Genomic DNA, 113,941 nt, shown 5'->3' on the forward strand with positions numbered 1-113,941 from the left:
GCAGCAGCGCCTTCAGCTCGAAAGCGGTCACCTCGCTGCGGTACTCCTCCCACTCCTGCTTCTTGTTGCGCAGGAAGAAGTCGAAGACGTGCTCGCCCAGGGTCTCGGCCACCAGCTCGCTCTTCTCCATCAGCGAGATCGCCTCGCCCAGGTTCTGCGGCAGCGGCTCGATGCCCATCGCGCGGCGTTCGGCGTCGGAGAGGGCCCAGACGTCGTCGTCGGCGCCGGCCGGGAGTTCGTAGCCCTCCTCGATGCCCTTGAGGCCTGCGGCGAGCAGGACCGCGTAGGTGAGGTACGGGTTGGCGCCGGAGTCGATGGAGCGGACCTCGACGCGGGCCGAGCCGGTCTTGCCGGGCTTGTACATCGGGACGCGGATGAGGGCGGAGCGGTTGTTGTGGCCCCAGCAGATGTACGAGGGGGCCTCGCCGCCCGCGCCGGCCGCGCGGGACGAGCCGCCCCAGATGCGCTTGTAGGAGTTGACCCACTGGTTGGTGACGGCCGAGATCTCCGCCGCGTGCTTCAGGAGGCCCGCGATGAAGGAGCGGCCCACCTTGGAGAGCTGGTACTCCGCACCCGACTCGTAGAACGCGTTGCGGTCGCCCTCGAAGAGGGAGAGGTGGGTGTGCATGCCCGAACCCGGGTACTCCGAGAACGGCTTCGGCATGAACGTGGCCTGCACGCCCTGCTCCAGCGCCACCTGCTTCATCACCAGGCGGAACGTCATGATGTTGTCCGCCGTCGACAGCGCGTCCGCGTAGCGGAGGTCGATCTCCTGCTGACCCGGGGCGCCCTCGTGGTGGCTGAACTCGACCGAGATTCCCATCGATTCGAGCATCGTGATCGCCTGGCGGCGGAAGTCCATGCCGACGTTCTGCGGCGTGTGGTCGAAGTAGCCCGAGCTGTCCGCAGGCGTCGGGCGGGTGCCGTCGACCGGCTTGTTCTTCAGCAGGAAGAACTCGATCTCGGGGTGGGTGTAGAAGGTGAAGCCAAGGTCGGACGTCTTGGCCAGGATCCGCTTCAGGACATAGCGCGGGTCCGCGAAGGACGGCGAGCCGTCCGGCATCAGGATGTCGCAGAACATCCGCGCCGTGCCGGGAGCCTCCGCGCGCCAGGGCAGGATCTGGAAGGTCCCCGGGTCCGGCTTGGCGATCATGTCCGACTCGTAGACCCGTGCGAAGCCCTCGATCGCCGAGCCGTCGAAGCCGATGCCCTCGTCGAAGGCCTGCTCCAGTTCGGCCGGTGCGACGGCGACGGACTTGAGGAACCCGAGGACGTCGGTGAACCACAGCCGCACGAAGCGGATGTCGCGCTCCTCAAGGGTCCTGAGGACGAATTCCTGCTGCTTGTCCATTGCCACATCCTTGCAGTTCAGACGGTCCGTGCACCACCGCCCGGGGTAGGGGGACACTTCAGTATCGCGACCCGGGATTTCCCCCAGATTACGCACACGGTGTGAGAGAGAGCACTCGGCCACCCACTACGATCGGCGACCGAGCAGCGGTCGGCTTCGGTGCCTGCTTCCTCTCCGGCTTTCCGCCCGTCCGCGCACCCCGGTCCACGGACCGTTCTCCCGTCTCCCGGCCCCTTCGCAGAAGGACTCCACGACATGAGCTTCGACCCCCGGTACCCCCAGCCGCAGGCTCCCGCCCCCGGCGCACGCTCCACCCGCAACCGGGCCATCGCCATAGGGCTGAGCGCCGCCGTCGTGGCCGGTCTCGTCGCTTTCGGCTCGTTCATGCTGCTGGACAACTCCGCGGCCGACGAGAAGTCCGACAACGCCTCGGCGGCCCACGACGGCAAGCACCCGGGCGGGCACGGCGACGCCAAGGGCGGGGCCATCGAGGGGCTGAAGTCCTGGGACGCGGCGAAGCTCGGCCGCCGGCATGTGGCGGGCACGGTGGACTATCCGATGAAGCCTCCGGTCGGCGGCGACCACAACGCGTCCTGGATGAACTGCGACGGCGACGTATACGAAAAGGCCCTCCCGGACGTCAACGCCGTCCACTCCCTGGAGCACGGCGCGGTCTGGGTCACGTACAACGGCTCGGCCGCCGAGACGGATGTCGCCGCGCTCGCGGAGCGGGTCGAGAAGACCCCGTTCACCCTGATGAGCCCGTACGCCGGCCAGGAGGGCGTGATCACGCTCAGCGCCTGGGGCAAGCAGGTCACCGTGGACTCCGCCGACGACCGGCGGGTGGACCAGTTCCTCACCGAGTACGTCCAGGGCGCCCAGACGCCCGAGCCCGGCGCCCCCTGCACCGGCGGGCTGGCGACGGTGCCTCAGTGACCGGGACAACAGACCCTACGGACCCGGTGCCGACTGCCGAGCGGCGGAAGACCGCGCGTGTGCGGTGGGCGGCCGGGGCCGCCGTGGCCCTCGCCCTGCTCTTCGCCGGGGCCGCCGCCGTCGCCTCCGCCCGTGACGACGGTTCGGCGCCGGGCGCGGCCGGTGCGCCCGCCCCGGACTCCGCCGACGCCGGGTTCGCCCGGGACATGGCCGTCCACCATCAGCAGGCCGTCGAGATGTCGTTCATCGTCCGCGACCGTACGGAGGACGAGGACGTCCGCCGTCTCGCGTACGACATCGCCAACACCCAGGCCAACCAGCGCGGCATGCTCCTCGGCTGGCTCGACCTCTGGGGGCTGCCCAAGGTCGCGGGCGGTGACCAGCCCCCGATGGCCTGGATGGGCGGCGGCGAAGGTGACGGTGGGCATGAGCATGGTGGGCACCATCCCAGCAGTGGCAGCGGCGGTGACGGTGTGCTCATGGCCGGGATGGCTTCCCGCGCCGAGCTGGAGCGGCTCGCGCGCCTCGACGGCCGGCAGGCCGAGGTCTTCTACCTCCAGCTCATGACGGACCACCACAAGGGCGGCGTCGCCATGGCCGAGGCGTGTGCGTCCCGGTGCACCGTCCCGGTGGAGCAGCGGCTCGCCCAGGGCATGGTCGAGGGGCAGCAGTCCGAGCTGGGGCTCATGCGCGACATGCTCACCGAACGGAAGGCCCGGCCCCGGTCCTGAGCCCGGGGCCACGGCCCGGACGACGCGCGTCAGCTTGCGTCCTCGCATCGGCGCACCCGAACGGGTGATTGCGGTCGCGCGCGCGTCCCCCGCCGATGACGATGGGTGCGCTCGGGGCCGTACGGCAGTGCCATCGGCACGCAGGAGGAAATCCCCCATGACGACCGCCAAAGACATCATGCACAGCGGGGCCCGCTGGATCCCGGCCCACGAGACCCTCGACCGTGCGGCGCAGCTGATGCGCGAGCACAACGTGGGCGCCCTGCCCGTCTCCGCCGACGGCGACTCGGACCGGATGGTCGGCATCATCACCGACCGCGACATCGTCGTCGGCTGTGTGGCCAAGGGGCACGACCCGTCGAAGGTCACGGCGGGCGATCTGGCGCAGGGCACGCCCCGCTGGATCGAGGCGGAGGCCGATGTCGACGCGGTCCTGGAGGAGATGCAGACCCACCGCATCCGCCGGCTGCCCGTCGTCGAGAACAAGAAGCTGGTCGGCATGATCAGCGAGGCTGACCTCGCGCAGCACCTCACCGAGGAGCAGATCGCGGGCTGGGCGGAGAAGGTCTACTCCCGCAGCTGATTCCCCGGCCGAGAAGCCGAATCGTGCGCGTGACAGCTGCCCGGCGCCTCTGGTCCGCTTCGGCGGGAGGGGGCCGGGCCGCCGTCCGTCCGTATACCCGCCGGGGGTAGGGTGGCCCGCATGGCGGGCAGGACGCGGAGCAGGAGCGTGACGTACGGGCAGCTGGCGCTGTTCGCCGCCCTGCTGTTCGGCATCGTCACCATGCACACGGTCGGGCATCCGGCCGAGCACGGCGGATCGGCCGCGATGTCGGCGGCATCGGCACCTTCGTCGGCTTCGCCGACCGCCATGCGCGAGCACCCCGCGCCGCACGGCTCCCCCGGGGCCGATGCCCCCATGAGCGGCATGGATCCGCTCTCCGTCTGCCTCGCCGTCCTCGGTGTCTGGGGCCTCGCCCTCGTCGGCTCCTGGCTGCTCGGGCTGCGCGCCGACGGGCGGCCTCTCGGTACGCCGGTGGGGGCGGGGCTCCTGCGCGTGCTGCGGCCGAATCCGCCGCCCCCGATATCGGTGCTCGCCAGCGTCTCGGTGCTGCGCATTTAGGAGTGGGCGTCTCACCTCCGCCCCTTCCCGAAACCACCGGATCACCCAGTTCTTCAGAGGTGTCTTCAGCATGCCCATGCACCAACTCCCCCGCCGCGCCGTGCTCGGCGCCGCTCTCGCCGTCGCCGGTACGGGAGCCCTCGCCGCCTGTTCCGACGGCGGCAGCGGCCACAGCGGCGCCCACTCCCCCGGCGGCGGGGCCCAGGACTCCGGTACGTACGTCACGCCCGGCGGCAAGGAGGTCGAGGCCGCCGAGGCGGCGCGTGGCTCCGGGCCCGTACGGAAGGTCTCCCTCACCGCCACCCGGACCCGGCTCGATCTGGGCGGCGGCACCACCGTCGCCTCCTGGGCCTACGGGGACCGGCTGCCCGGGCGCGAGGTGCGGGTGACGGCCGGGGACACCCTCGCCCTCACCCTGGCCAACCACCTTCCGCAGCCCACCTCCCTGCACTGGCACGGGCTCGCGCTGCGCAACGACATGGACGGGGTCCCCGGGCTGACCCAGCGGGACATCGCCCCGGGGGCGGAGTTCGCCTACCGGTTCGCCGTACCGCATCCGGGGACGTACTGGTTCCACCCGCACTCCGGCGTCCAGCAGGACCGGGGGCTGTACGCGCCGCTCATCGTCGAGGACCCGAAGGAGCCGCTGGCGTACGACAAGGAGTGGGTCGTCGTCCTCGACGACTGGGTCGACGGCGTGGACGGGTCCACCCCGGACGCCGTCCTCGATGAGTTGTCCGGAGGTATGAGCGGCGGCGGGCACGGCGGGATGGATCATGGCGCGCACACCATGTCCGGTTCCGGTGAGGACGATCCGGGTGACAGCGGTCCCTCCCGGATGATGATGGACGCCCGCAGTGAGCTGCTCGGGGGCGACGCCGGTGATGTCGCCTATCCGCACTACCTGGTCAACGGGCGGGTCGCGGACGATCCGGAGACGTTCCGGGCGCGGCCCGGGGACCGTGTCCGGCTGCGGATCATCAACGCCGGCGGCGACACCGCCTTCCGCGTCGCGCTCGGCGGGCACCGGATGACCGTGACGCACACCGACGGGTTCCCGGTCCGGCACACCACGGGGGACGCGCTGCTGCTGGGGATGGGTGAGCGGTACGACGTCCTCGTCACCGCCGGGGACGGGGTCTTCCCGCTGACCGCCCTGGCGGAGGGGAAGAAGGCGGCCGCCCTCGCCGTCCTGCGGACCGGGGGCGGGGCCGCGCCCGCCGCCTCCGTACGGCCGAAGGAGCTGGACGGGAAGCTCGTCGAAGCGGGGCGGCTGGTGCCGGATCCGTCGGTGGCGCTGCCTATCCGTCTGCCGGACCGGACCATCCGCATGCGGCTCACCGGTGGGATGGCTCGGTACGACTGGGCCTTCGACGGGCAGCCGTACGACGCGAAGCGGCGGCGGCCGGTGGAGGCGGGCGAGCGGGTGCGGCTCGTCTTCGACAACGGGACGGCCATGTGGCATCCGCTGCATCTGCACGGCCACACCTTCGCGCTCGGCGGGAACGCCGCCGGGGCCCGCAAGGACACCGCGATCGTGCTGCCGCACCGGTCGCTGACGGTGGACTTCGACGCCGACAACCCGGGGCTGTGGATGGTCCACTGCCACAACGTCTACCACGCGGAGGCGGGGATGATGACGGTCCTCGGCTACCGGGGCTGACCTTCCGCGACTCTCGGTGGGGCGGCGCGGACAGCCGCTCCCACCTGCGGTTCCGGCGGGCCGGAGCAGATTTTGCCCGGCCCACCGGGACATCGCGTCAGAAAGACGATTACACTGGCGGACGTGCCTCAACTACGCCTCGCACTGAATCAGATCGACTCGACCGTCGGCGACCTCGCCGGCAACTCCGAGGCGATCGTCCACTGGACCCGGCACGCCGCCGAACAGGGCGCCCACCTCGTGGCGTTCCCCGAGATGGTGCTGACCGGCTACCCCGTCGAGGACCTGGCCCTGCGGTCGTCCTTCGTCGAGGCCTCGCGGCAGGCGCTCCGCGCGCTGGCCGCCCGGCTCGACGCGGAGGGCTTCGGCGAACTGCCGGTCGTCGTCGGCTACCTGGACCGCTCCGAGCACGCCGCGGCGCGCTACGGGCAGCCGGCCGGCTCCCCGCGCAACGCCGCAGCCGTACTGCACCGCGGTGGGATCGCGCTCAACTTCGCCAAGCACCACCTGCCGAACTACGGCGTCTTCGACGAGTTCCGGTACTTCGTGCCGGGCGACTCGATGCCCGTCGTCCGGGTCCACGGCATCGACGTGGCCCTCGCGATCTGCGAGGACCTGTGGCAGGACGGCGGGCGCGTCCCGGCCGCCCGGTCCGCCGGGGCCGGGCTGCTGCTGTCGATCAACGCCTCGCCGTACGAGCGGGACAAGGACGACACCCGGCTGGAGCTGGTCCGCAAGCGGGCCCAGGAGGCCGGCTGCACGACGGCCTATCTGGCGATGATCGGCGGTCAGGACGAGCTGGTCTTCGACGGTGACTCGATCGTCGTCGACAAGGAGGGCGAGGTCATCGCCCGCGCCCCGCAGTTCTCCGAGGGCAGCGTCATCCTTGATCTGGAGCTGCCCGCGGCGGCGGCCGAAGCGCCCTCGGGGGTCGTCGACGACGGGCTGCGGATCGACCACGTCGTGCTGTCGGACGAGCCGGTCGCCGCGTACGAGCCGGAGCTCGCGGGCGGGTACGCGGAACGGCTGGAGGACGAGGAGGAGATCTACTCGGCGCTGGTCGTGGGGCTCCGTGCGTACGCTGCGAAGAACGGTTTCAGCAGTGTGCTGATCGGGCTCTCCGGCGGGATCGACTCGGCGATCTGCGCGGCCATCGCGTGCGATGCGCTCGGTGCGCAGAACGTGTACGGGGTCTCGATGCCGTCGAAGTACTCCTCGGAACACTCCAAGGGCGACGCGGCCGAGCTGGCGCGGCGTACCGGGCTCAACTTCCGTACGGTGCCGATCGCGCCGATGTTCGACGCGTACATGGAGTCGCTGGAGCTCACCGGGCTCGCCGAGGAGAACCTCCAGGCCCGGCTGCGCGGGACGACGCTGATGGCCATCTCCAACCAGGAGGGGCAGATCGTGCTGGCGCCCGGCAACAAGTCGGAGCTGGCGGTCGGCTACTCCACGCTGTACGGGGACGCGGTCGGCGCGTACGGGCCGATCAAGGACGTCTACAAGTCGTCGGTGTTCCGGCTGGCGAAGTGGCGCAACCGGGCGGCGGAGGAGCGGGGCCAGACCCCGCCGATCCCCGAGGCCTCGATCACCAAGCCGCCGAGCGCGGAGCTGCGGCCGGGGCAGGTCGACACGGACTCGCTGCCGGACTACGAGGTGCTCGACGCGATCCTGGAGATGTACGTGGACCGGGATCAGGGGATGGACGCGATTGTCGCGGCCGGGTTCGGTGCGGAGCTGGTGGCGAAGACGTTGCGGATGGTGGATACCGCCGAGTACAAGCGGCGGCAGTATCCGCCGGGGACGAAGATCTCGCCGAAGGGGTTCGGGAAGGATCGGCGGTTGCCGATCACGAATCGCTGGCGCGAGTCGTCTTAGTGGGGGTGGGTGGTTGCCGGGGGCGTCCGGCGGCCGCCCTTGTCCTCGAGCGCCGGACGGGCTGGGCTCCCGCGTGGGTGTCCGGCCCGTCCGGCGTATCGGTTCCGTCCTCAAACGCCGGACGGGCTGGAGTTGGCGGATTTGGCTGCGGGCCCGCCCGGCGAACCGGTTCCGTCCTCAAACGCCGGACGGGCTGGATGGGCCGCCACCACCCGCGACGCCTTCCCCTCGCCCCGGTCCAGGAATCCCGCCGTCGCCGCTATCGCCAGGCCCGCCACCGCCAGGATCGCGCCCACGAACGCCGGGGACGTCCAGCCCCAGCCTGCCGCTATCGCCACGCCGCCCAGCCATGCGCCGCCCGCGTTGGCCAGGTTGAAGGCGGAGTGGTTGGAGGCGGAGGCCAGGGTCGGGGCGTCCTTCGCCTTGTTCATGACCAGCATCTGGAGCGGGGTCGTCGTCATGAAGCCGACCGCGCCCAGCAGCACCACCATCGTCAGCGCCGCCCACTGCACGTGCACCGTGAACGGGAACGCCACCAGGACCACCGCGAGGGCGCCGAGCGAGCCGTACAGGGTCGGGCGCAGCGCGCGGTCCGTGAGGGGGCCCGCGGCCAGGGCGCCCAGGGTCATGCCGATGCCGAAGAGGGCCAGGACCAGGGTCACGGAGGATTCGCCGAAGCCCATCGCCTTCGTGGTCATGGCCGAGAGGTAGGAGTAGACCGCGAAGACGCCGGCGAAGCCGAAGACCGCGGTGAGCAGGCCGAGGATCACCTGACGGTTGCCGAGGGCGCGCAGTTCGCGGCGTACGTCCTGGTGGGCCTCGACGGGGATGTGCGGTATCAGGCGGGCCAGGGCCGCCATGGCCGCCAAGCCGATCGCCGCGACGACGAGGAACGTGGCGCGCCAGCCGAGGTGCTGGCCGAGGAGGGTGGCGGCGGGGACGCCGACGATGTTCGCCACCGTCAGGCCGAGGAACATCGTCGCGACCGCCCGCGCCTGGCGGCCCTCGGAGACCAGCCGGGCGGCGACCACCGCGCCGACGCCGAAGAACGCCCCGTGCGGGAGACCGGCGAGGAGGCGGCCCGCGACCAGCCAGCCGAAGTCGGGGGCGAGCGCGGAGGCCAGGTTGCCGATGGTGAACAGCGCCATCAGGAGCAGCAGCATCTTCTTGCGGGGGATGCGGGAGCCGAGGCCGGTGAGCAGCGGTGCGCCGAGGACGACGCCGATCGCGTACGCGGAGACGAGGTATCCGGCGGTGGGCACGGACGTGCCGAGGTCGTCCGCCACATTGGGCAGCAGGCCCATCATGACGAACTCCGTCGTGCCTATGCCGAAGGCGCTCACGGCCAGGGCGAGGAGGGCCAGGGGCATGGGAACCTTCGCAATCTCGGAGCGGGGGCAGAACGAAGAGCCGTCGCCTCGGCGTGGACGCCGGGCGACGGCTGAGTCTTCTTTATGTATGCGACTGGAACAAATTGTCGCAGACGTTTTATGCCGCGCGGTGAACGGGCGGTTGCGTGGCCGTGATCACAGCTCCACGCGGGCCGCGATCGGGAGGTGGTCACTGTCGGTCGCCGCGAGGGTCCAGGAGGCCATCGGCTCGACGCCCTTGACCATGATCTGGTCGATCCGGGCCATCGGGAACGAGGCGGGCCAGCTGAAACCGAAGCCGTCGCCCGCCGCGCCCTGGGTGGAGCGCATCTGGGCGGTGACCGCGTTCAGCGAGCGGTCGTTCATCGTGCCGTTCAGGTCGCCGAGCAGGACGACGCGTTCCACGCGTTCGTCGGCGATGGCCTCGCCGAGCGCGTCGGCGCTGTCGTCGCGCTGGTTGGCGGTGAACCCGGCGTGCAGCTTCACACGGACGGACGGCAGGTGGGCCACGTACACCGCGACCTCGCCCTGCGGGGTCTTGACCGTCGAGCGCATCGCCCGGGTCCAGCCCATCTTGATGTCGACGGGCTTGGTGTCGGCTAGCGGGTACTTGCTCCACAGGCCCACGGTCCCCTGGACCGAGTGGTACGGGTAGCGGCCGGCCAGCGACTTCTCGTACGTCGAGACCTGCCGGCCCGGGAGCTCCTGGAGGGCCACGACGTCCGCCCCGGATCCGGCGACCTGCTGGGCGGTGCCCTCGGGGTCGGGGTTGCCCGCGTTGACGTTGTGGGTGGCGACGGTGAGGTCGCCGCCGCCGCCGGACTTGTCGGTGAGCAGGCCGCCGAACACGTTGAGCCAGACCACGGCGGGCAGCAGGAGCGCGATCAGGGCGGTCGCGGAGCGCCGCAGCAGGCCCAGGACCAGCAGCACCGGGATGAAGAGCGCGAGCCACGGCAGGAACGTCTCGATGAGGCTGCCGAGGTTGCCGAGCCGGTTGGGGATCTGCGCGTGGACGACCATCAGCAGGGTCAGGAGCACCGAGCAGAGGGCCAGGAGAATGCCGCGCCGCCAGTAGCCCGGGTCGTTTCTCAGCCGGTCCCACAGGCCCCGGAAGCGGGATCCGCGGGCCCCGGGCTGCTCGGCGCTGCCGTTGTCCGTGTCCGCTCCGTACGCCTGCACCATCGCGCTGTCCTCACTGCCTTGCCCTGCACATCGCCGCGCCCTCGACCCTAGGTGATGAGCGGCGCCTTTCCCGCCGTCGACCTACCGGCCCGCCGGGGCGCCTGTGTGGCGGCCCGGCCGGTGCTCGGTGTGCGACGACCGTACGGAGGCCCCTCGGACCCCGTACGGAGACCAGGACGACACAGGCGGGACGAGGGGTTCCGGTCCGGGGCCGACCGGTGGGGCTTGTGACAGAACGATCACACTTGTGCCGCGGGGGCGAGCCCCTGCAGCAGGGCCGTGATGATGCGGTCCGCGAGGTCGTCGGGCAGCGGCGCGTCGGGGCGGTGCACCGTGCGGACGAGCATGGGGCCGACGAAGAGGTCGTCGATCAGCTCGACGTCGAGGTCGTCGCGCAGCTCCCCGGCGGCCACCGCGCGCCGCACCGCCTCCACCATCGCGAGGCGGCGGGGGGCGATGACCGTGCCGTGGTACTCGTTCCACAGCTTCGGGTGGCTCTTCATCTGCGCGAAGATGTTGTGCAGCAGCGCCGAGGAGCGCTGGGCGAGGCCCCGGGTGCGCAGGGATTCCAGCATGACGCGGAGGTCGGCGAGGCCCTCGGTGCCGGAGACCGGCGGGTCGTCGGGCTCCATGTCCCGTACGACGTCGACGAACAGCTCCTCCTTGTCCGACCAGCGGCGGTAGATCGTGGCCTTGCCGACGCCGGCCGTGCGGGCGATGCGCTCGATGGAGAGGCCCGCGAGCGGTTCGCCCGCCTCCAGGAGGGCGATGACGGCGTCCAGGATCGCCCGTTCCGCCGCGGCGGAACGGGGGCGTCCGCGGCGCGGCTCCGAATCGGGGACCTCGGCCGGAACCCCTGCCGATGTCCCGTCCGGAGCACCGGCCGGAACTTCTGCCGGAACCCCTGCCGGTGTCCCGGTCGGAGCCTCGGCCGACGTCTCGGCCGACGCCCCGGCGGACGCCCCGTCCGGTGCGCCGGGCGGCCGGTCGCCCCCGTTCCGTGCCCCGTGCCGGTCCCGCTCGCCGTCCTGGCCTTGCACCGTGAAGCCGCCTCTCGCCGCGCCGTCGTCGTCCCTCGCACGTCCGCCGTACGCCCCGCGTACGTCCGTCGCCTCGATTCTCGCCGACCCGGGGTCCGCGGATCGACGGGCCTCGTCGGGTCAGCGGCTCAGCGGGTCAGCTGTTCCGCCGGGGGGCAGGCTTCCTCGGGGGCCTCGGTCCTCGCCGGAGGGCGGCCCGGCAGGAACAGGCCGACGACCACCGCACCGATCAGGGCCACGGCCGCCGAGCCGAGCGCGGTCACGTGCATGGCGCTGATGAACGCGTCGTTGGCGGCGGCGGCCAGCGGCTTTCCGGCCACCGGGCCGAGCTTCTCCGCGACGCCGAGCGTGGCCTCGATGGACTCGCCCGCCACGTCCCTGACCCCGGCCGGGACCGCGCCGAGGTGGCCCTCGATGTCGCCCCGGTAGACGGTGGAGAGCACCGAGCCGAGCACGGCGATCCCCAGCGCCCCGCCGACCTGGCGGAAGGTGTTGTTGATGGCCGAACCGGAACCGGCCTTCTCACGGGGCAGCGCCTGCATCACAGCGACGGTGACGGGCGGCATGATGTGCGCCATCCCGGTGCCCTGGACGAAGAAGACGAGGCACATCACCCACACCGGCGTACCGGCGTCGAACAGGGCGAAGGCCGCGAGTCCGGCCGCGACGAGCAGCATGCCCGCCGTGCAGACCGCGCGGGCGCCGAAGCGGTCGACGACCAGCCGGGCCCGGGGCGCGAAGATCATCTGGGCGGCCGCGAGCGGAACGATCAGCAGGCCCGACTCCAGGGCGGTGTAGCCGCGCACGCTCTGGAGGTAGAAGGCGGAGAAGAACGTCACGCCCATGAGGGCGAAGAAGACCAGCGCGATGGCGGCGACGGCGGCGGAGAACGCGGGCTTCCGGAAGTACGTGATGTCGATGGCCGGGTGGCTGCTGCGCTTCTCGTGCCAGACGAATCCGGCCAGGACGAGCAGCCCGCCGGCGATGGCGAGGAGGACGGTGGTGTCGGTGAAGTCGGCCAGTTCGCCGCCCCGGATGATCCCGTACACCAGCAGGACCAGGCCCACGATGGAGAGCGCGACGCCCAGCGGGTCGACCTTGCCGGGCTTCGGGTCGCGGGAGTCGGGGACCAGGACCGCCATCGCGATCAGGGCGATCACGACGACGGGGACGTTCACCAGGAAGATCGAACCCCACCAGAAGTGCTCCAGGAGCAGTCCGCCGGTGATCGGGCCGATGGCGATGCCGAGGCCGACGCTGCCCGCCCAGATGCCGATGGCCTTGGGCTGCTCGTCGCGCTCGAAGACGTTCACCAGGACAGCGAGGGTGGCGGGCATCACGAAGGCGGCGCCGAAGCCCATCAGCGCACGCCAGGTGATGAGCTCACCGGGCGAGGCGGAGAAGGCGGCCAGGGCGGAGCCGATGCCGAAGACCAGGATGCCGGCGAGGAGGACCTTCTTGCGGCCGATCCGGTCGCCGAGGAGGCCCGCGGTGAACAGCAGTCCGGCGAAGACGAGCGTGTAGGAGTTGATCGCCCACTCCAGCTCGCTCTGGGTGGCGCCGATGCCGGTGGGGGCGGGGCTCGCGATCGTCTTGACCGCGACGTTCAGGATCGAGTTGTCCAGCACCACGATGAGCAGGCTGAACATGAGGACGGCGAGGATCCACCAGCGGCGGCGGTGGATCGCCTCGGGAACACGGGGCGCGGCGGCGGGAGCGCCGGACGGTATGGACATGGGGAGAGCCTAGACGTCATTTCGATACGAGACCGTCTCGTATTGTTAAAGCTTTCCCCAACGGGGCCGTACGGCTTTCCCCCATGAAGCCGTACGGAGGGGTGTGTGCGGGCCCACTTCACGAGGGGCGGGGCGGGATGCCACCATGGAAGGGATCCGGGGACGCCGACAGGGCGCCTCGAGATGACGAAGGAGCCGTTGGCCATGTCGCTTCAGGCTGCGCAGAATCAGTCCTCCCCCGCGGGCCCGTCCGCCGACAGCAGCAAAGCGCTGTACGGAGGGAAGTCCACCCGCCGCATCACCGTCCACGACATCGCCGCCGCCACCGAGCGCGGCGAGAAGTGGCCCATGCTCACCGCCTACGACGCGATGACCGCGTCCGTCTTCGACGAGGCCGGGATCCCGGTCATGCTCGTCGGGGACTCGATGGGCAACGTCCACCTCGGCTACGAGACCACCGTGCCCGTCACGATGGACGAGATCGCCCTGCTGTCCGCCGCCGTCGTACGCGGCACCAAGCGCGCCATGGTCGTCGCCGACCTGCCCTTCGGCTCGTACCAGGAAGGTCCCGTCCAGGCGCTCCGCAACGCCACCCGGCTGATCAAGGAGTCGGGCGTCGGCGCGGTCAAGCTGGAGGGCGGCGAGCGGTCCCACGAGCAGATCCGGCTGCTGGTCGAGGCCGGTATCCCGGTCATGGCCCACATCGGCCTGACCCCGCAGTCCGTCAACGCGATGGGCTACCGGGTCCAGGGCCGCGGCGAGGAGGCCGCCCAGCAGCTGCTGCGGGACGCCAAGGCCGTCCAGGACGCGGGCGCGTTCGCCGTCGTGCTGGAGCTGGTCCCCGCCGAGCTGGCCGCCGAGGTCACCCGTACGCTGCACATCCCGACCGTCGGCATCGGCGCCGGGGCCGGGACCGACGCGCAGGTGCTCGTCTACACGGACATGGTCGGGCTGACCGGCGGCAAGGTGCCCCGCTTCACCAAGCAGTACGCGAATCTGCGCCAGGTCCTCGGTGACGCGGCGAAGGAGTTCGCCGACGAGGTCGTCGGGGGCACGTTCCCGGCGGCGGAGCACACCTTCCACTGATCCACCCGGCCGCCGCCGCTCCTTGACGGCGGCTCCCACCAGCCATTTCCCGCACCACCGACAGCCCGCCGACATCCCCCATCGGCGGGCTGTCGCGCGTCTGCCGCCCCGCGCCGGTCCGTGTCGGCGGGCTGTCGGTGAGCTGTCGGTGGACGCTGGTCTGCTGGTGGGCATGGAACGAATCGACAAGAACCCCAGCAGCGGCCGGAACGCCGTCGAGGTGCGGGGGCTGGTCAAGCACTACGGCGAGACCAAAGCTCTGGACGGCGTGGACCTCGATGTGCGCGAGGGCACCGTCCTCGGTGTGCTCGGCCCCAACGGCGCCGGCAAGACCACCCTCGTACGCTGCCTGTCCACCCTGATCACCCCCGACGCCGGCCACGCGGTCGTCGCGGGCTACGACGTGGTGAAGCAGCCCCGGCAGCTCCGCCGCACCATCGGCCTGACCGGGCAGTACGCCTCGGTCGACGAGAAGCTCTCCGGCTGGGAGAACCTCTACATGATCGGGCGGCTGCTCGATCTGCCCCGCAAGCAGGCCCGGGCCCGCGCCGACGAGCTGCTGGAGCGGTTCTCGCTCACCGAGGCCGCCAAGCGGGCGTGCATGGAGTACTCCGGCGGGATGCGCCGCCGCCTCGACCTGGCCGCCTCGATGATCGGCAGCCCTGCCGTGCTGTATCTGGACGAGCCGACGACGGGGCTCGACCCCCGGACCCGTAACGAGGTCTGGGACGAGGTGCAGCGGATGGTCGCCGAGGGCGCCACCGTCCTGCTGACCACGCAGTACATGGAGGAGGCCGAGCAGCTCGCCAAGGAGCTGACGGTCATCGACCGGGGGAAGATCATCGCCCGGGGCGGGGTCGACGAGCTGAAGGCCAAGGTCGGCGGCCGCACCCTGCACATCCGGCCCTCGGACCCGGCGGAGCTCGCCGCGATGGCGCAGGCGATCCGGGAAGCCGGACTCGACGGCGTCGCCGGGGCGCAGGCCGTTCCGGACGAGGGGCTGCTGTACGTACCGATCCTCAGCGACGAGCAGCTGACCGCCGTCATCGGGCTGCTGGGTGTGCGCGGCTTCTCGCTCGCCCATGTCTCCACCGCCCTGCCCAGCCTCGACGAGGTGTTCCTCGCGATCACCGGCGACAAGGCCGCCCACCTCTCCGACCAGGCTCCCCAGGAGGTCGCCGCATGAGCACCACCACCACTGCACCGACCGCCGCGCCCTCCGGCTCCCCGAGCACCGCACCCGTGAAGGCGGCCGCGGCGGACGAGGGCCGGATCGGGCTGCGGGCCAACCTCCGGCACATCGGGGCCCTGGCGCGGCGCAACCTGCTCCAGATCAAGAAGGACCCGGAGTCGATGTTCGACGTCCTTCTGATGCCGATCATCTTCATCCTGCTGTTCGTGTACGTCTTCGGCGGCTCGGTCGGCGCCAGCCTCGGCGGGAACCGGCAGGAGTACGTGAACTACCTGGTGCCGGGGCTGATGGCGATGATGGGGCTGAACATCGCCATGGCCGTCGGGACCGGCGTCAACGACGACTTCCGCAAGGGGGTCATGGACCGGTTCCGGACGATGCCGATCGCCCGGTCATCCGTGCTCATCGCCAAGATCGTGGTCGAGCTGGGCCGGCTGATGGTCGCCATGTTCATCCTGCTCGTCATGGGGTTCGTCGTCGGCATGGAGCTGCACGGCTCGGTGTTCGGGCTCCTCGCGGCGGTCGCGCTGTCGGCGGTGTTCGGCGCCGCCATCATGTGGATCTTCATCCTGCTCGGGCTGTCCATGAAGACGGCCCAGGCTGTTCAAGGGACGGCGATGCTCGTGCTGATGCCCCTGCAGTTCGGTTCCTCGATCTTCGTGCCGACCCAGACCATGCCGGGCTGGCTCCAGGCGTTCACCGACTACAACCCGCTCTCCAACCTCGCCGACGCGGCGCGGGCGCTCATGCAGGGCGGCCCGGTCGGCGACTCGGTCTGGTGGACGCTCGCCTGGGCCGCCGGCATCACGCTGGTGATGGCTCCGCTGGCGGTGGCCAAGTTCCGCAAGAAGGCCTGAGCTGAGGGGATGAGCGGAGGGGCTGTCACGCCGACGAGTGCGCCCGCCGGTACGTCTCCGCCAGGGCGGTGGCCTCGTCGAAGGTGAGGCCACCGCCCTGCTCGTACGCCGCCGTGTACACCGCTCCGTCGCCGAGCCTGTCCCGGGCGGCCTGCTCGGTGAGCGCCCAGTTGCGTCTCTCCATCACGGTCGGCACGTGCCCCTTCGGCAGGAGCGTCTCCTGAAACCCGAGCAGCCGGACGGCGTCCCACGCCGCGTCGGCGTCTTCGAACCCGACGATCGCCTGGGCCATGGCCGTCACATAGGCCGACGGCATCTGCGGGGCCACCATCATCGACAGTGGTTCCCGCGCGCTCTCCAGCGCGGTCAGCGCGTTGGAGAGCGCGGACACGTGGTCGCCGTCGAGATTGTCGAGCCAGGCCAGCACGCCGTGGACGAAGCCGCCGAAGATGGCGACGTCCCGGTCCTTGAAGTCCTCCCGGACCAGATGCGTCTGCTGCCGGGCCTCGTCCACCTGCCCCTGGAGCCCGAGGACGAACGCCAGATGCATCCGGGCCATCGGCATCGCCTCGTGGCCCAGGTCGCGGCCGTTCTCGGTGACGTCGCGCAGGATGGCCTCGGCCTCCGGGAGCCGTTCGAGCTCGATGAGGGATCCGGCGTACCGCGCCCGCAGCAGGGCCGCCTGGCTCTGGGCTCCGATCTTCCGCGCGTACTCCACGGCCTCCCGGTAGTCGTCCAGGGCGGCCAGGAAGCGGCCCGCCCGCTCGTTGGCCTCGCCCCGGGCGGAGAGCGCCTCGGCGGCTCCCCAGTCGTCGCCGAGCCGGGTGTAGATCTCCAGGCTCTCGTCGGCGTCGGCGCGCGCTTCCGCCACCCGCTCGGGGCTGTTGGACCGGATGTTGGCGCGGGTGTGCAGCGCGGAACCCAGCTCCCACTCACCACCGTGGACCCGCGAGGCCCGGACCGTCTCGTCGAGAACCGTGTTCAGCCGGTCCTCGTCACCCGCGATCATATTCGCGAACAGCCACAGCGTCCCGGGCAGCCGGCAGGTCTGCGGCATGCCGGGCTGGTAGGTGTCGGCGATGATCCGCAGCCGCTCCTTGCCCTCCGGGCTCGACCAGGTGCTGATCGCGTCGTCCACACCGGCCAGTTGGAGGAGCGCCGCTCCACGCCGCGCCTCCGCGAGCTGGTCGTCGTCCATCGGCGGCGGCCGGTCGATGGGGTGCTCCAGGAGCGCCGGGGCCCGGACGCCGGGCGCCGCGAAGGGGTCGGGGCCGAGCGCCGCCACGGACGCGCTCCACTGGCCTGCGTCCGAGCGCAGGTCCCGCAGCATCCAGTACCAGGCCATCGAGAGCACGATGCACAGCGCCTCGTGCTCGTCCCGGGCGGTGACGGCGTGGCGCAGCGCGGTGCGCAGGTTCTCGTACTCGCGCTGGAGGACCACGATGGCCTCGCGCTGGCCGCTGCCGCGCACCCGGGGGCCGGTGATCCGGGCCAGCTCCCGGAAGTGGACGAGGTGGCGCCGCTCGACGGCCTCCCTCTCGCCCGCCTCCGCCAGGCGCTCGGCGGCGTACTCACCGACCGTTTCCAGCAGCCGGTAGCGCATCTCCCCGTCGTCGCCGGGTGCGGCGACGACCAGGGACTTGTCGACGAGGGAGCCGAGCAGGGCGGCCACGTCGAGGCTGTCGACGGCGGGGCCGCCCGGCCCGGCGGGCAGGGCGCAGACCTCCTCGGCGGCGGCCAGCGAGCAGCCTCCGGCGAAGACGGAGAGGCGGCGGAGCACGGCGCGTTCGGCGGCGTCCAGCAGGTCCCAGGACCAGTCGACGACGGCGCGCAGGGTCTGCTGGCGGGGCAGCACGGTGCGGCTGCCGTTGGTGAGCAGGCGGAAGCGGTCGTCGAGACGGTCGGCGATCTGGCGCGGGGTGAGCATCCGCAGCCGGGCGGCGGCGAGTTCGATGGCGAGCGGCAGCCCGTCGAGCCGCCGGCAGATCTCGGCGCAGGCGGTGGCGGTCGCCTCGTCGGCGTCGGTACGGAAGCCGGGCCGGGCCGCCGTCCCGCGCTCGGCGAGGAGGCGCAGGGCCATCGGGTCGGGCAGCGGGTCGACGGGGCGGACGAACTCGCCCGGTACACCGAGGGGTTCGCGGCTGGTGGCGAGGACGGTGAGCTGGGGGCAGTGGGTGAGGAGGTGGTCGGTGAGGGCGGCGGCGGCCCCGACAACGTGCTCGCAGTTGTCCAGCAGAAGCAGCATCCGGCGCGGGGCGCAGTGCTCGGTGAGGCGGACGAGGGGGTCGCCGCCGGTGCGGTCGGTGGCCCGCAATTCCTCGGCCCCGGCCCCGCGCAGCACGGTCTCGCGGGCGCCGAGCGCGGTCAGGACGGCTTCGGGAACGGTGTCCGGGTCGTCGACGGGGGCGAGTTCGGCGAGCCAGACGCCGTCGGGCCAGGCGTGGGGCGCAGCCTCCGCGGTCTCCTGGGACAGCCGGGTCTTGCCCGCGCCGCCGGGTCCGAGCAGGGTGACCAGCCGGGCGCGGCCGAGGTCCTCGCGGAGGGCGGCGATGTCGGCCTCGCGCCCGACGAAGCTGGTGAGCCGGGCCCGGAGGTTTCCGTGGACGGGCGGGGGCGCGGTGGCGGGCGGCTGGGTCGTGGCGGGTGTGGCCTCAGGGGCGGGGGCGGCCCCGGTCGCGGGTACGGCCCCGGGGCCGGTGGCGGGCGGCTGCACGGTCGCGGATGCGGTCCCAGCGGTTGGCCCGGCCCCGGTCGCGGGTACGGCCTCGGGGCCAGGCGCGCCCCCGGTCGTGGGCGCGGGCCGCTGCGCGGTGTCCTGCCCCTGTGCTGCGGCGGTCCGGGGCGCGGGCTGCGGGGCGCTCTCCGCCCCGGCGTCCGGGGCCGGGCGCGGTACCGAGGGGGCCGACGGGCCGGGCCCGGCCCGGGGCGAGGGCTCCGGCGCACCCGAGGACCAGGCGTAAGGCCCCGGCTCCGGCGCACCCGAGGGCCGGAGGAACCGCACCGGGGCGGCCGGACCCGGGTGCAGCAGCTCCGTGTGCAGGCCGCGCAGGGCCGGTCCCGGGGCGGTGCCGAGGCGGTCGTCGAGCAGGGTGCGGACCTCCTCGTACGCGGCCAGCGCCTCGGCGGGGCGTCCGGCGTCCCGCAGTGCCCTGATGCGCAGGACCTGGAGCGGTTCGTCGAGCGGGTGGGCGTCGCAGAGCACGGCCAGCTCCGGCAGCGCCTCCCCCGGTCTGCCGAGGGCGAGGAGCGCCCCGAGCGCGGCTCTCCGTGCGTCCAGCCTGCGGGCCTCCCAGCGGGACGCGGCCGCCGTACGGTCGGGGAGGTCGGCGAGGGCGGGCCCGCTCCACAGGGCGAGGGCCTCCCCCAGGACGGTGAGGGCGTCGGCGGCGTCGCCGTTCTCCAGGGCCCGGCTCCCCTCCGCGGCCAGCCGCTCGAAGCGGTGCAGGTCCACGGCGTCCGGCGGGGCGGCGAGCCGGTAGCCGCCCGCCACGGACTCGACGGCGCTGTGGCCGAGCGCCCGCCGCAGCCGTCCGATCAGGGCCTGGAGCGCACCGGCCGCGTCGGCGGGCGGGTCGCCGTCCCACACCTCGTCGACGAGGACCCCGGCCGGGACGGTCCGTCCGGGGCGCAGTGCGAGGACGGTGAGCAGGGCGCGCAGCCGCGCTCCGCCGAGAGTGACGGCCGTGCCGTCGTCGCGGAGTGCCCGGGTGGTGCCGAGGACGCAGTAGTGCACGGGGCCTATTGTCCGTGACGGACGACGGACCGGCGTCGACAGGGTGGAACTCCACAAGCGGTCGCCGACGTTCCCGTCCTGCCGGACCGTACGGCCACCCCGCCCCCACCCGAGGGAGTCCAACGCCTATGACCACCGCAGCCACCCGCGGCGACCGCAGGATCAGCCCGGTCTTCCTCGGCATCGCCGCCGTCACCGCGGTCGCGGGCTGGGCGGTGTGGACGGGCTTCGCGGACGCCACCGGCTTCGCGGTCTTCCTGTTCGTCACCGGGGCCTGGATCGTCTCGCTCTGCCTCCACGAGTACGCGCACGCCCGCACCGCGCTGCACAGCGGGGACCTGTCGGTGGGGGCGAAGGGATATCTGACGCTCAACCCGCTGAAGTACACGCACGCGCTGCTGAGCATCGTGCTTCCGGTGCTCTTCGTGATCATGGGCGGGATCGGGCTGCCCGGTGGTGCGGTCTACATCGAGCGCGGCCGGATCCGCGGCCGGTGGAAGCACAGCCTGATCTCTGCGGCGGGCCCCCTGACGAACGTGGCGTTCGCGATCGTGTGCACGGCCCCGTTCTGGCTGGACGCGCTGGACGGGGTGCCGCGCGCCTTCCAGTACGCGCTGGCGTTCCTGGCGATGCTCCAGGTGACGGCGGCGATCCTGAACTCCCTGCCGATCCCGGGTCTGGACGGGTACGGGGTGATCGAGCCCTGGCTCTCGTACCGGATCAGGCGTCAGGTGGAGCCGATCGCGCCGTTCGGGCTGATCGCGGTGTTCGCGCTGCTCTGGATCCCCGAGGTGAACACCGTGTTCTTCGACGCCATCCACGCGCTGCTGCGGGGGCTGGGCGTCGAGGAGTTCCAGCGGTACTGCGGCTATGACCTGTACCGCTTCTGGCGGGGCCTCTTCGACGAGCAGGACCCGGGATGCGCGGTCGGCTGACCGCGCGGCCCGGGTCGCCGTGTCAGACCGCCGGGTCGCCGTGTCAGACCGCCGGGGCGGCGGGGCGAGCCGCCCGGGACGCCCGTACGGCGGCGGCGAGAATCGCGACCACGACGCCGCCGAAGGCCCAGGCACCGAGAATCCAGAGGGCGCCGGTGGTGGCGTTGCCGTCGAAGTAGACGGTGTTGCGCACCACGGTCGTCCCTGCGCCCGGCGGGAGCGCCTGGCCGATCGCGCTCCAGAACGGCGGCAGCAGCGAGGACGGGTACACACCGCCGGAGCTGGGGTTCCCCAGGATCGTGAAGATCAGGATGGTGAGGCCGAGGCCGATCGTGCCCGCCACCGACTGGAGGGCGACGCCCACCGCGCCGGAGGCGAACACCACGAGGGTGCCGATCCCGACGAGTTCCCAGAACGCGCCCGGCAGGCAGTCCAGCACCGGGCCCACGATGATCGCGCCGCCGATGCCCGAGACGAAGCCGTACGGCAGCATCGCCGCCAGCCGGACGAGGGTGCGGCGCAGGGTGGGCTTCTTGGAACCGGCCGCCATGTTCAGGGCCGAGGCCGCGAGATAGCCGCCGATGGTCCAGCTGAGGACGATGTAGAAGGAGGAAAGGCCCCGCGAGTCTCCGGCGGCGGGCGGGCGGACGTCTCGGACGACGATCGTCCGGTTCTCCGCCCGGGCGACCTCCTGGAGGATCTCGGTGGCCGCCGCGGTGGCCGAGGGCCCGCCCGCCGACGCCACGATCAGGGTGTCGGTGCGGCTCGCCGGGTCCACGACGAGGGCGGCGTCCGTACGGCGGTCGAGCAGCCGCGCGCGAGCCTCGGCGCGGTCCTGGACGGCGGTGACCCGCAGGGGGTCGCCGGGCAGCTCGTCGAGGCGGGCCACCAGGTCACCCTCCACGGCGGGCGGGGCTACCAGCGTGATCGGCACCCGGTGCGGCTCGGGCGCGTGGAAGGCGCCCATGTAGGAGAGGGCGAAGCCCAGTTGCAGCAGGAGCACCCCGAGCATGACGAGTGCGGCCCGGGTCGAGACGGCGTCCCGCACTTCCTCCCAGAAGCCCTGGGTCCGCTCCCCCGTCTGTACGGTCGACCCCGAAACGTCGTCCCTCGCGTCTGCCACACGGCCTCCCTCGTCCGGTTCCGCCACGTCCGTGGCAGGGCCGTCACATGCTCGGCCCCCGGCGGCGTCGGCCGGCCGGGGCACGCCCGGGGAGGCGTGGGCTCGACCTGATTGGCGGAGGCGGGGAGCGGTGGAGCGGGGAGCGGCGGGTGGTTCAGCCCGCGCCGGGGGCGGCGGCCAGGCGGTGCCTGCGCACGTAGAACCAGGTCATGTTGGACGAGAGACCCGCGATGAGCACCCAGACGATCCCGAGCAGGCTGCCCTGGGCGAAGGAGACCACGGCCGCCACGACGGCGAGGACGCAGACGACGAGGGCGTAGAGAGCGATGCGGGGCATGGGGGTCGGCTCCTGTCGGGAACGGGTCGCGCTCCCTGCCGGGAACGGTCACGGTCCCGTCCAGTGTCCCCCATGCCCCGTTGTGCCCCGTCCCGGGGAGCGCCCGGACACGTTGCCGGAGCGCCCGCCGGGGCCGGCCCGGTCAGACGTCGGTGGTGCGCAGTCCGGCGTGGGCCTTGTAGCGGCGGTTGACCGAGATCAGGTTGGCGACCAGCGACTCGACCTGGTGGGCGTTGCGCAGGCGGCCGGCGAAGATGCCCCGCATGCCGGGGATCCGCCCGGCCAGCGCCTGGACGAGGTCCGTGTCGGCGCGCGCCTCGCCCAGGACCAGCACATCGGTGTCGATCTCCTCGATGGACTCGTCCTGGAGCAGCACGGCCGAGAGGTGGTGGAAGGCGGCGGTCACCCGGGAGTCCGGCAGCAGGGCCGCTGCCTGCTCGGCGGCGCTGCCCTCCTCGGGCTTGAGGGCGTAGGCGCCCTTCTTGTCGAAGCCGAGCGGGTTGACGCAGTCGATGACGAGCTTGCCCGCGAGCTCCTCGCGCAGGGACTGGAGCGTCTTGGCGTGGCCGTCCCACGGCACGGCGACGATCACGATGTCGCTGCGCCGGGCGCATTCCGCGTTGTCCGCGCCCTCGACACCGAAGCCCAGCTCGGCCGCCGCCTGCTCGGCGCGGGCCGCGTCCCGGGAGCCGAGGGTGACCTTCTGTCCGGCGCGGGCGAGCCGGTAGGCGAGGCCGCGCCCCTGCGGTCCGGTCCCGCCGAGCACGCCGACGCTCAGGCCGGATACGTCGGGGAGGTCCCAGGGGTCCTTGGCGGGGGGCTTGGGCGCGCTGCCGCTGTCCTGTGTAGTCATGGGCCGACCCTACTGCCAGGTAGGAGGCGGGGAGGCCGCCCCGTCGGCCTCGGTCGGCCTCGGTCCGGTCCCGGTTCCGCCCGTCGGTTCCGCTCTCCGGTTCCGTTTCCGCCGGGTCCCCCGTTCGGGTGAGGGGAGGGCCGACAGGGATGGCCGGGGCGGCGGGCCCGGGCAGGATGCCGGGCCATGGATGCCGTACGCGTCGCCCTGCTCCGTGATGTGCTGGCCGGGACCCGGTGGCCGCAGGACGCCCGCCGGTTCGCGCTGGCCCTGCGCTCCTCCGTCGTCCCGCGCGGCGGCGGGCTGCTGCTGGCGGGGACCGAGGCGTACGAGCCGTGGCATCTGGCGGCCCATCTGTCCGACGAGTCCGCCTGGTCGGGGCTGCCCGAGCTGGCTCCCACGCTCGTACGGCACCGGGTGGCGGCGGGCGACCCCGCGCACCTGGCGGTCGGGCTCGGCCGGATCGCGGCGGCGGGGCGGGGCGAGACGGTGCTGCTGGTCGCGCCGGAGCGGCCGGGCGAAGGCCTGCTGGAGCGGGTGCACGACGCCCGGCGGGCCGGGGCGCGGGTGCTCACCCTGGACGGCGGCGACCCCGAGGTCGGCGGGCTCGCGCACGAGTCGCTGGTGGTCGGCGGGGACGACGAGGTGGACCTGGACATCGTGCAGCACCTGGTGAGCGCGGCCGCCGGGGAGAACGGGAGGCCTCCGGCGGGCGGGCGGCACACGTTCCGGGACCGGCTCTCCGCGCTGGCCGACCGGCTGACCCAGCCGCCGCCGGCCCGCTGGTAACGGGGGCGGGCCGGAAACTCGCTTGCCCGATACACCCCGTTGTGCGGATCATGGCCCTTCGTGACCTCAGCACCTCCCCCACCCCCCGCCTCTCCCTCGCCCCCGCCGCCGCCGGGGCGGCTGCGCGCCCTGCTGCCGGATCTCGCGCCGTGGCGTTCCTCGCCGGACTTCCGGCTGCTGTGGGTGCAGGGCCTGATCACGTACTTCGGCAGCTTCATGGCGCTCATCGCGCTGCCGCTCCAGATCAAGGACCTCACGGGTTCCCCGCTCGCGGTCGGGGCGATGGGCGCGGTGGAGCTGGTGCCGCTGGTGGTCTTCGGGCTGTACGGCGGGGCGCTCGCGGACTCGGTGGACCGCCGCCGGGTCATCCTGCTCACCGAGGCGGGGCTCGGGGTGCTCGCCGCGATCCTGCTGGTCAACGCCCTGCTCCCGGAGCCGCTGCTGTGGCCGCTGTACGTGGTGGCCGGCGGGGTCTCCGCGCTCGCCGGGCTCCAGCGGCCCGCGCTGGACTCCCTGATGGCCCGGATCGTGCCGCACGCCCAGCAGACGGCGGCGGCCGCGCTGAACTCGCTGCGCTGGCAGATCGGGGCGATCGCAGGCCCGGCGCTGGCCGGTCTGGTGGTGGCGTACGCCGGTCACGGCACGGCGTACGCGGTGACGGTGTGCACGTTCGCCGTCTCCGTCGTGCTGTGTCTGCGGCTCTCCCCCGCACCGCCCGCCAAGGAGGCGGCGAAGCCGTCGCTGCGCGGGATCGTGGAGGGGGCCCGGTACGCCTGGAGCCGGCCGGTGCTGCTGGGGACGTACGCAATCGACCTGGCGGCGATGTTCTTCGCCTTCCCGAACACGATCTTCCCGTTCCTGGCGGACGAGCTGGACGCGGAGTGGTCGCTGGGGCTGATGTACGCGGCGGGCTCGGTCGGTTCGCTGGTGCTGGGGCTGACCAGCGGCTGGACGAGCCGGGTGCGCAGGCACGGGCTGTTCGTGGTGTTCGGCGCGGCGGCGTGGGGTCTGGCGATCGCGGCGGCGGGCTGGTTCTCCAGCGTGTGGGTGGTGCTGGTCTGCCTGGCGGTGGCGGGGGCGGGCGACATGCTGAGCGGGCTGGGGCGCTCGACGATCTGGAACCAGACGATTCCCGAGGAGCTGCGGGGGCGGCTGGCGGGCATCGAGGTGCTGTCGTACAGCGTCGGGCCGCAGCTGGGTCAGGTGCGGGCCGGGGCGATGGCCGGCTGGACCGGGACCCGGTCGGCGATCTGGACGGGCGGGGTGGCGTGCGTGGCGTCGGTGGTGCTGTTGACGGCCGCGTTGCCGAAGTTGGTGCGGTACGACTCGGAGACGGATGAGGATGCGGTGCGGAGGCGGGAGGCCCGGGTGGAGGGGTGACCCGGTCCGGGGCTCCGCCCCGCGCCCCGCGCCCCGCTCCTCAAGCGCCGGAGGGGCTGAAAGATGTCCTCAATCGCCGGACGGGCTGGGGTTACCCCCGGACGGGCTTGATCGGTCGCCCTTGTCCTCGTCGTGCCACTTCGGGTCCGTGTCCCATTCCAGGTTGCGGTCGCGCGCTGTGTCCATCGCGTGCTGGGCCGCCTCGCGGGAGGTGTAGGGGCCGAAACGGTTCAGCGCCGGGCACTCCGGGCCCTCCTCGACCTTCTTGTGCTCCAGGCAGTAGTACCACTCGCCCGGCTTGCCGACCGTGCGCTTCTTGAACAGGGCCATCGACTGCTCCTTTCCTTGTCGCCATGGTGCCCCCGAGGCCGCTGGTTAGACTCGCTGACATGTCTGGCCAGTCGCTTCTCGTACCAGGGGAGATCACTCCCGTCCGTTCCGTCCCCGGAAACATCCGGCGTCCCGAGTACGTGGGGAAGCCGGCTCCGACGCCGTACACCGGCCCGGAGGTCCAGGACACCGACACCGTCGAGCGGATGCGCATCGCGGGCCGTATCGCCGCGCAGGCGATGGAGGAGGCCGCCAAGCACATCGCCCCGGGCGTCACCACGGACCAGCTCGACAAGGTCGCCCACGACTTCATGGTCGACCACGGCGCGTACCCCTCGACCCTCGGCTACCGGGGCTTCCCGAAGTCGCTGTGCACCTCGCTCAACGAGGTCATCTGCCACGGCATCCCGGACTCCACGGTGCTGCGCGACGGCGACATCGTGAACCTGGACGTCACCGCGTACATCAACGGGGTGCACGGCGACAACAACGCCACCTACCTCTGCGGCGACGTGGACGAGGAGTCGCGGCTGCTGGTCGAGCGCACCCGGGAGTCGCTGAACCGGGCCATCAAGGCGGTCAAGCCCGGGCGGCAGATCAACGTCATCGGCCGGGTCATCGAGTCGTACGCCAAGCGGTTCGGTTACGGGGTCGTCCGCGACTTCACCGGGCACGGGATCAACACCTCGTTCCACTCCGGTCTGATCATCCCGCACTACGACAGCCCGCACGCCACCACGGTGATGCAGCCGGGCATGACGTTCACCATCGAGCCGATGCTGACGCTCGGCACCCACGAGTACGACATGTGGGAGGACGGCTGGACCGTGGTGACGAAGGACCGGAAGCGAACGGCCCAGTTCGAGCACACGCTGGTCGTCACCGAGACCGGAGCGGAGATCCTCACCCTCCCGTAGTCACCCGATCCGCAATCACCCCGAACTGCCCGATATCGGGCCCTCCACCCCCTCGTGGCGTAGTTTTTTACCGACAAGCAGTCGGGAACCAGTTGACTTAGGTAAGCCTAAGTAGGAAGATCGGCGTACCGGCACGCGCCGTCGCGGCGGCCGCCTGCCGATATTTCCGTCTGTTTCTGGACTTCCCGTCCCCTCGGTCCCCGGAGGCCCGCCTTGGACGCAACCGCCACCGTCACTCCCTTCTCGACGCTCATCCGCACCGCGTCGCACGAGCAGCACACCGAGGCCGAGACCTCGACCTTCATGAGTGACCTCCTCGGCGGGCGGCTGGGAGTGGACGCGTACACGCGCTACACCGAGCAGCTGTGGTTCGTGTACCGGGCGCTGGAGGAGGGCGCTCAGGCCCTGCGGAACGACCCGGTCGCGGGCCCGTTCATACAGTCCGAGCTGATGCGCTCCACCGAGCTGGAGCGCGACCTCGCCCACCTGCACGGGGAGAACTGGCGCGAGGGTCTTGAGCCGCTGCCCGCCACCGCGGCGTACGCGGCCCGGGTCGCGGAGTGCGCGCGTACCTGGCCCGCCGGCTACATCGCCCACCACTACACGCGCTACCTGGGCGACCTGTCGGGCGGCCAGATCATCCGCGACAAGGCGGAGAAGACCTGGGGCTTCGAGCGCAAGGGCGACGGCGTCCGGTTCTACGTCTTCGAGCAGATCACCAACCCCGCCGCCTTCAAGCGGGGTTACCGCGAGCTGCTGGACGGCGTGAACGCGGACGACCTGGAGAAGCAGCGCATCATCGAGGAGTGCAAGCGCGCCTTCGCGCTGAACACCGCGGTCTTCCGCGAGCTGGGCGAGGTCTTCCCGCTCAGCGCGTAACCGCTGCTCCACGGCTCACCGCCGCCCGGGTTCAGCCCCGGGCGGCCATCAGGACGCGGCCCCCGACCTCCACCGTGCCGTCCGGCGCGGGTGCGGTGAGGATCTGGGAGCCGCGTCCTTGTGTGATGTTCAGGGCCCGGCCGAGGTGGGCGCTCAGCAGCATGGCCGCGGCCCCCGTCGCCTCGTCCTCGACGATCCCCGACTCCTCGCCCCGCCTCGGGAAGGCCCGCGCCCGGACGCGTCCGGCCGCCTCGTCCTCCCAGGCCCAGGCGTAGAGCCAGCCCTCGCCGGGCGGCGGTCCCGGCAGCGCCTCGACCTCGGCGGCGCTCGCGTACTGCTGGAGCGTGCGCGGCGGGGCCCACTCGGGGCGGGCGGTGATCCAGGTGAACTCGCCGTCCTGGCGCGCGAACACGTCCCCGACGGCCAGTTCCAGGATCTCCAGGTCGAGCAGCCAGGCCGCGCCGACCAGCGGGTGTCCGGCAAACGGCAGCCGGAGCCCCGGGGTGTGGATGTCCACCCGGCCGCGCTCCGGATCGTCGACGAACACGGTCTCGCTGAAGCCCAGTTGCCGGGTCAGCCGCTGCCGGGAGGCCTCGTCGGGGTGGCCCCTTGCGTCGCGTACGACGCCGAGGGCGTTGCCGTACCGGCCGTCGGGTCCGCAGAACACCCGCAGGACGTCGATGCCCCGGGGTACGTCGTAGTCGTTCACCAGGGCATTCAAGCACTGCCGGGCACCGGCGCGGGAGCTGAGCGGGCATGGCCGCGGGGCCGTACCGGCGAGCACTGCTGCCGCCGGTACGGCCCCGGGGATGTACGGGTGGATCAGGCGGTGGTGTCGCGGCGGCGACGCGCCAGGATCACGACACCGGCGCCGGCCGCCACGACCACGCCGGACGCGGCGATCAGGGCGCCGGTCGGAACGTCGGAGCCGGTGGCCGCCAGGGAGCCGGAGCCGCCGACCGAACCGCCGGTGGAGCCGCCGCCGACCGTGCCGCCGCCGGTGGTCGAACCGCCCGCCGTGGAACCGCCGGTGGAGCCCGAACCGCCGGTGGAGCCGGAGCCGCCGGTGGAGCCGCCCGGGAGCTGGGCGTCCTTGTCGACGGAGACCGCGACGTTCAGCGCGTCGAGCGCCTCGCCCTTCTGGTAGAAGCCGCCGAACGCCTTGGCGCCGTCTGTGGTGAGCGTCGCCGGGATGTTCTTGAGGTTCACGATGCCGCCCTTCGCGGCGAGCGCGCCGGCGGGCACCTTCAGGTCGGCGAAGGAGCGGCCGGTGAACTTGCTGACCTTGCCGGTGTGCTGGTCCTTGGTGGAGACGTCGGCGAGGAGCGTGCCGGAGGTGCCCTCGATGTCGACCTTCAGGTTGCTGAGGGACAGGTCGAGGACGTACTCGCCCTTGGTCTCGTGGCCGAGGAAGCGCACCTTGCCCTGGAACGCGGCGTCGAGGGTGTTCTTGTCGGCGTCGAGGCGGCCGGTGGCCTTGGTGAAGCGGTAGCTGTCGCCGTTGTCGGACGCGCCGTCGCTCGTCACGATCTTGCCGTGCGCGATCGGGCCGACCACGTAGTCGCGGAACTTCTCCCTGACGCCCCAGTCGAGATTGCCGTCGACGACCGGGCCGCTGACGGGCGCTGCGGTCTCGGAGGCGGTCGGGGCGGGCTCGGTGCTGGGCTTCTCGGTGGGCTTGCCCGTCGGCTTGTCGGTGGGCTTGTCCGTGGGCTTGTCGGTCGGCTTGTCCGTAGGGGGCGTCGACGGGGTCTTCACGGACAGGGTCGCCGGGTCGAGCTCGGTGCCCACCGGGTACATGCCGCCGAAGGCGTCCGAGCCGTCGGCGGTCAGCTTGGCCGGGATGTCGGCGAAGACCATCGCGCCGCCCGCGCCGCCGCCCCGCTTGGCCTTGGTCATGTCCAGGTCGGCGATGGGTGCGTCGTTCTTGCTGACGACGGTGCCGTCCATCTTCTTGCTGGTGAAGTCGGCGGTGATCGTGCCGGTCTCCCGGCCCGTGGCGACCTTGACGTCGCTCACCTGGACGTCGAGCAACCCGTGGTGGCCCTCGAACCGGACGCCGCCCTTGAACGCGGTGTCGGAGGCGTGCGTCCCGGTGTCGTAGGAGCCCTTGCCGTCGACGAAGGTGAACACCCCGTTGTCCGCGCCCTGCTTGGCGCCGTCCGCGAGGGTGATCTTGCCCTGCGCGATCGGGCCGACCAGGTAGTCGCGGAACTTCTCCTTGATGCCCCAGTCCAGGGTGCCGTCCACCAGCTCCAGCTTCGGGGCGGCGGCGGGCGGGGCGGCCTCGGAGTTGTCGGCCGCGAGGGCGGGGAGGGCGAAGGTCGCGCCCAGGACGGCGGCCGTGGCGACGGCCGCGGCAAGGGTTATGGGGCGGCGGGTTGCTGCCATGTCGGTGGGTCTCCTAGCGAAGAGGGAGGGGGAAGAGAAGCGTGGGGGGAGGGGGTGAGGATCCATAAGGCACACATGGGGGATGCCGGGTCAGGAAGTCTGCGGGGAGTCGGGGGCCGCGGTGGCGTCGGCGGCCTCGGGGGCCGGCCGCGCGGACCGGCGGCGCAGGGCGAAGAACGCCGCCACGGCACCGAGGAGGAGCAGCGCACCGCCGCCGATGGCCGCCCAGGTACCGGCGCCCGGGCCGGAGTCGGAGGAGGCGGCGGCCGGAGCGGCGGAGGGCTTCTCGGCGGCCTTCTCCGCGGGCTCGGCGGCCGCGGTCGGCTCGCTGCCGAGGTCGGGCAGCGCGGGCAGCTGGGCCTTCTCGTCGACGGTCACGGCGAGCGAGACCGGGTCCATCGCGGTGCCCGCCTTGTACATCGAGCCGAACGCCTTGGAACCTTCGGCGGTGAGGGTGGCGGGGGCTTCGGTGACGGCGGCGAGGCCGTCCTTCGGGGCGAAGTCCTCGGCCCCGAAGGTGACGATCGGGACGTTCTTGGTGGTCTTGCCCTCGCTGGTGACGTCGGCGGAGAGGGTGCCTTCGCCCTTGGTGACGGCGACGGTGACGGCGGCGAACTTCAGGTCGAGGTCATGGGCGCCGGCGAAGCGGATGCTGCCGCTGAACTCGGCGTCCAGCGTCTCCTTCTTCGCGTCGTACGTCCCCTTGCCCTGCGGGAAGCGGAACAGGGCCCCGCCGTCCTGGGCGCCGTCGGCGAGCGTCCACTTGCCCTGGCCGATGGAGCCGGTGACGTACTCGCGGAAGGTGCGGCGTACGCCCCAGTCGACGGCGGCGTCCTCGAAGCGGCCCGCCTTCTCCTCGTCCTTCTTCGCCTTGTCCTTCTTCTCGTCCGGGGCGGACGGCTTCGGCTCGGCGGCGCCCTTGGTGTCGACGGAGAGGCTGACCGGGTCGAGCGGGGTGCCCTCGGTGTAGTAGCCGGCGAAGGCGGAGGCGCCCTCGGCGGTCAGCGTGGCGGGGACGTCGGTGAGGGAGATGGGGGTGGAACCGCCCTTCATGTTGATCCCGCCGAGACCGAGCTTGGCCAGGGGTACCTGGGAGCGGTGGGAGACCTTGCCGGTCCCCCGCTCCTTGCTGACCATGTCCGCGTGGAGCACACCGCTGCCGCCGCTGATGCGGATCGCGGGGCGGCTGATCGTGAGGTCCAGCTCGTTGCCGCCGTCGGCCTTCTTGTGGCCGGTGAAGTGCACACCGCCCGAGAAGCCGGAGCTGAACGCCCCGGAGTCCGGGTCGTAGGAGCCGGTCGCCGAGTGAAAGCGGAACTGGCTGCCGCCGACCGTGGCCGCGCCGCCGGTCAGGCTCCAACTGCCGTTCGCGATGGGCCCGGTGACATAGCTCTGGAAGGAGGCCTTGATGCCCCAGTCCAGCCGTCCGCCCTGCACCGTGCGGCTTGCCGCTTGCGCGGTGGCGGCGGGGAGCAGGGCCCCCAGCAGTACCGCGAGGAGCGCGACGGCGAGCGCGCGGCTGGATCTGGACGACGGCATGACGGACCCTCCAAGGACTGGATACATAGGTAAGGCTAACCTAAGGTATTCCCAGCCCGGGCCGGAACCCCTTCCGGTCACGCCGTTACGGCGAACGGCCGACCGCACGCCGCAGAACGACAGGACGGTGCCCCAGTGCGCATCTCGCAGGACTTCGCCCCGACGGGCCCGGACGCCGCGACGACGGCCCGCCGTCGCCCGGCCCGGGGCAGGGCTGCCGCCGCGCTCACCGCCGCCGTCGCCTTCGCCCTGGTGCTGACCGGCTGCGGCGGCGGGAGCGATGCGGCGCCGAAGTCCGCGTCCGCGAAGAGCTCCGCGGACGCGGACCGGGTCGAGCCGCTGGCCGGTGCGCCCGCGCCGAAGCTGCCGGTGACGGTCGACTCGGCGGACGGCAAGAAGGTCACGATCGACTCCACCGACCGGATCGTGCCGCTGACGGGGTCGCTGAGCGAGATCGTCTTCACCCTCGGCTTCGGCAAGCAGGTCGTCGCCCGGGACATCACCGCCACCTTCGAACAGGCCGAGAAGCTCCCGGTGGTGACCCGGGCCCACGACGTCTCGGCGGAGAGCGTCCTCTCCCTGAAGCCGACGATCGTGCTGGCCGACACCACCACGGGACCGTCCGAGGCCATCGACCAGATCCGGGACGCGGGCATCCCGCTGCTCGTCGTCGAACCCGCCAAGGGACTCGACGACGTGGGCCGCCGGATCGACACCGTCGCCGAGGCCCTCGGCGTACCGTCGGCCGGTACGGAGCTCAAGGAGCGCACCGAGAAGCGGATCGCCGACGTCCAGAAGTCCATCCCGGACCACACCGACGGCAAGAAGCCCCGGGTCGCCTTCCTCTATCTGCGCGGTTCGGCCTCCGTCTATCTGCTGGGCGGCGCGGAGTCCGGGGCCAGTTCGCTGCTGGAGGCGGCGGGCGCGGTCGACGCCGGGAAGGAGTCCGGTCTGGACAAGGACTTCACCGCCATCACCAGCGAGGCCCTCGCCAAGGCCGCACCGGACGCGATCCTGCTGATGACCAAGGGGTTCGAGTCCGTCGGCGGCATGGACGGTCTGGTGAAGATCCCGGGGATCGCCGAGACCCCGGCCGGCATGGACCGCCGGGTCGTCACGGTCGACGACGGCGTGCTGCTGAACTACGGGCCGCGCACCGACCGGGTGCTCACCGAGATCGTCGAGCAGCTGTACGCGAAGGGCGGAAAGGGCCAGTGACCACCTCGTACGAGGAACGCACCGGGTCCGTGGAGAAGTCCCCCGACGGGCCGGTGGCGAAAGCCGCCCCCAAGTCCTCGCGCAGCACGGCGTATCTGCTCACCGTGGGGCTCTCCCTCGCCCTGCTCGCCGGGTGTCTGCTGTCGGCGGCGATCGGCGCGTACAACATCCCGCTCGGGGACGTCCTGTCCTCCGTGCAGCACCGGATCGGGCTCGGCGGGCAGGCGCTGGACCGGGTCGGCGAGAGCGTCCTGTGGAACGTGCGGCTCCCCCGGGTCGCCCTCGCGATCCTCGTCGGCGCGTCGCTCGGCTGCGCGGGCGCCCTGATGCAGGGCGTGTTCGGCAATCCGCTCGCCGAACCCGGCGTGATCGGGATCTCGGCGGGCGCGGCCGTCGGTGCGGTCGCCTCCATCGCGCTCGGCCTGACCTTCTTCGGCAACTGGACCATCACCGTCTTCGCGTTCATCGCGGGACTGGCCACCGTGCTGCTCGTCTATGCGCTGTCGCGCTCCGGCGGCCGGACCGAGGTCGTGACGCTGATCCTCACGGGTATCGCCGTCAACGCCTTCGCGGGCGCGCTGATCGGGCTGTTCATCTTCTTCGCGGACAACGCGCAGATCACCCAGATCACCTTCTGGCAGCTCGGTTCGCTCTCCCAGGCGACCTGGCCCAAGGTGCTGGCCGTGCTGCCGTGCGCGCTGGCCGGGCTGCTGATCGCCCCGTTCTCCTCCCGCAAGCTGGACCTGCTGGCCCTGGGCGAACGGCCCGCCCGGCACCTGGGCGTGGACGTGGAGCGGCTGCGGATCGTCCTGGTGCTGGTGGTGGCGCTGCTGACGGCCGCCGCGGTCGCCGTGGCCGGGATCATCTCCTTCGTCGGGCTGCTCGTCCCGCATCTGCTGCGGATGGCGAACGGCCCCGGTCACCGCTTCCTCGTCCCGGGCAGCGCGCTCGGCGGCGCCCTGGTCCTGGTGGCGGGCGACCTCGCGGCCCGGACGGTGGCGGCCCCGGCCGAACTGCCGCTCGGGGTGCTGACCGCGCTCTTCGGCAGCCCGTTCTTCTTCTGGCTGCTGCGCAGGACCCGTCGTAAGCAAGGTGGTTGGGCATGAGGACGCTGAGAGATCTGTTCGCGGTGCGCACCCGGGAGCTGCCCTCGCCCGTCGCGCCCGGCTCCCCCGCCGTCGAGGCCGCCGGGCTCTCGGTCCGCCTCGGGCAGCGGCAGGTGCTGGACTCCGTCGGCCTGACCGCGCACGCGGGCGAGGTGGTCGCCCTGGTCGGGCCGAACGGGGCCGGCAAGTCGACGCTGCTGGCCGCGCTCGCCGCCGATCTGGCCCCCGCGAGCGGCGAGGTCCGGATCGACGGCCGCCCGGCCACCGCGTGGTCCGCGCCCGAACTGGCGCTGCGCCGCTCGGTGCTGCCGCAGGCGGCCGTGCTGTCCTTCCCGTTCCCGGTGGAGGACGTCGTTCGAATGGGGCGGGCGCCCTGGGCGGGTACGGAGCGGGAGGAGGAGGACGACGCGGCGGTGGCCGCTGCGATGGCGGCGACGGAGGTGACCCGGTTCGCGGCCCGCCCGTTCTCGGCGCTGTCGGGCGGGGAGAAGGCGCGGGTGGCGCTGGCCCGGGTGCTGGCGCAGCGGGCCCCGCTGATGCTGCTCGACGAGCCGACCGCCGCCCTGGACCTGCGCCACCAGGAGCTGGTGCTGCGGATCTGCCGGGAGCGGGCCGCCGCCGGGGACGCGGTGGTCGTCGTCCTGCACGATCTGGGTCTCGCCGCGGCGTACGCGGACCGGGCCGCCGTCCTGCACGACGGGCGGATCGCGGAACTGGGCCCGCCCAAGGCGGTGTTCAGCGGTGAACTGCTCGGCGAGGTCTACCGGCAGCCGGTGGAGGTCTTCCCGCACCCCCGTACGGGGACGCCGCTGATCGTGCCGGTACGTCAGAACTGAGGCGGTTCCAGGGCTTGTCCGGCCGGCAGGTCACGGTGTGGACGCTGTATCCGGTCCGCGCCCGCACGCCTGCCGCGGCCCCGGTAGGGTTTCGACGGTCAGTGCGGGCGACGGATGCAGAAGGCGCAGAAGCAACGGATGACGAGACACCCTGGGCTGGGTCGGCTGACGGCGGGGCTCGCGACGGCGACGGTGCTGTGCGTGACGGCGACCGGCTGTGTGACGGTGCACGGGGAGCTGGAAGTGCTGCCCGGGGCGAAGAAGTCCGAGGCCGCCCAGGCGCTCAAGGACTTCACCGCCGCCTACAACGCGGCGGACAAGGCGTTCGATCCGGCGCTGGACGCGGACCGGGTGACGGGTTCGCTCGGCGCGATCAACCAGGCCGGGCTGAAGGCGCGGCAGACGTACAACCCCGGCGGCAACAAGGCGCACAAGCCGTTGGTGCTGGACGACGCGACGTACGTCATCCCCAAGAAGGCGGGCTGGCCGCGCTGGTTCCTCGCGGACACCGACTCCAACCGGGACCAGGACGGCGGGAAGCTGGACACCCGCTGGCTGGTGGTGTTCGTCCGGACGGGCCCCGACGCGCAGTGGAAGGCGGCCTACCTCGGCGTCCTCCCGGCGTCCCAGGTGCCGGAGTTCGCCCTCGACGGGGACGGGCTCGCCACCCCGGTGAAGCCGCAGGACGACGAGCTGGCCGTGGCGCCCGGGGACCTGAGCGCCTCGTACACGGGCTATCTGCAGAACGGCACCCCGGACGTGTTCACCCCGTCCACGTCGACCTCCGGCTGGCGCGAGACGCGCCGCACCACACGGCGGGCGGGGTTCTCGTACCAGTACATCGACCAGCCGCTGACGGGCAGCACGTTCGCACCGCTGGGGCTGCGCACCGAGGACGGCGGGGCGCTGGTCTTCTTCAACAGCAAGCACTTCGAACGGCAGGTCGCGGCGAAGGGGCTGCGGCCCGAGATCAACCCGGATGTGAAGGCGCTGCTCACCGGCGAGGTGAACAGCACCCTCACCAAGGAGCGCGTCTCCAGCCAGCTGGTGCACGTACCGCCGCGGGCCGCAGGGGCCGGTTCCGGTGCGGACACGGGCTCCGGCGGCAAGGTGCGGATGCTGAACCGGCTGCCGGGCCTGATCGCGGCGCAGGGCGAATAGCCGGGGCAGGGGCGAGCAGCGGCCGAGAGCGAGCAGCGCGGCTCAGCGCCTCCGCGCTACTCAGCGGCTCAGCGCTAGTCAGCGGCTCAGCGGCCAGGCGATCGCGTCGTGGTCCAGCTCGCTCTGCTCGGCGCTGCCCGCGTACCGGGCGCAGGCGTCGGTGAGGGTCTCCAGCAGGGTCAGCGGGTCGGGCAGCTCGTGCTCGGGCCCGCGCACCCAGTGGACGTCCAGCTCACCGGGGAGCCGGGCGGGCGGCAGCAGGACGTAGCTGCCCCGGCAGTGCCAGCGCAGGCCCGGGTGGGCGTCCATGGTCTCGGGATGGCAGTCCAGCTCGCAGGGCCACCACTCGTCCTCGTCCTCGGGAGTGCCGCGGGTGGCGGTGAAGAAGAGCAGACGGTCATCGCCGGACTGCGCGACCGGGCCGACGTCGATCCCCGCGTCGAGAAGACGCTCCAGGGCGCTGAGGCCGGCGGTGAGCGGGACGTCCAGCACGTCATGGATCATGCCGGTCGCGGTGATGAAGTTGGCCTGCGGCTGACCGGCGGCCCAGCGCTCGATCTGGGCCCGGTCGGTGGTCGACTGCGTCTGCCAGGCGAAGGAGACGGGATGCCGGGCCGGGGTGGGACACCCGATGCGTTCGCACGAACATCGGTATCCGACGGGGTGGGCGGCGGGCGCGATCGGCATGCCCGCGTCGGCGACGGCCAGGAGCATGGCCACCCGGGCCGACTCGTCGGTCTCGGCCCCGGATGATTTGGGACGTCGCCGCAGCCACTGGGAGATCCTGCTCTCTGTGCCGCGGAAACGGCCGGAATCGGCGCCCATCTATCCCCTCACCTCAGCAGTTCACCTCAGCGTTGCCTGTCCATGGTCGCACCATCCTGCGGTTCGGGTGGCCAGAGTTCACCAGCGGGGCCGTGCACCACTGCACCGAGTGAGCACCATCACGCCCGATGTCGCCACATATCGGATACGACGGCGGGTCCGGCGTCACGGTCGCGGGGCGAGCCCGCCCACCGCGTAGTCGACGATCTCGTCGGCGTACGCATGGGTGAGCGGCAGCGTCCGGAGCAGCCAGCGGTGCATCAGCGGGCCGATGAGCAGCTCCAGGGCGATCCGGGAATCGACGTCGGCGCGGACGTCCCCGGCCTCCTGGGCGGCCCGCAGCCGTGTGACGTACAACGCGAGCTGCGGGTCGAGCAGCTTGTGGACGAAAGCGGCGCCGAGCTTCGCGTCCACGATGCCCTCGGCGGTCAGCGCGCGGGTGGGGGCCTCCAGCACCGGGTCGTTCAGCTCGTCGACGGTGGCCCGCAGGACGAGCTTGAGGTCGGCGGCCAGGTCACCGGTGTCGGGGATGCCCTGGGCGGCCTCGTCGGACGACGCGTCCTCGCCGGACCCGGCCCCCTCGGCGGACCGGCCCGCCAGGTCCAGGAAGGCGTCCATCAGCACGGCGGCCTTGGAGGGCCACCAGCGGTAGATGGTCTGCTTGCCGACCCCGGCCCGGGCGGCGATACCCTCGATCGTCGTACGCCGGTACCCCACCTCCGTGACGAGGGCGAGGGCGGCGTCGAGGATGGCGCGGCGGGAGCGGTCGCTGCGGCGGCTGGAGTCGGGGGCCTTGGTGGGTGCCATGCGGCCAATCTACCCCGCACGAGCCGATACGTATCGTCTTGGAATGCCCCGGTGACGTTCTGATCATGTCCTGTGCGGCGTCCGGTGAACCACCCGATCGGATCACTGCGGATCCGGCGCGCACGGCGCACCATGGGCTCACGCACAGACCGTGCGCATCCCACCGTTCCGCGGCCCCGGCCGCCGATCGTGAGGAGCCCGATTTGAACCGTGACGCCACCCCTCGTCGCTACCTGATGTGCGCACCGACGCACTTCCGGGTCACCTACTCCATCAACCCGTGGATGGACCCGTCCAAACCCGTCGACCTGCCGCTGGCCCAGACCCAGTGGGAGGACCTGCGCGACCGCTACCGGAGCCTCGGCCACACCGTCGAGCTGCTCGCCCCCCGCCCCGACCTGCCCGACATGGTCTTCGCCGCCAACGGCGCCACGGTGATCGACGGCCGGGTGCTCGGCGCGCTGTTCGCGTACCGGGAGCGGTTCGAGGAGGCCGGGGCCCACCGGGACTGGTTCCGGGAGAACGGCTTCGCCGAGGTCCAGGAGCCGGAGCACGTCAACGAGGGCGAGGGGGACTTCGCCGTCACCGCCTCCTATCTGCTGGCCGGGCGCGGCTTCCGCTCCAGCCCGCTGTCGCACATGGAGGCCCAGGAGTTCTTCGGGATGCCGGTGATCGGCCTCGATCTGGTGGACCCGCGCTACTACCACCTGGACACCGCGCTCTGTGTGCTGGACACGGCGGCCGACGAGATCATGTACTACCCGGACGCGTTCTCCGCCGCTAGCCGGGCGGTGCTGCGCCGGCTGTTCCCGGACGCGCTGCTGGCCCGGGAGGCGGACGCGGCGGCGTTCGGGCTCAACTCGGTCAGCGACGGGCGCCATGTGCTGCTGCCGCAGGGCGCGACCGGGCTGCTCGATCCGCTGCGGGACCGGGGCTTCGAGCCGATCCCGATGGACCTGGGCGAGCTGCTCAAGGGTGGCGGCAGCGTGAAGTGCTGTACGCAGGAGCTGCGGGCCTAGGCGGGGTCCTCCGGCGGCCAGGGTTCGCCCCAGGCGACGTCCCTGGCCGCCCGGTACAGCTCGCCGTGGCGCTTGCTCACCGTGGCGCGGGCCAGCCCCTCGTCCCGGGTGCACAGCTCCAGCTGGACCAGGCCCTTGCGGATCTGCGGTTTCCGGGTGATCCGGGCGGGCGCCGGGGCGGCGGGGAAGCGGGTACCGACGACGTAACTGAACTTCTCGTCCTCGTGGCTCAGCGAGCCGCCCTTGACCTGCCGGTGCAGCGAGGAGCGGCTGACCCGGGCCGAGAAGTGGCACCAGTCGGCCCCGGGGGTGATCGGGCAGGTGTCGCTGTGCGGGCAGGGGGCCGCGATCCGCAGCCCGGCGGCGATCAGCCGGTCGCGGGCCTCGATGATCCGGGCGTAGCCGTCGGGGGTGCCGGGCTCGACGATCACCACGGCCTGCCCGGCCGCGGCGGCCGCGTCGACCAGCTCGGTCCTGGCGGCGGCCGTCAGCTCCTTGAGGACATAGCTGACCGTGATCAGGTCGGCCGGGGCCAGCTCCAGGGCCGCGCCGATCCGGGCCCGCTCCCAGCGCGCGTCGCGCAGCGCGGGCACGCCGGACGCCTCGGCCAGTTCGCGGCCGAGCGCGAGGGCCGGTTCGGCCCAGTCCAGGACGGTGGTGGCCGGGCCCTCCCAGGCCCCGGCGACCGCCCAGCTCGCGGCGCCCGTGCCGCCGCCGACGTCGGTGTGGGTGGCCGGCGTCCAGTCGGGCGCGGCCTCGACGAGGGCGTCGAGGGCGGAGCGTACGGCTTCGAAGGTGGCGGGCATCCGGTACGCGGCGTAGGCGACGACGTCGGAGCGGTCCCGCAGGATCGGGGCGTTCGTCGGGGTCTCCCCGCGGTAGCTGGCGATCAGCCGGTCGACGGCCTGCGCGGCCTGCTTGGGCGGCAGTCCGTCGAGCAGCCCGGCCAGCGCCGCGCGCAGGGACTGTGCGGTGGGGAGGGTGGCGTTCACCGCCGAATTGTAGGCGGAGGCGACCCGTCGGCCGCATTCCGCTTCCGCCGGGGCGGGCGGGGGTACGCAGGGACGTACGCGGGCGGGACAGGGGGCCGAACGAGCCGCACGAAGGGTTCACGTAACCGGTACGGAACAGGAATCCGGCGAACTCCACGTGGCCGGAGGCCTGTTGCTACGCTGACCCGCGCGTGCACGGCACCAGATCAAGATGGTCCAGCGGGGGAGCCATGAGGCAGAAGATCGTGCGGCTGACGCTGGTCGGCGGGGTGGTCTTTCTCGCCCTGCTCCTGCTGCTGGCGACCTGCGGCGGCGATCCCGAGGGCGAGACGAAGGACGGCGCGGCCACCGCCACGGCGAAGCCGGTGCTGCCGAGCGCGGGTCCGGTGACCCGGCTGACCGTTCCGCCCGAGTACGCGACGGACCGGGGCTGGGAGATCATCGGCTCCTCCCCCGATGTCGCCGTCTCCCATACGACGGGTCTGCTGGCCTATCTGGAGCGGTCCGAGGGCAACCGCTACCGGCTGCGCACGGTCGACACGGCCAGCGGCGAGCTGGGCTGGCGGGGCCAGGCCTGGCAGCCGCCGGACCCGCTGCACTACCCGAAGCTCGCCACAGTGGCCAAGGGCGACCGGCAGTACTTCGTGACCTGGTCCTACGGGAAGGTCGGCGACGGCCTCTCCCCGTCGAGCACCTTCCTCGCCCTGGATCTGTACGACGTGACGAACGGGAACCGGCAGCGCGTCGAGGTGCCGTGGTCCGGGGCCCCGAAGGTGACCACGACCGGGCCGGGCATCGTGATCAGCGACGCGAAGGCGAACAGCACCCTGATCGACCCGGTCACCGGTGAGGTGACCGAGCTGCGCGCGGACAAGCTCGGGTATCCCCAGGGATGCCCGGCCTGCAAGCAGCTGACCGAGGTGCACGGGCAGACCGCCGACGGCCTGCTGCTGGGCGGGGCGCGGGAGTTCTGGGTGCGCGGCGGCTGGTTCAGCCGGAACGTGGCGCCCAAGGGGACCGAGAAGGGCAGCGGCGTGGTGACGTCGATGACCCCGGACCAGGTGCTGGCGAAGTGGCAGCCCGCGAAGAAGACCAAGCGGGCGGGGACCCATGAGCTGTGGGCGGTGCACGACGCGGCGACCGGGGAGGTGCTCACCTCGGTGGAGTGCCACAAGCCGGCCATAAAGCCGGGGCGCTACCCGCAGGCGGTCCTCTCCCCCTCGGGCGACTACCTGATCGCCGGGAACCTGGCCTTCGACCTGGAGGCGAAGCAGGGCCGCTGCTTCGAGGACGAGGGCGGCACCGCACATCTGACGCTGGCCACGGTGACGGACGACGGCATCGCGTACGGCGCGGAGAACGCCCGCGACGCCTCGGAGGCGCTGTCCGGCGGCGGGCTCCCGGTCGCGATGGACTTCGCCACCTGGAGCACCGAGCGGTTGTCGCGCAACGCCCGGCTGCCGGGGACGGAGACGACGGGGGTCGGGGTGTTCCGCTGGACCGACCGGCAGGACCGCACGCATCTGATCGGCTACCCGCGCACGGGCTGAGACCGCCCGGACGCATACGGGCCGAGCCCTCCCAGGCCGGCTCCTCGGGCCCTCAGAGGCCGCCGGCCTCGCGTCCCGCGCGCTGCCAGGGGCGGCACAGGAGCAGGAAGCAGCCCACCGCCGCCACCGCGCAGACCACCTGGACGACGGCCATCGGGACGGCCGTGTCCTCCCCCGCGATGCCGACCAGCGGGGAGGCGACGGCCCCGATGAGGAACGAGGACGTGCCGAGCAGCGCGGAGGCGGAGCCCGCCGCGTGCTTGGTCCGCATGAGGGCCTGGGCGTTGGTGTTCGGCATCGCGAGGCCCATCGCCGACATCAGGACGAACAGTCCGGCGGCGACGGGGACGAGCCCGACCTCGCCGAAGACGCCGGTCGTCATCAGGAGCAGCGCGACGGCGGCCAGCACGATCACGGCGAGGCCGAAGCCGAGCACCTTGTCGAGGCGGAACCGGCCCACGAGGAGCTTGCCGTTGATCTGCCCCACGGCGATCAGACCGATGGAGTTGAGCCCAAAGAGCAGGCTGAAGGTCTGCGGCGAGGCCCCGTAGATCTCCTGCACGACGAACGGGGAGGCGGAGATGTACGCGAACAGGACGGCGAAGGCGAGCCCGCCCGCGACCATGTAGCCGGTGAAGACCCGGTCGGCGAGCAGCCCGCGCATGGTGCGCAGGGCGTCGGTGACACCGCCGGTGTGGCGGGCGGCGGGCGGCAGCGTCTCGTGCAGCCACTTCCACACGACGAGGGTGAGCACGATGCCGACGGCGGTCAGCACGACGAAGATGCCCCGCCAGTCGGTGAACCGCATCACCTGCCCTCCGATCAGCGGCGCGATGATCGGGGCCACGCCGGAGATCAGCATCAGGGTGGAGAAGAACCGGGCCATCTCCACGCCGTCGTAGAGGTCGCGCACCACGGCCCGGGCGATGACGATCCCGGCCGCGCCCGCGAGCCCCTGGAGGAGGCGGAAGCCGATGAGGAGTCCGGCGGTGGGGGCCAGGGCGCAGAGCGCGGTGGCGAGGACATAGACGACCATGCCGAGGAGCAGCGGGGTGCGGCGGCCCCAGCGGTCGCTCATCGGTCCGACGACGAGCTGGCCGAGCGCCATCCCGGCCAGGCACGCGGTCAGCGTGAGCTGGATGGTGGCGGCGGGGGCGCTCAGGGAGTCGGTGACGGCGGGGAGCGCCGGGAGGTACATGTCCATGGACAGCGGCGGCAGGGCGGTGAGCCCGCCGAGGACCAGCGTGACCAGGAGTCCGGTGCGCCGGGCGGCCTTCGCTGCCGGGTCGGACAAGGCGGAGGATCCGGGCGCTCCCGGCAGGCCTGCCGGGGCTGTGGCCTGCGGGGCCGCCGGGTCGACGGCGAGGGCGCCCGCGTCCCCGTGCGGGACGGCCGGGTGGCCATCGGCTCCGGCGGCGAGGGCCGCGTCGGTTCCGGGTCCGGTCCCGGAGGTGGGTATGTGTGCTCGCTGGGCCCGGCTGCCGCCGCTCTCCGGCATTCTCATCTCCACATCGTTGAATCCGCATCTATGCTCTCAGCTCGACCGGAGTGGTCGATACCTTTTTCGGGCGGGCTGGGGTGGCGGGCATGGGTGACAGGGTGCGCTGGGGTGTTCTGGCGACGGGCGGCATAGCCGCGACCTTCACGGCGGACGTACAGGGGCTCCCCGACGCCGAGGTGGTGGCCGTCGCCTCGCGTACGGAGGCCTCGGCGCGGGCCTTCGCCGACCGGCACGGGATCGCCCGGGCGTACGGCAGCTGGGCGGAGCTGGTCGCCGACGACACGGTGGACGTGGTCTACGTGGCCACCCCGCACTCGGCGCACCACGCGGCGGCCTCGCTCGCGCTGAAGGCCGGAAAGCACGTGCTGTGCGAGAAGGCGTTCACGCTCAACAGCCGGGAGGCGAAGGAGCTGGTGGCGCTCGCCCGGGAGCGGGGCCTCTTCCTGATGGAGGCCATGTGGACCTACCTCAACCCGGTGGTCCGCCGGCTGACCGAGCTGGTCCGGGACGGGGCGATCGGCGAGATCCGTACCGTCCAGGCCGACTTCGGCTTCGCGGGCGACTTCGCCCCCGGCCACCGGCTGCGCGACCCGGCCCTGGGCGGCGGGGCCCTGCTGGACCTCGGGGTCTACCCGGTGTCGTTCGCGCACCTGCTGCTGGGCGAGCCGGACCGGATCCAGGCCGACGCGCTGCTGTCGCCGGAGGGCGTGGACCTCAACACGGGCATGCTGCTGGGCTGGGAGTCCGGTGCGACCGCGCTGCTGTCCTGCTCGATCGTCGGCCACCATCCGACGGCGGCCACCGTGATCGGCACGGCCGGGCGGATCGACATCCCGCGCGACTTCTTCCACCCGGACCACTTCGTCCTGCGGCGGGCGGGTGCGGAGCCGGAGACGATCACGTCGGGGCCGGGGCCGCAGGGGCTGTCGGGCATGCAGTACGAGGCGGTCGAGGTGGCGCGCGCGGTGCGGGCGGGCGAGGCCGAGTCGCCGCTCGTCCCGCTGGAGGGTTCGCTGGCGGTGATGCGGACGCTCGACGCGGTACGGGACCGCATCGGCGTCCGCTACCCGGCGGATCACTGAGCCCTGTTACGCGGGCGTGAGCCCGGCTATGCGGGCGTGAGCCCCGGGTTCCCGGCCTCCGTGACGAACGAGGCCGCGGTGGTGAGGGCCGCCCCGGGGGTCGTGACGGCAGCGACCGTACGGAAGTCGGCGCGGGCCTCCTTCGTGCCGAGGGTGACGACCGCGTAGCCGCGCCGCCCGTTGTAGTGCTTGAGGTGCGGGTTGGCGCGGGTCTGGTTCTGCCAGTTGGCGGGCCGGTCCGCGCCGTCCTTGCCGCTGGCGATGGAGGTGGTGACGATCTCCGTGCCGATCGTGCGCGAGGCGGGGTCGGCGAAGTCCTTCTTCAGGTCGAAGGCGTACGAGACGTGGACGTCGCCGGTCAGGACCATCAGGTTCTCCACCCCGGCGGCCTCGGCGCCGGCCAGCACCCGCTGCCGGGAGGCGGGGTAGCCGTCCCAGGAGTCCATGGAGAGCTTGAAGGCGCCGCTGGGCACATCGCGCCGCTGGGCGAAGGTGACCTGCTGCGGGACGACGTTCCAGGTGGCGTCCGAGGCCCGCCAGCCGTCGATCAGCCAGCGCTCCTGGGTGGCCCCGGTCATGGTGCGCGCGGGGTCCTCGGACTCGGGGCCCGGGGTGCGCCAGCCGTCGCCGTACGCCTGGTCGCTGCGGTACTGGCGGGTGTCGAGGATGTCGAACTGGGCGAGCCGCCCGAAGCGGAGGCGGCGGTAGAGCGTCATGTCGGGTCCGGTGGGCCGCTGCGGGGTGCGCAGCGGCTGGTTCTCCCAGTACGCGCGGTACGCGGCGGCCCGGCGGAGCAGGAACTCCTCGGGGGTGACGTCGTTCTCGGGGATCCCGCCGGCGTAGTTGTTCTCGGTCTCGTGGTCGTCCCAGGTGACGACGAAGGGGTGGGCGGCGTGGGCGGCGCGCAGGTCCGGGTCGGACTTGTAGAGGGCGTAGCGCAGCCGGTAGTCCTCCAGGTTCTGCGTCTCGCGGTTGTAGTGCGCGGGGAGGGTGCGGTCGGTGTAGTTGCGGGCGCCGCCGGTGGCGTTGACGGCGTACTCGTAGAGGTAGTCGCCGAGGTGGAAGACCACGTCGACGTCCTCGGCCGCGAGGTGGCCGAGGGCGGTGAAGTACCCGTCGTGGTACGCCTGGCAGGAGACGGCGGCCAGGGTGAGGGAGCTGGTGCGGGCGCCGGGGGCGGGGGCGGTGCGGGTGCGGCCGACCGGGCTGGTCCAGCTGCCGGTGCGGAAGCGGTAGTAGTACAGGCGGCCGGAGGCGAGGCCCTGGACCTCGGCGCGGACGCTGTGGGCGAACTCGGGGTGGGCGGTGACGGAGCCGCGCCGCTCGATCCGGCGGAAGCGCTCGTCGCGGGCGATCTCCCAGCGCACCTCGACCCGGCCGTTCGGCAGTCCGCCGCCCGGCTCGTAGGGGCGGGGGGCGAGCCGGGTCCAGATCAGGACGGACGTGGGGTGCGGATCGCCGGAGGCGACGCCGAGGGTGAACGGGTCCTCGGCGATCCGGCGGGCGTCGACCTCGGCGGCGCTCGCCGTGCCGGCGGCGGGCAGGTTGACGGCGAAGGCGAGCGCGGCGGCGGCTCCGGTGCCGGTCAGGAAGCGCCGACGGCCCACGCCTGGTTCCAGTAAGCGGGCGGCGGTGCGGAGTTCGATGGCTCGGGTGCCCTGATCGGGCGTCATGATGGTCCGTGCGGCTGTCATATGCCCCTCCTCAGCCCGGATGCTGTCGGGATTCATGGCAGTGGGAGGGAACGACGCACCGTTGTCGCGTGCACAACATCCGCATGGCGGGTCGATGAGCACCGCGTGCCCTGTGCACGGATCTGTCCCGTACGCTGCCGGGCCATGAACACAGAGCAGACAGAGCAGGCAGGGCGGACCGCGCGCAGCAGGGACGGAGGGCAGCCCGGCCGGAAGGTCGCCGTCGTCACGGGGGCGGGCTCGGGGATCGGACGGGCGGTCGCGCTCGCCCTCGCGAGCGGGGGCTGGTCGCTGGCGCTCGCGGGCCGGCGGGCCGAGCCGCTGGCCGAGACGGCGGCCGCCGCCGGGGACACCGAGGCGCTGTGCGTCACCACGGACGTGACGGACGCCGACGAGGTGGCCGCGCTCTTCACCGCCGTACGGGACCGGTTCGGCCGGCTGGACCTGCTGTTCAACAACGCGGGCACGTTCGGCCCCGGCGGCGTACCGCTGGAGGACCTGGCCGTCGCGGACTGGCGGGCGGTCGTCGATGTGAACCTGACGGGCGCGTTCCTGTGCGCGCAGGCCGCGTACCGGCAGATGAAGGAGCAGGACCCGCAGGGCGGCCGGATCATCAACAACGGTTCGATCTCCGCCCACGCACCGCGCCCGCACTCGATCGCCTACACGGCCACCAAGCACGCGATCACCGGGCTGACGAAGTCGCTGTCGCTGGACGGACGCCCCTACCGGATCGCCTGCGGCCAGATCGACATCGGCAACGCGGCGACGGAGATGACCGAGCGGATGCAGACCGGGATCCTCCAGGCCAACGGGGAGCTGGCGGTGGAGCCGGTCATGGCGGCGGCCGACGTGGCGCGGACGGTGCTGCACATGGCGGAGCTGCCGCTGGAGGCGAACGTCCAGTTCGCCACGGTGATGGCGACGAACATGCCGTACGTCGGACGGGGCTGAGGCGAGGGTGGGGCCGGGGCGGAGCCGGGGCCGGGCGTGGCGGCGCGGCGCGGCGCGTGATCATCTGCGATCAGATCTGATCGAACTGGCCAATGGATAACCGGATTTGCGGATTTCGCCGCCTGCGACCGGGCAAGCGCGTGCTGTCCGTATGATCGCATCCTGTTACGCCTTCACCAGAACGACACAGAAGGAACACCGCATGCGCATACGCACCGCTGCGCCGATCGCCCTGGCCGCCGCCACCGCACTGGCCGGCTCGCTCCTCGCCACGGCGGCACCGGCCTCGGCGGCCGCCCACCAGGGCGGACTGCACTTCGGGGCTGTTCAGTTCGACGGCCCCGGCAAGGACGACCGGTCGAAGAAGTCGCTGAACGCCGAGTGGGTGAACATCCACAACAACAGCAAGAAGAAGGTGCAGCTCAAGGGCTTCAAGGTGAAGGACGACACGGGCTACACCTACACCTTCGGCAGCTACACCATCGGCGCGGGCAAGACGGTCAAGGTCCGCACCGGCAAGGGCAAGAACGTCTCGGGCACCGTGCACTGGAACCGGGGCTCGTACGTCTGGAACAACACCGGCGACAAGGCGCGGCTGATCAAGCCGAACGGGAAGCTCCAGGACTCCTGCTCCTGGGGCAAGTCCACGAAGGCCAACAAGGGCGCCAAGAACTGCCACTGACCCGCCCGGCGCTTCGGACAGAGGGCTGGTCGCGGCTGCCGGGGAGTCGCGACCAGCCCGCTCCCACGCCCCGGCCGCCCCTGACCGCGGGCCGGGAATGGCGGGGGCAGCGGCACGGTTGTCTGCTGCATGACACATGATCACCGGGTCGAGGTCCTGCGCTACACCGCCTTCTCCGCCGATCCCGCGGGCGGGAACCCCGCCGGGGTCGTCCTGGACGCCGCAGGTCTCGACGAGGAGCGGATGCTCGCGATCGCGGCGGAGCTGGGGTACAGCGAGTCGGCGTTCCTGACGGAGCGGACCGGCGAGGGCGCGTACACGATCCGCTACTTCAGCCCGAAGGCCGAGGTGCCGTTCTGCGGTCACGCCACGGTCGCCACGGCGCTCGCGCTGGCCGAACGGGACGGGCCGGGCGCGCTGGAGTTCACGACACCCGCGGGGGTGGTCCCGGTCTCCGTCGTCCGGGAGGGCGGCGCGCTCCGCGCCACCCTGACCAGCGTGGCGCCGCATGTCGAGGAGGTCGCCGAGGCCGACCTGACGGAGGCTCTGGCGGCCCTGAACTGGGCGGCCGCCGATCTCGACCCGGCCCTGCCGCCCCGGATCGCCTACGCGGGGGCCCGGCACCTGGTGCTGGCCGCCGCCACCCGGGAACGGCTGGCGGAGCTGGACTACGACTTCGCTCGGCTGGAGGCGCTGATGCGCCGGCTCGACCTGACCACCCTGCAACTGGTGTGGCGCGAGGGGCCCGAGGTGTTCCACGTCCGGGACCCGTTCCCGGTGGGCGGGGTCGTCGAGGACCCCGCGACGGGCGCGGCCGCGGCGGCCTTCGGCGCGTACGCACGGGAGCTGGGGCTCGCACCGGAGGCGGCGGTGCTGACCCTGCACCAGGGGGCGGACATGGGCCGCCCCGGCACCCTCACCGTCGAACTGCGCGCGGGCGACGCCCGGATCCGGGTCAGCGGAACGGGCACCCGGATCGGCTGAGACCTGGAGGGCCGGGGGCCCGCGGGGCCGGGTCAGCCGGTCGCGCTCTTGGCCGGGGAGACGTGGGCGTACCAGCGCTCCGTCTCCTCCTGGTCGAGGGCACGCTCCAGCAGGGCGTCCCCGCGCATGCCGGGGAAGAAGCGGCCCGCGGGCCAGGTCCGCCGGTAGGACGGCTCGTCCAGGACCAGCAGCCGGACGCCGTCGACGACGGGTATGTCGGCGGGGGCGCCCTCGTTCCAGATCAGTTCGCCGTCCGGGGCCACCAGGTCGAAGGAGCCCACGGTGTCCACCTGGCCGGGGGTCTCCCGGCAGACGGCCACCTCCTGCGACGACGGCGCGTGGCCCGCCACATGGCCACCGCCGATGAGCGCGTCGGCGAGCAGCGTGTGCAGCTGGAAGTTGTCCCCGATGCCGGAGATCCGCAGGAGGTAGCCGGTGCCGCTCGTCCGGTGGAGGGCGACGAGCGGTTCGTCGTCCAGCACCAGGAGGGCGTGGGCGAGGGACTTCAGCTCCAGGCCGGAGGCCCGCTCCACCGCGCCGAGCAGCCGCAGCGCGTCGCCCCGGGAGCCGGCCTCCCGCCGTACGCCGGGGTGGTTCAGCATCGCGACAGCGGCCATCTCCCACTGGGGAAGCGTCCACCAGCCGACGGCAGCGTCGCGACCGGCCCGCTCCACGGCCTCCGGGCCCGGCTCGCCACCGTCCGGGGCGGGAAACGCGCCGCCCCCGGTCGCGGCCCAGGCGTCGGCGAACGCCACGGCCTGTTCCAGGGCCCACCGCAGTCCGGCCAGCACCCCCGGTGCGCAGCGCTCGGCGTCCGCACCGCGTTCGACGCAGGCCCCGACGAGCACGGCGACGACGGCCCGCGGGCCGGGCGGCACCTGCTCCAGCACGGCGGCGAGCCGCGGCCCGCCGTCCAGCAGTTCCGACTCCCTGGCCTGCCCGAAGGTCTCCTGCAACCGGACGAACGCCTTGCCGGACCGCTTGGTGTCCTGCGCCGACACCGCCGCCTCGAAGTCGGCGACGGCTCCCCCGAACCCGGCTTTACCGAATATCATTCCACCACTTTATCGACGGCCCGTTCGATGCCAGGAAGCCGGTCCCGCCCAAGGGAAACCGGCCCCGCCACGGGCTCCCGCACCCCTCACCGTACGAACACTCCCGCCCGCGCGGCGGCGACGGCCGCGGCGGCCGCCCGGTCGGCGGCCTCCTCGTCCAGCGGGGCGCCGCTGGCGAGCAGCCGGTAGTACAGCGGCGCCGACACCGCCGCGATCACCTCACCCGGGTCCGTACCCGCGGGCAGCTCACCGCGTTCGACCGCCGCCTCGACGCAGCCGGACCACTCCCCGATCCGCACCGCGTAGAAGCGGTGGAGGGCGTCGGCGGTGCGCGGATCACAGGCGGCGGCCGCGATGACGGCCACGAAAAGGGCCCCTTGGCGGGGGTCGGTCAGCGTGCGGACCACGAGGCGGGCGTTGGCCCGGAGGTCCTCGGCCAGGGATCCGGTGTCCGTGCGCGGCAGTGACTGTTCCGCCATGTCCGTGAGCAGGTCGGCGACCAGCCCGGCGGGGGCGGACCAGCGACGGTAGACGGTCGTCTTGCCGACCTCGGCCCGCCGGGCGACGTCGGCCAGGTCGAGCCCGTCGAAGCCGTGCTCGACCAGCGCGTCACCGGCAGCGCGCAGCACCGCCTCGCGCACCCGGGCGGTGCGGCCGCCGGGACGCACGGTGCCGGGCTCCACCCCCTCGACGCCGACGCCTTCGGCGCCTTCCGCACCTTCAGAAGTCATAACGGGCCTCCAGTTCCATTAACGACGCCTCCCCTGCTACGGTGACACCACTCTAACGGAACCACAGAACCGTTTAGCGTTTCCCGTGTCCAGGAAGGCGCCCCGCCATGCCCACACCCTCCCCCTCACCCACTCCCCGTACCGCATCCTCCGACGTCGGCCCCGCGACGGGCCCCACGACCGGTCCGCCCGTCACCTCCCTCCGCATGTCCAGCCGCCAGAAACTCGTCCTGGCCCTGCTGCTCGGCTCCCAGTTCATGATCGCGGTGGATTTCTCGATCCTGAACGTGGCGCTGCCCGTCGTCGGGGAGGGGCTCGGCTTCTCCCTCGCCGGTCTCCAGTGGATCGCCACCTCCTTCGCGCTCGCCGCCGCCGGGTTCACCCTGCTCTTCGGCCGGGTCGCCGACCTCGTCGGCCGCAAGAACGTGTTCGTCGGCGGCATGGCCGTCCTCGGCCTCTCCTCCGTGCTCGGCGGCCTCGCCACCTCGCCCGAGGTGCTGCTCACGGCCCGGGTGCTGCAGGGCCTGGCCACCGCGGCCGTCACCCCGGCCGGACTCGCGCTGCTGACCACCGCGTTCAGGGAGGGGCCGCTGCGCGAACGGGCGCTGGGGCTCAACGGAGCCCTGATGTCGGCCGGGTTCACCGCCGGGGCGATCCTCGGCGGGCTCCTGACGGACCTGCTCTCCTGGCGCTGGGCCTTCTTCATCAACGTCCCGGTGGCGGCTCTGGTCGTGATCCTGGCTCCGTCCGTGATCACCGACTCCCGGCCGGAGGAACGCCCGAAGCTGGACGTACCCGGAGCCATCACCGTCACCGGCGGGCTGCTGCTGCTCGTCCTCGGGCTGACCCGGGCCGGCGAGACCGGCTGGACGAGGCCGGCCACCCTGGCCGCGCTGGCCGCCGGAGCCGCCCTCCTGGTCGCGTTCGTCCGCATCGAGCAGCGAGCTGCCGCCCCGCTCGTCCCGATCCGCATCCTGAAGCGGCGCAGCGTCGTCTGGGGGAACACCGCCGGGCTGATCGCCTTCGTCACCGAGACCTCGCTGGTCTTCCTGCTGACCCTCTACCTCCAGGAGGTCCTGGGCTACTCCGCACTCGCCACCGGGCTCGCGTTCGGTGTGCTCGGCGCGGGCACGGTCGTCGGCGGTGTGCTCGGCGGACGGGCGGTGGGCCGCTTCGGCAACCGGCGCGCCATCGTCCTGGGCGGCACCGTCCAGGCCGCCGCCACCCTCTCCCTCGTGGCGCTCGGCACCTCCGGGGCCTGGATCTGGCTCCTGCTGGCGGCCACCTTCGTCGGCGGCGTCGGCAACATGCTGGTGATCGTCGGCTTCATGGTCACGGCGACCTCGGGCCTGCCGGACGAGGAGCAGGGACGGGCCACCGGGCTGGCGACGATGACGCAGCAGGTGGGCATCGCCCTCGGCATTCCGGTGATGAGCGCGGTGGTCACCGCCCGGATGGGGGCGGCGGACGGGCCCGGCGCGGTACTGTCCGGCGTCTCCAGCGCGATCCTGGTCAACTCCGCGCTGGTCCTGGCCGGTGCCGTACTGGCCGGGTACTTCCTGGCGGGAGGGGCCCGGAGGCGGGAGAACGGGTGAGCCGGTCCTGCGCCCCGGGCCGGCCCGGGAAGCAGGGACAACTCGGGCAGGCAGGACCGGCCCGGGAAGCGGACCCGGATCGACAGCGGGAGGATACGGACATGGCTGCTCCCGAGCCTGACCCTGGACGCGCCCCCGGCACCGGCTCCACCCCCGGCTCCACCGCCGACACCGACGACAACCCCGGCTCGGCCCCCGACCCCGCTCCCGGCCCCGAGCCGCTGACCGTCCCGAGCATGTCCGCGGGTCCGGACTTCGTCCTGCGCCCCTGGGAGATGAGTGATCTCCCGCTGATCCGCGAGGCCTCGCTCGACCCGTACATCCCGCTCATCACCACGATCCCGGCCCCCTACTCCGAAGCGGCCGCGGAGGCGTTCGTACGCAGGCAGTGGGAGCGCGCGGCCACCGGCGCGGGGTACCCGTTCGCCATCGTGCACTCCCGGGACCGGCGCCCGGTCGGCGCGATCGGGCTCTGGCTCCGGGAGCTGCCCGAGGGCCGCGCCTCGCTCGGCTACTGGCTCACCGACCTCGCCCGCGGCCAGGGCGTCGCCCGGGCCGCGCTGCGTACGGTGACGGGCTGGGCCCTGCGCGACCTCGGTGTCCCGCGCCTCCAGCTCTACATCGAGCCGTGGAACACCGCCTCCGCCCGGATCGCCGAGGACATCGGCTTCCGGCGGGAGGGCCTGCTGCGCGGCTGGCAGCAGGTGGGCGACGAACGGCGGGACATGGCCGTGTACGCGCTGCTGAACAGCGACGGACCGGTGGATGGCCGGGCGGTAACCGCACACTGAACACCGAGGCGTTACGATCGCGGGCACCGCTGCCGACCAGCAGCCGGCCACCGGCAGCCGAGCTCCAGGAGTACCGACCGTGTCCGCACCGCGCATCGGCGTATCCATCGTGACCATGGGAGACCGCCCGCAGGCGGTCGAGGCGCTGCTGGCGTCCGTGGCCATGCAGGACGTCCGGCCCACCCGGCTCGTGATCATCGGCAACGGTACGGCCCTCCCTGACTACTCCGCCACACCCGGCCTGGAGGACCTCGACGGCGGGGTGACCACCATCGAGCTGCCGGAGAACCTCGGCTGCCCTGGCGGCCGGAACGAGGGACTGCGCAGGCTCGCCGAGATCGGCGACGTGGACGTGGTGATCGAGCTGGACGACGACGGGCTGCTGGTCGACAAGGACGTCTTCCGCCGGGTGCGGGACCACTTCGCGGCCGACGACCGGCTCGGCATCGTCGGCTTCCGGATCGCCGACGAGACCGGCGAGACGCAGCGCCGCCATGTGCCGCGGCTGCGGGCGGGCGACCCGATGCGCGGCGGCCCGGTGACGGCGTTCCTGGGCGGCGGCCACGCGTTCTCGATGAAGATGCTGGCGGAGACCGGTCTGTGGCCCGCGGAGTTCTTCTTCACCCATGAGGAGACGGACCTGGCCTGGCGGGCGCTGGACGCCGGCTGGAAGGTGGAGTACGACCCCGAGCTGCTGCTCCAGCACCCGAAGACCTCCCCGGCCCGGCACGCGGTCTACTACCGGATGACGGCCCGCAACCGCGTCTGGCTGGCCCGCCGCAACCTGCCCCTCCCCCTGGTCCCCGCCTACCTCGGCACCTGGACCCTGCTCACCCTCGCCCGCACCCGCGACCCGAAGGGCCTGCGCGCCTGGGCGGGCGGCTTCGTCGAGGGCGTCCGCACCCCGTGCGGGGAGCGGCGCCCGATGCGCTGGTCCACGGTGTGGCAGATGACGCGGCTGGGCCGCCCGCCGGTCATCTGACCGACCCGCGTCCGCCACCTGCCACAGGCCACAATGGAAGGGCTTCCGGATCCGTCGCGAGGGAAGGCCGGTGTCCATGGCCGAGGAACTGCCGCACCGGCACGCCACACTGGACGAGGTGGCCGCGCTGGCCGGTGTCTCGCGGTCGGTGGCATCCCGAGTGATCAACAACGCTCCCCATGTCAGCCGGGCCAAGCGTGAGTCCGTCGAGAAGGCGATCAGGAAGCTCGGCTACGTACCCAATCCGAAGGCGCGCGCCCTGGCCACGCGTCAGGCGGGTGCGGCCGCGCTGGTCATCTCGCGGGACGACCCGGAGGTGTTGACGGACCCGTTCTTCGGGCAGCTCATCGCCGGGGTGGCCGGCGCCCTGGAGGAGGCCGACCTGCACATGATGCTGTGCGTGGCCGCCACCCCGCGCGGCCGGGAGCGGGTGGAGCAGCTCGTGCGCTCCCGGGCCGTCGACGGGGTGATGCTGACGGCGTCGCACGAGGACGACCCCCTGGCCCGGATCGCCAAGGAGAGCCCGCTGCCGGTCGTCTTCGGCGGGCGCCCGGTGGACTTCGAACCGCGCTGGTACGTGGACATCGACAACGTCGGCGGCGCGCGGGAGGCGACCGAGCACCTGCTCGCGCGGGGGCGGACCCGGGTGGTCACGATCTGCGGACCGCTGGACACCGAGGTGGCCAGATCCCGGCATCGCGGCTATCGGGAAGCGATGACGCTCGCCGGTCTGACGCCCCGGCCGCCCGAGGCCGGGGACTTCTCCGAAGCCGCCGGAGCCGCCGCCATGACCCGGTTGCTGGAAGCCCATCCGGACCTGGACGGGGTGGTCGCGGCCAACGACAACATGGCGGCGGGCGCGTTGCGCGCCTTGCGCGGAGCCGGCCGGCCGGTGCCCGAGGACGTGTCCGTGGTGGGGTTCGACGACCTCGCCGTCGCCCAGCTCACCGATCCCGCGCTCACCACGATCCACCAGCCCATCCGGGATCTCGGGCGCGAGATGGCCCGGATGCTCGTCGGGGTCGTCGCGGGCCGTACGGCCGGTCCGCTGATCCTGCCCACGCATCTGGTGCAGCGTTCCAGCACCTGACGGGCCGACCGCCCGTGTCGGCGGCCGGCCCGGCCGCTGATTCCGGGAGCGCTTCCAGGAAGACCGATCCTGTCGGATGCATTGTCGGCCATCTGGTGCGCTGCTACTTTCTGGAAGCGCTCCCAGTTTCTCCGCACCACCGGCGTCCTCCCCCCGCACAGACGTGCCGCCAGCGGACGCCGAACCTGTCCCGCACACGGGTTTCACGGCACAAGGAGGCCGAGATGCACTCCCGCACGCGATCACGTCGGTTCCCCACACCTCGCTGGCTGCTGGCTCCGCTGGCCGCCCTCGCCCTGATCTTCCAGCCGATGACCGCCCCCGCGTACGCCGTCGGCGGCAGCTTCACCGACACCTTCGACGCCTACGACACCGGCCGCTGGCACAAGGCCGACGGCTGGTCCAACGGAGGCATGTTCAACGTCGGCTGGCGCGCCGACCACACCTGGTTCAACGGCGGCGTCATGGGCCAGAACCTCGACGTCGCGACCTGCCCGTCCGGCTGCTCGGGCAAGCCCTACGCCTCCGGGGAGTACCGCACCGACGAGCTGTACTCGTACGGCCGCTTCGAGGCCCGGCTCCAGGCGGTCAAGCGCGAAGGCGTCGTGACCGGGTTCTTCACGTACACCGGGCCGAGCGACGGTCAGCCCTGGGACGAGATCGACGTCGAGATCCTCGGCAAGAACACCACCCAGATGCAGACCAACTACTTCACCGACGGCGTCGGCGGCCACGAGACCGTCATCGACCTCGGGTTCGACGCCTCCGCCGGCTACCACGACTACGCCATCGAGTGGTGGAACCAGGGCACCATCAACTGGTTCGTGGACGGCAGACTGGTCCACCAGGAGAACGGCTCCCGCGGTCCGCTTCCCACCCGCCCGATGCGCATCATGACCAACCTGTGGCCGGGGACCGGGGTCGACGGCTGGCTCGGCCCGTTCACGTATCCGGGCACTCCGCTGACCGCCCGCTACGACTGGATCAAGTACACGAAGTACTGATGCCGGCAGAGGAAGCAGGGAAGCAGGCCGAGAGCCCCTGACCGGCTCGACGCCGGTCAGGGGCTCTTGGGCGGCAGACGAGTCGTGCTGTACGCCGGGTTCTGTCTCCCGGTCGCCTCGCGGCGGCCGGGGAGACGGCCATCCATCTAGGGCCGGCATTGCTGCCGGCCTCGTGCGGTCTACCCGCGAACTCGGGCGAGCAGCCCTCGAACGTCCGCGCAGGGCCGTCCCGTTTCCGGCACGGCCCCTCTTGACCTTGCTCCGGGTGGGGTTTACCTAGCCGCCTGAGTCACCTCAGGCGCTGGTGGTCTCTTACACCACCGTTTCACCCTTACCCGCGACCGAAGTCCCGGGCGGTCTGTTTTCTGTGGCACTGTCCCGCGGGTCACCCCGGGTGGCCGTTAGCCACCACCCTGCTCTGTGGAGCCCGGACGTTCCTCGGGAGGATCCGGGGATTCCTCACGCGGCCGTCCGCACGGCTCGTCTGCCGTGATCGCCATCCTACCGGGCTGTACCGACCGCCCCCCGTCCGTGCCCCTCAGCCGAAGTCCCCGGTCTCCAGGTCGAAGGCGAAGGGCTCGGGGAGCGGGAGCGGTTTCCCGTACGGGATGGTCAGGTGCTGGCGGTAGTCGTCACCCTCGGGCTCGCTGAAGAGCGTCACCGAGCTGTCGTCCCGGTCGAGGAGCAGGTAGAGGGGAATGCCACCGCGTGCGTAGCAACGGCGCTTGGCCTCGCGGTCGGCCTGCGGCTTGGTGGAGGTGACCTCGACCACGAGGGCGACGCCCTCACAGGGCATCCAGGGGTCGGCGCCCCGGAAGAGGCGACGCTCGGTGGGGGCAAAGGTGCCGTCGGGGATGGCGTGGTTCTTGGGGCAGCCGCCCCCGCTGCGGAGCTTCAGGCCCTTGTTCCCGGAGAAATCCATGTCCGTGCGGGACTTCCTCAGCACCTGCTTCAGAACCAGGCTGATGTAGTCCTCGTGGTCCCCGTCCGGCGGCGGCGTCACGACAATCTCCCCCTCGATCAGCTCGGCCCGGAAGCCTTCCGGCGTGTCCAGGGCCAGGAAGCCCTCCAGAAGGACTTCTGCCTGCGTGAGCGGCTCGTGCGCCATGGCAGTCATGTCACGCTCCTTCCTCGGTCGCTCGCCAGACTCGGGCATCGGGGGACCAGCCGTCCGTGAGAGGGGAATTCTTCCTCCGATCGTGGCACAGGACCGCTCGGCGTGGACGAAGGCTCGGGAAGGAACGCGCCGCTTGACCTTGTCGCAGCGTCAACGTTTCTACTGGCCGCATGCGTATCGGAGAGATCGCCGCGCTCGTGGGAGTCACCTCCCGGGCCGTCCGGCACTACCACCACATCGGCCTGCTGCCCGAGCCCGCCCGGCAGGCCAACGGCTATCGGGCGTACACCGTCCGCGATGCCGTACTGCTGGCCAGGATCCGGCGGCTGACGGAGATCGGGCTCTCGCTCGACGAGGTGCGGGATGTGCTCGCCGATGACGCGGGGCGGGAGCTGGGCGAGGTGCTCGCGGAGCTGGACGCCGATCTGGCGCGGCAGGAGCGGGCGATCCAGGAGCGGCGGCAGGTGCTGGCCGTGCTGCTGGAGGCGCCGCTCACCTCGGACGGGCCGCTCTCGCCCGCCCTCGCCGCGCTCCTGGACCACGCGCCCGCCACCACCTCCCCGACCGCCGCGAAGGACCGCGAGCATCTGGCGTTGCTGGACGCGGCGGGCGACGGGGCCGGGGCGGAGCTGTTCGCGGCGCTGCGGCCGCTGGCCGAGAACCCGGGTGTGCTCGCGATGTACGAGCGGCTCGACGAGCTGGAGGAGGCCGGGGCGGACGACCCGCGGATCGCACCGCTGGCGGCCGAGCTGGCCGGCGCCGTGCCGGACGAGGTCCTGGCGGTCATCCCCGAGGGGGAGCCGTCGGCGACGGGGTTCGGGCGGGTGCTGCTCGACGACTATCCGCCCGCGCAGCGCGCGGTGGTGCGCCGGGTGATGGAGGAGCTGGCCGAGCGGGTGCGGAGGAGGGGGGCGTCATGAGGGCACGGGTGGCGAGGGGGCTTCGGGTCGCGATGTGGGCGGTGCTGCCCGGCGAAGTGGCGCTGGTGGTCTGCCTGGTGGCCGGGGTGCGGATACCCGGTGCCGTTCTGCCGCGGCCGAGGCGCTGGTCGTGGGGATGCTCGCGCTGGAGGCGTACGTGATGTGGCCCCGGTACGCGGCCCGGCGGCGGGCGGGCGACACCCGGCGGGAGGCCGGGCTCGCCGTGGTGCGTGCGGCGGTGCCGGTCGCCCTGCGGCGGCTGATCGTCCACGAGTTCCGGGCGCTGCACAGTCTCGGGCTGTGGACCGTACGGCGCCGCCACCGGATTCCGGAGGGGGCCCGGCCGTTCTCGTACACCGAACCGCAGACCGGGATCATGTGGGCGTTCCTCTTCGTCTCCGTCGTCGAGACCGTGGTGCTGGCCCTGGTGATCCCCTGGCCGCTGGTCCACGCGGTCGTGCTCGTGGTGGACGTGTACGGGATCGTCATCATCCTCGCCCTGCACGCCGCCGCGGTGACCCGGCCGCATCTCGTGGGGGCCGACGGTTCGCTGCGGCTGCGGTACGGGGCGTTGTTCGACCTCCAGGTGCCCGCCGCCGCCATCGCCTCCGCACGGGTCGAGCGGCGCTTCCCGGACGGGGGGCTGGTCGCGGTCGACGAGGACGGGACGCTGGATCTGGCGGTGGGGAGCCAGACGACGGTGACCGTGGAGCTGACGGGGCCGGTGGAGTTCGCGCGGCCGCTCGGGCGGCACGGGCGTGCGCGGACGCTCCGGTTCCACGCGGACGATCCGCGGGCGGTCGTCGCCGCGCTCGCCGCGCCGCGTTCCCTCACGCCGGAGCGAACAGCACCGTCCTCGCCGCCGGCCCCGCCCGCGTGAGCCGGACCCGCAGCCGCTCCCCCAGTGGCAGCGGGGCCGTGCCGCCCTCGATCCGGCCGACGACCGCCGGGTCCCGGAGGTGGACCGTGCCGATGGCCGGGTCCCGGTCCTGGACGTCGACGACGTACGCGTCGAAGAGTTCACCCTCGCGCCCCTCCAGGAGCGCCGCCTCGACGAGATCGACGCAGGCCCGCTCCACGGTGCCCGCGCGGCGCGTCCCCTCGGCCATCTCCTTCGGGAGGGCGGGAAGGGCCTCCCGTACCCACTCCGGGGGCGCCTTCCCGGCTGTCGCGGCGAGGCAGAGTTCGGAGGCGTACCGGTCGACCAGGCGGCGCAGCGGTGCGGTGCAGTGCGTGTAGAGGTCGGCGACCGCGGCGTGCACGGCGGGGTCGGGGAGGTCGCCGCCCTCGAAGACGGTGTAGCCCGCGCCGCGCAGCAGGGTGGTGCACTCCTGGAGGAACGCCGCGTGGTTGCTCTTCTCCGGGTCGAGGGAGCGGACGACCTCGGCGTAGGGGACGTGGTGCGGCCAGTCGATGCGCAGGGCGTGGGCGGAGCGCCGCAGCCGGGCGACGGCCCCGTCGGGCGCGAGCGGCAGGGTGCGCAGGATGCCGGTGCCCGTGTCGGCCATGAGCCGGGCGGCGGCCATCCCGGTGAGGAGCGAGATCTGCGCGTTCCAGGCCTCGGCGGGGAGCGTGGCGCGGTAGGCGAGGCCGTAGGAGCCGTCGTGCTCGATGACCTCCTGTTCGGGGACGTCGAGCGAGATGCCGCCCCGGGCCACTTCCTGTTCGGCACGCAGCCGCCCGATGTCCCGGAGCAGGGCGAGGGACTCCTCCGCGCTGCCCGCGTCGATCTGCCGCTGGACGCCCGCGTAGTCGAGTTTCGCGCGGCTGCGGACCAGGGCCCTGCGTACGTCGGTGGCGACGGCCTGTCCGTCGCCGTCCAGGTCGATCCGCCACAGCGCGGCCGGGCGCGTCTCGCCGGGGAGGAGACTGGCGGCGCCCTCGGAGAGGACGGCGGGGTGGAGGGGGATGCGGTCGTCGGGGAAGTAGAGGGTGGTGACCCGGCGGTGGGCCTCGGCGTCGAGCGCTCCGCCCGGGCGGAGGAAGGCGGCGACGTCCGCGATGGCGTAGTGCACCCGGTAGCCGCGCCCGTCCCGGCGGCGCTCCAGGTGCATCGCCTGGTCGAGGTCGGTGGAGGCCGGCGGGTCGATGGTGAGGAAGGGGAGACCGGTGGCGTCCTCGTGGGCCGACAGGTCCGGAGCCCGGGCCGCTTCCGCCGCCTCCGCGAGCACGTCGGGCGGGAAGGCGCCGGGCAGGTCGAGTTCGGTGCGCAGCGCCCGCAGGGCGGCCCCGAGCGAGCAGTCGGCTGCGCCGGTCATACGCAGGTGGCGGCGGGGCATGGCCCGAGCGTAGGCCGGGAGGGGACGGGCGGCATCCGGGGCGGTTCCCGGGGCCCGGGTGGGAGTTCCCGTCCGGGGCGACCGCCCGGGCCGCCGTTCGGGGGTGGTGGACGAGGGCTCGCGGGGAGGCCGCGTCCGGAGGCAGCAGCTCCCGGGCTCGCGCGGGGAGGCCGCAGGAGGATCCCCGGATCCCACCGGCGTACGGGAACCCCCGCCCCGCCCCCGTACCCTTGCCGAGGACCCGGCGAGCCCGCACGCCCCCCGGATCCGCGCTCGCCGTACGTACGAAGGAGAACCGCCGTGCTCGTGCTGTTGCCGCCCTCCGAAGGAAAGGCCGCCTCGGGGCGCGGGGCTTCGCTGAAGCCGGAGTCGCTGTCGCTGCCGGGGCTCGCACCGGCCCGTGCGGCGGTGCTGGACGAGCTGGTCGAGCTGTGCCAGGCAGACGAGGAGAAGGCCCGGGATGTGCTCGGGCTGAGCGTGGGTCTTGCGGGCGAGGTCGGCAAGAACGCCGAACTGCGCACCGCGGGGACCCGCCCGGCCGGGGACCTGTACACCGGCGTGCTGTACGACGCCCTCGACCTGGCCACGCTGGAGACGGCCGCGCGACGCCGGGCGGCCGCCTCGCTGCTGGTCTTCTCGGGGCTGTGGGGCGCGGTCCGGATCGGTGACCGGATTCCGCCGTACCGCTGCTCGATGGGGGTGAAGCTGCCCGGTCTCGGTGCCCTCGGCGCGTACTGGCGCACCCCGATGGAGACCGTGCTGCCCGAGGCCGCGGGCGACGGGCTCGTCCTGGACCTGCGGTCCTCCGCGTACACGGCGGCGTGGAAGCCGAAGGGCGAGGTGGCCTCGCGGACGGCGAGCGTGCGGGTGCTCCACGCGCAGATCGTGGACGGCGTGGAGAAGCGGTCCGTGGTGAGCCACTTCAACAAGGCGACCAAGGGCCGGCTGGTGCGCGACCTGCTGGTGGCCGGTGCGCGACCCGAGGACCCGGCGCGGCTGGTGGAGGTGTTGCGGGACCTCGGTTACGTGGTGGAGGCCGAGGCGCCCGCGCGGGCCGGGCGGCCGTGGTCGCTGGACGTGGTGGTGACGGAGATCCACTGACCCGACCGCACAGGTGCGTTGCGCAGGACGCAACGCTCGTTGCAGATATTGGTGGCCGCGCGGCAGGATGACCCCATGACCTCCTCCGTGCCGCCCGCCGTGCCCTCCGCCGCAGCCACCCCCGACGCCTCCGTGCTCGATCTCGCGCCCGTCGTCCCCGTCGTCGTCCTGCACGACGCCGCCGACGCGGTGCCGCTGGCGCGGGCGCTGGTGGCGGGCGGTCTCCCGGCGATCGAGGTGACGCTGGGCCCCCCCGCCGCTCTGGAGTCGATCCGGGCCATGGCCGCCGAGGTGCCGGGCGCGGTCGTCGGCGCGGGCACGGTGATCTCGCCGGAGCACGTCCGGGAGACGGTGGCCGCCGGGGCCCGGTTCCTGGTCAGCCCGGGGTGGACGGACGCGCTGCTGGAAGCGATGAAGGCGTCCGGGCTGCCGTTCCTGCCGGGCGTCTCGACCACCTCCGAGGTGGTGGCCCTGCTGGAGCGCGGGGTGAGCGAGATGAAGTTCTTCCCGGCCGAGGCGGCGGGCGGTACGGCGTATCTCAAGGCCCTGTCGGCGCCTCTCCCCCAGGCCCGCTTCTGCCCGACCGGCGGCATCTCGCTCGCCTCCGCGCCCTCCTATCTCGCGCTGCCCAACGTCGGATGCGTGGGCGGCAGTTGGATGGTCCCGGGCGATGCGGTGGCGGCGAAGGACTGGGACCGGGTGGCCCGCCTGGCGGCCGAGGCGGCGGCGCTCGCGCCGTAGGCATCCCACCGCCGGCCTGTTCCCAACAGCGCGGGATCAGCCCAGGAGTTGCACCGCGTACAGCCCTCCGACGCCCAGGGCCAGCACCCCCAGCAGCAGCCGCAGCGCCGTCTCCGGCAGGCGCGGCTGGAGGCGGGCGCCCAGGTAGCCGCCGCAGAGCCCGCCGAGTCCGCAGGCCAGGCCCAGGGACCAGTAGGGCGCGATGTCGCCGGTGGTGGTCAGGGACAGCAGTGCGTACGTCCCCGCGCCCACCACCGAGGTCACGAAGGTGGCGGCGAGCGCGGCCGGGGCGACCTTCGCCACCGGCATGCCGCGCCCGACCAGGATCGGGCCGAGGAGCGAGCCGCCGCCGATCCCGTAGATCCCTCCGGCGACGCCGACCGCCATGGCCAGCCGGGTCACGGCGCGGGGCGAGGGCTCCCGTGCGGGGTCCGGGCGGGAGGCGCGGCGCAGGGTGCGCAGGCAGAGCCAGCCGCCCAACGGCAGCAGCAGGAAGGCGATGAGCAGCCGGAACACCGAAGGGCCCGGCACCGCGAACACCCGGATCACCGCGCCGGCGACCACCCCGGGCACGGTGCCGAGGACGAGCAGCCGGGTCAGCGGCCCCCGCAGGGTCCCGGCCCTGTGGTGCCGCAGCAGGGCCCCGGGGCCCGCCACCACGTTGTAGAGCAGGTTGGTCGGGGTGACCGCCGGGCTGGGCACCCCGAGCACGCTGACCTGGACCGGCAGCAGGAACACCGCGCCGGAGACGCCCACCGGCGCGGTGGCCACGGAGATCAGCAGCCCGGCGGCGAACCCGAGCAGCCCCGTCGGCCAGTCCATGGGCGCCCGGTCCCGCTAGCGCAGGTGCGAGGTGTCGTTGAGCAGGCGTACGGAGGCGTTGCCGTCCCCGTAGTACGCGACGGTGGAGATCGAGGCCGCCGACAGCTCCATCCGGAACAGCGCCTCGGGCGGGGCGCCGAGGGCGAGGCGGACGAACGTCTTGATCGGCGTCACATGCGTGACCAGCAGGACCGTGCGGCCCGCGTACCGGGCGACGAGCCGGTCCCGGGCGGCGGCGACCCGCTCGGCGACCTGGGTGAAGCTCTCGCCGCCGCCGGTCGGGGCGGTGTCCGGGGAGGCCAGCCAGGCGGTGAGGTCGTCGCCGTACCGCTCGCGCACCTCGCCGAAGGTCAGGCCCTCCCACGCGCCGAAGTCCGTCTCGCGCAGGCTCTCGTCGATCCGGACGTCCAGGCCCAGGCGGGCGGCGACGGCGGCGGCGGTCTCGCGGCAGCGGCGCAGCGGGGAACTGACGATCTCCTGGACGGTGCCCAGGGCGGCGAAGTGCCCGGCGGCCCGCTCGGCCTGGCCGCGGCCGACGGCGGAGAGTTCGGGATCGGTGCCGCCGCTGCCGGAGAACCGCTTCTCGGGCGTGAGGGCGGTCTCGCCGTGCCGGAGCAGGACGAGGGTGGCGGGCGCGCCCAGATCGGGGGCCGCACCCCAGCCGGCCTGCGGGGTCCCGGCGGCCTGCTGCGGGGCGAGGTGGGCGTCCGTCGGCTCGCCGCCCGATTCCGCCGTCTCCTCGGGCAGGGAGAAGAGCGCGTCGGGGGCCGGGGCGGCAGCCGGGGCGTCCAGGGCGGCCGTCGAGGCGGAGGCCTCCCACTGCCGGCCGTCGCGCCCCGCGTCCATCGCCTCGTTGGCGAGCCGGTCCGCGTGCTTGTTCTGCGCGCGCGGGATCCACTCGTACGTCACCGAGGACGGCGGCAGGATCGCGGCGGCGCGGGCCGCCAGCGGCTTCATGTCGGGGTGCTTGATCTTCCAGCGCCCCGACATCTGCTCGACCACCAGCTTGGAGTCCATCCGGACGTGGACCCGCAGCGCCTCCCCCGCGTCCGGGAACAGCGCCTTCGCGGCCGTCAGACCGGCGATGAGGCCCCGGTACTCGGCGACGTTGTTCGTCGCGACGCCGATGTACTCGGCGGCCTCGGCGAGGGGCTCCCCGGTGGCGGGGTCGATGACGACCGCGCCGTAACCGGCGGGCCCCGGGTTGCCCCGGGAGCCGCCGTCGGCCTCGACCACCACCTGGCGGGCGACGCTCATTACAGGCCCGACGCCGAGGTGCGGACCAGGATGCGGTGGCAGTTCTCGCAGCGCAGGACCGTCTCGGGGGAGGCGGCCTTCACGTCGTTGACCTCGGCCATGTTCAGCTCCAGGCGGCAGCCCTCGCAGCGGCGCTGGTAGAGCCGGGCGGCGCCGACCCCGCCCTGCTGGACGCGGAGCTTGTCGTACAGCTTCATCAGGTCGGCGGGGACGACCTCGGCGACGACCTGGCGGTCCTTGGTCACCGTGGCGGCCTCGGCGTCCAGTTCGGTGGTGGCCGCGTCGCGGCGGGCGGTGGCGTCGTCGACCTTGGCCTGGACGGCGGAGACCCGCTCGGTCAGCTCGGCTACCCGCTCCTGGGCGGCCTCGCGGCGCTCCATGATCTCCAGGACGACGTCCTCCAGGTCACCCTGGCGCTTGGCGAGCGAGGTGATCTCGCGCTGGAGGCTCTCCAGGTCCTTGGGCGAGGAGACCGCGCCGGAGTCCAGGCGCTGCTGGTCGCGGACGGCGCGCTGACGCACCTGGTCGACGTCCTGCTCGGCCTTGGTCTGCTCGCGGGCGGTGTCGCTCTCCTCGGTGGTGGAGGCGACCAGCAGGTCACGCAGCTGGGCGAGGTCGCTGCTGAGCTGCTCGATCTCGGCGTGCTCCGGCAGCGAGGACCGCTTGTGGGAGAGCTGGGCGAGGCGGGTGTCGAGGGCCTGGACGTCGAGAAGTCGGATCTGGTCGGCGGGCGCGGCGTTCAGTTGGGGGCTCCAGAGGAATGGTGGGTGGTCCAGGGGTCGGTGACCTGCTTCGAGACATGGACCCGCAGGTCCCATCCGTGGCGGTCGGAAAGCGCGTCGAGCTGGGCCGCCGCCTGCTCGCACCAGGGCCACTCGGTGGCCCAGTGCGCGGCGTCGACGAGGCCGAGCGGCGAGTGCTGCACGGCCTCGGACGCCGGGTGGTGGCGCAGGTCGGCGGTGAGAAAGGCGTCGACGCCCGCGGCGCGCACGGCGTCGAAGAGGCTGTCGCCGGAGCCGCCGCTGACGGCGACGGTGCGCAGATACGCCTCCGGGTCGCCGGCCAGCCGGATGCCCTGTGCGGTGGCGGGGAGCCGGGCGGCGGCGCGGGCGGCGAAGGCGGCCAGGGTCTCGGGGTGGTCCAGCTCGCAGATCCGGCCGAGTCCGCGCCGTCCGGCCGGGTCGGTGGGGTCGGGGACGAGCGGCCCCGTGACGCGCAGGTCGAGGGCGCCGGCGAGGGCGTCGGAGACGCCGGGGTCGGCGGTGTCGGCGTTGGTGTGCGCGACGTGGAGGGCGATGTCGTGCTTGATGAGGGTGTGGACGACCTTGCCCTTGAAGGTGTCGGCGGCGACCGTCGTCGTCCCGCGCAGATAGAGCGGGTGGTGGGTGACGATCAGCTGGGCGCCGAGCTCCAGGGCCTCGTCGGCGATCTCGCGGACCGGGTCGACGGCGAACAGCACCCGGTCGATCTCCGCGTCCGGATCGCCGCAGACCGTCCCGACCGCGTCCCATCCCTCGGCCCGCTCGGGTGGCCAGAGGGCGTCGAGGGCGGCGATGACTTCAGACAGACGGGGCACAGGGGAAAGGCTACCTGTCCGGGGTGGTCCGCCGCCCCTGGCCGCCGGACCTGTGGGCCAGGACCGGCGGCCGGAGGACGAATCGTTACTGCATCCTCCTCGTCATCAGCCTCGCCGGACCCGCGCGGAAGGGTCCTCGGCGGGTCCCCACCGAGGACTCCACAGCACACTCACCCCTGCCACCTCAGGAGAATCCGGGCATCGCCACCCTTATGTGTGAAGTGCGGAGGCTCGTGTTGTTCGGCTGGAAGTGCGAAAACTAGCTTTCGTAGCCGGAGGTGACGAGTCCATGACTGCCTGTGCCATCGAGGGTGGATCCGCCGGGGCCGCCGCGACGGCGGACCCGGAAGCGGAACCCGAACCGGAAGAGCCCGGAGAGCTCGCCGGGGCGGACGGCTCCGGCCTGCTGCCCGAATCCACCGCGGCCGGACAAGCCGACGAGGAGAACGGGGAAGCCGGGGAAGCCGAAGAAGCGGAAGCGTCGCCCACGGGGGCCGCCGCACGGTCGGACGCCGGCGCCCCACCGCCCCCCGGCGGTTTCACGCTCACCGCGGACGGCGCCTATGCCGCCCGCCTCACCGCCGCTCCCGGGCCGCCGGGCGAGCGCGCCTGGTATCCCGAGCGGTGGACGCTGGACGGGCCCGAGCCGTACGCGGTGCCCCTCCCCCTCGACCAGCCCGAGGAGCCGGACTCCGAGGTGGCCCCGCTCGCCGACGGGCGGGTGCTGATCCGGCGGAGGGTGGCGGACCGGCAGATGTTCTCGCTGCTCTACCCGACCGGGCCCGGGACCGGCGAACTCCTGCTGGGCGCGGTCGGATGCGCGGAGATGACCCTGCTGCCGCCGTCGCCGGACGGCCGGTGCGTGTACGCCCTGGCGGCCGGCGAGGACCACGCGTCGGTGTGGCTGGTGGCGGGCGGCGCGTTCGGGCCCGAGGAGGTCGCGCGGATTCCCGGGCGCTGCTCGGGCGGGGTGTGGCTGGACCGGGCGGGCCGGATGCTGGCGCTGGACCGGCAGGAGCCGGGCGGCGGGCCGGTCAAGGCGGTCGCCGTCGACCTCGGGCGGCAGGGTGAGGTGACGCCGCTGCTCCAGATCGCGCCGGGGAGCGACGACCGGCTGCTGCTCGCGGACCCGGACAGCGGGCTGCTGCTGCTCCGCTCCGACGCCCCGGGCCACGACCGGCTCGGCTGGGGCGTGCTGGGGAGCTGCCTGCCCGTGAGGTTCCCCGAGTGCCTGCGCCTCGCGGACGTGGCGGTGACGCCGTTCGCGGTGCAGCCGGGCCAGATGCTGACGCCGGAGAGCTGCGCGGTGGCGCTGCGGATCGACGGTGCGCCGGGCAGCTGGGTGGGCGTCTGGCGTCCGGCGGGCCGGCAACTGCACCAGTTCGCGGCCCCGTTGGGCTGGGTGCCCGGCGCCGGGTACTGGAGCCGGGACGGCGTGCTGCGCCTGCCGTACGCGAACGGGGCGACGCCCTGCGGCGTGGCGCTGCTGGACGCCCCCGAGGACGTGGAACCCTCCTCCGCGACCGGCCGTACGGGTCGCGGGGAAGGTGGAGGGGAACCGTCCGCCGCCGATGCCGCTCCGGTTGTGTGTAAGCCCGTTCCGTTGGGGCAGGCACCTCTGCACGGAGCCGCTCGACCTGATTGAATTCGGGGCCTGGGCTACGCGACCGTTCCGGGCGGGTACCGACGGTGACCGGGTCGGACGACGGTGGCGGGGCTTGCGACACACGTAGGCGCGACACAAGCAAGCGATCACAACGGGGTGACTTCCCACATGTCCGAAGCACGGACCGACACGACCCAGCAGCGCCCGACGGGGGCGGACGAGGGTACTGGAACCGGTGGTTCCGGAAAGCACCGCGGGGGTGCGTCGGCGGAGAACACGTCGGTGCAGCCGCACGGCCGACACCGCCGGCCCGCCGAAGCGGAATCCACGGCGGCCTGACCCGCCGGGCAGCGCACGGAGGAGGGCCGGGACCGGCGGACGACCGCCGGTCCCGGCCCTCTCTTGCGTACACCGGCCCTCCCGTGCGTACACCGACCCTCCCCTGCGTACCGGGGTACGGCCGCGCACATGGAATGCGGCTACCGCCGCTTCAGCCCCAGCACTTCGGCGGCGGCGAACGTCTCGTTCGGCGGCCGGTCCGCGTAGTACGGGGTGAGCAGTTCGTCGAGCTCCGCGAAGGTGAACGTCTCCTTCGCCGCGTCGAACCGGGCCGCCACCCTCGGCCGTTCGACGACGGCGACCATCCCCCCGTGGACGACCAGCAGTTGACCGTTGACCCCGGCCGCCGCCGGTGAGGCGAGATAGCCGACGAGCGGGGAGACATGCTCGGGCGCCAGCGGGTCGAGGGTGCCGTCCGCCGGTTCCTGGAAGCCCGCGAAGACGTCCTCGGTCATCCGGGTCCGGGCGCGCGGGCAGATGGCGTTGGCGGTGACGCCGTACTTGGCGAGGGCGAGCGCGGTGGAGGTGGTGAGCCCGACGATGCCGCCCTTGGCCGCCGCGTAGTTGGGCTGCCCCGCCGAGCCCGCGAGGAACGCCTCCGACGAGGTGTTGACGATCCGCCCGTAGACCGGCCCGCCGGTGGCCTTGGAGCGGGCGCGCCAGTGGGCGGCGGCGAAGTGCGTCGTGTTGAAGTGGCCCTTGAGGTGGACGCGGACCACCGAGTCCCATTCCTCCTCGGTCATCGAGAAGACCATCCGGTCGCGCAGGATGCCCGCGTTGTTCACCAGGATGTCGAGCCGGCCGTGGGCGGAGATCGCCGACTCGACGAGTTCGCGGGCCTGTTGGTGGTCGGACACGTCGCCGAGGTGGGCGACCGCCTGCCCGCCGGCCGCGCGGATCTCGGCGGCGACCTCCTCGGCGGGGGCGGCGGACGCCTCTCCGGAGCCGTCCCGGCCGGGCTGTCCGTAGTCGTTGACGACGACGGCCGCGCCGAGGCGGGCCAGTTCGAGGGCTTCGGCGCGGCCGAGACCGCGGCCCGCGCCGGTGACGATCGCGGACAGCCCGTCCAGCGGGAGGGGAAGTGACATCACGGTCCTCGGCTTCCTTGGATGCGGGCGGGGTTCAGAGCTCGATGCAGGTACGCAGCGCCTCGCCCGTGCGCATCTGGTCCAGGGCGTCGTTGATCCCGTCCAGCCGGACCCGGTGGGTGATCATCGACTCCAGGTCGATACGGCCCGCCCGCCAGAGCGCGATGGCCCGCTCGTAGGAGCGCAGGACGTCCCCGCCGCCGTACATGGAGGGCAGGATGCGCTTCTCGTCGAAGAACAGCTCGAACATGTTGACCTGGAAGGTGTCGTCCATGGCCCCGGCCCCGACGACGCAGAGGGTGCCGCCGCGGCGGGTGTTCTCGTAGGCGGTGCGGGCGGTGGCGGACTTGCCGACGACCTCGAAGACATAGTCGAAGCCCTCGCCGCCGGTGATGCGCTGCTTGGCGTCGGCCAGTTCGCCGGGGGCGACGGCCTCGGTGGCGCCGAAGCGGAGGGCGGCCTCGCGGCGGGAGGCGACGGGGTCGACGGCGACGATCTGGGCCGCGCCCTGGACCCGGGCGCCCTGGATCGTGGAGATGCCGACGCCGCCGCAGCCGATCACCGCGACCGATGAACCGGCTTCCACCTGGGCCGTGTTGATGGCCGCGCCGAGGCCGGTGGTGACCCCGCAGCCGATCAGGGCGGCGATCTCGAACGGTACGTCGTCGGGGATCGGCACCGCGCAGCCCGCGCCGACGACGACCTCCTCGGTGAAGGTGCCGGTGCCCGCGAAGCCGAAGACGTCGCCTCCGGGGCGCTTGAAGTTGGGGGTGCCGGCGTTCATGAAGCCCGCCAGGCACAGGTGGGTCTGGCCGCGCTTGCAGGACGGACAGTCGCCGCAGGCGGGCAGCCAGCAGACGAGGACCCGGTCGCCGGCGCTCAGCCCGGTCACCCCGTCGCCGACGTCGACGACCTCGCCCGCGCCCTCGTGGCCGGGGATGAAGGGGGCGGGCTGCGGGAGGACGCCGCTCATCGCGGAGACGTCGGAGTGGCAGAGGCCGGTGGCGCGGATGCGGAGCTTGACCTTCCCCGGGCCGAAGCCCACCGCCTCGACGTCGTCGAGGACTTCGAGCTTCTCCTGGCCTATCTCGTGCAGTACGGCTGCGCGCATGGGTGGGACTCCCTCGATTCGGCTGCCAGATATGAGTGCTGCTGGGTTCAGGAGTGTTCGACGAGCGTGTCGGCGAGGACCGGCGCGTCGTCGCGCTCGACGGCGGTGACCGTGACCTGGACGCGGCCGTCCCCGGTCCACATCCGGATACGGAGGGTCTCGCCGGGGAAGACCACTCCGGCGAAACGGGTGCGGTAGGCGGTGATGCGGGAGACGTCACCCTCCAGCAGGGTGTCGGTGACGGCCTTCAGGGTCATGCCGTAGGTGCACAGCCCGTGCAGGATCGGCCGGTCGAACCCGGCCAGCTTGGCGAAGGCGGGGTCGGCGTGGAGCGGGTTCCAGTCGCCGGAGAGCCGGTAGAGCAGCGCCTGGTCCTCGCGGATGGCGCGTTCGACCGTGCGGTCGGGGGCCCGCTCGGGCACGGTGAGCCGGTCGGACGGCCCGCGCTCCCCGCCGAACCCGCCCTCCCCCCGTACGAAGATCTCGGCGTCGTTGGTCCACAGCGGCCCGTCGTCGTCGCTCGCCTCGGTACGCAGCACGATGACGGCGGCCTTGCCCTTGTCGTACACCGCAGCGACCTTCGAGGTCTGGACGGCCCGGCCGGTCACCGGGATCGGGCGGTGGACGCGCACGGTCTGGCCGCCGTGCAGGACCGCGGCGAGGTCCACGTCGATCCCGGGCGCGCCCATCCCCCCGAAGGCGGCGGTGCCCGCGCCGGCGACGGTGGCGAAGCAGGGCAGCACCTGGAGCCGGGACTCCAGGGTGTAGCGCAGTTCGTCGGGGTCGGTGGCGGGGGTGCCCGCGCCGAGACCGAGGTGGTAGAGCTGGACGTCCTTGTGGTCCCAGCCGATCTCGGCCCGGCGGGGTTCGGCGGCGAGGGCCGCTGAGACATCAATGGGCATGACGGAGCAGCTCCTTGATGGTCCTGGGGTAGTCCTTGGTGGTGATCCTTGACGGTGGTCCGTGCCGGTGGGAAGACCTCGGCACGGCCGTCCGCACCGTCGGCCGCACCGAGGTCGTGCGGTGACCGGCAGGGCACGCCCCTTCTAGAACGCGTTCTAGCCGATGGCCCATGTATAACGCAGGCCAAGGAAGTTGGGAAGCCTGCTGACGTCTCGTCAGATCAGTGGCGTACGGGGCGGCGCCGGGGCCCGCGGTGGTTCGGCAGCCAGAGCAGCATCACGATCACCCCGGCCAGCAGCACGCCGCTCGCCGTGCGGAACGCCATGGCGTATCCGGCGGTGATCTCGGCCGTGCCGCCGGAGCCCGCGGTGCGCGCGGCGGCGACGGTGGAGAGCACCGCGAGGCCCAGCGCGCCGCCCATGGTGCGGGAGGTGTTGACCAGGCCCGAGACGAGTCCGGCGTCGCCCGGCTCCGCCCCGGAGGTGGCGAGGGTGGCGAGCGGGGTGGAGGCGAGACCGGCGCCGGCCATCATGAGGACGCCGGGCAGGCAGATCGCGGTGAGGTAGGAGCCGTCCACGCCCATCGTGGACTGCCAGCCGAAACCCGCGGCGGTGATCAGGACCCCGGCGACGGCGAGGCTCTTCGCCCCGGTGCGGACCATGAGGCGGGGGGCCAGCTTGGAGCCGATGACGACGGCGGCCGAGGTCGGGATCAGAGCGAGGCCCGCCTGCAACGGCGTGTAGCCCAGGATGTTCTGGGCGTACACGGTCATGAAGTACCACATGGAGAAGGTCGCCGACCCCATGAGCAGCATCGACACGTTGGCCGAGGAGACGGCCCGTACGGAGAAGACGCGCAACGGGATCAGCGGGACCGCGGTCCGGGCCTCGACCAGCACGAAGGCGGCCAGCAGGGCGAGCCCGGAGAGCAGCGGCACGAGGGTCTCGGCGGCCGTCCAGCCCTCGGCCTCGGTCTGGACGATGCCGTACGCGACGGCGGCGAGGCCCGCGGTGACCAGGACCGCGCCCAGCAGGTCGATACGGCGGCGGTCGCCCGCGCGGCCCTCGGTGATGCGGAGGGCGGCGGCGATCAGGACGAGCGCGCCGACGGGCACGTTGATCAGGAGGACCCAGCGCCAGGAGAGGGCGTCGGTGAGGACCCCGCCGATGAGCCCGCCGGCCGCGCCGCCGCCCGCCCCGACGGCCATCCAGGTGCCTATCGCCTTCGTCCTGGCCGGCCCCTCGGGCACGGCCGCGGTGAGAATGGTGAGGGTGGCGGGCGCGAGGACGGCGGCCCCGAGGCCCTGTACGGCACGGGCGGCGAGGAGCTGCCAGCCCTCCTGGGCGAGACCGCCCGCGAGGGAGGCGGCGGTGAAGAGGCCGAGCCCGACGAGGAACATCAGCTTGCGCCCGTAGATGTCGGCGGCCCGCCCGCCCAGGAGCATGAACCCGGCGAACGCGATCGAGTAGGCGTTGACGACCCACTGGAGCCCCGCCGCGCTCAGCCCCAGGTCGGCCCGCATGGAGGGCAGCGCCACATTGACGACGGAGACGTCGAGGACGACGAGGAACTGGCCGGTGCAGGCGGCGAGCACGACGGCCCAGGTGCTGGGACGTATGCGGGAGGAGGCGGGCGGGGCGGCGGCGGGCGCGGAGACATCGGGCATGACGGCCATGGTCGCAGGCGTCGGGTGGCCGGTACATCGGGTATCGGATCGAGGCCCTCGGTCCCCGGCGACCGGGACGAAGGTCCTACACCTGCTCGGTCGCCACCGCTCGGCGCCTCCCGCGCCTCAGCACCGCCGCAGCAGCGTGACCACCGCCGCTCCGCCGAGCCCGATGTTGTGGGCGAGGGCGGTCCGGGCGCCGGGGACCTGGCGGGCTCCGGCCTCGCCGCGCAGGTGCCAGGTCAGCTCGGCGGCCTGGGCGATGCCGGTGGCGCCCAGCGGGTGGCCCTTGGAGATCAGCCCGCCGGACGGGTTCACCACCCACCGGCCGCCGTAAGTGGTGGCCCCGGACTCGACGAGCTTGCCGGACTCGCCCTCGCCGCACAGGCCCAGCGCCTCGTAGGTGAGGAGTTCGTTGACGGAGAAGCAGTCGTGCAGCTCGATGACGTCGAGGTCGTCGGGGCCCAGGCCCGATGCGGCGTACACCTGCTCGGCGGCGGCCTTCGACATCGGCGCGCCGACCGCGTCGATGCAGCTGCCGGAGGCGAACGACGCCTCGGTGTCGGTGGTCATGGCCTGGGCGGCGATCTCCACCGCCCGCTCCCCCAGACCGTGCCGCTCGACGAACCGTTCGGAGACCACGACGGCCGCCGCCGCGCCGTCGGAGGTGGGCGAGCACTGGAGTTTGGTGAGGGGGCGGTGGACGGTACGGGCGGCGAGGACCTCTTCCACCGTGTACGGGTCCTGGAACTGGGCGTACGGGTTGGGTACCGAGTGCCGGTGGTTCTTGGCCCCGACCGCGGCGAGCTGCGCGGGCGTCGTCCCGTACCGCTCCATGTGCTCGCGGGCCGCGTTGCCGAAGATCTGGGCGGTGGGCGGGGACATCTCGAAGCCGTGGCCGGCCGCCATGATGCCGTAGTGCCGGGCGACGGGCGAGGTCGCGAAGTCCTCGGCGCCGGAGCCGCCGCCACCCAGTGATCCGCGCGCCATCTTCTCGAAGCCGACGGCGAGGACGCAGTCGCTGCCGCCGCCCTCGACGAACTGCCGGGCCAGCATGAGGGCGGTGGAGCCCGTGGCGCAGTTGTTGTTGACGTTGTAGACGGGTACGCCGGTCAATCCCAGCTCGTAGACGGCACGTTGCCCGGCGGTGGATGCCTGGAAGCAGTAGCCGACAGGTGCTTGTTCGACCTGGTCGTAGCGGACCCCCGCGTCCGCCAGCGCGGCGGTTCCCGCCTCGCGGACCATGTCCCAGTACTGCCGGTCGCGGGTCTCGGGCTTCTCGAACTTCGTCATGCCGACGCCGACGATGTAGGCCTTCATCTCTTCCGACTCCTCGTGATGGAAGGGGTGTTCAGTCCCGGGGCAGGCCGAGGATGCGCTCGGCGACGACGTTGAGCTGGATCTGGGTGGTGCCGCCCGCGATGGTCAGGCAGCGGGACATCAGGAAGCCGTGGAGGGCCCGCTCCCCGGTCCCCGGCTCGTCCACCACGCCCTGCGGGCCGAGGAGTTCGAGGGTGAGTTCGGCGACCTTCTGCTGGTGGAGCGTCTGGACGAGCTTGCGGACCGAGGCCCCGGAGCCCGGTTCGTTGCCGGAGACCTGCTGGAGCGTGGTGCGCAGCCCGATGCAGGCGAGCGCGTGGGCCTCGGCGGCGAGGGCCCCGACCCGGGCGCGAACGGCCTCGTCGAGCCCGGGCGAGCGGGCGATCAGGGCTTCGAGACCGCTGTCGAAGGTCATCTGGTCGGCCATGTGGACGCGTTCGTTGCCGAGCGTGTTGCGGGCGACCCGCCAGCCGCCGCCGACCTCGCCGACGACGGCGTCGGCGGGCAGCAGGACATCGTCGAAGTACACCTCGTTGAAGAGGGATTCGCCGGTGATCTCCTTCAGCGGGCGGATGTCGATGCCCCGGGCCTGCTTCATGTCGACCAGGAAGTAGGTGAGCCCGCGGTGCTTGGGCGCGTCCGGGTCGGTGCGGGCCAGCAGGATGCCGTGGTCGGCGGTGCGGGCGGCGCTCGTCCAGACCTTCTGCCCGGTGATCCGCCAGCCCTCGCCGGTCCGTACGGCACGGGTGCGCAGCGCGGCGAGATCGGACCCGGCGCCGGGTTCGGAGAAGAGCTGGCACCACTGGAGGTCGCCGCGCAGGGTGGCCGGCAGATAGCGCTCGCGTTGTTCCTCCGTCCCGTACGCGATCAGGGACGGCACCACCCAGGTGGCGATGGAGAGGTCACCGATCCGGATCCCCTGCTCGCGCAACTCCTGCTGGATCGCTAGCTGTTGTACGGGGCCGGCGCCCAGCCCGTAGGGGGCGGGGAGGTGCGGGGCGGCGTAGCCGGTGGGGGCGAGGGCGCGGCGGGCCTCGCGGGGTGCGAGGCCCCGGGCGGCGGCGAGGTGGGGGCGGGCCTCGGCACGGTGGCGGTCGGCTTCGGTGGGGAGTTCCAGGGTGAGTTCGCGGCGGGCCCCGGCCTCGGCGAGGCGGGCGGCGCGCAGCCGGTGGGCGTCGGCGGGGCCGAGGAGCTGGCGGGCGAGGACGGCCCGGCGCAGGTGGAGGTGGGCGTCGTGCTCCCAGGTGAAGCCGATGCCGCCGAGGATCTGGATGGCGTCCTTGGCGCAGGTGTACGCGGCCTCCGGGGCGGTGGCGGCGGCGAGGGCCGCGGTGAGCCCGCGCGCCTGGGGGCCGGCCGCCTCATCCGCAGCTGCCTCGGCCTCGGCCGCCTCGTCCACGGCGCGGGCGGCGTCCCAGGTGAGGGCGCGGCCCTGTTCGAGGCGGACGAGCATGTCGGCGCAGAGGTGCTTGACCGCCTGGAACGCCCCGATGGGCCGCCCGAACTGTTCGCGTACGGCGGCGTGCGCGACGGCGGTGTCCAGGCTCCGGGCCGCGGTGCCGCAGGCGTCGGCGGCGAGGAGGACGGCGGCCAGGTCACGGACGAGCCCCGGGTCGGCGATCGGCACGGCCCGGTCCGCCGGTACGGAGACGGCGTCGGCCCGCACCTCGGCGGTGGGCCGGGTCGGGTCGACGCTGCGGTGCGGGCGCACGGTGAGCCCCTCCGTCCCGGCGTCCACGAGGAACCAGCGCTCGCCGTCGGGCGTGGCGGCGGGCAGCAGGAGGAGGTCGGCCGCGTCGGCGCTCAGGACGGGCGGGGCGGTGCCGTCGAGGCGGTGGCCGGTCGCGGTGGGGGTGGCGGCGAGGGTGCCGGGGGTGAGGGCGAGGGCGGCGGTGCGTTCCCCCTCAGCCAGCTCCCGCAGCGCCCCGGCCAGAGCCTCGGCCGTGCCCGGGGTCCCGGACCCGATGAGCGCCTCGGCCCCGGCGGCCGAGGAGCGGTGCGCCGCCGATGCCCCGGCCCCGCCGGCCGAGGAGCGGTGCCCGGCTGGCTCCTCGGCCCCGGCGGCCACCACCTGGTGCAGCACGGCGGAGGTGAGCGTCGTCGCGAGGTACGGGCCGGGGAGCGAGGCGTACGCGGCCTCCTCCAGGACGACGGCGAGGTCGAGGAGGCCCCCGCCGCCACCTCCGTACGCCTCGGGCAGATGGACGCCGGTGAGCCCCTGGGCGACGAGCGCCTTCCAGTGCGCGGGGCGCACACCGGGGGCGGCCGGGCTCCCCGCGTCGAGGAGTTCCCGCACCTCACCGGAGGGTGCGGCGCGGGCCAGCCACCCCCGTACGGAGTGCGCCAGCGCGCGGTGCTCCTCGGTGATCCCGATGCCGGTACCGATCGCCTTGCCCCTGACCGTGCCCCTGCCCATGCGCGTCTCCGCCGGTCGCAGCCACTGGAACGGCGCAAGAGTAGAACACGTTTCAATCTGACGGAAGGTCAGAAGACTGCAGGATCCAGACAGAGAACAGCCGGAATAGAAGCACCGACCGGAAGCGTTCACCCTGCACACACTTGGGGGGAGCCCGGGTGACCGAAGGCTGCCCGGGAGGCCCCACGCATGCGACGGACGCGACAGACACGGCACATACAGGAGCTTCCCGAGCCGCCGAGAGCGCGGCGTTCCGGCGGCATCGTGCCCGTCCTCGCCTTCGCGGGCATCACCGTCGCGGTCATGCAGACCCTGCTCGTCCCGGTCATCAAGGATCTGCCGGTCCTGCTGGACACCGCCCCGGCCAACGCCACGTGGGTGATGACCGCCACCCTGCTCGCGGGCGCCGTCTCGACCCCGATCATGGGCCGCCTGGGCGATCTCCACGGCAAGCGGCGGATGCTGCTCGCCTCGCTGGCCGTGATGGTGATCGGCTCGCTGATCTGCGCCTCCACCGACGACCTGATCGTGATGATCACCGGTCGCGCGCTCCAGGGCTTCGCCATGGGCGCCATCCCGCTCGGCATCGGCATCATGCGCGACGAGCTGCCCCGCGAGAAGCTCGGCTCGGCGATGGCGCTGATGAGCTCGTCCATCGGCGTCGGCGGCGGGCTCGCGCTGCCCGTCGCCGCGCTGGTCGCCCAGCACGCCGACTGGCACGCCCTGTTCCTGGGGTCGGCCGGGCTCGGCCTGCTCGCGATGGCGCTCACGTACGCACTCGTCCCCGAACCTGCGCTGCGCGCGCCCGGCTCCTTCGACCTCCTCGGCGCCCTCGGGCTCTCGCTCGGCCTGGTCCTCCTTCTCCTGCCGGTCACCAAGGGCAGCGACTGGGGCTGGACCTCGGCGCCGACCCTCGGGCTGCTCGGCGCGTCCGTGGCCACCCTGCTGTTGTGGGGCCTGTTCGAACTGCGCACCCCGGCGCCGCTGGTCGATCTGCGCACCACCGCCCGCCGCGAGGTGCTGCTCACCAACCTCGCCTCGATCATGGTCGGGGTCGCCTTCTACGCGGTCTCCCTGGTCCTGCCCCAACTGCTGCAGCTGCCCACGTCGACCGGTTACGGCCTCGGCCAGTCCATGGTGGTCGCCGGACTCTGCGTGGCCCCGCTGGGCGTGACGATGATGTTCGTCGCCCCGCTGTACGCCCGGATCTCGGCCCGGCGGGGCCCCAAGGCCACGCTGATGCTCGGCATGCTGGTCATCGCGATCGGATACGGGGCCGGGCTCGGCCTGCTCTCCGCCGCCTGGCAGACCGTGCTGATCGCGGTGGTGCTCGGCGCGGGCATCGGTCTCGCCTACTCCTCGCTGCCCGCCCTGATCATCGGCGCCGTCGACCCGTCGGAGACCGGCGCGGCCAACGGTCTCAACACCCTGATGCGGTCCATCGGCACCTCGGTGTCGAGCGCCGTCATCGGCATGGTGCTGGCCAACACCTCCGTGACCATGGGCTCCGTCGAGGTGCCGTCCATGGAGGGATTCCGGATCTCGTTCCTGATCGCCACGGGCGCGGTGCTGATCGGCCTGGTGCTGGCGGCGTTCCTGCCCGCGCAGCGGCCCTCCGCGCACCCGGTGCTCCTGGCGAGCAGCGCGGACGCCGGACCGGGCCCCGCTCCCTCCCCCGCGCCGGTCGCCCCGGTCGCCGCCACGGCCCCCGCCGAGGCGGCCGGCCGGAACGTACGGCACGATGGGTCGCCGTCGACCGGCCTGTGAGCCGCCCCGCCCCTCCTGGAGGAACCCCGTGACCGCCGAGTCCGCCGCCGCTTCCGCTTCCGCCTCCGGACCCGCTGCGGCCGCCGGACCCGGGCCGGAGATCCTCGCCGCGTTCGAGGCCGCCAAGGGCTTCATGCCGGTCCACGAGGGCCTCGCCCTGTACGCCGCCGCCACCGGGGCCGGTGCGCTCGGGCTGCCGCTGCTGGAGGTGGGCACGTACTGCGGGCGCTCCGCGATCCTGCTGGCGGACGCGGCGCGGAGTGCCGGGGTGACCGCGCTCACCGTGGACCACCACCGGGGCAGCGAGGAGCAGCAGCCGGGCTGGGAGTACCACGACCCGAGCGTGGTGGACCCGGAGGTCGGGCTGATGGACACGCTCCCCACCTTCCGCCGCACCCTGCGCCGGGCCGGACTGGAGGACCACGTGGTGGCACTCGTCGGGCGTTCCCCGCAGGTCGCCGCCGTGTGGAGCGGACCGCTCGGGCTCGTCTTCATCGACGGCGGGCACACCGACGAGCACGCGAACGCCGACTACGACGGCTGGGCCCCGCATGTCGTGGAGGGCGGGCTGCTGGTGATCCACGATGTGTTCCCGGACCCGGCCGACGGCGGGCAGGCCCCGTACCGGATCTACCGGCGGGCGCTGGCCTCCGGGGCGTTCACGGAGGTGTCGGTGACGGACTCGCTGCGCGTGCTGCGCCGCACGGGCGCCGGGATCTGAGCCGTACGGCACCGGGACCGGACTGGGCCCGGGCGCGGGTCGGTCCGGGCGCCGGGATCTGAGCCGCCGGACGGCCCGATGGGTAGCATCGCCGCGTGCCGTACGACGACTGCCCTCCCCCCACCCGCCGCGCCCGGCCCCTGTCCGTGGCCGCCGCGCTGGCCGCCGTATGTCTGACCGCCGCCGGATGCGGCGGCGGTCCGGAGACCGGCGAGGCCGGGCCGGCCTCCCCCCGGCCGGGCGCTGACGCCGCCACTTCGGCGGCCCCGACGCCGACCGGGAAGCAGCCGCTGCCGAAGGGCCGGCTGACCGGCCGGACCGTGGTGATCGACCCCGGTCACAACCCCGGTAACCGCGATCACACCCGGGAGATCAACAAACAGGTCGACATCGGCACCGGCCGCAAGGAATGCGATACGACCGGAACGGCCACCGACGACGGTTACGCGGAGGCCCGGTTCACCCTGGACGTCTCCCACCGGCTGCGCGCACTGCTGGAGACCGAGGGCGCCCGGGTCCGGCTGACGCACGACGCGGACCGTCCGTTCGGGCCGTGCATCGACGAGCGGGCCCGGATCGGGAACGAGGCGAAGGCCGACGCGGTGGTCTCGGTGCACGCCGACGGATCCGCGGTGGGCAACCGGGGCTTCCATGTGATCCTGCCCGCCGGGGTCAAGGGCGGCGGGGCCGACACCTCGAAGATCGTGAAGAGTTCCGCCGATCTCGGCGCGAGGATCGCGGGGCACTTCGCCCGTACAACCGGAAGCGCGCCTTCCAATTACATCGGCGGAAATACCGGCCTGGACACCCGCGATGATCTCGGTGGACTGAATCTGTCGACCGTGCCCAAAGTGTTCGTCGAATGCGGCAATATGCGTGATCCGAAGGACGCCGCGCTGCTCACCGCTGCGAGTTGGCGGCAGAAGGCGGCCCAGGGACTGGCCGACGGCATTGCCGACTACCTGAAGGGGTAGTTCTGCGGTGATATTGGGGGGATAACCGTTCATGATCCGGGCTCGGGAGCAACCCGCCCGGGCAGACGATAGATTCATCCGTACGATGGGGAGCCGCTCCCGAGCTTCGAGCCGCACCGGCGGCAGCGACGACCGCCCCGACGAGACGACCGACTAAGGACCTTCACGTGAATATCCGATCCCTCACACGAGGCGACGGCGTGGTGATCGGAGCAGCGGTCGTGCTGTTCATCGCCTCTTTCCTCGACTACTCCAGCTACTGCCCGCAGGGCATCGACTGCTCCCGGATCGACAACCCGAACGCCTGGGACTCGCTCGGCATCCTGATGAGCGTCTACCTCGCCGGCGTCATCGCGGCGGCGCTGGTGATCGTCAGCCGTGCGATGCCCGGCCGCAAGGTCGTCGGGCTGGACCTCGGCCAGTTCGGTGCGGCGCTCAGCGTCTTCGCCCTGTGGACCGCCTTCTGGACGATCCTCGACATCAGCAGCGCCGGTGCCGGCCTGATCCTCGGCCTGCTCGCCACCATCGTGCTCGCCGGTGCCGCGATCGCCGGACCGCTGGTGCCCTTCCTCAAGTCCCCGCTCCTCAGCCCGTCCGCCCCGGCGCAGGGCGTGCAGGGCGGCCAGCAGCCGTACGGTGCGCAGCCCGGCCAGGGCTACGGCTTCCCGGGCGGCCAGCAGCAGGCGCCGTACGGCGCCCAGCCGAGCCAGGGTTACGGCTACCCGGGCGCGCCCCAGCAGGGCCAGCCCGCCCAGGCCGACCCGGCGCAGGCGCAGCAGGCCCAGGCCCAGGCGCAGCAGCCCGCGCAGGGCGGCGCGGCCCCGGCGGGTGACTTCGCCCCGTTCTGGTTCGCCGTTCCGGTGGCGCGTCCGCTGTACGGCGAGGACGGTTCGCCGAACCCGATCGCCGAGCTGGCGCCGGGCACCTGGTACCTCGCGGTGGAGCAGCGCGGCCAGAGCCTGATCGCGCAGACGCAGGACGGCCGCCGTGGCGTCCTCCAGGACACCACGGGCATCCAGCGCGGCTGATCCCCGACGCGTACCCCGCGGCCCCTCGCCCTTCCGGGCGGGGGGCCGTTGTCGTACAGTCCAACCCGCACCCAACGCTTCTGACGCATCGTCAGTCACGGCTGGAGGGAACGGTATGCGGCTCGGACTCGCGCTCGGCTACTGGGGCCGCGGCCCGGACCCGGGCCAACTCGCCCTGGTCCAAGAGGCGGAGCGGCTCGGCTACGCATCGGTGTGGACGGCGGAGGCCTGGGGCTCGGACGCCTTCACACCGCTGACCTGGATCGCCGCCCAGACCTCGCGGATCCGGCTGGGGACCGGCATCGCGCAGATGGCGGCCCGCACCCCCACAGCGACGGCCATGCACGCGCTGACCCTGGACCATCTCTCCGGCGGCCGGATGCTGCTGGGCCTCGGCCTGTCGGGGCCGCAGGTGGTGGAGGGGTGGTACGGGCGGCCGTTCCCGAAGAGCCCGCTGACGGCGACCCGGGAGTATGTCGAGGTGATCCGGCAGGTGCTGGCGCGGCAGGGGCCCGTCGAGCTGGCGGGCCGCTTCCACTCCCACCCGTACGCCGGTCCGGACGCCACCGGGCTCGGCAAGCCGCTGAAGCCGATCACGCATCCGCTCCGCGCCTCGCTGCCGGTCCTGCTGGGGGCGGAGGGCCCGAAGAACATCGCGCAGACGGTGGAGATCGCGGACGGCTGGCTGCCGCTGTACTGGTCACCGCTGCGCACCGATGTCTACGAGACCTCCCTCACCGGGCTCCGGGAGGGGTTCATGGTCGCGCCGATGGCCCGCGCGCACGTCTGCGACGACGTGGCCGAGGGGCTGTGGCCGGTGAAGGCGATGCTCGGCTTCTACATCGGCGGGATGGGGCACGCGGTCCGCAACTTCCACGCCGACCTGATGGCCCGCATGGGGTTCGAGGAGGAGGCCCGGCGGATCCAGGAGCTGTTCCTCCAGGGCCGCAAGGAGGAGGCGGTGCGGGCGGTGCCGGACGCGTTCGCCGACGAGATCTCGCTGATCGGGCCGCGCGCCCGGATCGCGGAGCGGCTGGAGCTGTGGCGCACGGGCCCGGTGACGGATCTGCTGGTCACCGCCCCGGACCCGCACACGCTGCGGGTCCTGGCGGAGCTCAACTCCTAGGCGGGACGGCTCGACAGGACGCTCAGCCGAACGAGGACCGGTCCAGCCAGAAGTCCAGCAGCGCCGCGTCGCCGAGCACCTCGACCCGTGAACTGGTCGGCTCCAGGCGGCGGTTGAAGACGAGCATCAGATCGGTGAGCGTGCCGCGCAGCGCGACCGTGGCCTTCTCGTGCGCGCGCCGCCAGGTGAAGCGGTCCTCGCCGAACTCGATCAGCCACTCCGCGCCGGGCACATCGGTGGCGTGCAGATGCAACGACCGCCCGCCGCCCCGCAGGTCCGCCGCCTCCGGGTCGCCCTCCTCCTGGGCCAGGGCGACGATGCCGAGCCACTCCTCGATGGTGTCGGCGGCCACCTCGGCGTCGACCTCGTACGGGGCGCGGGCGGCGAGCGCCGCGTCCGCCCGGTGCACGGCCGTCTCGTGCGTCATGCGGCGCGCCCAGAAGGCCGTACGCTGCTCGGTCACCCACGTCCACACCTCGGCGTCCGGCCCCGCCTCCCGCAGCGCAGCCGCGGTGGCGGCCGCGCCTTCGGCGAGCCAGGCGTCCAGCGCGGCCGGGTCCTCACCGTCCGGCCCCTCGAAGCCGGGCACCTTGTCCTCCGGGAACTCCTCGGAAGCCCGGGTCCGGACGATCTCACCGACCCAGCGGTGCGCGCCGCCGGCGTGCACCGCGAGCTCGCGGAGGGTCCAGTCGGGGCAGCTGGGGACGGTCACGCCGAGATCGGCACCGGTCAGCACCGCGCGCAGGGCGTCGGTCTGGGCCAGGATCTCGTCGCAGTAGCGGTCGTGGGAGAGAGACGTCATGCGGCACCTTAACCGGCGGCACCTGGGATGATCATTCCGATATCCGCCGGTCGTCGCCCCGCTCACCGACGGAATAATGACGCCGCCATCTCGAAGAAGGGCTACGCGACCCCCTGATGCGCTTCTCCTCCGACGATCTCGTCTGCCGCATCGCCTGCAATCTGGAGCAGGTGCACACCGCCGACGAGGCGATGCGTGCCTGGCTGCCGCTGGTCTCCGAGCTCCGGCCGGTCTCGGCGGCGTTCGAGGCGGCCCATCCGGACGGTCTGCGCCGGGGCTACCTGGCCGACCTCCTCGTGGTCCTCCCCCTCCCGGAGGACCGGGCCACGGGCGGCGGGAGCACCCGGAGCCGGCTGCTCGCCGCCGTGGACGCGCTCGCCGTCCGGCTCGGCCTGGACCCGGCGGACTTCGAGACCGACGAGGACGGCGCCGGCGGAGCACTGAAGGCGAAGGACGAGCAGGACGGCTCGCCCTACGGCGCGTATCTGGTGCTCGCCCTGACCGGTGCGGACCCGCTGAACCCCGACGGCGAGGAGAAGGACTGCGAAGACACGGGTGAGGACCTGCCCTGACCTCCGCGTGCCGCTAGCCGGTCAGCTGGGAGGTGGAGGGAACCTTGTCCTTCACCTCGGCGCCCGCGTCCTTGCCCGCGTTCTTGATGCTGTCGATGACGCTCTCGAACGCTCCCACGTCGCCCTCCCCCGCCTCGCCCTTGCGGAGCTTGGCGCCCAGCCCCTTGAGCGATTCGATCCCGGCGGTGAGCGGGGCGACGGCCTTCGACAGCAGCGGGTCGCCCTTGGCGTTCTCCGACGCGGCCTTGAGCCGGTTGTAGGCGAACCCGCCCGCCAGGCCCGCCTTGACGAGGGCGAGCCTCCGCCCTTCCGCGCCCTTCTTGAACGTTCCGGCGCGGTACGGCTTCACGATCCACTGGTACGTCGCCCCGGCCGCCAGGCCCGCGTTGGCGACGAACCGGGTCTTGGCGAGCCGTTGCTTCTCGGCGGTGGCGGACACGGAGACGGAGGGGCTCGCAACCGCCGAGGCGCTCGCGGCGTTGCCGCCCGAGGTGTCGTCGGAGTCTCCGCACGCGGTGGCGCTCGCCACCAGGGCGCAGGACAGCAGCAGCGCGGCCAGGGTGCGGCCAAGCGGTACGGAACGGGGCACGGCGGGGCCTCCTGACCGAGAGTGACGAATCTCGACACTCCCGCCCAGACTCACCCGTTCCTCAGGGGGCGGCCACCCGGCGTGGGCCGTCCGGGTTTCACCCTGCGTAAAGCGGCAACCAGAGTTCCATGTCTCCCAGAACCCGTTCAGGTAGCAGCTCAGCGGCACGCGTGATAGCCGTCGTGGCCGACATCTTGGCCTTCATCATCATCCTGTGGATCCTGATGTACTTGCTCGACGCCAACCGCGGCAACGACTTCGTGCAGTGGGTGCACGACGCGGCCCGCTGGCTGGCCGGCTGGTCGTACGACCTGTTCACGTTCGACAAGACGTGGGCGAACGTCGTCGCCGGCTACGGTCTCGCGGCCGTGGTCTACCTCTTCATCGGGCATGCCGTGGCGGGCCGGATCCGTCGCTGAACCGGCACCGCCCCAGGCGGTGTTCAGCGGCAGCAGTCCGGCTCCAGGCCGACCGGCAGCCGCTCGCCCCCGAAGACCGCGGTGGTCGCCTCGTCCCCCCCGAGCGCGGCCACCGCGAGCAGCAGGGAGCCCGCCGTCCAGGTGGTCAACTCCTCGGGCCAGACGGCCTTGTCGCCCTCGAAGACGTACCCCGTCCAGTACAGCCCGCCCTCGGCGCGCAGATGCTGGATCGACTGGAGGATCTCCAGGGCCCGGTCCGACTCCCCCGTCGCCCAGAGGGCCAGGGCGAGTTCGCAGCTCTCGCCGCCGGTCACCCAGGGGTTGGGCAGCACGCAGCGCACCCCGAGGCCGGGGACGACGAAGCGGCCCCAGCCCTCCTGGATGCGGGCGGTGGCCTCGGCCCCGGTGACGGCGCCGCCGAGGACCGGGTAGTACCAGTCCATCGAGTAGCGGTTCTTGTCGAGGAACCGCTCGGGGTGGTTGCGGATCGCGTGCGCCAGCGCCCCGGTCGCCAACTCCCAGTCGGGCTGCGGCTCCTCGCGGCGCTCGGCGATGGCCAGCGCACAGCGCAGCGCCTGGTGGATCGAGGACGATCCGGTCAGCAGCGCGTCGTTCACCGGGGTGCCGTCGGGCTCCCGCTTCCAGCCGATCTGGCCGCCGGGCTGCTGGAGCCGGAGCACGAACTCGACCGCCGCGTAGACCGTGGGCCACATCCGGTCGACGAACGCGTCGTCGCCGGTGGCGAGGTAGTGGTGCCAGACGCCGACGGCCACGTACGCGCAGAAGTTGCTCTCCAGGCTCCGGTCCGTCGGCTGCTGCGGATCGCCGTCGTGGTAGGCGGCGTACCAGGAGCCGTCGGCGTTCTGGTTGCGGGCGAGCCACTCGTAGGCGCGGGCAGCCGCCTCGTGCTCGCCGGCCGCGTCCAGGGCCATCGCGGCCTCCGTGTGGTCCCACGGGTCGAGGTGGTGCCCACGGAACCAGGGCAGCGCCCCGTCCTCCCGCTGTACGGCGGCGATCGCGGCGACCGTCTCGGCGGCCTGAGACACCGTCAGAACACCCGGCAGAACGAGGTGTTCGGTCTGTTCGGGAGTGCTCACGCCTCGGCCTTCGGCAGGTGCGGCTTGGTGGCGTACGCGACGAAGCTCTTGCCGACGACCGGGTTGAGAAGCTGCTCGGCGATCCGGGTCGCGAGCGGCTTCTTCATGATGTCCCAGACCAGCAGCTTGTGGTACGCCCGCACCGGCAGGGCCTTGTCGTTGTCGACGCCGAAGGCGCACTTGAGCCACCAGTACGGCGAGTGCAGGGCGTGCGCGTGATGGGTGCCGTACGGCTTGAGCCCGGCCTCGCGGATCCGGGCGAGGAGCTGGTCGGCCTTGTAGATGCGGATGTGGCCGCCCTCGACCTCGTGGTACGCGTCGGAGAGCGTCCAGCAGATCTTCTCGGGGCCGTAGCGCGGGACGGTGATCGCTATCCGGCCGCCCGGCTTGAGCACCCGGACCATCTCGGCGAGGACGCCCTTGTCGTCCGGGATGTGCTCCATGACCTCGGAGATGATCACGACGTCGAAGGAGTCGTCGGGGAACGGCAGGTTGAGGGCGTCGCCCTCCATCGCGGTGGCGGTGGCGCCCTCGGGGGCCTCGCCGGCCTCCTTCATCGCGGCGAACCACTTGGCGACCTCGCGGATCTCATCGGCGTTCTGGTCGAGGGCGACGACCTGCGCTCCGCGCCGGTAACACTCGAAGGCATGCCGGCCGGCACCGCAGCCCAGGTCGAGCACTCGGTCGCCGGCGGCGAGCGGGAAGCGGGTGAAGTCGACGGTCAGCACGAGGGCCTGCCTTCGAGGTCGGAGGTACGGGTGGTGACGAGCGGGTCCGCGGTCGCCCGGGGGCGCGCGGCCACCCGGGAGTCCGCGGTCACCTGCGGACTCCGCGGGCGATGATCGCCTGACGGTACAGCTCGGCCGTTCCGGCGGCCGCCCGGGCCCAGGTGAAGTTGGCCAGCACCCGTTCGCGGCCCGCCGCGCCGAGCCGGGCGCGCAGCTCCGGGTCTGCCAGCAGCCGGGCCAGCGCACCGGCCAGCGCGTCCGCGTCGCCGGGCGCCACCGCGAGGCAGGTCTCCCCGTCGCGGCCGGAGACCTCGGGGATCGCCCCGCCGGTGGTGGCGACGAGCGGGGTGCCGGTGGCCATGGCCTCGGCGGCGGGCAGCGAGAAACCCTCGTACAGCGAGGGCACGCAGGAGACCTGGGCGCTGCGCACCAGGTCGACCAGCTCGGCGTCGCTGATGCCCTTGACGAACTCGACGGCGTCCGCGAGCCCGTGCCGTTCTATCGCGCGGGCAACCGGCCCGTCCTCGGCGCGCTTGCCGACGACGACGAGGTGGGCGGCGGGGTTCTCGGTGCGGAGCTTGGCGAGCGCGTCGACGAGGTGGACGAGGCCCTTGAGGGGGACGTCGGCGCTGGAGGTGGTGACGATGCGGCCCGGGACCTCGGGGACGGAGGGGTCGGGCGACCACAGGTCGGTGTCGGCGCCGATGTGGACGACGCTGATCCGGTCCTTGCGTACGCCGAGGTCCTCGACGATCTCGTCGCGGGAGGAGCCCGATACGGTGAGGACGGTGTCCAGCTTGCGGGCGACCCGCTTCTGCATCCGCGTGAAGGCGTACCAGCGGCGTACGGAGGCACGCCGGCGACGGCTGGTCGCGGCGGCCAGGTCGAGCCTGCGGTCCACGGTGATGGGGTGGTGGATCGTCGTCACCAGCGGGGCCCCGAGGTCGCCGAGGAGCCCGTAACCGAGGGTCTGGTTGTCGTGGACGACGTCGAACTCGCCGCGCCGTGCAAGCAGATGGCGGCGGGCGCGCAGGCTGAAGGTGAGCGGTTCCGGGAAGCCGCCGGTCCACATGGTGGCGACCTCGGCGAGGTCGATCCAGTCGCGGTACTCGCCCCGCTTCGGGGTGCGGAAGGGGTCGGGCTGCCGGTAGAGGTCGAGGCTGGGCAGCTCGGTCAGCGGGACGCCCTCGTCGAGCACCGGGTAGGGCTGGGCGCCGATCACCTCGACGCTGTGGCCGAGGCGCGCCAGCTCGCGCCCGAGGTGGCGGACGTACACGCCCTGGCCACCGCAGAACGGATTGCCCTTGTAGGTGAGGAGTGCGATGCGCAACGGCCGGTCGCCGGTCCCGGCGATGCTGCCGTCGCCCGTGCGGGGGCCTGTCTCCACGGCCTCAGCGGTCACCCTCGGCCCCCTTCTGACTGCTTGTTCGCCGGAGCGTAACCGGTCGCGCTAATCTAGAACAAGTTTCAGACTCAGCTGAACAAGTTTCATACTTGATCGCTCGACGTGCATCGAATCTACCGGCAGGTAGCGGCGGCGGAACGGCCGGATCAGGTGATTCGCGCCACGACGGACGCCCTGGCATGCTGTCCGCGCCCGGACCGCCCGCTTCGCCCGTCCGGGTGGATCAAGCCATGGATCGTGGATCGTGGAACGGGGACAGCATGACCGCGGACGCCAGACCGGCAGCGCCTGCGCTGACCGAGCGCCAGGAGGCCCGGCGCCGCCGCATCCTGCACGCCAGCGCCCAGCTGGCCAGCCGGGGCGGGTTCGAGGCGGTGCAGATGCGGGAGGTGGCCGAGGCCGCCGGGGTCGCGCTGGGCACGCTCTACCGCTACTTCCCGTCCAAGATCCACCTGCTGGTCGCAACCATGCAGGACCAGCTCCAGCATCTGCACACCACGCTCCGCAAGCGCCCGCCGGCCGGTGACGACGCGGCCCAGCGGGTGGCCGAGACGCTGATGCGGGCTTTCCGTGCCCTGCAACGCGAACCGCACCTCGCGGACGCCATGGTCCGCGCCCTCACCTTCGCCGACCGCAGCGTCAGCCCCGAGGTGGACACCGTCTCCCGGCTCACCACGGCGATCATCCTGGACGCGATGGGCCTGGAGCATCCGACGCCGGAGCAGCTCTCGGCGGTCCGGGTCATCGAGCACACCTGGCACTCGGCGCTGATCACCTGGCTGTCGGGCCGGGCGTCGATCGCCCAGGTGAAGATCGACATCGAGACGGTCTGCCGCCTCATCGACCTGACGGCGGAGCCTGACGGAGACTGAGCGACGGCAGGAGGGCCCCGGCGGCTCCGTCCGCACCGGCGCCCCTGTCCGCCCAGTCGGCTCCGGTGGCCCCGTCCGCTCCCGCCAGGGCCACCACGGCCGCGCGGCGCCGGTCCGTCCAGACGGTCAGCCGGACGTCGTCTCTCCCCGCCTTGAACAACGCCTCCCGCCGGACCCACAACCGCAGCAGCGCCGGACCGGGATCCGGCTCGGCGCAGGCGGCGTCCACCTCGTCGTGCGGCAGCAGCCTCCGCAGTACGGAGACGGGCCCCGGCCGACGCGTCAGGGGCTCCACATCGATACCGACCGGGCCCGGCCCGGCCACCGCCGCGGCCAGTCCGTCGGCATGGCTGAGACTGGCGCCGAGCCCGGGGTGGTCCGGAAGGTACGGCCGGCCGTGCCCGTCCCGCCCGCACCCGGGGCAGCGCTGGGCCGGGGTGACATCCCGGGGCGGCAGCCCGGTGACCCGGGAGGCGCACAGCCGCAGCAGCAGCCGGGCCGCCACCACGTCGTCGCGCCGGGCGGGCACCCGGATGCCCACGAGCCTGCGCCGCTCCCACGGGGCGAGCAGGTCCTCGTCCAGCTCCGGGTGGGCCAGCACCTCGGCGGTGGTGGCGACGAGCGCCACGGCGGCCGCGCCCACCCGACCGGGGCCCGAGCTCACCCGGCCGGGACCTCCGCGTGGCCGGCGGGGTCGAGGAAGCGTTCCTTGACGCGGGCGAGGGTGCGGAAGTCGTCGATGGTGACCTCCTGCAGATCGATGCTGCTGCCGGAGATCTCCTCCAGGAGATCGACGAACTCCAGGAAGTCCATGGAGTCGATGAGGCGGGCTTCGATGAGGTCCTCGTCCACGCCGATCGGGCCGTCGAGGCCGGGGTTCTTCTCGTGGAGCCACGCTGTGACCTGGTCCATGGGGGAAATCGCTCCTCTTGCTGTTCTGGTGACCGAACCGTTCCGGCGGCCGGCGGACGGGGTGAAGGTCAGGAACCGGTGACGGCGGCCCGGAGCCGCTCCAGCGCCTGCTCGGCCGTGCCGTGGGCGAGGATCATCGCGTGCACCCAGCGCTCGACGCCGAAGGCGACGCAGGAGCTGTACGCGGGCCCGTGGGAGCCGGCGCGGATGGAGAGCCGCTCGCCGAAGAAGTTGCGGTGCCGGTTGACGGAGGCGATGGCCGTACCGTCGGGGGCGCTGTACTCGTACTTGACCGGGTCCAGTGCCATCAGGCGGGCCCGCGACCCCCCGTTGTCGTAGAACGGGTCGTCGGCCGCCGCCCGGGTCAGGGTCAGGCCGAGCCGCCTCGCCACCTCCTGGACGAACTCCCCTCCCCGTGCCTGGTGTTCGGTCGCCCCGTCCTTGGTGCCGAGATAGATCACCTCACGCATGTGGAACCCCCACAGGCGGCGCAGGCCGTCGTAGTGGGTCTCGTTGCGGAAGCAGCGGCCGACCGCCGAGAGCCGCAGCCCGTCGTCGCCGACGTCCTCGCCCTCCAGGGAGAGCAGCAGGCCGTAGCAGGTCGCGGACGGCAGCACATGGCCGGTCGGCTGGAGCGGCAGATCCTGGGGCGAGCCGCCGGAGGCCAGACCGTCGAGCGCGTCCGGGCCGAACCTCCCTGCGGATACGCCGAGATGGGGGAAGTTCCGGAAGAAGTCCAGCCGCGCAAGGCCGTCGACGGAGAGCAGGGGCGGCCCCACCACTTCGGGGGCGGAGAGCTGTACGGCCAGGCCGGTCAGCAGGTCGTCCAGACCCCGCAGCAGGGCGGTGCGGACCGGGTCCAGCGTGATCAGCCCGGCGCCGGGGCTCTTCAGCTCGATGTCCGGCAGGGCGGTGATGCTGGGTGTGTTCATGGGACCGCGTCTTTCTGAAAAGCGGGTTGACAGGTCGTCACGAACCCGACCACGCCCTTGGACACTAGGCCTGTCGCTCACCTGTTGTCTAGACCAAAATAACCGAACGCCAGGCATCGGTTCCATGGCTACCGGGCACAGGACGGCACGCCATATCCCCATATGTACCGGGCACTTGACAGTCTGGGCGGTCTGGACCAATCCTGCTGATCGACGTGGTCACGGCTCCTCGCACCACGGCACTGCCATCCGTCCCGCCGACCGTGGCGACCCCGCTCCCCCGGGGTCGCCGCGCGGCCGGCCGAGGAGAAGAACCTGCCATGAACCTCATGACGACCCCCGCCCCTCGCCGTCGGCCCCGCCTGCACCGCGCGGCCTCCGACATCCCGTACTTCAGCGCGGACGGCGAGGCCTACCTCGCGCAGACGGCCCTGCGGGAGCTCGACAAGTCCCGTCCGCTGCGGGTGCTGTCCGAGGAGGACTTCGCCCACTGGCAGACGTACGGCTACGTCATCGTCCGAGAGGCGATACCGGCGGCGACGGCGCGCCGACTGCTCGACTTCACCTGGGAGTTCCAGGGTCTGGACCCGGAGCGGCCGGAGAGCTGGTACGAGGACCGGCCACTGCGCTCCGAGCTGGACCAGCAGCTGCACATCTACGGCTTCGTCGAGGCGTACCACCACCAACTCCTCTGGGACAACCGGCAGTCGCAGCGGGTGTACGACGCCTTCGTCGACGTATGGGACTGCGAGGAGCTGTGGGTCACCCTGGACCGGCTCAACCTCAACCCGCCCAACCGGGGCAACCGAGACCGCGCCCTGATCGAGGCGACGGACCGGGGCTTCGACATCGAGCTGCACTGGGACATCGACACCACGCTCGCGGTGCCGCCGCAGCGGGTGCAGGGCATCATCGCGCTCAACGACACCCGGCCGGAGACGGGCGGCTTCCAGTGCTGCCCGGAGCTGTTCCGCCAGTTCGACGCCTGGAAGGTCGCCCAGCCCGCGGACCGGGACCCGTTGCGCCCGGCGATCGACCGGGACGAACTCCCCGTCGTACGGCCGGATCTGCGCCCCGGTGACCTGCTGATCTGGAACGGTCTGCTCGCCCACGGGGTGGCCCGCAACCTCTCCGAGAACGGGGTGCGGGCTGTGCAGTACCTGTCGATGATGCCCGCCCTGGAGGAGCACGAGCGGCTGCGCAAGTCCCGGGTGGAGTCCTGGCGCCATCTGCGCACCCCGCGCTGGAACCGCACGCTGGTCGGCGACCCGGTGCTGCCCGAGTCCAAGCGCTACCCGACGGCCGAGCTGAACCCGCTGGGCAGCCGGCTGCTGGGGCTGGCCTCCTGGCAGGACCCGGTCGAGGACGCCGGGAACGCCGGGAACACAGCACCCGCCGCGCGGAGCGGGGAGCCTTCGTGCGCCGCGTCTGCCTGACCCTGCCCACGCACCGGGCGTGCACCGGGACGATCACGGCGATCGCCGAGGAAGCGGCTTACGGAGCAAGGGAATTCGGGGTGGGGGTACACCTCCTGATCCTGGACTCCTCCCCCGAGCCGGTGCTCGCCGCACACCGGAAGGCGGTGGCGGCGCTGCCCGGGACGCCGGGGGTGACCGTCCACCACCTCGACGAGGACGAGCAGCGGGCTTTCCTGCGCGAGGTGACGGCCCGGTCCGCCGGGGATGCGGCTTCCGCGGACCGGCTGCTGGAGCTGATGCTGCCCTCCCGCGTCTCCTACGGGGCGTGCACCAACCGGGCGTTCCTCATCGCCCAGGCCCTGGGCTGCACGTCCGTCCACCGCCGGGATTCCGACAGCCGCTACCAGTACGCCGACGGCGAGCCGGTCTTCCCCCTCCACCAGGAACTCACCTACCTGGGCCAACGGGCGTACGAGGTAAGGAAGTCGGCGGCGAGGAGCAAGCTGCCGCCGGGCTCGGGAGACCGGCGGGTGGCGGTGGCGGGCGGCTCGTTCGTGGGCGAGATGTCGGTGGACGTCGCGGAGATCCGCGACCTCGACCCGGACACGTACGGCGAACTGGTCGGTCTGTCGCTGCCCGATGGCTCCCCGGCGATCTGGCGCGACCACCTGATCGACGCGTCGTTCCGGGGCGCGGGGAACGGGACGTTCGACGGCGACCACGCCACGCTCGCCCCGATCAGCCCGATGCGCGTGGACATGTGCAACGTGGCGCTGGACCACGAGGTCTACCGCCGGGTGCCGCTGCCGCCCGCCACGGACACCATCGGCACGGACTACTTCCTGCTCCACCTCACCCACGACGCCCGGTTGCCCGGCCTCCAGCACAACCGGCACATCGTGAACTTCCATACGGAGGAGCGGCGTACGGACGCCGGGTTCCTGGCGTACCAGGTCCGGTTCGCGAAGTTCCTTCTGGCGAAGGCGTATCTGAACACGGTGTACGCGAGGACGACGGCGGCCGGTGACGCGCTGCTCGACGCGGAGGGCCGCATCCGGGCGTCGGCGGTGGCCGGCTTCGTCCGGGACAGCGTGGACCTCGACCGTACGGACGTGGCCCGCCGCCTGGACGTCATCGACCGGGCGTACCGCCGGCTCGGCGGCCGCTACACGACGGTCGCGGACACACTCACCGACGGCCGCTCCCGCCTCCTGGACGAGGCCCGTGACGACATGGCCGACTTCGCGCACCTGATGGACCACTGGGAGGCCCTGACCGGTGCGAGCGCCGAAGCGGGCCTGGCCGTGACCCGATGACCCCGACCCCCGCCGTCGGCAAGGACACCATGCACCAGAACCCTCCGCCTCTCACCACGACCACGGTCACCGTCGCCTACACGGGCGGTGACGAGCGCCGGGGCCCCGTCACCATGGGCCAGGCCAACATGATCCGCTGCATCCTGCGGGACGACCCGACCCACATCAACATCCACGATGTGTGGCCCGTCCCCGAGGGCACCACCTCGGCGGCCGTCACCGACGCGCTGCGCGCCCTGGCCGTACGGCACGAGGGGCTGCGCACCACCTTCCCGCACCCGCCGGGCACCGCACCGGTCGACCAGGTCGTGGCGGCGGAGGGCACGTTCACGGTGACCGTGCTCGACCACGCCGAACTCACCGGCGACCCGGCGGAGTACGCGGAGTCGGTGGCGCGGGCGGCCCGGGCCGGGCGCTTCGCCCTGGAGCGGGAGTTCCCGGTGCGGATCACTCTGCTCACCGTGGCCGGACAACCGGCCTACGTGGCGCTGGCGTTCAGCCACGCGGTGGCGGACGGCAGCGCGATGGCCATCCTGCGCGAGGAGTTCGCCGAACTGCTGGCGGGCAAGGAGCTGCCGGGGCTCACGTCCCTGCCCCCGGTCGACCTGGCCGCCGTGGAAGCCTCCCCGGCCGGGCTGCGGAAGTCGGAGGCGTCCCTGCGGTACTGGGAGCGGATCCTCCGCACCGGGCCGCAGGAGATGTTCGCGGAACCGCGCGGCAGGAGGCCGGGGACCGACGAGGAGGCCCGGCAGCTGACGCTGCGCTCGCGCCGGGGCGGCCGGGCGCTCGCCGGGGCGGCCCGCCGCACCGGGCACCCCGAGGCCACCGTGCTGATGGCCGCCTGGTGCGCGCTGGTCGCCCACCGGGCGGGCCAGGACAGCTGTGTCACCGCCGTTCCGAGCGCCAACCGGTTCCACGCGCGGGTCGCCCGTTCGGTGACCACGACGTCCCAGGACGCGCTGCTGCACCTGGACGTCCGGGTGGAGACGTTCGACGCGCTGGTCACGCGGACGTGGGGCGCGGTGCTCAACGCCTACCGGCACAGCCAGTTCGACTCCGTACGGCTGTGGGACATGATCGACCGGGTCACCGCCGAGCGCGGCAGCCACTTCGGCCGGGACGTGGTGTTCAACGACGTGAGCGCCCTGCCCGCCCCGCTCCTGGGCACGGACGCGCAGGACCGCGACGACGCCGAGCAGGAGCTGACGTGGGGGCCGCCCCAGGCACTGCCGACCCGGCTGCTCGCCTTCACGTACCGGACGGCGCCCCAGCTCCACATCTCCCTGTGGGCCGCCCCCTCGGTCTTCACCGCCGACGAGGCGGAGGGCTTCCTCTCCGGGCTGGTCCTGCTCCTGGAGGCGGCCGCCGCCGGGGACGTGCCGATGGAGGCGCTGGCCGAGGTGACGGGGGTCCGCCCCGCCGAACGCGGGCCCGACTGGCTCCGGGTGGACGGCTGCTGGGTCTCCCCCGACGCGGTGCGCGAGACCCTCGGCCGGGCGGTGGGCGGACTGCCGGTGCGGGTGCAGGTGACCGAGGCGTCCGGCGCGGAGCCGTACCTGACGGCGTACATCGCCCGCGGCGAAACCCCGTTGACACCCACCGAGGCCCACCGGGCGCTGACCGCCCTCATCCCGGCCGCCGGTTCGGGGGTCCTGGCGCCCCACCGCTACGTACTCGTGGAGAACCCACCCGCCGAGCCGGACCGGAGCGACGCATGGCGTCGACTGAACACCATCGATGAAGGGACCGGCAGAAGCCGGCAGGTGTGACATGAGCGTTGACGACACGACCCTCCCGCAGCAGTCGGCCACGCTGCCGAGCCCCTGGCGGTCGACCCGGTTCCGGCTGTTCTTCACGGCCCGCAGCGCGTCGCTGCTGGCCGACGGCATGCTGATGGTCTCCCTGACCACGGCGGTGCTGGGGGCGGGCCACGGGGCGAGCGGCGTCGGGTACGCGCTGGCGGCGTGGATGACCCCGATCGTGCTGCTGGTGCTGTTCGGCGGGGTGCTGGCCGACCGGTTCACGCCGCAGCTGATGATGATCTGCGCGGACGTGGCGCGCATGCTGGCCATGCTGACGCTGGCCACGCTCCTCTTCTCCTCGGACAGCGTCCCCCTGTGGCAGATCATGGGGCTGATGGCGCTGAGCGGGGCCGCGACGGCGATGTTCCAGCCCGGGATGGCGAGCATGGTCCCCCGGGTCGCGGAGGACATCCAGAAGGCCAACGCGCTACTGCGGATCTCCGAGGCGCTGAGCACGCTGCTGGGCCCGGGCCTGGCGGGCATCCTCGTCGCGTACTGGCAGGTCTCGGGCTCGTACATCGTCATCGCGGCCGCGTACGCGCTCAGCGCCCTCGTCCTCCTCCCCCTGCGCAAGCTGCACACGGAACGCGACGAGGGCGACGCCCCGATGTGGCGCAGGCTGGCGACGGGCTGGCAGGAGTTCCGGTCCCGCCAGTGGCTGTGGGGCGTGATCGCGGTCTGGTCGGTGTACGGCCTGTTCGTGTTCGGCCCGGCGCTGCCGCTGGGGGCGGCGCTGATGATCGAGCAGCACGGGGCGAGCGGCTACGGCTGGATCGCCTCGGCGGACGGCGCGGGCACGATCATCGGCGGCCTGATCGGCATGCGGGTCCGCCCGCGCCGCCCCTTGGTCGCGGGCGCCCTGGCGATGCTCTGCTTCGCGCTCAACCCCCTGGCCCCGGCGCTGGAATGGTCCTTCGCGGCCACGGCGATCGCGCACGTGATCGCGGGCTACGGCTTCGCGTTCTGGGGCGTGATGTGGGCGACGAGCGTCCAGTCGCACATCCCGCTGACGGTCCTGAGCCGCGTCTCGGCGTACGACGTGGCGGGCTCCATCATGGTCATCCCCCTGGGCCGCGCCCTGGCGGGCCCGGCGGCGGACGCGTTCGGCGCGAACGAGGTGCTGATCTTCTCGTCGGTGATGTCGTGCGCCCTGCTGGCGGTGATGCTGAGCGTCCCGGCGATCCGGGCGCTGCGGCGGGCGCCGGAGGGCGTGCTCCGGACGAAGGTGGAGGGCGAACCGGCGGTCTGATCTCGCGCGATCAGACCCGCACAACGGTCACGTCGTACTGCGGGATCCAGGCGTTCCGGGTGACGAGTACGAGGCGATGGGCCTGCGCCTGGGCGATGAGCAGCCGGTCGAAGGGGTCCTCGTGGACCATGGGCAACCGACCGGCCCGCACGCCTTGGGCGGCGGTGACAGGGATGCTTGGGAAGGCGAGGTCGCGTACGCGCTCGGCCAGGTCGCCCGGGCCCTCCAGCAGCCCGAGGTGCTGTTTGAAGGTGATCTCCCAGGGAGAGACGGCGCTGATGTGTACGGCGTCGGCGGAACCGAGGAGGTGTTTGCCCTCCTCGGACAGGTCCGGTGCGTCGTCGAGCCACCAGAGGATCACCGGAGTGTCGAGAAGAAGGTGCATCACGCCATCCCGAAGGCTGCGGAGATACGGGGGTGGGGGTCGTCGAAGTGAGGAGCGATCCGGACCTGCCCACGCAGTGAGCCGCGCCCGTGGCGCCGCACGGTCGACTCTCGTACGGGTACGGCAGGGTCACCCACGCCGCTGATCACGACCGGCCGCCGGTCGACGAGCTGGATCAGCGTGCCGCAAAACAGTGGCTCGGCAGGCGACGCCGAACGCCGCCGGAGGAGACGCCACAACCACCTCATGACATCACCGAGGGGTCGGCCACCATCGGCTCCGGTACGGAAACGACGGCAGGGGTCACGATCTCCGCCCAGATCGTCTTCCCGATCCCGCCCGGCCGCTCCTTCACCCCCCAGCAGAAGGCCAACGCGTCGACGATCAGCAGTCCGCGCCCGCCCGTGTCCAGCTCACCGGGCCATCGCACCTCGGGGCGGCCGTCACCGGCGTCGCTCACCTCCAGCCGGAGCCACGCACCCTGCTCCCGGCACTCGATGCGTACGCCGATCATCCGGTCCCCGGGAACGGCTACGCGCACGGCGTTGGTCACGAGCTCGGAGAGCACCAACTCCGCCGTTTCTACCGATTCCTGCACGGCCCGCCACTCACCGAGTTTGGCTCGGAGGAGGGATCGGGCTCGGGGGACACTGCTGCGGCTGCGGGCCAGCCAAAAGTTCACTTCACCCAGTTCATCCATCACAGCTCCACGTGGTCACGGCTCAACCGAAGTCCCTGGCGAGCGAGACCAGTTCGCCAGAACAGTCCGCCCGCCACCGTCAGAATGAGCGCGCACCATCCGAAACTGCAACGTTGCCGATGGCCTTGGCATCGCTTTTCATCCTTTCGGGTATCCGCATCCCCGACAGAGCCTCTACTTTGCTAAAGGTGTTCACATGCAGACGAAGAGCACCGCCACCAACACCTCCACCGTCCTCGGGCGTCAACTGGGCGACGAACTGAGGAAGTTGCGCGAGACGGCCGGCCTGACGACCAACCAGGCAGCGGAGGCACTCGACTGCACCAAGGGCAAGATCAGCCGGATCGAGAACGGCCGCGTGGCGGTACGACTCCCCGACCTGACAGCGATGCTGCACGCGTATCAGCTCTCCGACGACGAGATCCGTGACCGCCTCGCCTCCTTGGCGCGCAAGGCGAACCGCAGGCGTCGGGAGGGCTGGTGGAACCAGTACGGCGATGTACTGGCCGACACCTACCGCGACTACATCGCGCTCGAGGCGATGGCGGGGTCCATCCGGACCTTTCAGGCACAGTTGATTCCCGGACTGCTCCAGACCCCGGACTACATTCGCGCGGTCACGGTGGCCTCGCGCCAGTGGCAGACGGCTGACGAGATCGAGAAGTTCGTTCAAGTCCGCCTGGCGCGGCAGGAACGACTCTTGGGTGACACTCCGCTACAGCTGTGGGCCGTGGTGTCGGAAGCCGTCCTCCTCCAACAAGTCGGTGGTGCACAGGTGATGGACGCTCAGCTTCAGCATCTGCTGGCCAGCTCCGACCGCCCGAACGTGACGGTGCAGGTGCTGCCGTTCTCGCGCGGGGCTCATGCGAGTATGTTCGGCCCGTACGTAGTGCTGGGCTTTCCCGAGGAGGGGGCGCTCGACGTGGTGCTGGCGGACAACCCGTCCGGCTCCATGTGGCTGGAACGGGAGGCGGACGTCTCGCGCTACCAAGACCTGTTCGATGCCGCGCGCACATCCGCGCTCTCCCCGGCCGAGTCCCGCGCTGTCATCCATCGCAGGGCCGAGGAGCATCAAGTATGAACAGCGCACACCAGAGCACGGCGGACCTGTCGGGCGCGCGGTGGCGCACCAGCTCGTACAGCGGCGGCAACAACGAGTGCGTAGAGGTCGCCCCGAACCTCCCCCACCTGGTCCCGGTCCGCGACAGCACCCGTCCCGCCGGCCCGGCCATCACCTTCGGCCACGACGCCTGGCGGGCCTTCGTCAGCGACTTGGCACCGGCGGACGCGCCGCCTGCTGGATGGATGTAATGCCGCCGGACAGGTAGCTCGACAGGCATCGACCTGGCGCACGCCGAGTTGCGGGAACTCGGCCTGTCGAGGCCGGAGTTGGGGTACGTGGGACTGAGCTGTTTCCAACCTGGCGGGTGGTTGGACGGGCAACCCCGGCGGTGGGCATGAAGAAAGCTCCTGGTAGACGGGTTCACGACCAAGATCGCCAGTCCGCCGGGAGCTTTCGCGTGCTTGCCCACCCGTCCGGTATCGATCTGTCCAGCCGCAACCCGCAGTGCCTCTCCGGTCTGCTCGCAAGTCACCGTCGTCGGATCGGTTCCCGGTGGCGTCGCCTGACCTGTGGCCGGCAGGCCCTGCTGGTCCTGGCCCATCTGCTCTGCGGCGACACATACGCCCGCCTCGCAGCAGGTTTCCGCGTCGGGGTCGCGACGGTCTACCGATAAATACGCGAGGCCGTCGACCTCCTGGCCGCCCTCGCACCCACGCCGGGACAGGCCATGACGACCGCGCGGAACAAGGTGTACGTGATCCTCGACGGTACCGTGCTGCCGATCGACCGCATCGCTGCCGACCAGCCGTACCACTCGGGCAAGAAGAAGCACCACGGGATGCGGCGCGAACACCGCCATAACAACGGCAGCCACAGCGAGTCCTCCCAGCCAGATGAACCTCGAACGTTCTCCTCATATGCTTCCCCTCGAACGAGCCCGATCAGGAACTACCAGCGGCGGCCATCACGGAGACAGCCCCGGCAGTCGTGTGGACTGCCGGGGCCGCTGCTGTGGACCGGTCGCCGACTGACCGCGGGCTCTCGACCCGCCCATCCTCAGCCCCCGGCATGACAGCGGTCCGCCGACTCTGTCGGCGGACCGTCACGAGACTTTGAAGCTGCGTCGTACTTTTCCGGTCGACCACTCAGCCGATTATGGCGACCGGTGCGTCCCAGGAGTTACGGTCGATGGTGATGGTGTGACCGCCGCGGGTTTCCTTGCTGTTGGCCTTGTACTGGTGACCGCGGCTGTGGTCGGTGTACAGCTTCGGGTTCCAAGGCCAGTCCTTGGTGGTGGTCTCCTGCCCGTTCCACAAGGCGTACCAGAGGTTGCCTGGTAGGTCCGTACGGTCCTTGGCGGTTGCGATCGCCTTGGCGCTTGAGCTGCTGAAGCCGTAGAGGCCGGCGCGGTAGGTCTTGGCGCGGAGCGCTCTCGTGAAAGACCTTACGTAGGTGAGGGTTGCGTCGTTGCAGGCCTTGTCGGCGGTGTCGTAGGACTCCATGTTGAGGTAGATGGGGCTTCCGGCCTTCATGCCGAGTGCTGAGGCTTTGGAGATCGCGTCGTTGGCGTTGTTCGCCCCGACCGAGGCTGCGGAGGCCGCGGTGAACCTCTCCTTGTTTGCGCTCTTCTGGCAGGGCGGTTGGGCGCCGACGTAGAGGGGGATGACACGCCAGCCGATCGTGTCGACCGATTTCACCCAAGACCTGGTCAGGTTGGGCTGCGCGCAGCCGCGGTTCTTACCACCGACGTAGACCGCGACACCGCCGTAGTACGCGTCCTTCTTCCACGCCTTCATCGCAGTGAGCGAGGGCGCCGCACAAGCGTCGAACGCGCGGCCCGTGTAGGTCTTCTGCGTCGGCCACGCCGGGGCGGCTATCGAGCTCTGCGCTGCGAACCCAGCACCGCCTACGACGACGACACTTGTCGCAGCCAAGGCGATGTAGCGGTTCTTTCTGGACAACCGGTGCTTCGGCATTCCCCACCCCGATACGACGACGTGGACCCCACCCTCGATAGTTTGGAGGAGGGCCAATTTCCGGCTCAGTCTTGCAGATCTCACGGTCATCATTTTCCACAGCCGGATGCGGTGATGCCGCCATCACAGTTCTTCCTGGTTTGTCCAGATGGCTACTGAGGTTGAACGCATGGAGTCGTAGGGGCTGACAGCTCGTCGCCCGTGCGGTGGCACCGGAGCATGCGGTATCCACCAGGGCGGCCCCTGCAACCGCGGAGATCCGGCGCGTGCGTTCCAGCAAGGTCTTGCCGACCGTGTGTCCATCTACCACGGTGACGGAAGCCACCTGCGGCAAACAACGCCCGGGCCGTCTCGCGCTCCCTCGCGGTCAGCGGTGGATCGCTCCTGCCAGTCGCCCACACCGGGGACCTTCTTCTCGATCTTGCCGGTGTTCGGTGGATGGCGCCGTCAGCTTCGAGGACCAATGCCTCGCCGTACGGGCCGGGGCCAGGCCGATCTCCATACCGCCCCCGGTGTGCAAGGCTCTCGATCAGCTGCCGCGTCTTTCGGTCCCAGGCCCTGCCGCTCATTCCTGTGATCATGCCTATACGGGGTTCATCGGTAGATCCCGTCTTCTAGCGCAAGGTTGTAGCGACGGCAGGAAGCCGCCGCCACACCTCGGGCCCTGAAGGCTCAACCTGCCACAGGAGGTACACGCACCTGGTCTCGGAAATCGACCCGGCCCATGAAACACCGAAAGACCCCGCGGTCATGCACAGACTCCCGGCCGTCCGCGCGGCCCTGGGCAGATTGTCACTGGCCGACCGAAGCCGAAGCTGACCGCCTCGTCCGTCGCTTTGGTCGGCGTCATGCGCCAGCTATGAGACCTCGGAGGTGCACTGGGGCGCAACAGCTCGCGAGACACGGGTGGTGTCCATGGGGGCCTCCCATCACGCTGCGCGGTCGGGGAGGCCCCCTCGCGGCGTCAGGCTGCCTGGGTGGTTTTGGAGCAGCGGCACTTGAGGCCGAAAACGACTCCGGCACCGGCGAGGATCGCGATGCCGCCGATGGTGGCGATGACGGGGAGGTTGAGTCGGACTCCGTCTGGGCGAGGGTGCCTTCGGGGCTGGTCTCGGTCCCGCCGACCGGCTTGACCGGGAAGGGCTGCTGTTGGGTCTCGGCGGTGTGGTGCACGACGACCGCTTTGACCACGCCGCCCTGCAGGTACCCGGGAGCCTCTGGGCTGATCGACTCGTCCGCGCCCCATTCTGCCCGCGAGGTGATGGTCGGGGTCGGCACCGAGGGCATCGTCGTGCTCGGAGAGGGCGTCGGTGTCTGGGACGGTGTGGGGTTCCATCTGAGCGACGGGGAGGGCGAACCCGACGGCCTTCTGCTCGACGCCGTGGCGGTGGGTGCCGACCCGCTCACCAACGGAGCTGGCTCAGCTGGTCACTTGCCGAGGGCTTGGGAGTCCCGGTGATGCCCAGCTCGGGTTCCGCCCTTCACCGGACCGGGCTTGGCGTCCACTGTGGTACTTCCCGCAGGACTGCCGGTCACCGACTGGAACACCAGCACCCCGGATATGCCCGCCGCCATGACAACAGCCATACCCCCTGCGATTCTTCGCCGCTTCACGCAGCCCCGCCCCTTCAACTGATCCGGCCTCACCCCAGAGCAGCAGAGGCCACATGCCCGGGCACGGTGCGCACCCGAAGGGACCGTGCATCCCCCACACGATCTTCTCGTGCGTGCTCCCCCGGGCTGATGTGACCCTGCGCGAGCATCCACGCTGCAAACGTGGAGGGAAAGGCTCACCGTACCCAAGTCGCATGAGATGAGTATCACTTCACATTCAGGAACTCCGGTGTCGAACTTGGGGCCCTTGTCTCAGTTGCCCGTCTTTTATTCCCCGATAGCTTCACATCTGCATCACATGGGTGATGCAGATGTGTTTACGAGACTGAGGAATCATGACGATGCACAGTCCTGCGCCGGAGGGGCGCGGGCGGCCTTGGTCCGGGGGAAGCCTGCGCTACGTAGCGGGAAGTCTTGCCCTGGCCTTGTCCATCACGCTGCTCGATGGCACAGTCGCGATGGCTGCCGAACGTGAGTCACCCGCAGCACCCGCAGCACCGGACAAGCCGACGGCCGTCACGCAGGCCGCGGACATTCCGTCTGCCCGCGTCGCCGCCCGGCTGTCGGGCAAGCGGGTCGAGGCGCTGTCAGAGCGTATGGAAACCTCCTCGACCTGGGCGAACAAGGACGGTTCACTCACAACCGAGTTGACGGCCGGTCCAGTCCGCTTCGAGGACACTGTGACCGGGAAGTGGCGCGATGTCGATCTGGACCTGGTCGCCGTGGCTGGCGGCGGGGTTGAGCCCAAGGCCCACCCTGAGGGGCTGAAGCTGGCGGGCAGGACCGGTGCCCCGGCCGCCTCGCTGAAGGCGGCGCAGGCGGTCAAGGCCGCCGATCTGGTGACGCTCGGCGAGGGCGACGAGCAGATCACCCTCCAGTGGAAGGGCGGCCTGCCCGCCCCGAAGCTGGACGGCAACCGGGCTGAGTACGTCAATGCGGTTCCCGGCGCGGATGTCGTGGTCGAGGCGACGCGTACCGGGTTCGAGCAGTACGTCGAGATCAAGCAGAAGCCCACGACGGACGGCTACGCCTACACGCTGCCACTGAGGGCCAAGGGCCTGAAGGCCAAGCAGCAGGCCGACGGCAGCGTGGTGTTCACGGACAAGAAGAACAAGAAGACCGCGGTGATGCCCGCGCCGGTGATGTGGGATTCCACTGTCGACGAGGCATCAGGTGAGCACACCCGCCGCGTGCCCGTGGCGATGAAGGTCGTGAAGAGGGGCACGTCCATCGACCTGGTCGTCACCCCTGACGCGGACTTCCTCGCCGACCCGGCCACGAAGTACCCGGTGATCGTCGACCCGTCCACGTCGGCGCTCTCCAACGTCTTCGACACCTACGTCCAGCAGGGCGAGACCCGTGACTGGTCCACGGATGTCGAACTCGACCTGGGCAACCCGGGCACGAAGAACGCCGATGGGACCTTCCGTACCGCCCGGTCGTTCATCTCCTGGAACACCGCGCCGATCTCCGACGCGCTGGTGACGGACGCGAAGCTGTCCCTGTGGAACTTCCACTCCGGCAACTACGCCGACTCCGCCTGCCCCACCCAGCCGTGGGAGGTGTGGTCCGCCGGGGCCGCGTCGACGTCCTCCCGCTGGGCAGCGCCGAATCAGCCGGCGTGGACCGCGAAGAGGGCCACCTCCTCAGAAACCCGAGGCCACTCCTCCTGCTCGACCCAGCCTGACGGCTGGATCAACGCCAACGTGACCACCCTGGTGCAGGAGTGGGCCTCGGCCAAGGCCACCCGCGGCCACATGGGCCTGCGTGCCGCGGACGAGAGCGTCACGGGGCAGTGGAAGCGGGTCAACTCCGCCAACGCCGCCTCCAACCCGCCCAAGCTGGTGGTCACCTACAACTACCGGCCTCGCACGGGTACAAAGCAGGAGGCCGGTCCGCCGTACTTCTCCTTCGGCGGCGCCTACACCGTCAACACGGTGACGCCGACGCTCCGTGACACCTTCGTCGACCCCAACGGCGACAAGGTCAACGGCACCTTCCAGATCTTCGACAACGTCACCAACACCCAGGTCGGCGGAGTCATCGTCTCCCCGTACGTGTCCTCCGGGCAGGTCGCCTCGGCGAAGGTCCCCACCGGTGTGCTGACCAACGGCAAGACGTACAAGTTCCGCACCTCACCGTACGACGGCGCTCACTACAACGTCGGCTGGTCGGCGTGGAAGATCTTCACCGTCGACACCAGCGCCCCCTCCGCCCCGACGAAGATCACCTCCACGGACTACCCGTCCGGTTCGTGGGTCAAGGGAGCGGGTCAAGCGGGAACCTTCACCGTCACCCCGCCCGCCTCGGACCACAATTGGCTGGAGTGGTCGCTGGACGGCACGACCTGGACCAAAGCGGCCACCAACGGCGCGGTCGGCGACAAGGCCCTTTCGGTCAAGCCGCCCAAGGACGGCAGCCACACCCTACAGGTCCGCAGTGTGGACAAGGCTGACAACAAGTCCGAGCCTCTCGAGTACGACTTCCATGCCGGTCCCGGGGGCTTCATCCAGCCGTCGGAGGGAGAGAGCACGGCCCGTCGTCTGCCGCTGATCGCGGAGGCGGACGGGAGTAAGTACAACGCCGTGTCCTTCTCCTGGCGCCGATCAGAGGCGGATCCGTGGGTGAGGATCCCGGCCGGGGACGTCACCTCCGGCGGTACCGCGCTCACCGCATGGCCGGTGACACTGACCGGCGGCAAGAACAGCGGCCTGGTGTGGAACGCAACCGACACCGTCGACCCCGACGGCACAGTGCAGATCAAGGCCGACTTCACAGGGCCCAACAGTGCCGCTGGCAGCACGCAGCCACTGACGGTGGTCGTCGACCGTAACGCCGAAGGTGCCGCCACCAACGAGATCGGTCCCGGCAGCCTCAATCTTCTGACCGGTGACTACTCCCTGACCGCGACCGACGTATCCGGACTGGGTCTGTCACTCGCGCGTACAGCATCCTCGCGTGCGCCCGATGCGGCCACCCGCCAGGACGGTCAGGCGCCGATCTTCGGCAAGGAGTGGGTATCCGGTATCGAGGCCGAGGTCACCGAGTCCGGTTACAGCCACATCCGCAAGATCTCCGATACCGCCGTGGACGTGGTCACCATCGACGGTGATTCCACTCACTTCACGGCCAACGCGGCCAAGAACGGCTGGGTTCCTGAGCCGGGCTCAGAAGCTCTGACCCTGACCGGCAGCGTCACGGGCAACTTCACCCTCAACGACACGGCAGGCACGATCACCGACTTCACCAAGCCCGCCGGCGCCAGCACCTGGCAGGTCAGCAGCACCCGCAACAACGGCCAGGAGGACTCGACCACCAGTATGGAGTCCGAGACCGTCGCCGTGGACGGCAAGCAACTGGCCCGCCCGAGGAAGGTTTTCGCCCCGACCTCCGGGGCCACTTCGGCAGCCTGCAAGGCCGATCCGGCCACCAAGGGTTGCCGCCTGATGGAGTTCGTCTACGCCAGCAGTACGACCGCCACCGCCAGCACCCTGGGAGACGTCGCGGGGCAGGTGAAGGAGATTCGTCTGTGGTCGACAGCCTCCGGAGCGGCCAACGCCACATCAAAGGCAGTGCAGACGTATCTGTATGACGACAACGGTCGTCTGCGGCAGGCATGGCACCCGCAGGTGAGCCCGTCGCTCAAGACCGAGTACACCTACGACAGTGCCGGCCGGGTCACCAGGATCACACCACCTGGCGAGCTGCCCTGGACGTTCGCCTACGGCAAGGTGGGCAGCGGCGCGACCGCGGCCGACGGCATGCTGCTGTCCGCCGCACGCAGCGGGATCAAGCAGGGCACAGTCGATGTACAGGAAGGCACGGCGGCCACCTCGGTGGTCTATGACGTCCCCCTGACCGGCACCAAAGCCCCGTTCCAGATGGGCGCCACAGATGTCCGGAAGTGGGGTCAGCTCGACGCTCCGACAGACGCCACCGCGATTTTCCCCCCTGACGTGGTGCCCTCGTCCCACGCGGGTGGCGGCCTGACCACGGCCGACTACCGGAGGGCCGGCGTACACTACCTCGGCGTCTCCGGCGAGGAGAGCAACAACGCCGCTCCTGGCGGCCACATCACCACGATCGAAGGTGACCGGTTCGGTAACACGGTCCGCCAGCTCTCCGCCTCCAACCGCGCCATCGCTCTGGGCCTCACCGCAGCCGACCGCGCGGCTCAGGCCGAGCTCGGCATAGCATCACTGGCCAGCGGCGAGCGTGCGGATCTGCTGTCGACCCGTTGGGTGTTCGATGACAAGGGTGCGCGAGAGCTGGAAGAACTCGGCCCTCTTCACCGCATCGACCTCACGGCAGATCTGAAGTCCGGTTCGACCACTCTCGCAGCCGCCGGATCCCCCGTGACCGCACGGAGCTGGACGAAGAACGAGTACGACGCCGGCCGGCCCACCGATGGCACTGCGGTGATCAAGGATCAGCTCACCACATCCACCACGGGCGCACAGGTGCGTGAGCACCCGACGGTGCAGGGTGAGCAGCGAGCCGTGCGGACCGTCTACGACTGGACCAAGGGAGTCAACACCCAGACGATTCAGGACCCTGGAGGCTCGGCCATCACCGAGACCGCCCAGTACGACGCCCAAGGCCGGGTGACCAAGCAACTGCAACCCGGCGCCACCGGCACCGACGCGGGAACCCGTATCACCAGATACTGGTCCGCGACCGGAACCGGAACCTGCGCCGGTCGACCCGAATGGGCAGACCTGCCCTGCCAAACAAGCGCGGGCGGTGCGATCACCGGCGGCGGCTCGAACCCGTCCGGACTGCCCACCAACACGACCGAGTACGACTGGTGGGGCAACCCCACCAAGGTCACCACAAGTGCCAGTGGGGTCACCCGAACGGCCACCACGACCTACGACGGCGCGGGACGCCCGAGCATGGTCACGGTGACCGGCGGTCTGGGCCAGGCCCTTCCGGAGACCACGACGGAGTACGACCCCACCTCAGGAAAGCCGGTCAGGACCGTGTCGACGACCGGCGGCACCATCTCCAGGAAGTACGACCGACTCGGCCGGCAGATCTCCTACACCGACGCCGACAACGGCACCACAGCCATCGAGTACGACCTGCTCGACAGGCCCGTCAAGGTCACCGACGGTGCGCCCTCCACCACCGCCTACACCTACGACACGAACACCGACCCGCGAGGTCTCACCTCCAAGGTCACCGACTCGATCGCTGGAAGCTTCCAGGCCACCTACGACGCGGACGGCAGCGTCAGCAGCGAGACACTGCCCGGCGGGTTCACTCTCACCCAGAACCGGGACACCACCGGTGCCCTGGTCGAGCGGACGTACACGCGGGACAGCGACTCGGCACTCGTCTACTCCGACAACGTGACCGAATCCGTGCACGGCCAGGTCACTTCACATGCCGGCTGGTCCGATCAGACCTACGGCTATGACAGCGCGGGTCGGCTCAGCACCGTCGACGACACATCCGACACCGTCTGCACCCGTCGCACCTACGCCTACGACACCCGCAGCAACCGCAAGTCCCTGACCACAGCGGTCGCTGCTCCCGGCGCCGACTGCCCGACTTCTGGAGGCACCACCGCCAACCACACCTACGACAGCGCTGACCGCCTGGTCGACACCGGGTACACCTACGACGCGCTGGGCCGCACCACAGCAGAGCCCGGCAGCACGCTCAGCTACTACGTCAACGACCTGATCCACCAGCAGTCAGCCGGTACCAAGCGACAGACGTGGCAGCTCGACGCCGCACAGAGACTGCGGTCGTGGAAGGTCGAGACAGGCAGCGGCACAAGCTGGACCCAGACCGCCGCAAAGGTGAACCATTACGGCGACGACGGAGACAGCCCTCGATGGATCGTCGAGGACACCGCCACTGGAGCCGTCACTCGTAACGTCACCTCCGCCACGGGCAGCCTCGGCGCCACCACGAGCAAGACGGGTGACACCGTTCTGCAGCTGAGCACCATCCACGGCGACGTTGCACTGCTGCTGCCGCTGGACACCACGAAGGCGCCGGTGGCGCTCGACCATGACGAGTTCGGCAATCCTCGCACTGGACAAGCATCCGCTCGCTACGGATGGCTCGGCAGCAAGCAGCGTTCCACGGAGACGGTTACGGGCGATGTGCTGATGGGCGTACGCCTGTACAACCCGTCAACCGGCCGATTCCTGCAGTCGGACCCTGTGTACGGCGGCTCGGCGACGGCCTACGACTACGTCAACCAGGATCCGGTCAACAGCTACGACCTCAACGGTCAGCGACGCTGGGTGCGCAAGTGCGGTACCGATTGGGGCTGGAGGGGGTACTCCTTCTGGTGCAAGTTTTACGTCACCCGCTACCACACGGAGATCCTCAAGGACGACATCAGCACCATGGGGGCTGCGGGCGCAGCCGTCGCCGAGGCGTATATGTGCGCCAGGCTCAAACACCCCGTGGCCGCCGGCGCATGTACGGCCCTGGCCTGGGCCTACACCTGGTGGTCAGTCAACAACATCAACGCGGCAGTTAAGCGGGGAGGTTGTTTCACCTGGAAGTTCGGAGCCACCGTGGGCCACGGAGTCTACGGTTGGGCACGTCCCGGCAACGTGAGCAAGAAAGACAAGTACTGCAAGCGCAAGTAGCGAGTCGGTGACCCCCCAGCATTGACTCGACGGGTGCCGGTGGCGTCCACGACACCACCGGCACCCGACCCACCTGTCCACTGAATCGAAGGCGCCATGCCGAATCGTCCAGATCTTCCTGCTGTTCCGCGCTCACCGGGCGCCGAGGTCACTTTCCGGCTGGGCACTCTTCAGATCGCCCTCCCCGTCCTTGTCGGCACATTGGTCGGCACCGGCCTGGTCTACGCGGCCACGGCGGCAACTTCATCACCGATGCAGCCCACCGAGCTCATGCAGTGCCTTGTGGCCGCCGCGATTGCCACCGTGGCCATTCCTTTGCTGTCACGCCGGTACGGAGTGGCAATCACACAGGATGCCCTCATCGTCCTCGGAGACCGCCGCTCCCGGATACCACGCGAAGCCGTCCGCGGAATCGACGTGCGAAGCACTCTGGGCGTACGGCAAGTATCGATAATTCTCAAGAGCGGTGAGCGAGCATCACTGCGTGCTCCCATGTCACTCGCAGACCGACGCTTCGAGGACAAGGTACGGATTCTCGATGACTGGTGCAGTGAGGGGCCCACAGCGGGGCCTGATGAACCTCGGTGATCCCATAAAGTATCGGCCCTCGGCACTGCCCCCCGGGGCGGCGCCGAGGGCTGGTAGTGGTAGTGAGCCCCTTTCAACCTGGCCGTGGGGCTGTGGCTTTGGTCGGTGCATGCTGTACTGAACGACGAAGCTCCTGGTAGACGGGTTCTCGACCAAGATCACCCGAGTCCGCCAGGAGCTTCGCGTGCTTGCCTACCCGTCGTCGATCTATCTTTCCAGTAGTACCGTGCAGCACCTGGCCGAGCAGCTTGCAGTCCGGCGACGGGAGATCGGTACCCGGTGGCGACGCCTGCCCGCCGGCCGCCAGGCCCTGCTCGCCCTCGCCCACCTTCGGTGCGGCGACATCTACGCCCAGTTTGCCGCCGGCTTCGGAATCGGCATCGCGACCGTCTACCGGTACATACACGAGGCCATCGAAGTCCTGACCGCTCGCGCACCGACCCTGGCCCAAGCGATGGAAACGGCCCGGACGAAAGCGTTCGTGATCCTGGACGGCACTCTGCTGCCGATCGACTGGGTCGCCGCCGAAACTCCCTACTACACGACTCGGTAAACACAAGCGGTACGGCGTGAACGTCCAGCTCCTCACCGACCCATTCGGCCGACTGCCCTGGGCTTCCCCGGCTCCGCCCGGAGCCACTCAGGACCTGACCGCGGCCCGAAGCCATGGCATCGTCGACGCGCTCGCGGTCGCAGGACTGAAGTGCTGGGCGGACAGTGATGATGGTTCATGGCGTCACCGACAGGTCTGTCCCTTGGGCTGACTGACCGGAATCTCGTTCACTTCTATCTCGTCTTCTCCTGGGTTGAAATACTCGCCGTTCAGGGGTGGGCGGCTCCGGCTCACAAGAGGGTGTCCATTCGGCGTCACCCCGACGAGAAGCTGTCGGTCTCCATCACGTCGGAGGAGGCGTCTCTTCTCTTTCGCGCCCGTTCCGTCGTCCTGTCCGCAGCGCGCGTGGGGTTGGTGTCGTCATCCGTGTAACCGGTGCCGGACACGGCCCCTCGCGATGGGACTGGCAGGCCTGTGGTTTGGAGGTGGCGGAAGGCGCCGAGGTGCCCACTGCGGCGGCTTCCCCGACGGAGGCTATTCACATGGTCGCCGGTTTCGAAGTGGAACCGACCCTGACGATCGATGCAGCGATGCCCGATGCCCTGGAGCAGCTCGATCTTCAGTGGCACGAGAAGGCGTGGCCCGTGCTCGCCGGCCCAGGGTCCGGGACGTTCCTCATTCTGCCGCCGGGGAGCGGTGGCGTTGCCATCGGATGGGTCCCCGTCAAGGACATCGCTCCCCCTGGCCTGCCGTCGCGCATCGCTGCGGTGACCGGGACTGCCGACTTCGTTGCGTTGTCCGCAGACGGGACACACCTTGCCGCTCCCCTCACTCCTCCGGCGGAAAGACCACCTCCCCCGACCCCGCCAGCGTCAGCGTGATCGCCTCCACCGGGCAGCCCTCCGCCGCCGCCAGGACGTCTTCGCCCGCGTCGCGGTCCTCCTTCGTCGGGTGGGACTGGCGGGCCGAGTCCAGGTGGAAGGCGTCGCCCGCGTGGTTGACGCACATGCCGGAGCCGATGCAGACCGAGCGGTCGACCTCCACGTGCCAGCGGTCGCCCATCACGCCTCCCGGTAGCCGGCGGGCAGGTGGATCATCTTGTGCTCGAAGAACTCGCCGTAGCCCTCGGGGCCGAACTCGCGGCCCAGGCCCGAGTTCTTGTAGCCGCCGAACGGGCCGAGCATGTCCAGGCTGAAGGTGTTCACGCTGTACGTGCCCGTGCGGACCCGGCGGGCGATGTCGATGCCGCGTTCCGTGTCCGCCGTCCAGACGCTGCCGCTGAGGCCGTACGGGGAGTCGTCGGCGATGCGGACCGCCTCGGCCTCGTCCCCGTACGGGATCAGGCAGATGACCGGGCCGAAGATCTCCTCGCGGGCGATGCGCATCGAGTTGTCGACCGAACCGAAGAGGGTGGGTTCGACGTACCAGCCGCGCTCCTGGGAGGCCGGCACGTTGCCGCCCGTGAGGATCTTGGCGCCCTCCTCCTGGCCCAACCTGATGTAGTCCAGAGAGCGTTGCTGCTGGCGTCGGGCCACCAGCGGGCCCAGTTCCGTTGTCGGGTCCAAGGGGTCGCCCACCCGCAGGGCTCCGGCCGCTGCCGCGAACGCCTCCGCTACTTCCTCGTAGCGGCTGCGTGGCGCCAGGATGCGCGTCTGCGCCACGCACGCCTGGCCGTTGATCATCCACGCGAACGGGACGATCCCCGCCACCGCCGCCTCCAGGTCCGCGTCCGGGAGGATGACTGCTGCCGATTTGCCGCCCAACTCCAAAGTGACGCGGGTCAGGTTGCGCGACGCCACCTCCATCACCCGGCGGCCGGCCGCCACCGAGCCGGTGAAGGAGACCTTGTCCACGTCCGGATGGCCCACCAGGTACTCGCTCACCTCCCGGTCGGCCGGGAGGATGGAGAGGACTCCGGGCGGCAGGCCCGCCTCTTCTGCTATCTCCGCCAACACATACGCGTCCAGTGGGGTTTCCGGGGAGACCTTCAACACCGCCGTGCAACCCGCCAGCAGCGCCGGGGCCAGCTTCGCCGCCGCCGTGAACTGCGGGACGTTCCATGGGACGACCGCCGCCACCACCCCCACCGGTTCACGGCGGACCAGCAGCGGGCCGAGGACGCCGTCGCGCCGTTCCTCGTACGGGAACGCCCGCGCCAGCGTGATCGCCGAATCCCAGACCATCATCGCGGCCAGTGCCTGCACCATGACGCTCGCGCTGTACGGGGTGCCGTTCTGCGCGCTGATCAGGCGCGCGAACTCCTCGTGGCGTACGGCGAAGGCGTCCTTGATCCGGGTGATCACCGCGATCCGCTCGTCCAGGCTCATCCTCGGCCAGGGGCCCTCGTCGAAGGCGCGGCGGGCGGCGGCGACCGCGCGGTCCACGTCCCCCTCGGACGCGTGCGGCACGCGGCCGATGACCTGTTCGGTGTGCGGGGAGATCACCTCGATGACCTCGGTGCCGAGCGGATCGGTGAACTCCCCGCCGATGAACAGCTGTCCGTGTTCCACAAGCTCCGTAAGTTCCGTCATGGCTGTTGCCTCCCGCGAACCTGTCCACCGCACCCGAAACTGACTGTTCGTCAGAACTGATACCAGTTCCTGATCGAGGAGTCCACGGCGCGGACCGCGCCCGGGGAGCGAATAAGTGGCAGACCAGGGCTACCACTGGAACAAGTTCTCGTTACAGTGGAGGCCGAGCCGCAGAGGGGGAGCCCATGACGCAGGTGACCGACCACGGTGGAGGCGTCCACAGCATCAAGGTGCCCATCCCCGACAACCCGCTCGGGCACACCCTGGTCCACCTCGTCGACACCGACCGCGGGCCCGTCCTCATCGACACCGGGTGGGACGATCCCGCCTCCTGGGACACCCTCGTCGCCGGGCTCTCCGCCCTCGGTACCGCCGTCACCGACATCCAGGGCGTCGTCATCACCCACCACCACCCCGACCACCACGGCCTCTCCGGCCAGGTCCGCGAGGCCTCCGGGGCCTGGATCGCGATGCACGAGGCCGACACCGCGATCGTCCGGCGCACCCGGGAATCCGAGCCCGGCACCTGGCTCGACTACCTCACCCGCAAACTCGCCGCCGTCGGCGCGCCCGACGACCACCTCGCCCCGCTGCGCGCCGCCCGCAGCGGGGGGCGGCTGCGGACCCTGCCCGGGCTGCGTGCCGCCCTGCCGGACAGGGAGATCGTCCCCGGTGAGCTGCTCGATCTCGCCGGGCGGCGGCTGCGTGCCGTCTGGACGCCCGGGCACACCCCGGGTCACGTCTGCCTCCATCTGGAGGAGCGGCATCCCGCCGGGCTGGCGGGGAACGGGCGGCTGTTCTCCGGCGATCACCTGCTGCCGGGAATCAGTCCGCACATCGGGCTGTACGAGGACCCGGACGACACCGCCGTCACCGATCCGCTGGGCGACTACCTCGCCTCGCTGGAGCGGATCGGCCGGCTCGGGGTGGCCGAGGTGCTGCCCGCGCACCAGCACGCCTTCACCGACGCGGGCGGGCGGGTGCGGGAGCTGCTGGACCACCACGAGGAGCGGCTGACCGGACTCCTCGCCCTGCTCGCCACGCCTCTCACCCCGTGGCAGCTCGCCGAGCGGATGGAGTGGAACCGGCCTTGGGAGCAGATCCCGCACGGTTCCCGGTCCATCGCCGTGTCGGAGGCCGAGTCCCACCTGCGGCGGCTCGTGAAGCTCGGCCGCGCGGAGGCCGTCCCGGGCGGGCCCCCGGTGACGTATATCGCCGTGTGACGCCCCGCCCCGTCGTGCCCGCGCCCCGGTGGCCTACATCGCCGTGTGAGCCGCCACCGGGGACGACCCCTGCGGCCTACTTCGGCGTCTGAGCCCGACCCCGACCCGGACGACCCCGGTGACGTACGTCGCGACGCGTGGCCCCGGCCCCTCCTCTACGGACCGGTAGAGTGGGCAGGTCGTCATCATGCCCGTACAGGGGGACGCCGGAGATCACCGGCGCAGCGCCCCAGCCGTGACCCGTCCGCCCGACGGCAGCCGGACCGCCCTCCGCGGAGCGTGACCGGCTCGGGCCACCGGAACCCCGGTGGCCGGCACCGTCGAGGCATACGGGGCCGGAGCCCGGTGCCCTCGTGCGCCCGGGGAGTCCGGCCCTCGCAGGAGAGGCCCAGCCAGCCATGACCGTACGCCGCAGCGCAGCCGCGCTCGCGACCACCGCCGTGCTCCTGGGCGTCGCCGCCCCCGTGGCGGTCGCCCCTGTGGCGGTAGCCGCACCGAGTCCCTCTCCGTCGGCGGATCTGCCGGCCGGGCTCTACGGCACCACGGACCCCACGTACGACGGGGTGTGGCGGCAGTCGCTCGCCTTCCTCGCGCAGAAGATCGAGTACGTCACGCCGTCGACGCAGGCGGTCGACTGGCTGGCGGGCCAGCAGTGCGACAGCGGGGCGTTCACCTCGTACCGGGGCGACACCTCCAAGCCCTGCGACGCGTCGACCGTGATGGACACCAACGCCACCGCCGTCGCCGTCCAGGCCCTCGTCGAGATCAACCAGCGCCGCGAGGACGCCAACAACGGGGCCGACTGGCTGAAGTCCGTGCAGAACGAGGACGGCGGCTGGGGCTACAACCCGGGCAGCCCGTCCGACGCGAACTCCACCTCCATCGTCATCGGCGCGCTGGCCCGCACCGGCGTCCCGGTCAACGAGCTCACCACCAAGAACGGCAGCACCCCCTACACCGCGCTCCAGTCCCTGGCGATCGCCTGCGGTGAGAAGGACGGCGGCGCGTTCGCCTACCAGCCGGGCAAGAAGGGCGAGCTGGCCGCCAACATGGACGCCACCGCGGCCTCCGTGCTCGGCCTGATGGGCAAGGGCATCGCCTCCGGCACGTCCAACGCGGTCAAGGACCCCTCCTGCACGAAGGGCGACGACCTCAGCCCGGAGCAGACCGCCCAGAACGGCGCCTCCTTCCTCGCGGACACGCTGAAGAAGCAGCCGTATCTGGAGCAGGCCCCGATGCCGGGCGCCGAAGAATCCACGCCGCAGCCCGACTACGGCAACACCTCGGACGCCGTCGTCGCGCTCGCCGCCTCCGGGCACGCGGACCAGGCGAAGGCCTCGGTCGCCTGGCTGCAGAAGAACGGCACCGGCTGGGCGAAGCAGGGCGGCCCGGCCGCCACCGCGCAGCTGATCCTCGCCGCGCACGCCACCGGCGCCGACGCGCGCAGCTTCGGCGGCGTCGACCTCGTCAAGCAGCTCAACTCGATGGGGCCCTCCCCGGCCGCCACCGCCCTCCCCTCGCCGACGCCGACCGGCCCGCAGCCCTCCAGTGGCACCGACAGCGACGACGGCGGGCTGAGCCTGGGGTGGCTGATCGGCATCGGGCTGCTCGCCGGTACCGGCATCGGCTTCCTGCTCAGCATGCGCGGGAAGAAGAAGCAGCCGTGAGCCGTACGCCGGAGGATTCGGCA

The 113,941-nt window shown here is 71.9% G+C and carries 97 protein-coding genes, 1 other RNA gene and 2 pseudogenes (2 of these 100 cut by a window edge); 54 read left to right on the forward strand and 46 right to left on the reverse strand.

Annotation, left to right across the window (positions count from 1 at the left end):
* Window positions 1-1,351: the 5' portion of a type I glutamate--ammonia ligase gene (glnA, locus tag WQO_RS08995; RefSeq protein WP_006124033.1), read on the reverse strand. 11 nt of this gene lie to the left of the window's left edge; the window shows 1,351 of its 1,362 coding nt (coding positions 1-1,351); its start codon is at window positions 1,349-1,351; its stop codon lies off the left edge, out of view.
* A 255-nt stretch (window positions 1,352-1,606) separates the two neighbouring features.
* On the opposite strand from glnA, the gene WQO_RS09000 reads away from it, so the two are divergent.
* The 6 genes from WQO_RS09000 to WQO_RS09025 all read left to right on the forward strand — a co-directional run bounded on the left by WQO_RS09000 (window position 1,607) and on the right by WQO_RS09025 (window position 7,682).
* Window positions 1,607-2,287, forward strand: coding sequence for a DUF3105 domain-containing protein (locus WQO_RS09000; protein WP_010057674.1), 681 nt, complete (start codon window positions 1,607-1,609; stop codon window positions 2,285-2,287).
* A 26-nt stretch (window positions 2,288-2,313) separates the two neighbouring features.
* Window positions 2,314-3,018, forward strand: a complete 705-nt coding sequence (locus WQO_RS09005; RefSeq protein ID WP_029182008.1) for a DUF305 domain-containing protein — start codon at window positions 2,314-2,316, stop codon at window positions 3,016-3,018.
* A gap of 157 nt (window positions 3,019-3,175) precedes the next feature.
* Window positions 3,176-3,601 carry a CBS domain-containing protein gene (locus tag WQO_RS09010; protein ID WP_010057672.1) on the forward strand — a complete coding sequence of 142 codons (426 nt, stop codon included), beginning with the start codon at window positions 3,176-3,178 and terminating at the stop codon, window positions 3,599-3,601.
* A 120-nt stretch (window positions 3,602-3,721) separates the two neighbouring features.
* Window positions 3,722-4,141, forward strand: coding sequence for a hypothetical protein (locus WQO_RS09015; protein WP_032747804.1), 420 nt, complete (start codon window positions 3,722-3,724; stop codon window positions 4,139-4,141).
* A gap of 70 nt (window positions 4,142-4,211) precedes the next feature.
* On the forward strand, window positions 4,212-5,804 hold the full coding sequence (locus WQO_RS09020; protein ID WP_010057669.1) for a multicopper oxidase family protein: 1,593 nt from the start codon (window positions 4,212-4,214) through the stop codon (window positions 5,802-5,804).
* Window positions 5,805-5,927: 123 nt separating this feature from the next.
* Entirely contained in the window at window positions 5,928-7,682 is a 1,755-nt protein-coding gene (locus WQO_RS09025) for an NAD+ synthase (RefSeq protein ID WP_010057668.1), read from the forward strand.
* A gap of 110 nt (window positions 7,683-7,792) precedes the next feature.
* Here WQO_RS09025 and WQO_RS09030 read toward each other — a convergent pair whose 3' ends face one another.
* From WQO_RS09030 to WQO_RS09045, 4 genes are all read right to left on the reverse strand, one after another.
* Entirely contained in the window at window positions 7,793-9,052 is a 1,260-nt protein-coding gene (locus WQO_RS09030) for an MFS transporter (protein WP_010057666.1), read from the reverse strand.
* A gap of 156 nt (window positions 9,053-9,208) precedes the next feature.
* A complete protein-coding gene (locus tag WQO_RS09035; RefSeq protein ID WP_010057665.1) occupies window positions 9,209-10,234 on the reverse strand; it encodes an endonuclease/exonuclease/phosphatase family protein in 1,026 nt (341 codons plus the stop codon).
* A gap of 239 nt (window positions 10,235-10,473) precedes the next feature.
* On the reverse strand, window positions 10,474-11,274 hold the full coding sequence (locus WQO_RS09040; RefSeq protein WP_010057664.1) for a TetR/AcrR family transcriptional regulator C-terminal ligand-binding domain-containing protein: 801 nt from the start codon (window positions 11,272-11,274) through the stop codon (window positions 10,474-10,476).
* A gap of 128 nt (window positions 11,275-11,402) precedes the next feature.
* Window positions 11,403-13,010, reverse strand: coding sequence for a DHA2 family efflux MFS transporter permease subunit (locus WQO_RS09045; RefSeq protein ID WP_010057663.1), 1,608 nt, complete (start codon window positions 13,008-13,010; stop codon window positions 11,403-11,405).
* A 204-nt stretch (window positions 13,011-13,214) separates the two neighbouring features.
* On the opposite strand from WQO_RS09045, the gene panB reads away from it, so the two are divergent.
* The 3 genes from panB (at window position 13,215) to WQO_RS09060 (ending at window position 16,145) form a co-directional block, all read left to right on the forward strand.
* Complete coding sequence (panB, locus tag WQO_RS09050) at window positions 13,215-14,096, forward strand: 3-methyl-2-oxobutanoate hydroxymethyltransferase (protein ID WP_010057662.1); 882 nt, start codon at window positions 13,215-13,217, stop codon at window positions 14,094-14,096.
* A gap of 172 nt (window positions 14,097-14,268) precedes the next feature.
* Entirely contained in the window at window positions 14,269-15,282 is a 1,014-nt protein-coding gene (locus WQO_RS09055) for an ATP-binding cassette domain-containing protein (protein ID WP_032747850.1), read from the forward strand.
* Window positions 15,279-16,145, forward strand: coding sequence for an ABC transporter permease (locus WQO_RS09060; RefSeq protein WP_010057658.1), 867 nt, complete (start codon window positions 15,279-15,281; stop codon window positions 16,143-16,145). Before WQO_RS09055 ends, WQO_RS09060 begins: the two co-directional genes overlap by 4 nt.
* Before the next feature lie 25 nt (window positions 16,146-16,170).
* Here the strand turns inward: WQO_RS09060 and WQO_RS09065 are convergent, their stop codons facing one another.
* Window positions 16,171-19,878, reverse strand: coding sequence for an AfsR/SARP family transcriptional regulator (locus WQO_RS09065; RefSeq protein ID WP_010057657.1), 3,708 nt, complete (start codon window positions 19,876-19,878; stop codon window positions 16,171-16,173).
* 128 nt (window positions 19,879-20,006) lie between these two features.
* Here WQO_RS09065 and WQO_RS09070 point away from each other — a divergent pair, with 128 nt between their 5' ends.
* On the forward strand, window positions 20,007-20,813 hold the full coding sequence (locus WQO_RS09070) for a site-2 protease family protein (RefSeq protein ID WP_010057656.1): 807 nt from the start codon (window positions 20,007-20,009) through the stop codon (window positions 20,811-20,813).
* Between the two features lie 43 nt (window positions 20,814-20,856).
* Here the strand turns inward: WQO_RS09070 and WQO_RS09075 are convergent, their stop codons facing one another.
* The 3 genes from WQO_RS09075 to npdG form a co-directional block, all read right to left on the reverse strand.
* Window positions 20,857-21,936, reverse strand: coding sequence for an ABC transporter permease (locus tag WQO_RS09075; RefSeq protein ID WP_010057655.1), 1,080 nt, complete (start codon window positions 21,934-21,936; stop codon window positions 20,857-20,859).
* 154 nt (window positions 21,937-22,090) lie between these two features.
* Window positions 22,091-22,273: a hypothetical protein gene (locus tag WQO_RS09080; protein ID WP_010057654.1), complete on the reverse strand. Its 183-nt coding sequence runs from the start codon at window positions 22,271-22,273 to the stop codon at window positions 22,091-22,093.
* A 142-nt stretch (window positions 22,274-22,415) separates the two neighbouring features.
* The gene (npdG, locus tag WQO_RS09085) at window positions 22,416-23,126 is read right to left on the reverse strand and encodes an NADPH-dependent F420 reductase (protein WP_010057653.1); all 711 of its coding nucleotides are present in this window, start codon (window positions 23,124-23,126) and stop codon (window positions 22,416-22,418) included.
* 186 nt (window positions 23,127-23,312) lie between these two features.
* On the opposite strand from npdG, the gene WQO_RS09090 reads away from it, so the two are divergent.
* Complete coding sequence (locus tag WQO_RS09090) at window positions 23,313-23,915, forward strand: hypothetical protein (protein WP_010057652.1); 603 nt, start codon at window positions 23,313-23,315, stop codon at window positions 23,913-23,915.
* A 60-nt stretch (window positions 23,916-23,975) separates the two neighbouring features.
* A complete protein-coding gene (locus WQO_RS09095; RefSeq protein ID WP_029182006.1) occupies window positions 23,976-25,295 on the forward strand; it encodes an MFS transporter in 1,320 nt (439 codons plus the stop codon).
* Window positions 25,296-25,364: 69 nt separating this feature from the next.
* Here WQO_RS09095 and WQO_RS09100 read toward each other — a convergent pair whose 3' ends face one another.
* Window positions 25,365-25,625: a hypothetical protein gene (locus WQO_RS09100; protein ID WP_010057650.1), complete on the reverse strand. Its 261-nt coding sequence runs from the start codon at window positions 25,623-25,625 to the stop codon at window positions 25,365-25,367.
* Between the two features lie 59 nt (window positions 25,626-25,684).
* Here WQO_RS09100 and map point away from each other — a divergent pair, with 59 nt between their 5' ends.
* Entirely contained in the window at window positions 25,685-26,542 is an 858-nt protein-coding gene (gene map / locus WQO_RS09105; protein WP_010057648.1) for a type I methionyl aminopeptidase, read from the forward strand.
* A gap of 213 nt (window positions 26,543-26,755) precedes the next feature.
* Complete coding sequence (locus WQO_RS09110; RefSeq protein ID WP_010057646.1) at window positions 26,756-27,421, forward strand: biliverdin-producing heme oxygenase; 666 nt, start codon at window positions 26,756-26,758, stop codon at window positions 27,419-27,421.
* Between the two features lie 31 nt (window positions 27,422-27,452).
* Here WQO_RS09110 and WQO_RS09115 read toward each other — a convergent pair whose 3' ends face one another.
* The 3 genes from WQO_RS09115 to WQO_RS09125 all read right to left on the reverse strand — a co-directional run bounded on the left by WQO_RS09115 (window position 27,453) and on the right by WQO_RS09125 (window position 31,351).
* A complete protein-coding gene (locus WQO_RS09115) occupies window positions 27,453-28,130 on the reverse strand; it encodes a PhzF family phenazine biosynthesis protein (RefSeq protein ID WP_010057645.1) in 678 nt (225 codons plus the stop codon).
* Between the two features lie 113 nt (window positions 28,131-28,243).
* Entirely contained in the window at window positions 28,244-29,812 is a 1,569-nt protein-coding gene (locus tag WQO_RS09120) for an HtaA domain-containing protein (RefSeq protein WP_010057644.1), read from the reverse strand.
* Between the two features lie 90 nt (window positions 29,813-29,902).
* Window positions 29,903-31,351 (reverse strand): HtaA domain-containing protein, encoded by a 1,449-nt coding sequence (locus tag WQO_RS09125; protein WP_010057643.1) that lies wholly within the window; start codon window positions 31,349-31,351, stop codon window positions 29,903-29,905.
* A 135-nt stretch (window positions 31,352-31,486) separates the two neighbouring features.
* Between WQO_RS09125 and WQO_RS09130 the strand changes: the two genes are divergently transcribed.
* The 4 genes from WQO_RS09130 to WQO_RS09145 all read left to right on the forward strand — a co-directional run bounded on the left by WQO_RS09130 (window position 31,487) and on the right by WQO_RS09145 (window position 35,672).
* On the forward strand, window positions 31,487-32,569 hold the full coding sequence (locus WQO_RS09130; protein WP_010057642.1) for a heme/hemin ABC transporter substrate-binding protein: 1,083 nt from the start codon (window positions 31,487-31,489) through the stop codon (window positions 32,567-32,569).
* Window positions 32,566-33,675, forward strand: coding sequence for a FecCD family ABC transporter permease (locus tag WQO_RS09135; protein ID WP_010057641.1), 1,110 nt, complete (start codon window positions 32,566-32,568; stop codon window positions 33,673-33,675). Before WQO_RS09130 ends, WQO_RS09135 begins: the two co-directional genes overlap by 4 nt.
* Complete coding sequence (locus WQO_RS09140) at window positions 33,672-34,511, forward strand: heme ABC transporter ATP-binding protein (RefSeq protein ID WP_010057640.1); 840 nt, start codon at window positions 33,672-33,674, stop codon at window positions 34,509-34,511. Before WQO_RS09135 ends, WQO_RS09140 begins: the two co-directional genes overlap by 4 nt.
* 138 nt (window positions 34,512-34,649) lie before the next feature.
* Window positions 34,650-35,672, forward strand: coding sequence for an SCO2278 family lipoprotein (locus WQO_RS09145; RefSeq protein ID WP_029182005.1), 1,023 nt, complete (start codon window positions 34,650-34,652; stop codon window positions 35,670-35,672).
* A gap of 78 nt (window positions 35,673-35,750) precedes the next feature.
* Here the strand turns inward: WQO_RS09145 and WQO_RS09150 are convergent, their stop codons facing one another.
* On the reverse strand, window positions 35,751-36,497 hold the full coding sequence (locus WQO_RS09150) for a bifunctional DNA primase/polymerase (protein WP_010057638.1): 747 nt from the start codon (window positions 36,495-36,497) through the stop codon (window positions 35,751-35,753).
* 165 nt (window positions 36,498-36,662) lie between these two features.
* Window positions 36,663-37,304: a TetR/AcrR family transcriptional regulator gene (locus WQO_RS09155; RefSeq protein ID WP_010057636.1), complete on the reverse strand. Its 642-nt coding sequence runs from the start codon at window positions 37,302-37,304 to the stop codon at window positions 36,663-36,665.
* A 101-nt stretch (window positions 37,305-37,405) separates the two neighbouring features.
* Between WQO_RS09155 and ddaH the strand changes: the two genes are divergently transcribed.
* Window positions 37,406-38,323, forward strand: a complete 918-nt coding sequence (gene ddaH, locus WQO_RS09160) for a dimethylargininase (protein ID WP_470433562.1) — start codon at window positions 37,406-37,408, stop codon at window positions 38,321-38,323.
* Here ddaH and WQO_RS09165 read toward each other — a convergent pair.
* A complete protein-coding gene (locus tag WQO_RS09165; protein WP_010057633.1) occupies window positions 38,320-39,315 on the reverse strand; it encodes a small ribosomal subunit Rsm22 family protein in 996 nt (331 codons plus the stop codon). The genes ddaH and WQO_RS09165 overlap by 4 nt on opposite strands.
* Before the next feature lie 230 nt (window positions 39,316-39,545).
* Here WQO_RS09165 and WQO_RS09170 point away from each other — a divergent pair, with 230 nt between their 5' ends.
* Window positions 39,546-40,865: a hypothetical protein gene (locus WQO_RS09170; RefSeq protein ID WP_010057632.1), complete on the forward strand. Its 1,320-nt coding sequence runs from the start codon at window positions 39,546-39,548 to the stop codon at window positions 40,863-40,865.
* A 52-nt stretch (window positions 40,866-40,917) separates the two neighbouring features.
* Here WQO_RS09170 and WQO_RS09175 read toward each other — a convergent pair whose 3' ends face one another.
* Entirely contained in the window at window positions 40,918-42,363 is a 1,446-nt protein-coding gene (locus tag WQO_RS09175; protein ID WP_058953926.1) for a multidrug effflux MFS transporter, read from the reverse strand.
* 89 nt (window positions 42,364-42,452) lie between these two features.
* Here WQO_RS09175 and WQO_RS09180 point away from each other — a divergent pair, with 89 nt between their 5' ends.
* Window positions 42,453-43,448, forward strand: a complete 996-nt coding sequence (locus tag WQO_RS09180) for a Gfo/Idh/MocA family protein (protein ID WP_010057629.1) — start codon at window positions 42,453-42,455, stop codon at window positions 43,446-43,448.
* A gap of 26 nt (window positions 43,449-43,474) precedes the next feature.
* Here WQO_RS09180 and WQO_RS09185 read toward each other — a convergent pair whose 3' ends face one another.
* Window positions 43,475-45,142: an alkaline phosphatase D family protein gene (locus tag WQO_RS09185; protein WP_058953927.1), complete on the reverse strand. Its 1,668-nt coding sequence runs from the start codon at window positions 45,140-45,142 to the stop codon at window positions 43,475-43,477.
* Window positions 45,143-45,286: 144 nt separating this feature from the next.
* On the opposite strand from WQO_RS09185, the gene WQO_RS09190 reads away from it, so the two are divergent.
* From WQO_RS09190 to WQO_RS09200, 3 genes are all read left to right on the forward strand, one after another.
* Window positions 45,287-46,096 carry an SDR family oxidoreductase gene (locus WQO_RS09190; protein ID WP_010057624.1) on the forward strand — a complete coding sequence of 270 codons (810 nt, stop codon included), beginning with the start codon at window positions 45,287-45,289 and terminating at the stop codon, window positions 46,094-46,096.
* Window positions 46,097-46,298: 202 nt separating this feature from the next.
* Entirely contained in the window at window positions 46,299-46,778 is a 480-nt protein-coding gene (locus WQO_RS09195) for a lamin tail domain-containing protein (protein ID WP_010057623.1), read from the forward strand.
* 129 nt (window positions 46,779-46,907) lie between these two features.
* A complete protein-coding gene (locus tag WQO_RS09200) occupies window positions 46,908-47,762 on the forward strand; it encodes a PhzF family phenazine biosynthesis protein (RefSeq protein WP_010057622.1) in 855 nt (284 codons plus the stop codon).
* Window positions 47,763-47,794: 32 nt separating this feature from the next.
* On the opposite strand, the gene WQO_RS09205 is transcribed toward WQO_RS09200, so the two are convergent.
* The gene (locus WQO_RS09205; protein WP_058953928.1) at window positions 47,795-48,817 is read right to left on the reverse strand and encodes a hypothetical protein; all 1,023 of its coding nucleotides are present in this window, start codon (window positions 48,815-48,817) and stop codon (window positions 47,795-47,797) included.
* 86 nt (window positions 48,818-48,903) lie between these two features.
* Window positions 48,904-49,548, reverse strand: coding sequence for a TetR/AcrR family transcriptional regulator (locus tag WQO_RS09210; RefSeq protein WP_010057621.1), 645 nt, complete (start codon window positions 49,546-49,548; stop codon window positions 48,904-48,906).
* A gap of 206 nt (window positions 49,549-49,754) precedes the next feature.
* Between WQO_RS09210 and WQO_RS09215 the strand changes: the two genes are divergently transcribed.
* From WQO_RS09215 to bglS, 5 genes are all read left to right on the forward strand, one after another.
* A complete protein-coding gene (locus WQO_RS09215; protein ID WP_107115868.1) occupies window positions 49,755-51,143 on the forward strand; it encodes an MFS transporter in 1,389 nt (462 codons plus the stop codon).
* A gap of 101 nt (window positions 51,144-51,244) precedes the next feature.
* Window positions 51,245-51,934 carry a GNAT family N-acetyltransferase gene (locus WQO_RS09220; protein WP_010057619.1) on the forward strand — a complete coding sequence of 230 codons (690 nt, stop codon included), beginning with the start codon at window positions 51,245-51,247 and terminating at the stop codon, window positions 51,932-51,934.
* A 79-nt stretch (window positions 51,935-52,013) separates the two neighbouring features.
* A complete protein-coding gene (locus WQO_RS09225) occupies window positions 52,014-52,916 on the forward strand; it encodes a glycosyltransferase family 2 protein (RefSeq protein WP_010057618.1) in 903 nt (300 codons plus the stop codon).
* 76 nt (window positions 52,917-52,992) lie between these two features.
* Window positions 52,993-54,006 (forward strand): LacI family DNA-binding transcriptional regulator, encoded by a 1,014-nt coding sequence (locus tag WQO_RS09230; RefSeq protein WP_010057616.1) that lies wholly within the window; start codon window positions 52,993-52,995, stop codon window positions 54,004-54,006.
* Between the two features lie 224 nt (window positions 54,007-54,230).
* A complete protein-coding gene (gene bglS / locus WQO_RS09235; protein ID WP_010057614.1) occupies window positions 54,231-55,010 on the forward strand; it encodes a beta-glucanase in 780 nt (259 codons plus the stop codon).
* A gap of 74 nt (window positions 55,011-55,084) precedes the next feature.
* Here bglS and rnpB read toward each other — a convergent pair.
* Window positions 55,085-55,493, reverse strand: an RNA gene (gene rnpB, locus WQO_RS33650) — RNase P RNA component class A.
* 55 nt (window positions 55,494-55,548) lie between these two features.
* Window positions 55,549-56,118: a Uma2 family endonuclease gene (locus WQO_RS09240; RefSeq protein ID WP_010057612.1), complete on the reverse strand. Its 570-nt coding sequence runs from the start codon at window positions 56,116-56,118 to the stop codon at window positions 55,549-55,551.
* 179 nt (window positions 56,119-56,297) lie between these two features.
* Here WQO_RS09240 and WQO_RS09245 point away from each other — a divergent pair, with 179 nt between their 5' ends.
* Complete coding sequence (locus tag WQO_RS09245; RefSeq protein ID WP_010057610.1) at window positions 56,298-57,047, forward strand: MerR family transcriptional regulator; 750 nt, start codon at window positions 56,298-56,300, stop codon at window positions 57,045-57,047.
* Between the two features lie 136 nt (window positions 57,048-57,183).
* Window positions 57,184-57,927, forward strand: a complete 744-nt coding sequence (locus WQO_RS09250; protein WP_010057609.1) for a hypothetical protein — start codon at window positions 57,184-57,186, stop codon at window positions 57,925-57,927.
* Here WQO_RS09250 and WQO_RS09255 read toward each other — a convergent pair.
* Window positions 57,878-59,305 (reverse strand): RNB domain-containing ribonuclease, encoded by a 1,428-nt coding sequence (locus WQO_RS09255; RefSeq protein WP_010057608.1) that lies wholly within the window; start codon window positions 59,303-59,305, stop codon window positions 57,878-57,880. The two genes, WQO_RS09250 and WQO_RS09255, sit on opposite strands and share 50 nt — an antisense overlap.
* Before the next feature lie 321 nt (window positions 59,306-59,626).
* Here WQO_RS09255 and yaaA point away from each other — a divergent pair, with 321 nt between their 5' ends.
* Both yaaA and eda read left to right on the forward strand, forming a co-directional pair.
* Window positions 59,627-60,427, forward strand: a complete 801-nt coding sequence (yaaA, locus tag WQO_RS09260; RefSeq protein ID WP_010057607.1) for a peroxide stress protein YaaA — start codon at window positions 59,627-59,629, stop codon at window positions 60,425-60,427.
* Between the two features lie 75 nt (window positions 60,428-60,502).
* On the forward strand, window positions 60,503-61,168 hold the full coding sequence (eda, locus tag WQO_RS09265; protein WP_058953929.1) for a bifunctional 4-hydroxy-2-oxoglutarate aldolase/2-dehydro-3-deoxy-phosphogluconate aldolase: 666 nt from the start codon (window positions 60,503-60,505) through the stop codon (window positions 61,166-61,168).
* A 36-nt stretch (window positions 61,169-61,204) separates the two neighbouring features.
* Here the strand turns inward: eda and WQO_RS09270 are convergent, their stop codons facing one another.
* The 4 genes from WQO_RS09270 to WQO_RS09285 are packed head-to-tail and all read right to left on the reverse strand — an operon-like array spanning window position 61,205 to window position 64,823.
* Complete coding sequence (locus WQO_RS09270; protein ID WP_010057605.1) at window positions 61,205-61,990, reverse strand: sulfite exporter TauE/SafE family protein; 786 nt, start codon at window positions 61,988-61,990, stop codon at window positions 61,205-61,207.
* Between the two features lie 15 nt (window positions 61,991-62,005).
* Window positions 62,006-63,247 (reverse strand): bifunctional RNase H/acid phosphatase, encoded by a 1,242-nt coding sequence (locus tag WQO_RS09275; protein ID WP_010057604.1) that lies wholly within the window; start codon window positions 63,245-63,247, stop codon window positions 62,006-62,008.
* Window positions 63,247-63,990, reverse strand: a complete 744-nt coding sequence (locus tag WQO_RS09280) for a zinc ribbon domain-containing protein (RefSeq protein ID WP_193407273.1) — start codon at window positions 63,988-63,990, stop codon at window positions 63,247-63,249. Before WQO_RS09280 ends, WQO_RS09275 begins: the two co-directional genes overlap by 1 nt.
* Entirely contained in the window at window positions 63,987-64,823 is an 837-nt protein-coding gene (locus tag WQO_RS09285; protein ID WP_010057599.1) for a Nif3-like dinuclear metal center hexameric protein, read from the reverse strand. Before WQO_RS09285 ends, WQO_RS09280 begins: the two co-directional genes overlap by 4 nt.
* Window positions 64,824-65,112: 289 nt before the next feature.
* Here WQO_RS09285 and WQO_RS09290 point away from each other — a divergent pair, with 289 nt between their 5' ends.
* Window positions 65,113-66,468, forward strand: a complete 1,356-nt coding sequence (locus WQO_RS09290) for a hypothetical protein (RefSeq protein ID WP_010057597.1) — start codon at window positions 65,113-65,115, stop codon at window positions 66,466-66,468.
* 440 nt (window positions 66,469-66,908) lie between these two features.
* Here the strand turns inward: WQO_RS09290 and WQO_RS09295 are convergent, their stop codons facing one another.
* The 6 genes from WQO_RS09295 to WQO_RS09320 all read right to left on the reverse strand — a co-directional run bounded on the left by WQO_RS09295 (window position 66,909) and on the right by WQO_RS09320 (window position 75,272).
* A complete protein-coding gene (locus WQO_RS09295; protein WP_010057596.1) occupies window positions 66,909-67,856 on the reverse strand; it encodes a 3-oxoacyl-ACP reductase in 948 nt (315 codons plus the stop codon).
* A 34-nt stretch (window positions 67,857-67,890) separates the two neighbouring features.
* Complete coding sequence (locus WQO_RS09300) at window positions 67,891-68,967, reverse strand: Zn-dependent alcohol dehydrogenase (RefSeq protein ID WP_010057595.1); 1,077 nt, start codon at window positions 68,965-68,967, stop codon at window positions 67,891-67,893.
* A gap of 47 nt (window positions 68,968-69,014) precedes the next feature.
* Window positions 69,015-69,869, reverse strand: a complete 855-nt coding sequence (locus WQO_RS09305) for a MaoC/PaaZ C-terminal domain-containing protein (RefSeq protein ID WP_010057594.1) — start codon at window positions 69,867-69,869, stop codon at window positions 69,015-69,017.
* A gap of 221 nt (window positions 69,870-70,090) precedes the next feature.
* Window positions 70,091-71,545 (reverse strand): MFS transporter, encoded by a 1,455-nt coding sequence (locus tag WQO_RS09310; RefSeq protein ID WP_010057593.1) that lies wholly within the window; start codon window positions 71,543-71,545, stop codon window positions 70,091-70,093.
* 117 nt (window positions 71,546-71,662) lie between these two features.
* Window positions 71,663-72,856: a lipid-transfer protein gene (locus tag WQO_RS09315; RefSeq protein ID WP_010057592.1), complete on the reverse strand. Its 1,194-nt coding sequence runs from the start codon at window positions 72,854-72,856 to the stop codon at window positions 71,663-71,665.
* Window positions 72,857-72,887: 31 nt separating this feature from the next.
* Window positions 72,888-75,272 (reverse strand): acyl-CoA dehydrogenase, encoded by a 2,385-nt coding sequence (locus tag WQO_RS09320; protein ID WP_010057591.1) that lies wholly within the window; start codon window positions 75,270-75,272, stop codon window positions 72,888-72,890.
* 189 nt (window positions 75,273-75,461) lie between these two features.
* Between WQO_RS09320 and WQO_RS09325 the strand changes: the two genes are divergently transcribed.
* The 5 genes from WQO_RS09325 (at window position 75,462) to WQO_RS09345 (ending at window position 80,888) form a co-directional block, all read left to right on the forward strand.
* A complete protein-coding gene (locus WQO_RS09325; RefSeq protein ID WP_029182003.1) occupies window positions 75,462-77,039 on the forward strand; it encodes an MFS transporter in 1,578 nt (525 codons plus the stop codon).
* Between the two features lie 133 nt (window positions 77,040-77,172).
* Window positions 77,173-77,760, forward strand: coding sequence for a class I SAM-dependent methyltransferase (locus WQO_RS09330; protein ID WP_237274208.1), 588 nt, complete (start codon window positions 77,173-77,175; stop codon window positions 77,758-77,760).
* Window positions 77,761-77,855: 95 nt separating this feature from the next.
* Complete coding sequence (locus WQO_RS09335; RefSeq protein ID WP_010057586.1) at window positions 77,856-78,734, forward strand: N-acetylmuramoyl-L-alanine amidase; 879 nt, start codon at window positions 77,856-77,858, stop codon at window positions 78,732-78,734.
* Between the two features lie 167 nt (window positions 78,735-78,901).
* Window positions 78,902-79,762 carry a DUF5336 domain-containing protein gene (locus tag WQO_RS09340; RefSeq protein ID WP_058953930.1) on the forward strand — a complete coding sequence of 287 codons (861 nt, stop codon included), beginning with the start codon at window positions 78,902-78,904 and terminating at the stop codon, window positions 79,760-79,762.
* A gap of 115 nt (window positions 79,763-79,877) precedes the next feature.
* Entirely contained in the window at window positions 79,878-80,888 is a 1,011-nt protein-coding gene (locus WQO_RS09345; RefSeq protein ID WP_010057583.1) for an LLM class F420-dependent oxidoreductase, read from the forward strand.
* A gap of 22 nt (window positions 80,889-80,910) precedes the next feature.
* Here WQO_RS09345 and WQO_RS09350 read toward each other — a convergent pair whose 3' ends face one another.
* Window positions 80,911-81,690: a maleylpyruvate isomerase family mycothiol-dependent enzyme gene (locus tag WQO_RS09350; RefSeq protein WP_010057582.1), complete on the reverse strand. Its 780-nt coding sequence runs from the start codon at window positions 81,688-81,690 to the stop codon at window positions 80,911-80,913.
* A gap of 116 nt (window positions 81,691-81,806) precedes the next feature.
* On the opposite strand from WQO_RS09350, the gene WQO_RS09355 reads away from it, so the two are divergent.
* Window positions 81,807-82,262 (forward strand): hypothetical protein, encoded by a 456-nt coding sequence (locus WQO_RS09355; protein ID WP_010057581.1) that lies wholly within the window; start codon window positions 81,807-81,809, stop codon window positions 82,260-82,262.
* A 13-nt stretch (window positions 82,263-82,275) separates the two neighbouring features.
* Here WQO_RS09355 and WQO_RS09360 read toward each other — a convergent pair whose 3' ends face one another.
* On the reverse strand, window positions 82,276-82,851 hold the full coding sequence (locus WQO_RS09360; RefSeq protein WP_010057579.1) for a hypothetical protein: 576 nt from the start codon (window positions 82,849-82,851) through the stop codon (window positions 82,276-82,278).
* A 128-nt stretch (window positions 82,852-82,979) separates the two neighbouring features.
* Between WQO_RS09360 and WQO_RS09365 the strand changes: the two genes are divergently transcribed.
* Window positions 82,980-83,270, forward strand: a complete 291-nt coding sequence (locus WQO_RS09365; RefSeq protein ID WP_010057578.1) for a hypothetical protein — start codon at window positions 82,980-82,982, stop codon at window positions 83,268-83,270.
* Window positions 83,271-83,293: 23 nt separating this feature from the next.
* Here WQO_RS09365 and WQO_RS09370 read toward each other — a convergent pair whose 3' ends face one another.
* The 3 genes from WQO_RS09370 to WQO_RS09380 all read right to left on the reverse strand — a co-directional run bounded on the left by WQO_RS09370 (window position 83,294) and on the right by WQO_RS09380 (window position 86,497).
* On the reverse strand, window positions 83,294-84,367 hold the full coding sequence (locus WQO_RS09370; RefSeq protein ID WP_058953931.1) for a prenyltransferase/squalene oxidase repeat-containing protein: 1,074 nt from the start codon (window positions 84,365-84,367) through the stop codon (window positions 83,294-83,296).
* Window positions 84,364-85,095: a class I SAM-dependent methyltransferase gene (locus WQO_RS09375; RefSeq protein WP_010057576.1), complete on the reverse strand. Its 732-nt coding sequence runs from the start codon at window positions 85,093-85,095 to the stop codon at window positions 84,364-84,366. Before WQO_RS09375 ends, WQO_RS09370 begins: the two co-directional genes overlap by 4 nt.
* Window positions 85,096-85,183: 88 nt before the next feature.
* The gene (locus WQO_RS09380; RefSeq protein ID WP_010057575.1) at window positions 85,184-86,497 is read right to left on the reverse strand and encodes a glycosyltransferase family 4 protein; all 1,314 of its coding nucleotides are present in this window, start codon (window positions 86,495-86,497) and stop codon (window positions 85,184-85,186) included.
* A 263-nt stretch (window positions 86,498-86,760) separates the two neighbouring features.
* Here WQO_RS09380 and WQO_RS09385 point away from each other — a divergent pair, with 263 nt between their 5' ends.
* The gene (locus tag WQO_RS09385; RefSeq protein WP_010057574.1) at window positions 86,761-87,372 is read left to right on the forward strand and encodes a TetR family transcriptional regulator; all 612 of its coding nucleotides are present in this window, start codon (window positions 86,761-86,763) and stop codon (window positions 87,370-87,372) included.
* Here WQO_RS09385 and WQO_RS09390 read toward each other — a convergent pair.
* The 3 genes from WQO_RS09390 to WQO_RS09400 all read right to left on the reverse strand — a co-directional run bounded on the left by WQO_RS09390 (window position 87,338) and on the right by WQO_RS09400 (window position 89,216).
* The gene (locus tag WQO_RS09390; protein ID WP_010057573.1) at window positions 87,338-88,036 is read right to left on the reverse strand and encodes a 4'-phosphopantetheinyl transferase family protein; all 699 of its coding nucleotides are present in this window, start codon (window positions 88,034-88,036) and stop codon (window positions 87,338-87,340) included. The genes WQO_RS09385 and WQO_RS09390 overlap by 35 nt on opposite strands.
* Complete coding sequence (locus WQO_RS09395; RefSeq protein WP_010057572.1) at window positions 88,033-88,284, reverse strand: hypothetical protein; 252 nt, start codon at window positions 88,282-88,284, stop codon at window positions 88,033-88,035. Before WQO_RS09395 ends, WQO_RS09390 begins: the two co-directional genes overlap by 4 nt.
* Window positions 88,285-88,352: 68 nt before the next feature.
* Entirely contained in the window at window positions 88,353-89,216 is an 864-nt protein-coding gene (locus WQO_RS09400) for a class-II aminoacyl-tRNA synthetase family protein (protein ID WP_010057570.1), read from the reverse strand.
* Window positions 89,217-89,545: 329 nt separating this feature from the next.
* On the opposite strand from WQO_RS09400, the gene WQO_RS09405 reads away from it, so the two are divergent.
* Genes WQO_RS09405 through WQO_RS09420 form a run of 4 tightly spaced genes read left to right on the forward strand, consistent with a single transcriptional unit; the run spans window position 89,546 to window position 95,001 of the window.
* On the forward strand, window positions 89,546-90,652 hold the full coding sequence (locus tag WQO_RS09405) for a phytanoyl-CoA dioxygenase family protein (RefSeq protein WP_029182002.1): 1,107 nt from the start codon (window positions 89,546-89,548) through the stop codon (window positions 90,650-90,652).
* Window positions 90,634-91,950, forward strand: a complete 1,317-nt coding sequence (locus tag WQO_RS09410) for a DUF6271 family protein (protein ID WP_010057567.1) — start codon at window positions 90,634-90,636, stop codon at window positions 91,948-91,950. The genes WQO_RS09405 and WQO_RS09410 overlap by 19 nt, the downstream gene beginning before the upstream one ends.
* Window positions 91,947-93,719 (forward strand): condensation domain-containing protein, encoded by a 1,773-nt coding sequence (locus WQO_RS09415; RefSeq protein ID WP_010057565.1) that lies wholly within the window; start codon window positions 91,947-91,949, stop codon window positions 93,717-93,719. The genes WQO_RS09410 and WQO_RS09415 overlap by 4 nt, the downstream gene beginning before the upstream one ends.
* A gap of 1 nt (window position 93,720) precedes the next feature.
* The gene (locus tag WQO_RS09420; RefSeq protein ID WP_010057564.1) at window positions 93,721-95,001 is read left to right on the forward strand and encodes an MFS transporter; all 1,281 of its coding nucleotides are present in this window, start codon (window positions 93,721-93,723) and stop codon (window positions 94,999-95,001) included.
* 10 nt (window positions 95,002-95,011) lie between these two features.
* On the opposite strand, the gene WQO_RS09425 is transcribed toward WQO_RS09420, so the two are convergent.
* Complete coding sequence (locus WQO_RS09425) at window positions 95,012-95,386, reverse strand: type II toxin-antitoxin system VapC family toxin (RefSeq protein ID WP_010057563.1); 375 nt, start codon at window positions 95,384-95,386, stop codon at window positions 95,012-95,014.
* A 244-nt stretch (window positions 95,387-95,630) separates the two neighbouring features.
* Window positions 95,631-96,086, reverse strand: a complete 456-nt coding sequence (locus WQO_RS09435; protein WP_032747786.1) for an ATP-binding protein — start codon at window positions 96,084-96,086, stop codon at window positions 95,631-95,633.
* A 196-nt stretch (window positions 96,087-96,282) separates the two neighbouring features.
* Here WQO_RS09435 and WQO_RS09440 point away from each other — a divergent pair, with 196 nt between their 5' ends.
* The 3 genes and pseudogenes from WQO_RS09440 to WQO_RS34860 all read left to right on the forward strand — a co-directional run.
* Complete coding sequence (locus WQO_RS09440) at window positions 96,283-97,167, forward strand: helix-turn-helix domain-containing protein (protein ID WP_010057561.1); 885 nt, start codon at window positions 96,283-96,285, stop codon at window positions 97,165-97,167.
* Window positions 97,164-97,397 carry a DUF397 domain-containing protein gene (locus WQO_RS09445; protein ID WP_010057559.1) on the forward strand — a complete coding sequence of 78 codons (234 nt, stop codon included), beginning with the start codon at window positions 97,164-97,166 and terminating at the stop codon, window positions 97,395-97,397. The genes WQO_RS09440 and WQO_RS09445 overlap by 4 nt, the downstream gene beginning before the upstream one ends.
* Window positions 97,398-97,606: 209 nt before the next feature.
* Window positions 97,607-97,990 (forward strand): annotated as a pseudogene (locus WQO_RS34860) (helix-turn-helix domain-containing protein); the annotation flags it as partial.
* 304 nt (window positions 97,991-98,294) lie between these two features.
* Here the strand turns inward: WQO_RS34860 and WQO_RS09450 are convergent.
* Entirely contained in the window at window positions 98,295-99,125 is an 831-nt protein-coding gene (locus WQO_RS09450) for a glycoside hydrolase domain-containing protein (protein ID WP_029182000.1), read from the reverse strand.
* A gap of 2,072 nt (window positions 99,126-101,197) precedes the next feature.
* Between WQO_RS09450 and WQO_RS09460 the strand changes: the two genes are divergently transcribed.
* Both WQO_RS09460 and WQO_RS09465 read left to right on the forward strand, forming a co-directional pair.
* Window positions 101,198-107,356, forward strand: a complete 6,159-nt coding sequence (locus WQO_RS09460) for an RHS repeat-associated core domain-containing protein (protein WP_079055639.1) — start codon at window positions 101,198-101,200, stop codon at window positions 107,354-107,356.
* A gap of 772 nt (window positions 107,357-108,128) precedes the next feature.
* Window positions 108,129-108,660: pseudogene (locus WQO_RS09465) on the forward strand (transposase family protein); the annotation flags it as partial.
* Between the two features lie 665 nt (window positions 108,661-109,325).
* On the opposite strand, the gene WQO_RS09475 reads toward WQO_RS09465, so the two are convergent.
* Together WQO_RS09475 and WQO_RS09480 are read right to left on the reverse strand one after the other, a co-directional pair.
* Window positions 109,326-109,559 carry a ferredoxin gene (locus WQO_RS09475; RefSeq protein WP_010057552.1) on the reverse strand — a complete coding sequence of 78 codons (234 nt, stop codon included), beginning with the start codon at window positions 109,557-109,559 and terminating at the stop codon, window positions 109,326-109,328.
* Window positions 109,559-111,028 (reverse strand): aldehyde dehydrogenase, encoded by a 1,470-nt coding sequence (locus WQO_RS09480; protein ID WP_010057551.1) that lies wholly within the window; start codon window positions 111,026-111,028, stop codon window positions 109,559-109,561. The genes WQO_RS09475 and WQO_RS09480 overlap by 1 nt, the downstream gene beginning before the upstream one ends.
* Before the next feature lie 185 nt (window positions 111,029-111,213).
* Between WQO_RS09480 and WQO_RS09485 the strand changes: the two genes are divergently transcribed.
* From WQO_RS09485 to WQO_RS09495, 3 genes are all read left to right on the forward strand, one after another.
* Window positions 111,214-112,251, forward strand: a complete 1,038-nt coding sequence (locus WQO_RS09485) for an MBL fold metallo-hydrolase (RefSeq protein ID WP_010057550.1) — start codon at window positions 111,214-111,216, stop codon at window positions 112,249-112,251.
* A 398-nt stretch (window positions 112,252-112,649) separates the two neighbouring features.
* A complete protein-coding gene (locus tag WQO_RS09490; protein WP_010057549.1) occupies window positions 112,650-113,918 on the forward strand; it encodes a prenyltransferase/squalene oxidase repeat-containing protein in 1,269 nt (422 codons plus the stop codon).
* A protein-coding gene (locus WQO_RS09495; RefSeq protein WP_010057547.1) for an SCO2322 family protein crosses the window boundary here: on the forward strand, window positions 113,915-113,941 show its 5' portion. 714 nt of this gene lie beyond the right edge of the window; 27 of the gene's 741 nt are visible here — the first part of the coding sequence; the start codon lies at window positions 113,915-113,917; its stop codon lies off the right edge, out of view. The genes WQO_RS09490 and WQO_RS09495 overlap by 4 nt, the downstream gene beginning before the upstream one ends.

The organism is Streptomyces globisporus C-1027, assembly GCF_000261345.2.
GTDB lineage: Bacteria > Actinomycetota > Actinomycetes > Streptomycetales > Streptomycetaceae > Streptomyces > Streptomyces pakalii.

Excerpts from the sequence above, each read along its gene's own strand:
- WQO_RS09000 (WP_010057674.1), top strand. The coding sequence starts at position 1,607 with ATGAGCTTCGACCCCCGGTACCCCCAGCCGCAGGCTCCCGCCCCCGGC.
- WQO_RS09010 (WP_010057672.1), top strand. The coding sequence starts at position 3,176 with ATGACGACCGCCAAAGACATCATGCACAGCGGGGCCCGCTGGATCCCG.
- WQO_RS09015 (WP_032747804.1), top strand. The coding sequence starts at position 3,722 with ATGGCGGGCAGGACGCGGAGCAGGAGCGTGACGTACGGGCAGCTGGCG.
- WQO_RS09020 (WP_010057669.1), top strand. The coding sequence starts at position 4,212 with ATGCCCATGCACCAACTCCCCCGCCGCGCCGTGCTCGGCGCCGCTCTC.
- WQO_RS09030 (WP_010057666.1), bottom strand. The coding sequence starts at position 9,052 with ATGCCCCTGGCCCTCCTCGCCCTGGCCGTGAGCGCCTTCGGCATAGGC.
- WQO_RS09035 (WP_010057665.1), bottom strand. The coding sequence starts at position 10,234 with ATGGTGCAGGCGTACGGAGCGGACACGGACAACGGCAGCGCCGAGCAG.
- WQO_RS09045 (WP_010057663.1), bottom strand. The coding sequence starts at position 13,010 with ATGTCCATACCGTCCGGCGCTCCCGCCGCCGCGCCCCGTGTTCCCGAG.
- panB (WP_010057662.1), top strand. The coding sequence starts at position 13,215 with ATGTCGCTTCAGGCTGCGCAGAATCAGTCCTCCCCCGCGGGCCCGTCC.
- WQO_RS09055 (WP_032747850.1), top strand. The coding sequence starts at position 14,269 with ATGGAACGAATCGACAAGAACCCCAGCAGCGGCCGGAACGCCGTCGAG.
- WQO_RS09060 (WP_010057658.1), top strand. The coding sequence starts at position 15,279 with ATGAGCACCACCACCACTGCACCGACCGCCGCGCCCTCCGGCTCCCCG.
- WQO_RS09070 (WP_010057656.1), top strand. The coding sequence starts at position 20,007 with ATGACCACCGCAGCCACCCGCGGCGACCGCAGGATCAGCCCGGTCTTC.
- WQO_RS09080 (WP_010057654.1), bottom strand. The coding sequence starts at position 22,273 with ATGCCCCGCATCGCTCTCTACGCCCTCGTCGTCTGCGTCCTCGCCGTC.
- npdG (WP_010057653.1), bottom strand. The coding sequence starts at position 23,126 with ATGACTACACAGGACAGCGGCAGCGCGCCCAAGCCCCCCGCCAAGGAC.
- WQO_RS09090 (WP_010057652.1), top strand. The coding sequence starts at position 23,313 with ATGGATGCCGTACGCGTCGCCCTGCTCCGTGATGTGCTGGCCGGGACC.
- WQO_RS09100 (WP_010057650.1), bottom strand. The coding sequence starts at position 25,625 with ATGGCCCTGTTCAAGAAGCGCACGGTCGGCAAGCCGGGCGAGTGGTAC.
- map (WP_010057648.1), top strand. The coding sequence starts at position 25,685 with ATGTCTGGCCAGTCGCTTCTCGTACCAGGGGAGATCACTCCCGTCCGT.
- WQO_RS09120 (WP_010057644.1), bottom strand. The coding sequence starts at position 29,812 with ATGGCAGCAACCCGCCGCCCCATAACCCTTGCCGCGGCCGTCGCCACG.
- WQO_RS09125 (WP_010057643.1), bottom strand. The coding sequence starts at position 31,351 with ATGCCGTCGTCCAGATCCAGCCGCGCGCTCGCCGTCGCGCTCCTCGCG.
- WQO_RS09140 (WP_010057640.1), top strand. The coding sequence starts at position 33,672 with ATGAGGACGCTGAGAGATCTGTTCGCGGTGCGCACCCGGGAGCTGCCC.
- WQO_RS09145 (WP_029182005.1), top strand. The coding sequence starts at position 34,650 with ATGACGAGACACCCTGGGCTGGGTCGGCTGACGGCGGGGCTCGCGACG.
- WQO_RS09150 (WP_010057638.1), bottom strand. The coding sequence starts at position 36,497 with ATGGGCGCCGATTCCGGCCGTTTCCGCGGCACAGAGAGCAGGATCTCC.
- WQO_RS09155 (WP_010057636.1), bottom strand. The coding sequence starts at position 37,304 with ATGGCACCCACCAAGGCCCCCGACTCCAGCCGCCGCAGCGACCGCTCC.
- WQO_RS09170 (WP_010057632.1), top strand. The coding sequence starts at position 39,546 with ATGAGGCAGAAGATCGTGCGGCTGACGCTGGTCGGCGGGGTGGTCTTT.
- WQO_RS09175 (WP_058953926.1), bottom strand. The coding sequence starts at position 42,363 with ATGCCGGAGAGCGGCGGCAGCCGGGCCCAGCGAGCACACATACCCACC.
- WQO_RS09180 (WP_010057629.1), top strand. The coding sequence starts at position 42,453 with ATGGGTGACAGGGTGCGCTGGGGTGTTCTGGCGACGGGCGGCATAGCC.
- WQO_RS09185 (WP_058953927.1), bottom strand. The coding sequence starts at position 45,142 with ATGACAGCCGCACGGACCATCATGACGCCCGATCAGGGCACCCGAGCC.
- WQO_RS09190 (WP_010057624.1), top strand. The coding sequence starts at position 45,287 with ATGAACACAGAGCAGACAGAGCAGGCAGGGCGGACCGCGCGCAGCAGG.
- WQO_RS09195 (WP_010057623.1), top strand. The coding sequence starts at position 46,299 with ATGCGCATACGCACCGCTGCGCCGATCGCCCTGGCCGCCGCCACCGCA.
- WQO_RS09200 (WP_010057622.1), top strand. The coding sequence starts at position 46,908 with ATGACACATGATCACCGGGTCGAGGTCCTGCGCTACACCGCCTTCTCC.
- WQO_RS09205 (WP_058953928.1), bottom strand. The coding sequence starts at position 48,817 with ATGATATTCGGTAAAGCCGGGTTCGGGGGAGCCGTCGCCGACTTCGAG.
- WQO_RS09210 (WP_010057621.1), bottom strand. The coding sequence starts at position 49,548 with ATGACTTCTGAAGGTGCGGAAGGCGCCGAAGGCGTCGGCGTCGAGGGG.
- WQO_RS09215 (WP_107115868.1), top strand. The coding sequence starts at position 49,755 with ATGTCCAGCCGCCAGAAACTCGTCCTGGCCCTGCTGCTCGGCTCCCAG.
- WQO_RS09220 (WP_010057619.1), top strand. The coding sequence starts at position 51,245 with ATGGCTGCTCCCGAGCCTGACCCTGGACGCGCCCCCGGCACCGGCTCC.
- WQO_RS09230 (WP_010057616.1), top strand. The coding sequence starts at position 52,993 with ATGGCCGAGGAACTGCCGCACCGGCACGCCACACTGGACGAGGTGGCC.
- bglS (WP_010057614.1), top strand. The coding sequence starts at position 54,231 with ATGCACTCCCGCACGCGATCACGTCGGTTCCCCACACCTCGCTGGCTG.
- WQO_RS09240 (WP_010057612.1), bottom strand. The coding sequence starts at position 56,118 with ATGGCGCACGAGCCGCTCACGCAGGCAGAAGTCCTTCTGGAGGGCTTC.
- WQO_RS09245 (WP_010057610.1), top strand. The coding sequence starts at position 56,298 with ATGCGTATCGGAGAGATCGCCGCGCTCGTGGGAGTCACCTCCCGGGCC.
- WQO_RS09250 (WP_010057609.1), top strand. The coding sequence starts at position 57,184 with ATGCTCGCGCTGGAGGCGTACGTGATGTGGCCCCGGTACGCGGCCCGG.
- WQO_RS09255 (WP_010057608.1), bottom strand. The coding sequence starts at position 59,305 with ATGACCGGCGCAGCCGACTGCTCGCTCGGGGCCGCCCTGCGGGCGCTG.
- eda (WP_058953929.1), top strand. The coding sequence starts at position 60,503 with ATGACCTCCTCCGTGCCGCCCGCCGTGCCCTCCGCCGCAGCCACCCCC.
- WQO_RS09270 (WP_010057605.1), bottom strand. The coding sequence starts at position 61,990 with ATGGACTGGCCGACGGGGCTGCTCGGGTTCGCCGCCGGGCTGCTGATC.
- WQO_RS09275 (WP_010057604.1), bottom strand. The coding sequence starts at position 63,247 with ATGAGCGTCGCCCGCCAGGTGGTGGTCGAGGCCGACGGCGGCTCCCGG.
- WQO_RS09290 (WP_010057597.1), top strand. The coding sequence starts at position 65,113 with ATGACTGCCTGTGCCATCGAGGGTGGATCCGCCGGGGCCGCCGCGACG.
- WQO_RS09295 (WP_010057596.1), bottom strand. The coding sequence starts at position 67,856 with ATGTCACTTCCCCTCCCGCTGGACGGGCTGTCCGCGATCGTCACCGGC.
- WQO_RS09300 (WP_010057595.1), bottom strand. The coding sequence starts at position 68,967 with ATGCGCGCAGCCGTACTGCACGAGATAGGCCAGGAGAAGCTCGAAGTC.
- WQO_RS09305 (WP_010057594.1), bottom strand. The coding sequence starts at position 69,869 with ATGCCCATTGATGTCTCAGCGGCCCTCGCCGCCGAACCCCGCCGGGCC.
- WQO_RS09310 (WP_010057593.1), bottom strand. The coding sequence starts at position 71,545 with ATGGCCGTCATGCCCGATGTCTCCGCGCCCGCCGCCGCCCCGCCCGCC.
- WQO_RS09315 (WP_010057592.1), bottom strand. The coding sequence starts at position 72,856 with ATGAAGGCCTACATCGTCGGCGTCGGCATGACGAAGTTCGAGAAGCCC.
- WQO_RS09320 (WP_010057591.1), bottom strand. The coding sequence starts at position 75,272 with ATGGGCAGGGGCACGGTCAGGGGCAAGGCGATCGGTACCGGCATCGGG.
- WQO_RS09325 (WP_029182003.1), top strand. The coding sequence starts at position 75,462 with ATGCGACGGACGCGACAGACACGGCACATACAGGAGCTTCCCGAGCCG.
- WQO_RS09330 (WP_237274208.1), top strand. The coding sequence starts at position 77,173 with ATGCCGGTCCACGAGGGCCTCGCCCTGTACGCCGCCGCCACCGGGGCC.
- WQO_RS09345 (WP_010057583.1), top strand. The coding sequence starts at position 79,878 with ATGCGGCTCGGACTCGCGCTCGGCTACTGGGGCCGCGGCCCGGACCCG.
- WQO_RS09350 (WP_010057582.1), bottom strand. The coding sequence starts at position 81,690 with ATGACGTCTCTCTCCCACGACCGCTACTGCGACGAGATCCTGGCCCAG.
- WQO_RS09355 (WP_010057581.1), top strand. The coding sequence starts at position 81,807 with ATGCGCTTCTCCTCCGACGATCTCGTCTGCCGCATCGCCTGCAATCTG.
- WQO_RS09365 (WP_010057578.1), top strand. The coding sequence starts at position 82,980 with ATGTCTCCCAGAACCCGTTCAGGTAGCAGCTCAGCGGCACGCGTGATA.
- WQO_RS09385 (WP_010057574.1), top strand. The coding sequence starts at position 86,761 with ATGACCGCGGACGCCAGACCGGCAGCGCCTGCGCTGACCGAGCGCCAG.
- WQO_RS09395 (WP_010057572.1), bottom strand. The coding sequence starts at position 88,284 with ATGGACCAGGTCACAGCGTGGCTCCACGAGAAGAACCCCGGCCTCGAC.
- WQO_RS09400 (WP_010057570.1), bottom strand. The coding sequence starts at position 89,216 with ATGAACACACCCAGCATCACCGCCCTGCCGGACATCGAGCTGAAGAGC.
- WQO_RS09405 (WP_029182002.1), top strand. The coding sequence starts at position 89,546 with ATGACGACCCCCGCCCCTCGCCGTCGGCCCCGCCTGCACCGCGCGGCC.
- WQO_RS09415 (WP_010057565.1), top strand. The coding sequence starts at position 91,947 with ATGACCCCGACCCCCGCCGTCGGCAAGGACACCATGCACCAGAACCCT.
- WQO_RS09420 (WP_010057564.1), top strand. The coding sequence starts at position 93,721 with ATGAGCGTTGACGACACGACCCTCCCGCAGCAGTCGGCCACGCTGCCG.
- WQO_RS09425 (WP_010057563.1), bottom strand. The coding sequence starts at position 95,386 with ATGCACCTTCTTCTCGACACTCCGGTGATCCTCTGGTGGCTCGACGAC.
- WQO_RS09435 (WP_032747786.1), bottom strand. The coding sequence starts at position 96,086 with ATGGATGAACTGGGTGAAGTGAACTTTTGGCTGGCCCGCAGCCGCAGC.
- WQO_RS09440 (WP_010057561.1), top strand. The coding sequence starts at position 96,283 with ATGCAGACGAAGAGCACCGCCACCAACACCTCCACCGTCCTCGGGCGT.
- WQO_RS09445 (WP_010057559.1), top strand. The coding sequence starts at position 97,164 with ATGAACAGCGCACACCAGAGCACGGCGGACCTGTCGGGCGCGCGGTGG.
- WQO_RS09450 (WP_029182000.1), bottom strand. The coding sequence starts at position 99,125 with ATGCCGAAGCACCGGTTGTCCAGAAAGAACCGCTACATCGCCTTGGCT.
- WQO_RS09460 (WP_079055639.1), top strand. The coding sequence starts at position 101,198 with ATGGCTGCCGAACGTGAGTCACCCGCAGCACCCGCAGCACCGGACAAG.
- WQO_RS09475 (WP_010057552.1), bottom strand. The coding sequence starts at position 109,559 with ATGGGCGACCGCTGGCACGTGGAGGTCGACCGCTCGGTCTGCATCGGC.
- WQO_RS09480 (WP_010057551.1), bottom strand. The coding sequence starts at position 111,028 with ATGACGGAACTTACGGAGCTTGTGGAACACGGACAGCTGTTCATCGGC.
- WQO_RS09485 (WP_010057550.1), top strand. The coding sequence starts at position 111,214 with ATGACGCAGGTGACCGACCACGGTGGAGGCGTCCACAGCATCAAGGTG.
- WQO_RS09490 (WP_010057549.1), top strand. The coding sequence starts at position 112,650 with ATGACCGTACGCCGCAGCGCAGCCGCGCTCGCGACCACCGCCGTGCTC.